At 68.6% G+C, this 110,812-nt stretch carries 104 protein-coding genes and 1 tRNA gene (2 of these 105 only partly in view); 38 read left to right on the top strand and 67 right to left on the bottom strand.

The window, feature by feature from the left end; translation table 11 throughout:
* The 4 genes from ACUDCK_RS26805 to ACUDCK_RS26790 all read right to left on the bottom strand — a co-directional run.
* Positions 1–267, bottom strand: the 5' portion of a protein-coding gene (locus tag ACUDCK_RS26805) for a carbon-nitrogen hydrolase family protein (RefSeq protein WP_116793423.1). Its footprint begins 549 nt before the window's first position; 267 of the gene's 816 nt are visible here — the first part of the coding sequence; it begins with the start codon at positions 265–267; its stop codon lies beyond the left edge, outside the window.
* 14 nt (positions 268–281) lie between these two features.
* Positions 282–1,145 (bottom strand): serine hydrolase, encoded by an 864-nt coding sequence (locus ACUDCK_RS26800; protein ID WP_175166985.1) that lies wholly within the window; start codon positions 1,143–1,145, stop codon positions 282–284.
* A gap of 11 nt (positions 1,146–1,156) precedes the next feature.
* Positions 1,157–2,602, bottom strand: coding sequence for a gluconate:proton symporter (locus ACUDCK_RS26795; RefSeq protein ID WP_064526981.1), 1,446 nt, complete (start codon positions 2,600–2,602; stop codon positions 1,157–1,159).
* Positions 2,603–2,992: 390 nt separating this feature from the next.
* A complete protein-coding gene (locus ACUDCK_RS26790; protein WP_054500454.1) occupies positions 2,993–3,430 on the bottom strand; it encodes a SecDF P1 head subdomain-containing protein in 438 nt (145 codons plus the stop codon).
* Positions 3,431–3,623: 193 nt separating this feature from the next.
* Between ACUDCK_RS26790 and ACUDCK_RS26785 the strand changes: the two genes are divergently transcribed.
* From ACUDCK_RS26785 to otnK, 6 genes are all read left to right on the top strand, one after another.
* Positions 3,624–4,061, top strand: coding sequence for a hypothetical protein (locus tag ACUDCK_RS26785; RefSeq protein WP_054429354.1), 438 nt, complete (start codon positions 3,624–3,626; stop codon positions 4,059–4,061).
* Between the two features lie 139 nt (positions 4,062–4,200).
* Positions 4,201–4,839 (top strand): 3-oxo-tetronate 4-phosphate decarboxylase, encoded by a 639-nt coding sequence (otnC, locus tag ACUDCK_RS26780; protein WP_116793419.1) that lies wholly within the window; start codon positions 4,201–4,203, stop codon positions 4,837–4,839.
* A gap of 66 nt (positions 4,840–4,905) precedes the next feature.
* Complete coding sequence (otnI, locus tag ACUDCK_RS26775; RefSeq protein ID WP_054500456.1) at positions 4,906–5,697, top strand: 2-oxo-tetronate isomerase; 792 nt, start codon at positions 4,906–4,908, stop codon at positions 5,695–5,697.
* A complete protein-coding gene (gene denD, locus ACUDCK_RS26770) occupies positions 5,694–6,671 on the top strand; it encodes a D-erythronate dehydrogenase (protein ID WP_054500457.1) in 978 nt (325 codons plus the stop codon). Before otnI (ACUDCK_RS26775) ends, denD begins: the two co-directional genes overlap by 4 nt.
* Positions 6,668–7,576, top strand: coding sequence for an L-threonate dehydrogenase (gene ltnD / locus ACUDCK_RS26765; protein WP_240806457.1), 909 nt, complete (start codon positions 6,668–6,670; stop codon positions 7,574–7,576). Before denD ends, ltnD begins: the two co-directional genes overlap by 4 nt.
* Positions 7,573–8,835: a 3-oxo-tetronate kinase gene (gene otnK, locus ACUDCK_RS26760; protein WP_054500459.1), complete on the top strand. Its 1,263-nt coding sequence runs from the start codon at positions 7,573–7,575 to the stop codon at positions 8,833–8,835. The genes ltnD and otnK overlap by 4 nt, the downstream gene beginning before the upstream one ends.
* A gap of 48 nt (positions 8,836–8,883) precedes the next feature.
* Here the strand turns inward: otnK and ACUDCK_RS26755 are convergent, their stop codons facing one another.
* Positions 8,884–9,591, bottom strand: coding sequence for a FadR/GntR family transcriptional regulator (locus ACUDCK_RS26755; RefSeq protein WP_175143364.1), 708 nt, complete (start codon positions 9,589–9,591; stop codon positions 8,884–8,886).
* Positions 9,592–9,659: 68 nt separating this feature from the next.
* Entirely contained in the window at positions 9,660–10,550 is an 891-nt protein-coding gene (locus ACUDCK_RS26750) for a LysR substrate-binding domain-containing protein (RefSeq protein WP_054500461.1), read from the bottom strand.
* Positions 10,551–10,694: 144 nt separating this feature from the next.
* Between ACUDCK_RS26750 and ACUDCK_RS26745 the strand changes: the two genes are divergently transcribed.
* From ACUDCK_RS26745 to ACUDCK_RS26725, 5 genes are all read left to right on the top strand, one after another.
* The gene (locus tag ACUDCK_RS26745; protein WP_175143365.1) at positions 10,695–12,026 is read left to right on the top strand and encodes an MFS transporter; all 1,332 of its coding nucleotides are present in this window, start codon (positions 10,695–10,697) and stop codon (positions 12,024–12,026) included.
* On the top strand, positions 12,026–13,123 hold the full coding sequence (locus ACUDCK_RS26740) for a M14 family metallopeptidase (RefSeq protein WP_175166986.1): 1,098 nt from the start codon (positions 12,026–12,028) through the stop codon (positions 13,121–13,123). The genes ACUDCK_RS26745 and ACUDCK_RS26740 overlap by 1 nt, the downstream gene beginning before the upstream one ends.
* Before the next feature lie 99 nt (positions 13,124–13,222).
* Complete coding sequence (locus ACUDCK_RS26735; protein WP_420867703.1) at positions 13,223–15,346, top strand: TonB-dependent receptor domain-containing protein; 2,124 nt, start codon at positions 13,223–13,225, stop codon at positions 15,344–15,346.
* A 73-nt stretch (positions 15,347–15,419) separates the two neighbouring features.
* A complete protein-coding gene (otnI, locus tag ACUDCK_RS26730; protein WP_054500464.1) occupies positions 15,420–16,205 on the top strand; it encodes a 2-oxo-tetronate isomerase in 786 nt (261 codons plus the stop codon).
* A gap of 112 nt (positions 16,206–16,317) precedes the next feature.
* Positions 16,318–17,301 carry a Bug family tripartite tricarboxylate transporter substrate binding protein gene (locus tag ACUDCK_RS26725; RefSeq protein ID WP_054500465.1) on the top strand — a complete coding sequence of 328 codons (984 nt, stop codon included), beginning with the start codon at positions 16,318–16,320 and terminating at the stop codon, positions 17,299–17,301.
* 6 nt (positions 17,302–17,307) lie between these two features.
* Here the strand turns inward: ACUDCK_RS26725 and ACUDCK_RS26720 are convergent, their stop codons facing one another.
* A complete protein-coding gene (locus ACUDCK_RS26720; RefSeq protein WP_054500466.1) occupies positions 17,308–18,207 on the bottom strand; it encodes an EamA family transporter in 900 nt (299 codons plus the stop codon).
* Between the two features lie 22 nt (positions 18,208–18,229).
* Complete coding sequence (locus ACUDCK_RS26715; protein ID WP_081089637.1) at positions 18,230–18,874, bottom strand: LysE family translocator; 645 nt, start codon at positions 18,872–18,874, stop codon at positions 18,230–18,232.
* Positions 18,875–19,068: 194 nt separating this feature from the next.
* Here ACUDCK_RS26715 and ACUDCK_RS26710 point away from each other — a divergent pair, with 194 nt between their 5' ends.
* Entirely contained in the window at positions 19,069–19,545 is a 477-nt protein-coding gene (locus tag ACUDCK_RS26710; RefSeq protein ID WP_049076679.1) for an Lrp/AsnC family transcriptional regulator, read from the top strand.
* A gap of 78 nt (positions 19,546–19,623) precedes the next feature.
* Positions 19,624–20,232: a LysE family translocator gene (locus ACUDCK_RS26705; RefSeq protein WP_064527338.1), complete on the top strand. Its 609-nt coding sequence runs from the start codon at positions 19,624–19,626 to the stop codon at positions 20,230–20,232.
* A 113-nt stretch (positions 20,233–20,345) separates the two neighbouring features.
* Here the strand turns inward: ACUDCK_RS26705 and ACUDCK_RS26700 are convergent.
* Positions 20,346–20,421, bottom strand: a tRNA-Phe gene (locus ACUDCK_RS26700).
* A 327-nt stretch (positions 20,422–20,748) separates the two neighbouring features.
* Between ACUDCK_RS26700 and hemA the strand changes: the two genes are divergently transcribed.
* From hemA to ACUDCK_RS26675, 5 genes are all read left to right on the top strand, one after another.
* Positions 20,749–22,023 carry a glutamyl-tRNA reductase gene (gene hemA, locus ACUDCK_RS26695; protein ID WP_006391699.1) on the top strand — a complete coding sequence of 425 codons (1,275 nt, stop codon included), beginning with the start codon at positions 20,749–20,751 and terminating at the stop codon, positions 22,021–22,023.
* Positions 22,024–22,105: 82 nt separating this feature from the next.
* Positions 22,106–23,188 carry a peptide chain release factor 1 gene (gene prfA, locus ACUDCK_RS26690; RefSeq protein WP_049076675.1) on the top strand — a complete coding sequence of 361 codons (1,083 nt, stop codon included), beginning with the start codon at positions 22,106–22,108 and terminating at the stop codon, positions 23,186–23,188.
* Positions 23,189–23,225: 37 nt separating this feature from the next.
* Positions 23,226–24,053, top strand: coding sequence for a peptide chain release factor N(5)-glutamine methyltransferase (prmC, locus tag ACUDCK_RS26685; protein ID WP_064527337.1), 828 nt, complete (start codon positions 23,226–23,228; stop codon positions 24,051–24,053).
* Between the two features lie 139 nt (positions 24,054–24,192).
* Complete coding sequence (gene grxD, locus ACUDCK_RS26680) at positions 24,193–24,519, top strand: Grx4 family monothiol glutaredoxin (RefSeq protein WP_020926055.1); 327 nt, start codon at positions 24,193–24,195, stop codon at positions 24,517–24,519.
* 4 nt (positions 24,520–24,523) lie between these two features.
* Positions 24,524–25,087, top strand: coding sequence for a UbiX family flavin prenyltransferase (locus tag ACUDCK_RS26675; protein WP_020926056.1), 564 nt, complete (start codon positions 24,524–24,526; stop codon positions 25,085–25,087).
* 111 nt (positions 25,088–25,198) lie between these two features.
* Here ACUDCK_RS26675 and ACUDCK_RS26670 read toward each other — a convergent pair whose 3' ends face one another.
* A complete protein-coding gene (locus tag ACUDCK_RS26670) occupies positions 25,199–26,272 on the bottom strand; it encodes a DUF6817 domain-containing protein (RefSeq protein ID WP_064527336.1) in 1,074 nt (357 codons plus the stop codon).
* A gap of 180 nt (positions 26,273–26,452) precedes the next feature.
* On the opposite strand from ACUDCK_RS26670, the gene ACUDCK_RS26665 reads away from it, so the two are divergent.
* Both ACUDCK_RS26665 and ACUDCK_RS26660 read left to right on the top strand, forming a co-directional pair.
* Entirely contained in the window at positions 26,453–27,250 is a 798-nt protein-coding gene (locus ACUDCK_RS26665) for a MetQ/NlpA family ABC transporter substrate-binding protein (RefSeq protein WP_064527335.1), read from the top strand.
* 3 nt (positions 27,251–27,253) lie between these two features.
* Entirely contained in the window at positions 27,254–27,793 is a 540-nt protein-coding gene (locus ACUDCK_RS26660) for a 1,2-dihydroxy-3-keto-5-methylthiopentene dioxygenase (protein ID WP_054500471.1), read from the top strand.
* Positions 27,794–27,904: 111 nt separating this feature from the next.
* Here the strand turns inward: ACUDCK_RS26660 and ACUDCK_RS26655 are convergent, their stop codons facing one another.
* From ACUDCK_RS26655 to ACUDCK_RS26640, 4 genes are read right to left on the bottom strand one after another with little or no spacing between them, the layout of a single operon-like run.
* On the bottom strand, positions 27,905–28,720 hold the full coding sequence (locus tag ACUDCK_RS26655) for an SDR family NAD(P)-dependent oxidoreductase (protein WP_064527334.1): 816 nt from the start codon (positions 28,718–28,720) through the stop codon (positions 27,905–27,907).
* The gene (locus ACUDCK_RS26650) at positions 28,717–29,505 is read right to left on the bottom strand and encodes a citryl-CoA lyase (protein WP_063588746.1); all 789 of its coding nucleotides are present in this window, start codon (positions 29,503–29,505) and stop codon (positions 28,717–28,719) included. The genes ACUDCK_RS26655 and ACUDCK_RS26650 overlap by 4 nt, the downstream gene beginning before the upstream one ends.
* Complete coding sequence (locus ACUDCK_RS26645; protein WP_175166987.1) at positions 29,502–31,007, bottom strand: class I adenylate-forming enzyme family protein; 1,506 nt, start codon at positions 31,005–31,007, stop codon at positions 29,502–29,504. The genes ACUDCK_RS26650 and ACUDCK_RS26645 overlap by 4 nt, the downstream gene beginning before the upstream one ends.
* Positions 31,008–31,018: 11 nt before the next feature.
* Positions 31,019–32,008, bottom strand: a complete 990-nt coding sequence (locus tag ACUDCK_RS26640) for a Bug family tripartite tricarboxylate transporter substrate binding protein (protein WP_144655667.1) — start codon at positions 32,006–32,008, stop codon at positions 31,019–31,021.
* Between the two features lie 102 nt (positions 32,009–32,110).
* Between ACUDCK_RS26640 and ACUDCK_RS26635 the strand changes: the two genes are divergently transcribed.
* Positions 32,111–32,914, top strand: a complete 804-nt coding sequence (locus tag ACUDCK_RS26635; protein WP_054500475.1) for an IclR family transcriptional regulator — start codon at positions 32,111–32,113, stop codon at positions 32,912–32,914.
* A 50-nt stretch (positions 32,915–32,964) separates the two neighbouring features.
* Here ACUDCK_RS26635 and ACUDCK_RS26630 read toward each other — a convergent pair whose 3' ends face one another.
* The 3 genes from ACUDCK_RS26630 to ACUDCK_RS26620 form a co-directional block, all read right to left on the bottom strand.
* Positions 32,965–33,510: a DUF934 domain-containing protein gene (locus ACUDCK_RS26630; RefSeq protein ID WP_054500476.1), complete on the bottom strand. Its 546-nt coding sequence runs from the start codon at positions 33,508–33,510 to the stop codon at positions 32,965–32,967.
* Entirely contained in the window at positions 33,503–35,239 is a 1,737-nt protein-coding gene (locus tag ACUDCK_RS26625; protein WP_063581628.1) for a nitrite/sulfite reductase, read from the bottom strand. The genes ACUDCK_RS26630 and ACUDCK_RS26625 overlap by 8 nt, the downstream gene beginning before the upstream one ends.
* Before the next feature lie 146 nt (positions 35,240–35,385).
* Entirely contained in the window at positions 35,386–36,915 is a 1,530-nt protein-coding gene (locus ACUDCK_RS26620) for an MFS transporter (RefSeq protein ID WP_175166988.1), read from the bottom strand.
* Between the two features lie 124 nt (positions 36,916–37,039).
* Here ACUDCK_RS26620 and ACUDCK_RS26615 point away from each other — a divergent pair, with 124 nt between their 5' ends.
* Positions 37,040–37,903 carry a LysR substrate-binding domain-containing protein gene (locus ACUDCK_RS26615; protein ID WP_175166989.1) on the top strand — a complete coding sequence of 288 codons (864 nt, stop codon included), beginning with the start codon at positions 37,040–37,042 and terminating at the stop codon, positions 37,901–37,903.
* A gap of 75 nt (positions 37,904–37,978) precedes the next feature.
* Here the strand turns inward: ACUDCK_RS26615 and ACUDCK_RS26610 are convergent, their stop codons facing one another.
* Together ACUDCK_RS26610 and ACUDCK_RS26605 are read right to left on the bottom strand one after the other, a co-directional pair.
* Positions 37,979–38,170 carry a DUF2970 domain-containing protein gene (locus tag ACUDCK_RS26610; protein ID WP_006390012.1) on the bottom strand — a complete coding sequence of 64 codons (192 nt, stop codon included), beginning with the start codon at positions 38,168–38,170 and terminating at the stop codon, positions 37,979–37,981.
* An 84-nt stretch (positions 38,171–38,254) separates the two neighbouring features.
* Complete coding sequence (locus ACUDCK_RS26605; protein ID WP_054500479.1) at positions 38,255–39,175, bottom strand: LysR family transcriptional regulator; 921 nt, start codon at positions 39,173–39,175, stop codon at positions 38,255–38,257.
* 296 nt (positions 39,176–39,471) lie between these two features.
* Here ACUDCK_RS26605 and ACUDCK_RS26600 point away from each other — a divergent pair, with 296 nt between their 5' ends.
* Positions 39,472–40,806, top strand: a complete 1,335-nt coding sequence (locus tag ACUDCK_RS26600; RefSeq protein ID WP_054500480.1) for a DUF3100 domain-containing protein — start codon at positions 39,472–39,474, stop codon at positions 40,804–40,806.
* A gap of 163 nt (positions 40,807–40,969) precedes the next feature.
* On the opposite strand, the gene ACUDCK_RS26595 is transcribed toward ACUDCK_RS26600, so the two are convergent.
* From ACUDCK_RS26595 to ACUDCK_RS26545, 11 genes are all read right to left on the bottom strand, one after another.
* The gene (locus tag ACUDCK_RS26595; RefSeq protein ID WP_054500481.1) at positions 40,970–41,551 is read right to left on the bottom strand and encodes a hypothetical protein; all 582 of its coding nucleotides are present in this window, start codon (positions 41,549–41,551) and stop codon (positions 40,970–40,972) included.
* 228 nt (positions 41,552–41,779) lie between these two features.
* Positions 41,780–42,385, bottom strand: coding sequence for a glutathione S-transferase (locus tag ACUDCK_RS26590; protein WP_049076635.1), 606 nt, complete (start codon positions 42,383–42,385; stop codon positions 41,780–41,782).
* Positions 42,386–42,410: 25 nt separating this feature from the next.
* Complete coding sequence (locus ACUDCK_RS26585; RefSeq protein WP_445659275.1) at positions 42,411–44,117, bottom strand: FAD-dependent oxidoreductase; 1,707 nt, start codon at positions 44,115–44,117, stop codon at positions 42,411–42,413.
* Between the two features lie 5 nt (positions 44,118–44,122).
* A complete protein-coding gene (locus ACUDCK_RS26580; protein ID WP_144655661.1) occupies positions 44,123–44,863 on the bottom strand; it encodes an SDR family NAD(P)-dependent oxidoreductase in 741 nt (246 codons plus the stop codon).
* A gap of 8 nt (positions 44,864–44,871) precedes the next feature.
* Positions 44,872–45,627 carry an SDR family NAD(P)-dependent oxidoreductase gene (locus tag ACUDCK_RS26575; protein ID WP_175166991.1) on the bottom strand — a complete coding sequence of 252 codons (756 nt, stop codon included), beginning with the start codon at positions 45,625–45,627 and terminating at the stop codon, positions 44,872–44,874.
* Between the two features lie 13 nt (positions 45,628–45,640).
* Entirely contained in the window at positions 45,641–46,360 is a 720-nt protein-coding gene (locus ACUDCK_RS26570) for an ABC transporter ATP-binding protein (protein ID WP_169536250.1), read from the bottom strand.
* A complete protein-coding gene (locus tag ACUDCK_RS26565; protein WP_175166992.1) occupies positions 46,353–47,117 on the bottom strand; it encodes an ABC transporter ATP-binding protein in 765 nt (254 codons plus the stop codon). Before ACUDCK_RS26565 ends, ACUDCK_RS26570 begins: the two co-directional genes overlap by 8 nt.
* Positions 47,114–48,118: a branched-chain amino acid ABC transporter permease gene (locus ACUDCK_RS26560; RefSeq protein WP_175166993.1), complete on the bottom strand. Its 1,005-nt coding sequence runs from the start codon at positions 48,116–48,118 to the stop codon at positions 47,114–47,116. The genes ACUDCK_RS26565 and ACUDCK_RS26560 overlap by 4 nt, the downstream gene beginning before the upstream one ends.
* Entirely contained in the window at positions 48,115–49,017 is a 903-nt protein-coding gene (locus ACUDCK_RS26555; RefSeq protein ID WP_054417916.1) for a branched-chain amino acid ABC transporter permease, read from the bottom strand. The genes ACUDCK_RS26560 and ACUDCK_RS26555 overlap by 4 nt, the downstream gene beginning before the upstream one ends.
* Before the next feature lie 122 nt (positions 49,018–49,139).
* On the bottom strand, positions 49,140–50,351 hold the full coding sequence (locus ACUDCK_RS26550; RefSeq protein ID WP_064527310.1) for an ABC transporter substrate-binding protein: 1,212 nt from the start codon (positions 50,349–50,351) through the stop codon (positions 49,140–49,142).
* 92 nt (positions 50,352–50,443) lie between these two features.
* Positions 50,444–51,235 (bottom strand): SDR family NAD(P)-dependent oxidoreductase, encoded by a 792-nt coding sequence (locus ACUDCK_RS26545; RefSeq protein WP_054417917.1) that lies wholly within the window; start codon positions 51,233–51,235, stop codon positions 50,444–50,446.
* 226 nt (positions 51,236–51,461) lie between these two features.
* On the opposite strand from ACUDCK_RS26545, the gene ACUDCK_RS26540 reads away from it, so the two are divergent.
* Positions 51,462–52,118 (top strand): GntR family transcriptional regulator, encoded by a 657-nt coding sequence (locus ACUDCK_RS26540; protein WP_231133035.1) that lies wholly within the window; start codon positions 51,462–51,464, stop codon positions 52,116–52,118.
* Positions 52,119–52,629: 511 nt separating this feature from the next.
* On the opposite strand, the gene ACUDCK_RS26535 is transcribed toward ACUDCK_RS26540, so the two are convergent.
* Positions 52,630–53,280, bottom strand: a complete 651-nt coding sequence (locus ACUDCK_RS26535) for a carbonic anhydrase (protein WP_049076615.1) — start codon at positions 53,278–53,280, stop codon at positions 52,630–52,632.
* A gap of 313 nt (positions 53,281–53,593) precedes the next feature.
* The gene (locus ACUDCK_RS26530; protein ID WP_054500488.1) at positions 53,594–53,929 is read right to left on the bottom strand and encodes an FxLYD domain-containing protein; all 336 of its coding nucleotides are present in this window, start codon (positions 53,927–53,929) and stop codon (positions 53,594–53,596) included.
* Positions 53,930–54,397: 468 nt separating this feature from the next.
* Here ACUDCK_RS26530 and ACUDCK_RS26525 point away from each other — a divergent pair, with 468 nt between their 5' ends.
* The gene (locus ACUDCK_RS26525; RefSeq protein WP_054500489.1) at positions 54,398–54,769 is read left to right on the top strand and encodes a PsiF family protein; all 372 of its coding nucleotides are present in this window, start codon (positions 54,398–54,400) and stop codon (positions 54,767–54,769) included.
* Positions 54,770–54,951: 182 nt separating this feature from the next.
* Here the strand turns inward: ACUDCK_RS26525 and ACUDCK_RS26520 are convergent, their stop codons facing one another.
* Genes ACUDCK_RS26520 through ACUDCK_RS26495 form a run of 6 tightly spaced genes read right to left on the bottom strand, consistent with a single transcriptional unit; the run spans position 54,952 to position 58,800 of the window.
* Entirely contained in the window at positions 54,952–55,992 is a 1,041-nt protein-coding gene (locus tag ACUDCK_RS26520; protein ID WP_175166994.1) for a cyclase family protein, read from the bottom strand.
* Between the two features lie 3 nt (positions 55,993–55,995).
* Positions 55,996–56,775 carry a 3-oxoadipate enol-lactonase gene (gene pcaD, locus ACUDCK_RS26515; RefSeq protein ID WP_100504958.1) on the bottom strand — a complete coding sequence of 260 codons (780 nt, stop codon included), beginning with the start codon at positions 56,773–56,775 and terminating at the stop codon, positions 55,996–55,998.
* A gap of 55 nt (positions 56,776–56,830) precedes the next feature.
* Complete coding sequence (locus ACUDCK_RS26510; RefSeq protein WP_175166995.1) at positions 56,831–57,127, bottom strand: YciI family protein; 297 nt, start codon at positions 57,125–57,127, stop codon at positions 56,831–56,833.
* Between the two features lie 12 nt (positions 57,128–57,139).
* Entirely contained in the window at positions 57,140–57,415 is a 276-nt protein-coding gene (catC, locus tag ACUDCK_RS26505) for a muconolactone Delta-isomerase (protein WP_020926098.1), read from the bottom strand.
* Positions 57,416–57,469: 54 nt separating this feature from the next.
* Entirely contained in the window at positions 57,470–58,114 is a 645-nt protein-coding gene (locus tag ACUDCK_RS26500) for a 3-oxoacid CoA-transferase subunit B (protein ID WP_020926099.1), read from the bottom strand.
* On the bottom strand, positions 58,111–58,800 hold the full coding sequence (locus ACUDCK_RS26495) for a 3-oxoacid CoA-transferase subunit A (protein ID WP_006390038.1): 690 nt from the start codon (positions 58,798–58,800) through the stop codon (positions 58,111–58,113). The genes ACUDCK_RS26500 and ACUDCK_RS26495 overlap by 4 nt, the downstream gene beginning before the upstream one ends.
* Positions 58,801–58,969: 169 nt before the next feature.
* On the opposite strand from ACUDCK_RS26495, the gene ACUDCK_RS26490 reads away from it, so the two are divergent.
* On the top strand, positions 58,970–59,752 hold the full coding sequence (locus ACUDCK_RS26490) for an IclR family transcriptional regulator (protein WP_020926101.1): 783 nt from the start codon (positions 58,970–58,972) through the stop codon (positions 59,750–59,752).
* Positions 59,753–59,802: 50 nt separating this feature from the next.
* Here the strand turns inward: ACUDCK_RS26490 and ACUDCK_RS26485 are convergent, their stop codons facing one another.
* From ACUDCK_RS26485 to ppc, 4 genes are all read right to left on the bottom strand, one after another.
* Positions 59,803–60,531: an SDR family NAD(P)-dependent oxidoreductase gene (locus tag ACUDCK_RS26485; RefSeq protein ID WP_006391655.1), complete on the bottom strand. Its 729-nt coding sequence runs from the start codon at positions 60,529–60,531 to the stop codon at positions 59,803–59,805.
* Positions 60,532–60,748: 217 nt separating this feature from the next.
* Positions 60,749–62,089 carry a short-chain fatty acid transporter gene (locus tag ACUDCK_RS26480; RefSeq protein ID WP_049076597.1) on the bottom strand — a complete coding sequence of 447 codons (1,341 nt, stop codon included), beginning with the start codon at positions 62,087–62,089 and terminating at the stop codon, positions 60,749–60,751.
* Between the two features lie 185 nt (positions 62,090–62,274).
* The gene (locus ACUDCK_RS26475; RefSeq protein ID WP_064527350.1) at positions 62,275–63,210 is read right to left on the bottom strand and encodes a 3-hydroxyacyl-CoA dehydrogenase family protein; all 936 of its coding nucleotides are present in this window, start codon (positions 63,208–63,210) and stop codon (positions 62,275–62,277) included.
* 348 nt (positions 63,211–63,558) lie between these two features.
* Positions 63,559–66,405: a phosphoenolpyruvate carboxylase gene (ppc, locus tag ACUDCK_RS26470; protein WP_175166996.1), complete on the bottom strand. Its 2,847-nt coding sequence runs from the start codon at positions 66,403–66,405 to the stop codon at positions 63,559–63,561.
* Positions 66,406–66,578: 173 nt separating this feature from the next.
* Between ppc and queC the strand changes: the two genes are divergently transcribed.
* Together queC and ACUDCK_RS26460 are read left to right on the top strand one after the other, a co-directional pair.
* A complete protein-coding gene (gene queC / locus ACUDCK_RS26465; RefSeq protein ID WP_049076594.1) occupies positions 66,579–67,292 on the top strand; it encodes a 7-cyano-7-deazaguanine synthase QueC in 714 nt (237 codons plus the stop codon).
* Between the two features lie 196 nt (positions 67,293–67,488).
* Positions 67,489–69,252, top strand: a complete 1,764-nt coding sequence (locus ACUDCK_RS26460) for an EAL domain-containing protein (RefSeq protein WP_445659274.1) — start codon at positions 67,489–67,491, stop codon at positions 69,250–69,252.
* Here ACUDCK_RS26460 and ACUDCK_RS26455 read toward each other — a convergent pair.
* Both ACUDCK_RS26455 and ACUDCK_RS26450 read right to left on the bottom strand, forming a co-directional pair.
* A complete protein-coding gene (locus ACUDCK_RS26455; RefSeq protein ID WP_064527355.1) occupies positions 69,230–70,411 on the bottom strand; it encodes an MFS transporter in 1,182 nt (393 codons plus the stop codon). The genes ACUDCK_RS26460 and ACUDCK_RS26455 overlap by 23 nt on opposite strands.
* Positions 70,408–70,956, bottom strand: coding sequence for a GNAT family N-acetyltransferase (locus tag ACUDCK_RS26450; RefSeq protein ID WP_054419410.1), 549 nt, complete (start codon positions 70,954–70,956; stop codon positions 70,408–70,410). Before ACUDCK_RS26450 ends, ACUDCK_RS26455 begins: the two co-directional genes overlap by 4 nt.
* A gap of 136 nt (positions 70,957–71,092) precedes the next feature.
* Between ACUDCK_RS26450 and ACUDCK_RS26445 the strand changes: the two genes are divergently transcribed.
* On the top strand, positions 71,093–71,983 hold the full coding sequence (locus ACUDCK_RS26445) for a LysR family transcriptional regulator (RefSeq protein ID WP_054419409.1): 891 nt from the start codon (positions 71,093–71,095) through the stop codon (positions 71,981–71,983).
* Here the strand turns inward: ACUDCK_RS26445 and ACUDCK_RS26440 are convergent.
* Positions 71,931–72,968, bottom strand: coding sequence for a 2-isopropylmalate synthase (locus ACUDCK_RS26440; RefSeq protein WP_049076587.1), 1,038 nt, complete (start codon positions 72,966–72,968; stop codon positions 71,931–71,933). The genes ACUDCK_RS26445 and ACUDCK_RS26440 overlap by 53 nt on opposite strands.
* A gap of 469 nt (positions 72,969–73,437) precedes the next feature.
* Here ACUDCK_RS26440 and ACUDCK_RS26435 point away from each other — a divergent pair, with 469 nt between their 5' ends.
* The 3 genes from ACUDCK_RS26435 (at position 73,438) to ACUDCK_RS26425 (ending at position 77,362) form a co-directional block, all read left to right on the top strand.
* On the top strand, positions 73,438–74,277 hold the full coding sequence (locus tag ACUDCK_RS26435) for an AraC family transcriptional regulator (protein ID WP_049076586.1): 840 nt from the start codon (positions 73,438–73,440) through the stop codon (positions 74,275–74,277).
* Positions 74,278–74,378: 101 nt separating this feature from the next.
* Positions 74,379–76,244 carry a dihydroxy-acid dehydratase gene (gene ilvD / locus ACUDCK_RS26430; protein ID WP_063580371.1) on the top strand — a complete coding sequence of 622 codons (1,866 nt, stop codon included), beginning with the start codon at positions 74,379–74,381 and terminating at the stop codon, positions 76,242–76,244.
* Positions 76,245–76,480: 236 nt separating this feature from the next.
* A complete protein-coding gene (locus ACUDCK_RS26425; protein WP_059272725.1) occupies positions 76,481–77,362 on the top strand; it encodes a LysR family transcriptional regulator in 882 nt (293 codons plus the stop codon).
* Between the two features lie 63 nt (positions 77,363–77,425).
* Here ACUDCK_RS26425 and lpdA read toward each other — a convergent pair whose 3' ends face one another.
* From lpdA to ACUDCK_RS26370, 11 genes are all read right to left on the bottom strand, one after another.
* Positions 77,426–78,823 carry a dihydrolipoyl dehydrogenase gene (lpdA, locus tag ACUDCK_RS26420; protein ID WP_175166998.1) on the bottom strand — a complete coding sequence of 466 codons (1,398 nt, stop codon included), beginning with the start codon at positions 78,821–78,823 and terminating at the stop codon, positions 77,426–77,428.
* A gap of 8 nt (positions 78,824–78,831) precedes the next feature.
* Positions 78,832–80,106: a pyruvate dehydrogenase complex dihydrolipoamide acetyltransferase gene (locus tag ACUDCK_RS26415; RefSeq protein WP_175166999.1), complete on the bottom strand. Its 1,275-nt coding sequence runs from the start codon at positions 80,104–80,106 to the stop codon at positions 78,832–78,834.
* A 12-nt stretch (positions 80,107–80,118) separates the two neighbouring features.
* Positions 80,119–80,610 carry a VOC family protein gene (locus ACUDCK_RS26410; protein WP_175167000.1) on the bottom strand — a complete coding sequence of 164 codons (492 nt, stop codon included), beginning with the start codon at positions 80,608–80,610 and terminating at the stop codon, positions 80,119–80,121.
* Positions 80,607–82,790 carry an alpha-ketoacid dehydrogenase subunit alpha/beta gene (locus ACUDCK_RS26405; protein WP_144655645.1) on the bottom strand — a complete coding sequence of 728 codons (2,184 nt, stop codon included), beginning with the start codon at positions 82,788–82,790 and terminating at the stop codon, positions 80,607–80,609. The genes ACUDCK_RS26410 and ACUDCK_RS26405 overlap by 4 nt, the downstream gene beginning before the upstream one ends.
* Positions 82,791–82,819: 29 nt before the next feature.
* Positions 82,820–83,608 (bottom strand): SDR family NAD(P)-dependent oxidoreductase, encoded by a 789-nt coding sequence (locus ACUDCK_RS26400; RefSeq protein WP_175143388.1) that lies wholly within the window; start codon positions 83,606–83,608, stop codon positions 82,820–82,822.
* A 29-nt stretch (positions 83,609–83,637) separates the two neighbouring features.
* Positions 83,638–84,357: an ABC transporter ATP-binding protein gene (locus ACUDCK_RS26395; protein ID WP_006386225.1), complete on the bottom strand. Its 720-nt coding sequence runs from the start codon at positions 84,355–84,357 to the stop codon at positions 83,638–83,640.
* The gene (locus ACUDCK_RS26390; RefSeq protein WP_054419393.1) at positions 84,354–85,106 is read right to left on the bottom strand and encodes an ABC transporter ATP-binding protein; all 753 of its coding nucleotides are present in this window, start codon (positions 85,104–85,106) and stop codon (positions 84,354–84,356) included. The genes ACUDCK_RS26395 and ACUDCK_RS26390 overlap by 4 nt, the downstream gene beginning before the upstream one ends.
* Positions 85,103–86,377 carry a branched-chain amino acid ABC transporter permease gene (locus tag ACUDCK_RS26385; RefSeq protein WP_175167001.1) on the bottom strand — a complete coding sequence of 425 codons (1,275 nt, stop codon included), beginning with the start codon at positions 86,375–86,377 and terminating at the stop codon, positions 85,103–85,105. Before ACUDCK_RS26385 ends, ACUDCK_RS26390 begins: the two co-directional genes overlap by 4 nt.
* Positions 86,374–87,315: a branched-chain amino acid ABC transporter permease gene (locus tag ACUDCK_RS26380; RefSeq protein ID WP_006386228.1), complete on the bottom strand. Its 942-nt coding sequence runs from the start codon at positions 87,313–87,315 to the stop codon at positions 86,374–86,376. The genes ACUDCK_RS26385 and ACUDCK_RS26380 overlap by 4 nt, the downstream gene beginning before the upstream one ends.
* A gap of 139 nt (positions 87,316–87,454) precedes the next feature.
* Positions 87,455–88,690 carry a branched-chain amino acid ABC transporter substrate-binding protein gene (locus tag ACUDCK_RS26375; protein ID WP_006386229.1) on the bottom strand — a complete coding sequence of 412 codons (1,236 nt, stop codon included), beginning with the start codon at positions 88,688–88,690 and terminating at the stop codon, positions 87,455–87,457.
* A gap of 54 nt (positions 88,691–88,744) precedes the next feature.
* Positions 88,745–89,545, bottom strand: coding sequence for a shikimate dehydrogenase family protein (locus ACUDCK_RS26370; RefSeq protein WP_144655643.1), 801 nt, complete (start codon positions 89,543–89,545; stop codon positions 88,745–88,747).
* 238 nt (positions 89,546–89,783) lie between these two features.
* On the opposite strand from ACUDCK_RS26370, the gene ACUDCK_RS26365 reads away from it, so the two are divergent.
* Positions 89,784–90,521 (top strand): SDR family NAD(P)-dependent oxidoreductase, encoded by a 738-nt coding sequence (locus ACUDCK_RS26365; protein ID WP_175167002.1) that lies wholly within the window; start codon positions 89,784–89,786, stop codon positions 90,519–90,521.
* Positions 90,522–90,673: 152 nt separating this feature from the next.
* Positions 90,674–91,426 carry a FadR/GntR family transcriptional regulator gene (locus tag ACUDCK_RS26360; protein ID WP_049076565.1) on the top strand — a complete coding sequence of 251 codons (753 nt, stop codon included), beginning with the start codon at positions 90,674–90,676 and terminating at the stop codon, positions 91,424–91,426.
* Positions 91,427–91,485: 59 nt separating this feature from the next.
* Here the strand turns inward: ACUDCK_RS26360 and ACUDCK_RS26355 are convergent, their stop codons facing one another.
* The 6 genes from ACUDCK_RS26355 to ACUDCK_RS26330 form a co-directional block, all read right to left on the bottom strand.
* Complete coding sequence (locus ACUDCK_RS26355) at positions 91,486–92,823, bottom strand: NAD(P)H-dependent oxidoreductase (protein WP_175167003.1); 1,338 nt, start codon at positions 92,821–92,823, stop codon at positions 91,486–91,488.
* A gap of 103 nt (positions 92,824–92,926) precedes the next feature.
* On the bottom strand, positions 92,927–93,487 hold the full coding sequence (locus tag ACUDCK_RS26350; RefSeq protein WP_064527370.1) for a 5'-3'-deoxyribonucleotidase: 561 nt from the start codon (positions 93,485–93,487) through the stop codon (positions 92,927–92,929).
* Positions 93,488–93,543: 56 nt separating this feature from the next.
* On the bottom strand, positions 93,544–94,074 hold the full coding sequence (thpR, locus tag ACUDCK_RS26345; RefSeq protein ID WP_064527371.1) for an RNA 2',3'-cyclic phosphodiesterase: 531 nt from the start codon (positions 94,072–94,074) through the stop codon (positions 93,544–93,546).
* A gap of 937 nt (positions 94,075–95,011) precedes the next feature.
* Positions 95,012–96,499 carry an efflux transporter outer membrane subunit gene (locus ACUDCK_RS26340; RefSeq protein WP_175167004.1) on the bottom strand — a complete coding sequence of 496 codons (1,488 nt, stop codon included), beginning with the start codon at positions 96,497–96,499 and terminating at the stop codon, positions 95,012–95,014.
* Positions 96,500–96,566: 67 nt separating this feature from the next.
* Complete coding sequence (locus ACUDCK_RS26335) at positions 96,567–99,782, bottom strand: efflux RND transporter permease subunit (RefSeq protein ID WP_054500511.1); 3,216 nt, start codon at positions 99,780–99,782, stop codon at positions 96,567–96,569.
* 36 nt (positions 99,783–99,818) lie between these two features.
* Positions 99,819–101,009, bottom strand: a complete 1,191-nt coding sequence (locus ACUDCK_RS26330; RefSeq protein WP_081273391.1) for an efflux RND transporter periplasmic adaptor subunit — start codon at positions 101,007–101,009, stop codon at positions 99,819–99,821.
* 394 nt (positions 101,010–101,403) lie between these two features.
* On the opposite strand from ACUDCK_RS26330, the gene ACUDCK_RS26325 reads away from it, so the two are divergent.
* The 4 genes from ACUDCK_RS26325 (at position 101,404) to ACUDCK_RS26310 (ending at position 105,678) form a co-directional block, all read left to right on the top strand.
* Positions 101,404–102,468: a LysR family transcriptional regulator gene (locus ACUDCK_RS26325; protein WP_144655639.1), complete on the top strand. Its 1,065-nt coding sequence runs from the start codon at positions 101,404–101,406 to the stop codon at positions 102,466–102,468.
* Between the two features lie 182 nt (positions 102,469–102,650).
* On the top strand, positions 102,651–103,769 hold the full coding sequence (locus ACUDCK_RS26320; protein ID WP_175167005.1) for an AI-2E family transporter: 1,119 nt from the start codon (positions 102,651–102,653) through the stop codon (positions 103,767–103,769).
* Between the two features lie 172 nt (positions 103,770–103,941).
* Complete coding sequence (locus ACUDCK_RS26315; protein ID WP_144655638.1) at positions 103,942–104,721, top strand: phytanoyl-CoA dioxygenase family protein; 780 nt, start codon at positions 103,942–103,944, stop codon at positions 104,719–104,721.
* Positions 104,722–104,850: 129 nt separating this feature from the next.
* The gene (locus tag ACUDCK_RS26310) at positions 104,851–105,678 is read left to right on the top strand and encodes an IclR family transcriptional regulator (RefSeq protein WP_054500514.1); all 828 of its coding nucleotides are present in this window, start codon (positions 104,851–104,853) and stop codon (positions 105,676–105,678) included.
* A gap of 51 nt (positions 105,679–105,729) precedes the next feature.
* On the opposite strand, the gene dapA is transcribed toward ACUDCK_RS26310, so the two are convergent.
* The 5 genes in view from dapA to ACUDCK_RS26285 are tightly spaced (at most 39 nt apart) and all read right to left on the bottom strand, a layout consistent with a single transcriptional unit that may run on beyond the window.
* Positions 105,730–106,632, bottom strand: coding sequence for a 4-hydroxy-tetrahydrodipicolinate synthase (dapA, locus tag ACUDCK_RS26305; RefSeq protein ID WP_054500515.1), 903 nt, complete (start codon positions 106,630–106,632; stop codon positions 105,730–105,732).
* 36 nt (positions 106,633–106,668) lie between these two features.
* On the bottom strand, positions 106,669–108,444 hold the full coding sequence (locus tag ACUDCK_RS26300; RefSeq protein ID WP_175167006.1) for an ABC transporter permease subunit: 1,776 nt from the start codon (positions 108,442–108,444) through the stop codon (positions 106,669–106,671).
* Between the two features lie 4 nt (positions 108,445–108,448).
* A complete protein-coding gene (locus tag ACUDCK_RS26295) occupies positions 108,449–109,537 on the bottom strand; it encodes an ABC transporter ATP-binding protein (protein WP_045953411.1) in 1,089 nt (362 codons plus the stop codon).
* 22 nt (positions 109,538–109,559) lie between these two features.
* Positions 109,560–110,642, bottom strand: coding sequence for an ABC transporter substrate-binding protein (locus ACUDCK_RS26290; protein ID WP_054414558.1), 1,083 nt, complete (start codon positions 110,640–110,642; stop codon positions 109,560–109,562).
* Positions 110,643–110,681: 39 nt separating this feature from the next.
* Positions 110,682–110,812, bottom strand: partial view of an FAD-binding oxidoreductase gene (locus ACUDCK_RS26285; RefSeq protein ID WP_054500517.1) — the end only. Its footprint extends 1,297 nt past the window's final position; only the last 131 of its 1,428 coding nucleotides appear in the window; its start codon lies beyond the right edge, outside the window; its stop codon occupies positions 110,682–110,684.

Below are 110,812 nucleotides of genomic sequence, written 5' to 3'. Positions count from 1 at the left end.
CGCCAGGCGTTCATGCATCGAGCCCAGGTGGATCCAGCAAGCGTGGCGCTGCGCCAGCGCGGCGATGCGCGCCGTGACCGCGCCGGGGATCGGACTGGCGGCGGCGCGCAGCGTTGGTGCGTCGCCGCGCACATCGCTGTATTCGGGCGTGACGATCAGTTGCGCGCCGTCGTTGGCCGCGGCCGTTATCCAATGTTCGAGCGCGGCCAGGTTGGCGTCGCGGTCACGGCGGCTGTCGAGCTGTATGGCTGCCACTCTGATGGACATGCGGGTCCCCCTTGTCAGTGTGCTTGCGCCTGGGACTTCAGGCCCAGCGCCACCTCGCGCGCGATCTGCCCCAGCAGCGCGGCGCCCTCGCCGCCCTGCAGGGTCTGCGCGGTCTGCCAGTCGGTAAAGCCGTCGGCCAGCACCGCCAGCACCACGCTGCGGTCGGCCACGGTGAGAATGCCGGCGTCATGGCGCAGGCCCGGCAACTGTCCGGCCTTGCTGGCCAGATGGGCGGGGGCGGGCAGCGCGGCGCCGAAGTGGGCGCGTTCGCGCTGGTCGGCCAGCAGGTCGAGCGCGAATGTCCGCAAGGCCGCGGGCAGCGCGCCGTCGCGCAGCATCCAGCACAGCGAGGCGGTGGCGTCTTCGGCGCTGGTGAAGTTGTCACGCCCGGCCTCGCGCGCCGCGGCGTCCATCATGCGCCGTTGCAGCCGGCTCGCCGGCAGGCCGGCGCGTTGGTTCCATTGATTGATCTCGTCGAATCCGAGCAGCTCGATCAGTGCGTTGGTGGCGACGTTGTCGCTGAGCACGATCATCAGCCGCGCCAGTTCGGCGAGCGACAGGGTGGTGACACTGGGCAACTGGGCGAGGATGCCGGTGCCGCCGGCGCGCTCGGCGCTTGCGGGCAGGGCCAGCGGCTGTTCGAGCGCGTAGCGGCCCTTGGCCACCGCTTCGAGCAGCGCCAGCAGGATGGGCACCTTGATGATGCTGGCCGAGGGCTGCACGCGGTCGGCGTCGTGCGCCAGCACGATGCCGCCGTCCAGGTCGCGCAGGCTCAGCGAGACCCGCGCGGGCGTGGCCGCCAGCAAGGGCGCCAGCGCCGCGTCGACGTGCTGGCGCAAGGCGTTGCGGTCCAGCGATTGCGATCCCAAGGGGAACATGGTCGATCTCCTCAGACCAGGAAGAAGAACAGGGACGAGAACAGGCAGAGGTTCACCAGGATCACCGCCCAGCCGTTGTAGAGCATGTATTTGAGCTCGCCCGAGCGCGCCAGGCCCATCTGGCCGAACATGTCCGAGGTGGGGAAGGGGCCGAACCAGTCGATCTGCGAACTGCCCAGGATAACCGCCGTGGTGGCCGCGGGGCCGACGCCGGCGGCCGCCAGCAGCGGGCCGAAGATCTTGGCGGTGAAGGTCATCTGCGCGACCGCCGCGCCCGGGATGTGGCCGATGACGTTGAACCACAGCACGATGACGCACAGCATGGCGCCGCTGATGCCGGCCAGGTGCGGCTTGGCCAGCTCCAGCACGGCGTGGTAGGCGTTGAGCTGGTCCACCAGCACCAGCACCGGATTGAACAGCCAGAACAGGAAGAAGATCCAGATCAGCTTGCCGGCGCCCGCGTACATCGCCTGCAGGATCGCGCGCGGACCCATGCCGCCGGCCAGTCCGGTGGTGGTGGCCAGCGCCACCATGACGATGATGGCGAAGGCATAACCCGCCTTGGCGAGCACGCCGACGATCGCCAGGAGAACGATGGTCAGGCAGAACGCCCACGCCGCCCGCATGGCGCTGCGCGCGGGCGCGGCATCGAGGTCGAAGGCGGCCGTGCCGGCTCCGGCTTCCTCGTATTGGTGGCCAGCCTCGGTCATTTTCTGGATGCGCCCCGACATGAACCAGCCGGCCAGCAGCGTCGCCACGGCCATCGGGATGCCCGCCACCAGCAGGTATTGCGGATAGCTCAGCCCGGTCAGGCCGGTCACCGTGACCACGTTGGGCGTGAAGGGGCCCAGCACCAGTCCGGCGGAGCCGGCGGTCTGAAACAGCGCGGCCACCGTGGGCGGTGACAGGCGCACGGCGGCGGCGATCGGGATGACCACCGCGGCAATGATGGCGTTGCCGCCGGCCAGGGTGCCCAGCGCGCCGCAGATCAGGGTCGAGGCCACCATGATGCCCAGGCGCACGCGCACCTGGTTCGACAGGCCGATGCGGCGCACGATGGCGCGCACCATCTGTTCCGCGGCGCCGGTGCGCGAGGCGACCTCGCCCACGCCGGCGCCCAGTACGATGATCAGGCCGACCACCGCGATGAACGAGCCGAGCGAGTCGGCCAGCAGCTTGCCCATGGCGATGGGCGTGGTGCCGGTCATGATGGCGCCCAGCACGATGGCGGCAATGGTGGACAGCACGATGTCCACGCCCAGCAGCGCGATGATGGCGAACACCAGCACGGGCGTCAGGCCCCACAGGCTGGTCTGGCCGGGCAGCGTGAAATGGGTGTACAGCGCGATGGCCAGGCCCACCAGGAATACCGCGATGGCGGCATTGCGCCGGCGAGGATGCAACGAGCCGCCGGCGGGCGGGCGTGGCGCCGCCGCCGTCTGTGTCAATGTGGTCATGTCTTCTCCGTCCCTATCGATCTGTGGCCGGGCCGTGACGCGCTGCGCATCCGGCGGTGTTGGCCTATTGTTGTGATCCCGTCCTGCCGTGCGGCAGGCGTGGATGCCCAGCGGTCCCATGTCCAGGGCGCCTGGCCGCATCGGGCAGCCTGGCGCTGGACGGTGAGAGTGTGGGCGCGACGGGCGACAGGTTCAAATGAGTGGTGCGGGTGCGACCATAACCAAAGGTTATGCGTGCGGCCCGCCGACCAGTGGCGTTTTATCGCGAATGACGAAAGCGGCAATACGCTGCCGCAGCAGGCCTGGTTGCACCCGATCCGCCGGCACCAACGGGCGCTGAAGCCTGCCGCGCGTGGATGCGATCGGCGGCCTGCGGCGAGGCCGGCGGGGTCAGAGGCCGGCGCCCGAGGCGGGCGCGCGCCGGGTGGGGCGGGTGCCGGCATCGTTTGGCGCGCCGCCTTCGTCGTCCACGGTGAGGCCCCCGCCGGACATGATGCCCTTGGCGATGTCGTCGGCGGACTTGCCGCCAAAACCGTGCTCGCCGGCGACGATGCGGAAGCTGTCGCCCTCGAGCGGGCTTTGCAGCGTGGCCGAGGACAGCAGCACGCCGTTCGAACGCAGTTGTACGCGTTTGCCGACGCGGTTGCGGGTGAAGTCGGCCAGGACCTGGCGGCTCTCGGGTTGCAGCACCACGTCGACGAAGCGCATTTTGGTCTGCGGTTCGATGCCGGGTGTGGCGCTCTGCGCGCGCAGGGCCACGGTCTCGGCGTGGGAGGCGGTGGCCGCCAGCAGCAGGGCGGCGCAGGCGAGGGATCGGAAGGCGCTCATGGGGGCTCCGGGAAACGGACGGATCGATGCCGGCATCCTAGCCCGTTCGGCGGCGCCGCATATTACGACTTGTATGCGAACGCTGGCATTGCCTGCCGTCGGCCTTTGATCGCGGATTGTTGGCCGCTAATATGTCGGCTCGAAGATCGTCCAAGGCCGCGGATCCGCCGGCCGCTCCGAGGAAGCCCGTCCCATGAAGCTGCATGCCCCCTGGTTCCTGTCCTGTCTGCTGCTGGCGGGCGTTGCCCACGCGGGCTCGGCGCCCGCCGAATTGTCGTGTGTGTCGGAGAGTGGCAAGGTCGCGCTGCGCGGCGTCATCCCGTCGCCGTCTTCGGAAGAGCTCAAGCTGACGCTGACGTATGTCGGCGCCACATTGGGATTCGACGCGGACCGGGATCCCGCCTATGTCGTGTCGGATTTTCCGTTGGGCGTCTTCACCCTGGTGGCGCCGGACGAGGTCTGGCCGCTGACGCTGTATGCGCTGCCGGCCAGCGTGGCGGTCAAGAAAGATGGCACCGGCGCCGTGGTGGGCACCTTCCAGGCCAAGCTCACCGGGCCGCGTCCGGGCGGACCGGGCGCGAATCAGCCGCTCAAGGCCACGGTCAACTGCAACTACCACTACTCGGTCTGAATCCGACGGGGCATTCCGGGTAATCCCGCTACCGGGATTTTCGGCAAAATTTGTATGATGACCATATAAATATGCCCAGGGAGTGCCCCATGCCGTACCCGCTTTCCGCCGCCCGCGGCCGCCTCGTGGCGGGCGCGCGATGACCCCGGAAACCCGCATCCGCGAGGAAATCTGCACGGTCGGCGCCAGCCTTTACCAGCGCGGCTACACCGTCGGCGCGGCCGGCAACATCAGCGCCCGGCTGGACGACGGCTGGCTGATCACGCCCACCGATGTCTGCCTGGGCCGCCTGGACCCGGCCGAGCTGGCCAAGGTCGACCTGGCCGGCAACTGGGTCTCGGGCGCCAAGCCCTCCAAGACCCTGGCGCTGCACCAGGGCATCTACCAGGCCGACCCCGCCGCGCGCGGCGTCGTGCACACCCATTCGACCCATCTGGTCGCGCTGACGCTGGCGGGTGTGTGGCGCGAGGACGAGGTGTTGCCGCCGATCACGCCGTACCAGGTGATGAAGGTCGGGCGCATTCCGCTGATTCCCTATCGCCGCCCCGGCGATCCGGTGGCGGCGGCGCAGGTGGCCGCGCTGGCCGCTCAGGTGCGCGGGGCGCTGTTCGAGCGTCTCGGGCCGGTGGTGTGGGAACGCTCGGTGTCGCATGCGTCCTATGCGCTCGAGGAACTGGAAGAGACCGCGCGGCTGTGGCTGATGGCTGATCCGCGCCCCGCGCCGCTGTCCGAGGCCGCCATCGAGGAACTGCGCGCCACCTTCGGCGCGCGCTACTGACACGGGGGCGCCGTGCGCGCCGGCGGGCCGCGGCGATGCTGCCCGCTCACACAAGGAGACAACGAGATGCCGCGCCTGGCCGCGAACCTGAGCATGATGTATGCGGAGCACGCTTTCCTGGACCGGTTCGGCGCCGCGGCGCGCGATGGTTTCCAGGGGGTGGAATTCCTGTTCCCCTACGATTTTCCAGCCGCCGAGATCCGCGCGCGGCTGCAGGATCACGGCCTGTCGCAGGCCCTGTTCAACGCGCCGCCCGGCGACTGGGCGGCGGGCGAGCGCGGCATCGCCGCGTTGCCCGGGCGTGAGGACGAGTTCCGCCGCGGGCTGGATCTGGCGCTGGAATATGCTGCGGCGCTGGGCAACCGCAGGCTGCACGTGATGGCGGGCCTGGTGGCGCCGGGAAGCGACCGCGCCGTCCACCGCGAGGCGTATCTGCGCAATCTGGAGAGCGCGGCGCACGCCGCGGCCTCGGCTGGCGTGACCATTGTGATCGAACCGATCAACCCGCGCGACATGCCCGGCTTCTTCCTGACCCGCCAGGATGAAGCGCAGGCCATCCGCGCCGAGGTCGGCGCCGACAACCTGCTCGTGCAATTCGATTGCTACCACTGCCAGATCGTCGAGGGCGACCTGGCGGTGAAACTGCGCCGCGACATGGCGGGCATCGGCCACATCCAGATCGCGGGGGTGCCGGACCGGCACGAACCGGACCTGGGCGAACTGAATTACCCCTACCTGCTGGCGCTGATCGACACGCTGGGCTACACGGGCTGGGTCGGCTGCGAATACCGGCCCAAGGGCGCGACGTCGGCGGGCCTGGCGTGGGCCCGACCCCATCTCGCGGGAGGCGAGCGATGAAGATATTGATCACCGGCGGCGCGGGCTTTCTCGGCCAGCGCCTGGCGCGCGGACTGTTGGAGCACGGGCGGCTGGCGCTGGGCGGAGCGCCCGAGCCCATCACGCAGATCGACCTGCTCGACGTCACCCGCAGCGACGCCATCAACGACACCCGCGTGCGCTCGGTCCAGGGAGATATCGCGGATCCGGCGGTGCTGGACGCGTCGATCGACGCCGATACGGCGGCGGTCTTCCACCTGGCCGCGATCGTCAGCGGCCAGGCCGAGGCCGATTTCGACCTTGGCATGCGGATCAACCTGGATGCGTCGCGGGCGTTGCTGGAGGCCTGCCGCCAGCGCGGCCACCGGCCGCGCGTGGTGTTCACCAGTTCGGTGGCGGTCTACGGCGGCGCCTTGCCCGAAACCGTGCGCGACGACACCGCGCTCAATCCGCAGTCTTCCTACGGCACGCAGAAAGCGATCGCCGAACTGCTGCTGGCCGACTACACGCGGCGCGGCTTCGTCGATGGCCGCGCGCTGCGGCTGCCGACCATCAGCGTGCGCCCGGGCCGGCCCAACGCGGCAGCCTCGTCGTTCGCCAGCGGCATCATCCGCGAGCCGCTCAATGGCGAGCCGGCAGCCTGCCCGGTGGCGCCGGATACGCGCCTGTGGCTGTTGTCGCCACGGCGCGCGGTGCAGGCGCTGATCGCGGGCTGCGAACTGGATGCGGCGGCGTTGGCGGATCGCCGGCCGATCAATCTGCCGGGCGTTTCGGTGACGGCGGCCGAGATGGCGCGGGCGTTGCGCGAGATCGCGGGCGATGCGGTCGCCGACCGCATCAACTGGCAGGTCGACCCGCGGGTGCAAGCCATCGTCGGCAGTTGGCCGGGGCGCTGGGACACGGGGCGGGCCGCGCGACTGGGTCTGGAAGGCGACAGCGATTTCGCCGAGATCATTCGCGCCTACATCGGCGACGACTTGCGGGGAACGGTATGAACCATCATGAGAATGCCGCGCGCGACGTCGGCGTGATTGGCCTGGGCGCCATGGGGGCTGGCATCGCGCAAAGCCTGCGGCGTGCCGGCCATCGGGTGCATGCCTACGATATCCGGCCAGGCGTGGCGGCGGCGTTCGCCGAACAGGGCGGCGTGGCCTGCGATACGTTGGCGGCGGTGGGCGCGGCCTGCGATGTGGTGGTGAGCGTGGTGGTGAACGCGCAGCAGACCGAGAACGTGCTGTTCGGCGACGGCGACCTGGCGGCGGCGCTGCGGTTAGGCAGCGTGTTCGTGATGTGTTCGACCGTGGATCCATCCTGGTCGAGCGCACTGGAAGCGCGCCTGGCTGCCCTGGGCGTGCTGTACCTGGATGCGCCGATCTCGGGCGGCGCGGCCAAGGCCGCGGCGGGCGAAATGACCATGATGACCGCCGGCTCGCCGGCCGCCTACGCGGCATGCGGTCCGGTGCTGGAGGCGATGGCGGGCAAGGTCTATCGCCTGGGCGACCGCGCGGGCGCGGGCAGCAAGGTCAAGATCATCAACCAGTTGCTGGCCGGCGTGCACATCGCCGCCGCCGCCGAAGCCATGGCGCTGGGGCTGCGCGAAGGGGTCGATGCCGACGCGCTATACGAGGTCATCACCCACAGCGCGGGCAACAGCTGGATGTTCGAGAACCGCATGGCGCATGTGCTGGCGGGCGACTACACGGCGTTGTCGGCGGTGGACATCTTCGTCAAGGATCTGGGGCTGGTGCTGGACACCGCGCGCCACAGCAAGTTTCCGCTGCCGCTGGCTTCCACCGCGCACCAGATGTTCATGCAGGCGTCGGCCGCGGGGCACGGGCGCGAGGACGACAGCGCGGTCATCAAGATCTTTCCAGGAATCACTCTGCCGGAGTCCGCATGACGATCAAGCTGGGCTGCATCGCCGACGACTTTACGGGCGCCACCGATCTGGCCAACAACCTGGTGCGCGCCGGCATGCGCGCGGTGCAGACCATCGGCGTGCCGGTCGGCGCGCTCGAGACGCCCGCCGACGCGGTCGTGGTGGCGCTCAAGACCCGCACCTTGCCGGCCGCCGAAGCCGTGGCGCAGTCGCTGGCCGCGCTCGATTGGCTGCGGGCGCAGGGCGCCGAGCAGATCTATTTCAAATATTGCTCGACCTTCGACAGCACGCCCGAGGGCAATATCGGCCCGGTCGCCGATGCCCTGCTGACGGCGCTGGGCAGCGATTTCACCATCGCCACGCCGGCGTTTCCCGACAACCGGCGCACGGTGTTCAAGGGTTACCTGTTTGCCGGCGACGTGCTGCTGAACGAGTCGGGAATGCAGCATCATCCGTTGACGCCGATGAGCGATGCCAACCTGGTGCGCGTGCTGTCGGCGCAGACCCGGCGCAAAGTCGGGCTGATCGACTACGCCGTGGTGGCGCGCGGCAGCGACGCGATTCGGACCCGCATCGAGGCGCTGCGGCGAGAGGGCGTGGAGATCGCCATCGTCGATGCCATCTCCAACGACGACCTGTTGGCGCTGGGGCCGGCGCTCAAGGGCATGCCGCTGGTGACGGCGGGCTCGGGGGTGGCAATCGGCCTGCCGGTCAACTGGGGCCTGGCGCCGGGCGCGGCGATCGGTTTGCCGCGCGAGTCGGGGGCGCAGGCGGTGGTGGCGGGTAGTTGCTCGATCGCGACCCAGGGCCAGGTCGCCGCGTTCATCGCGGCGGGCGGACCGGCACTGTCGCTCGACCCGTTGCGCATCGCCGCGGGTGACGACGTGGTGGCGGATGCGCTGGCCTGGGCCGCGCCGCGCCTGCGCGACGGCCCCGTACTGATCTATTCGACGGCGCGGCCCGACGCCGTGCAGGCGGCGCAGGCCAGCCTGGGCGCGGCGCGCGTCGGCGCGCTGGTCGAGGACGCGATCGCGCGGATCGCGGCGGGATTGGCGCGGCTCGGCGTGCGGCAGCTTATCGTGGCCGGCGGCGAGACCTCGGGCGCGGTGGTGCAGGCGCTGGGCCTGACGCAGCTCGCCATCGGCGAGCAGATCGATCCCGGCGTGCCGTGGTGCGCCGGCCAGGCGTCGGCGGTAGGGGCGCGCCTGAGCATCGCCTTGAAGTCGGGCAATTTCGGCGGCGTGGATTTCTTCACGCGGGCCTTCGGCCAGGATGCATGACGGAGCGCATTGCCGCCGCGGTCCAACCCGGCGGACGGAAGAGCCGCCTCAGCGATGCGCCTGGCGCAGGCGTGCGGCGGCGTTGACCATGTGGATGCGGGCCGCTTCGCGCGCCGCTTCCACGTCCTGGCGGCGGATGGCGTCGGCGATGGCGCCGTGTTCCTGCAACACCGCGCGCATCAGGTCGGCATGGCGCGCTTCGTTGCCTCGCGTGACGCGGGTGGCGGCTTCCAGGTATTGGCTGACGAATGCCAGGGTGGCGAGAAAGTAGGGGTTGCCGGTGGCCTGGGCGATGCAGCGGTGAAACGCCACGTCTTCCTTGACGCCGTCGCCGCCGCGTTCCACCGCGGTGGCAATGGCCGCCAGCGCGTCGTCGATGGCCGCCATGTCGCGCTTGCTGCGCCGGGCCGCGGCCTGCGCCGCGATTTCGGTTTCCAGCGCGCGTCGCAGGTCGACGATGTGCAGCACCGCGTCCAGCGACGATAGTTCGGCCGCGTCGATGCGCAGCGCGCGCTGGCCGCCATGGGCGGTGACGAACACGCCGCTGCCCTGGCGCGCCTCGACGATGCCGTCCTGACGCAGCCGCGACACCGCTTCGCGAATGACGGTGCGGCTGACGCCGAACTGTTCGGCCAGGCGGGTTTCGGGGGGCAGTTTTTCGCCGGGCGGCACGCGTCCCGCGTCGATCTCAGCGAGCAACTGCTTGGCCACCGTATCGGTCAGCGTGGGGGGCGAGTGGACTCTGGGAAAAACCATGGCATGGGACCGCGCAAGGGGGGGGCGGGGCGCGGCTCGGGGACGGGGCCCCATGATAACCCGCCCGCTCACGCCGTCGCACGGGCGCGATTCAGGCAGTCGATGAAAAATTGCGCAGCCGGCGTTGGCGGCGAATCGGCCCGCGTCAGGATCGACACGCGCGCCGCCGGTAGCGGGTGCGCCAGCGGCAGCATGCACAGGGACGACGGCGCCAGCATGCGGTGAAATCCGTTGCGCACGAAGAACCCGACCGCGTCGCTCTCGGCCAGGATTGCCAGGGCGATGGCGATGGATTGGCACGGAATCACGTCGACGGGGGGTGGCAGGCCGCGTTCGGTATAGGCCAGGCGCAGCAGGTTGGTCGGCGTCTGCGTGTTGCCTGGCATCAGCCACAGCAGGTCGCGCAGCTCGGCCAGGTCGGTGGCGTGGCGCAAAGGATGATCGGCGCGCGCGCCGACCGCCAGCGGCAGGGTGAACAGCGTGGTGCGCGCGAAGCCGTCGTAGATGTCGCCGTCGTATTCGGTCTGCACCACCAGGTCGTAGCGGCCGGTCTCGAGCTGTTCGAGGCTGTAGGGCGGCGCGACTTCATGGAAGGCCACCGCCACGCGCGGCATGCGGGCGCGGAAGGCCGCCAGCGCGGCCGGCAGCACCGGCAGCGCCGACGAGCTGATGGCCAGGTTGAGCGTGCCGCCTTCGCCATCGCGCATCTGGTCGATGTCTTCCTGCGCCCGCCGCGCTTCCTGCAGGATCAGCACGGCGCGCTTGTGCAGCGCCTGGCCGTAGGGGGTCAGTTCGACGCCCTTGGCGCTGCGCCGCACCAACTCCGCGCCCAGGCTCTGTTCCAGTTCGCGCAGGCTGCGCGTGGCCGCCGGCTGGGTCACGCACAGGGCGCGGGCGGCCGCGCGGATGCTGCCGTGTTCGGCGATCAACACGAAGGCGCGCAGTTGGCGCAGGTTCATCGGAGCGGGCACGGCTGGCTATAAGAAAAAGTCATCACTGCGCCAAAAATACTGTCTTTTGCGTTTCGGCGGCCATCCGTATATTCACTAGCCACGGCTTCCGGAAACAGGGCCGGCACAGAGATCGGACATCAAGGGGAAAACATGTCTATCGCCATCGCGGCCGGCGCCGGCGCGCGCAGCCTGCATACACCTTCCATGCGCCGGCGGGTCATCGCCGGCACCACCATCGGCAACGCGCTCGAATTCTTCGACTTCACCGTATTCACCTTCCTGATGCTGGTCATCGGGCCGCTGTTCTTTCCGGCGGCCTCCAGCTACGGGCAACTGCTGCTGACCACGGCCACCTTCGGCGTGGGCTTCCTCATGCGGCCTGTGGGTGGGATGCTGATCGGCTCCTACGCCGACCGCCACGGCCGCCGCGCAGCCATGACGCTGACACTGTGGCTGATGGGCCTGGGCTGTGCGCTGATCGCCGCCGCGCCCACCCATGCGCAGATGGGGCTGTTGGGGCCGGTGATGATGGTGCTGGCCCGGCTGATCCAAGGCTTTGCCGCCGGCGGCGAAGTGGGCGCGTCGACCACGCTGCTGGTCGAGCACGCGCCTGCGTCGCGACGCGGCTTCTATTCCAGTTGGCAATTCGGCAGCCAGTCGCTCGGGGTGGCGCTGGGCGCCGTGGTGGTGGGCACGCTGACCGCCGCGCTCAGCGTCGAGCAGATGCAGGCCTGGGGCTGGCGCGTGCCGTTCGTGATCGGCATCCTGACGGTGCCGGTGGGCGCCTACATCCGCCGCAATCTCGAAGAGACGCTGCATGTCGACGAGCCCGCCGTCGGGCGGCCGCGCGTGGCTGGCCACCAACCGCTGCGCCGCGTGTTCGCCGAACACAAGAGCGAGGTCGCCAAGGGCATCCTGCTGATGATCGGCGGCATGGTCTGCGCGCAGATCATCGGCTTCTACATGCCGTCGTATGCGCATCGCGAACTCGGCCTGCCGGCGACCTCGACGCTGTCGGCCAGCGTGGTGGTGGGCGCGGTCGGCTTCCTGTTCGCGCCGCTGGTCGGCATGCTGGCCGACCGGGCGGGACGCAAGCGCGTTATCTTCTGGTCGCGGGTGACGACGGTGGCGGTGCTGTTGCCGTGCTTTCAGTGGCTGGTGGCCGCGCCGAGCAGCATGCGGCTGATGCTGGTGGTGGGGCTGCTGTCGATACTGCTGGCGCTGCAATCGGCGCCCGGCATCACCATGCTGCCCGAACTGTTTCCGAAAGCCGTGCGCACCACCGGGATGTCGGTGGTTTACGGCCTGGGGATCTCGGTCTTCGGCGGCTTCGCCCAGTTCTTCGTGACCTGGCTGCTGCACGTGACTGGCAATCCCATGGCGCCCGCCTGGTACCTGATGGCGGCGGTGGCGCTTTCCACGGTGGTGCTGTTCTGGATACGCGACCGCACCGGCGACGATATCGACAACCAGGAGGCCTGATGCAATCCGCTAGCCCTTACTTTTCCCGCAGCTATGCCCTGGCGCGCGAGCGCTTCACCGCCGCCGCCCGGCCGCTGGCGACGCGTTTCGCCTCCTATGCCATCGAGCCCAAGGGGCGCGAGGGCGAGGACCTGGCCACCGATGTCGCCCTGATCGGCGATGCCGGCGCCACGCGGCTGCTGATCATGACGTCCGCGACCCACGGCGTGGAGGGTTTCTGTGGCTCGGGCTGCCAACTGGCGTTGCTTGACGATGCCGAGATGCTGGAGCGCGCGCGCCAGGCCGGCGTGGCGCTGCTGCTGGTGCACGCGGTGAACCCGCATGGCTTTTCGTGGATCGCGCGCACCGACGAGGGCAACGTCGACCTGAACCGCAACGCGCAGCCATTCGATGGGCGGCCCCTGCCGGCCAACCCCGGCTACGGACAGATCCATGAATTGCTGCTGCCGGCGCAATGGCCGCCGTCGGACGCCAACCGCCAGCAGATTGCCGCCTATATCGGCGAGCACGGCCTGGCGGCCTTCAAGCAGGCCGTGACCCGCGGGCAGTACACGCACCCGGACGGCCTGTTCTATGGCGGCGACCGCCCGGCCGCGTCCCTGCTCAACCTGCGCCGCATTCTCGAAGAGCACGCCGCCGGTTATGCGCGGATCGGCTGGATCGACGTGCATACCGGGCTGGGGCCGCGCGGGCACGGCGAGAAGATCTATGCCGGTCGCCGCGACGAGGCTGAAGTGGCGCGCGCGCGCCGCTGGTGGGGCACCGATGTCGCCGTGCCCTACCAGGGCACGTCGGCCTCGGTGGACATCACCGGCCATCTGGCCGGGCTGGCCTATCAGGCCTGCCCGGACTCGCAGCCGACGCTGATGGCGCTGGAATACGGCACACAGCCGTCGGAACAGGTGGTGGACGCGCTGCGCGCACGCAACTGGCTGCGCGCGCATCCCGATGCGCCGGCGGCCGTGCGCGACCAGATCCTGCAGGCGACGCTGGACGCGTTCTATTGCGACCAGCCGGACTGGCACGGCGCGGTGCTGGGGCAAAGTCGGGTGGCCGTATTGCAGGCCTTGCTGGGGCTGCAGGCCGCAGCGGACTGAGGGAATCAGGGCCGATCCAGGGAATCGGCTTGCTTTGTTATCGAAATGTTATATCATCCTTCAGCTATTTGTAATGATATAACATCCATGAGGGCAAAGATGACAGGCAAGACGCAGGGATCGCACGGAACCCGAGGCAAGCGCGGCGGCGCGGTGGCGGCGCGGCGCAGGAACGGCGCACGGGCGCTCAAGCCGCTGGTCTGCTCGCTGATGCTGGCTGCGCCGCTGGCGCAGGCCGAGACCGAGGCCGACAGGTCGCGGCTGCGCGCCTTGGCGCCGATCACCGTGTCCGCCAATCCGCTGGGCCTGGACCTGAACAGCACCATGCTGCCCGCCTCCGTGCTTGAAGGCGATGAACTGGTCGAGCGCCGCGCCGGCACGCTGGGCGAGACCCTGAAGAGCCTGCCTGGCGTGAACAGCGATACCTTTGGCGGCGGCGCCAGCCGGCCGGTGATCCGTGGCCAGACCGCGCCCCGCGTCAAGGTGCTGTCCGACGGCTCCGAGGTGATGGACGCCTCCGGCATTTCGCCGGACCACGCGGTGACGGTCGAGCCCCTGCTGGCCGAACGCATTGAGGTGCTGCGCGGCCCTGCCGCCCTGCTGTATGGCGGCGGCGCGATCGGTGGCGTGGTGAACGTGGTGGACAAGAAGATTCCCACCGCGGTGCCCGGGCAAGGCGTGGAGCTGGAAGCCGAACTGCGCGGGGCCACCGGCACCAAGGAACGCGCCGGCGCGATCGGCATCACCGCCGGTGAAGGCCAGTTCGCGGTGCGGGTCGAGGGCATGAAGCGGCGTACCAGCGACTACGACGTGCCGGACTGGCCCGGCGGCAAGCTGGCAGGCTCCTACAGCGAATCGACGCAGGGCTCGGTCGGCCTGTCGTGGATCACCCCGCGTGGTTACGTGGGCCTGGCATTCACGCACCTGGAAAGCAAGTACGGCCTGCCCGGCCACAATCACGAATACGAGGGTTGCCATCCGCATGGCACCCACCTGCATTGCGGCGGCCACGACCACGATCATGACGAGGAGGGACACGATCACGACCATGACCACGAGCATGGCGGCGTGCCCTACGTGAAACTGCGCAGCGATCGCCTGGACCTGCGAGCCGAGTACCAGGATCCGTTCGCCGGTTTCGAGAAGATTCGCGTGCGCGGCGGCCTGACCGACTATCAGCACGAGGAGATCGAGGGTGGCCAGGTCGGCACCCGCTTCAAGAACAAGGGCTACGACCTGCGCGTCGAGCTGCAGCACAAGCCGCTGGCTGGCTGGCGCGGCGTGATCGGCCTGCAGAATGCCTACAGCGACTTCCGCGCCGACGGCGAGGAAGCGTTCCTGCCGCGCAGCCGCACCCGTTCCAACGGCCTGTTCGTGCTGGAGGAATACCAGTTGAACGACTGGCGTTTCGAGCTGGGCGCGCGCCAGGATTGGCAGCGCATCGCGCCCGCCGGCGGCGCGCCGCGCAGCAGCCTGTCGGGCACCTCGCTGTCGGCCGCGGCCATCTGGGACTTCGCGCCACAGTATTCGGTGGCCCTGTCGCTGTCGCGCTCGCAACGGCTGCCGACCGCGCAGGAGCTGTACGCCGACGGCGTGCACCTGGCCACCAACACCTATGAACTGGGCAATACCGGCCTGGGCCGCGAGACCTCGCGCAACATCGACCTGACGCTGCGCAAGCATGCGGGCGACACGACGTTCTCGGCCAGCGTGTTCCACAACAAGGTTAAGAACTACATCTACGCCGACACGCTCGACCGCTACGAGGATTTCCGCCTGATCGAGTACACCCAGCGCGACGCCGAATTCACCGGCGTGGAAGGCGAGCTGCGGCACCAGTTCACGCCGGTGTTCTCGGCGGCGGTGTTCGGCGATTACGTGCGCGGCAAGCTGACCGGCGGCGACGGCAACCTGCCGCGCATCCCGGCGGCGCGCGCGGGCCTGCGCGGCAACGTGAAATGGCAGCAATGGTCGGGCGGCGTCGAGTACGCGCGCGTGTTTTCGCAGAAGGACATCGCCGCGTATGAGAACAGCACGCCGGGCTACAACCTGGTCAACGCCGTGGTGGCGTATCGCGGCCGGTACGGCGCGACGGGCTACGAGGTCTTCCTGCGCGGCACCAACCTGCTGAACAAGCTGGCCTACAACCATGCCTCGTTCATTTCGTCGGTGGCGCCGCTGCCGGGCCGCAGCGTGATGCTTGGAGTGCGCATGACGTATTGAGGGATCGCGGCGCGGCGGGCGTGACGGGTGGATATGCTAATTTCCAGGCATGCCGCCCGCCCCGGAGTCCGCCATGCTGAAATTCGCCGCCAATCTTTCGATGATGTACCCGGAACATGCGTTCCTGGACCGCTACGCGGCCGCCGCGGCCGACGGCTTCGCGGGCGTGGAATGCATGTTTCCCTACGAAGCGCCGGCCGCGTTCGTGCGTGAGCGCATGGATGCCGCCGGCGTGTCGCAAGTCCTGTTCAACGCGCCGCCGGGCGTGGCCTCGCGCGGCGAGCGCGGGCTGGCCGCGCTGCCGGGGCGCCAGGACGAATTCCGCGCCGGCATCGAGCAGGCGCTGGGCTACGCCACGGTGCTGGCCTGCGCCCAGGTCCATGTGATGGCGGGGCTGATGCCCGAAGGCGTCACGCGCGCTGAAATGCTGGACTGCTATCGCGAGAACCTCGACTGGGCCGCGCGCCAGGCGCGCTCGGCCGGCGTGACGCTGCTGATCGAGCCCATCAACACGCGCGACATTCCCGGTTATTTCCTCAATCGGCAGGACGAGGCCCACCAGGTGGTGCAGGCTGTCAACGCGCCCAACCTGAAGGTGCAGATGGACCTGTACCACTGCCAGATCGTCGAAGGCGACGTCAGCGCCAAGCTGCGCCAGTACCTGCCCACCGGACGCGTCGGGCACCTGCAGATCGCCGGCGTGCCGTTGCGCCAGGAACCCGACCGGGGCGAGCTGGATTACGGCTGGGTCTTCTCGGTGCTGCGAGAGCTGGACTACAGCGGCTGGATCGGCTGCGAGTACCGTCCGGCCGCCGGCACCTCGGCCGGCCTGCGCTGGCTGGCCGCGGCCCGCGCTTGATGCGGCGCCGCGCCGATGCCGCGTCCATGATCGTCCTACGCAGTGCTGCTCGCCGGGCGCCGGGGATATAGTTAATATGTTAATTAAATTAAAAATACCAGGAGACAACCCCATGTCCAGAAGAGGCTTCATCCGCCGCGCGCTGGCAACCGTGGCCGTGGCGGCGTTCGCCGCGCAAGCCGCGCCCGCGCTGGCCGGGGAATTCCCCGAGCATCCCATCCGCTGGCTGGTGCCGTTCAGCGCCGGTGGCGGCAGCGACCTGGCCACCCGCATCGTGGCCAGGCACGTGAGCCAGACGCTGGGCCAGCCGGTGGTGGTGGAGAACCGCCCGGGCGCCGCCACCATCGTCGCCGCCCAGGAAACCGCGCGCGCCGCGCCAGATGGCTACACGCTGATGACCGCCGGCATGAGCACGCTGGCGCTCAATCCGTGGCTCTACAAGCAATTGCCGTACGACCCATGGAAGGACCTGAAACCGGTCTCGACGCTGGTGGCGCTGCCGATCGTGCTGGTGGCCTCGCCGGCCTCCGATCTGAAGAACATGCCCGAAGTGATGGCGTACCTGGCCGATGACAAGAAGGCCAGCTATGCGTCGCTGGGCGTGGGCAGCCCGCACCATCTGGCGATGGAGTTGTTCCTGTCGATGTTCGGCGCCAAGGCCACGGCGATTCCCTACAAGGGCACGCCACCGGCCTTGCAGGACGTGGCGGCGGGCGTGGTGCCGCTGATGATGGCCGACATGGCGGCCGCGCGGCCGTTGATCCAGGCGGGCAAGCTGCGCGCCATCGCGGTGCCGGCCAACGCGCGCTCGGAACAACTGCCCGACGTGCCCACCTTTGGCGAGGCCGGCGGCCCGCCGCTGGAAGCGACCGCCTGGCAGGGCGTGGTGGCGCCGGCGCGCACGCCCAAGGCGGTGGTCGACAAGCTCAGCGGCGCGATCCAGGCGGCGTTGAAGTCGCCCGAGGTGATCAAGCAGCTCAAGCTGCAGGGCATGGAGCCGATGGGCAGCTCGTCGAACGATTTCTTCGACTACGCGCATCGTGAATACGAGAACTGGGGCGCGGTGATCCGCCAGAAGAATATCTCGGTGGATTGACGGGTCTTAGCCCTCGGCCGCCGCGCGTTTTTGCCGCCGCGCGGTGGCGGCGCAGCCGGCCGAGGCGATGATGATGCCGCAGATCGCCAGCCACTGCGTGCCGGACAGGTGTTCGTTCAGCACGATGACGCCGGCCAGCGCGCCCATGGCGGGCTCCATGCTCAGCAGCACGCCGAAGGTCTTTTGCGGCAGGCGCCGCAACGCCACCATCTCCAGCGAATAGGGCAGGGCGCTCGACAGGATGCCGACCGCCACGCCGGCAAGGATCAGCTTGGGATCCAGCAGCGCCATGCCGGCGTGGGCCGCGCCCACCGGCAGCGCCACCATGGTGGCCGCCAGCAGGCCCAGCGACGTGGCCTGTCCGCCGTGCACGTTGCCGGCCATCTTGCCGAAGATGATGTACAGCGCCCAGCACACCGCCGCGCCCAGCGCATAAGCGATCCCGACGGGATCGAGGTCGTGCATCGACTGGCCGGTCGGGATCAGCAGCACCAGCCCGGCCAGCGCGCAGGCGATCCAGACGAAGTCGATGGCGCGCCGCGACAGCACCACCGCCAGGGTCAGCGGCCCGGTGAACTCGATGGCGATCGCCACGCCCAGCGGCAGGGTGCGCAGCGCCATGTAGAACAGCAGGTTCATGCAGGCCAGCGTCACGCCGTACAGCGCGATCTTGGCGGCGTTGCGCGCGGTCAGCGGAAAGCGCCATGGGCGCCAGAACGCGATGAGGATGATGGCGCCGATGACGATGCGATAGGCCGTCGTGCCTTGCGCGCCCACCTCGGGAAACAGCGACTTGGCGAACGACGTGCCGATGCACAGCGAGGCCATGGCGCCGATCAGCGACAGGGTCGGCATCAGGGTGGAGGCGGAGGCATCGCGTCCGGATGGAAGGGTGGCGGCGGTCATGGTGCTGCGTCTGCGGAAAGAATCAGGGGTTCAAGGTCAGGGCGGTGGAGTAGAGCACGTACAGGGCCAGTGCCAGCATGATCGCGCCCAGCAGTCCTTGCTGCATGCGCAGGAACCACGGGTTGCGGCCGACCCAGCCGCGGATGCGCGACGCGCCGTAGGCAAAGCAACTGCCATAGGGCAGGCTCAACGCCTTCATGGTCACGCCCAGCACCAGCATCTGGATCCAGACCGGGCCGTTGTCCGGCGTGGTGAACTGCGGCAGGAAGGCGATCATGAACAGCAGCACCTTCGGGTTCAGCAGATTGGTCATGAAGCCCTGCCAGAACGCGTCGCGCGCGTCGCCGGGCCGCGCGGCCAGGGACACGTCGGCGTCACGGGCGCAGCGCAGCATGGCCTTGATGCCCAGGTAGCCCAGGTACAGGCCGCCCGCCGCCTTGATCGCCAGGAACAGCGTCGGAAACGCCTGCAGCACCGAGGCCAGTCCCAGCACCACGGCCGGCACCTGGATGAAACCCGCCGCCACATTGCCCAGCACGCTATGGAACGCCGGCCGGAATCCCTGCGTCATGCCTCGCGACAGCGTCAGCGCCATGTCCGGGCCGGGAGTGAGTTTCAACGCCGCATCGGCGGCCAGGAAGAGCAGGAAAAGCTGGAGTGACGGCATGGGAATCGGGCTGCGCCTGGTCGCGAGGGCGGCCAGAGGGTTCCCAGTGTAAGCAAGGCGGGTGATTAATTCCTGCAGCCGGCGGTGCGCAAATGAAGTTTCCCGTCGAATTTGGGGGCGGGTCGTGCGGCGCGCCCGTTTAGAATCAGCCTACAGGCCCGCGCGGCCTGGACCGCCGCGGCGCCGAGACCCCCATGGAACTAGACGATTTCGACCTTCAGATCCTGCAAAGCCTGCAGGAAGACAACCAGCGCACCAGCCAGGAGGTGGCCGAGCGCGTGAACCTGTCGCCGGTATCGTGCCTGCGGCGCATGAAGCGGCTGCGCGAGTCCGGGGCAGTGCTGGGCGATGTGTCGGTGGTGGACCCGGCGGCGGTGGGGCGCGACATCATGATGGTGGTGTTGGTGTCGCTCGAGAGCGAACGCGCCGACAAGCTGGACACCTTCAAGCGCGCGATGCGCAACGCGCCGGAGATCATGCAGTGCCTGGCGGTCACGGGCGAAGTGGATTTCGTCGTCACCATGACCGTGCGCGACATGGCGGAGTACGACGCCTTCGCGCAGCGCCACTTCTGGGGCGACCCCAACGTGAAGCGCTTTTCGACGCTGGTGGTGATGAACCGCGTCAAGTACGGACTGGCGGTGCCGACCACGCATCCGGGCCAGGCATAGCGGACTCGCCGGCAATTGCGCGGCCCGCGCCGGCGGCGCTAGACTGGCCGCCTCCCTCTCTTTCCGTGTCTCACCGCCATGGCATTGCATAGCTGGCTCATCTATTTGGTTGCCGTGATCGGCCTGTCGATCACCCCCGGCCCCAACACCTTGCTGGCGCTGACCCACGGTGCGCTGCACGGGCATCGCAAGGCGCTGTGCACCATCGCTGGCGGCGCGGTCGGCTTCATTGCGCTGATCGCCTTGTCGATGCTGGGCATCAGCGCATTGCTCAAGGCCTGGGGGCCGGCGCTGACGGTGCTGAAGTGGGCCGGCGGCGCCTATCTGGTCTGGCTCGGCATCCAGCTGTGGCGTTCGCCCGGCGTGCAACTGCGCCCGGCGCCCGACATGTCGCGGCTGCGCGGCACGCGCATGTTCAGCCAGGGTTTCTTGTCGGCGATCGCCAATCCCAAGGCGCTGCTGTTCTACGGCGCGTTCCTGCCGCAATTCATCGATCCGGGGCGCAGCCTGTTGACGCAATTCGTGATCATGGCCGCGACCTTCGTGGCCATCGAGTTCGTGGTGGAGTACGTGTTGGCGCGCCTGGCGCACCGCGTGCGGCCGTGGCTGGAGCGCGCGGGGCGGCGCTTCAACAAGGTGTGCGGGGGATTGTTCGCGGCGATGGGGGCGGCGTTGCCGGGGTCTTGATCATCGTGGGTTTTGATCATCGAGCATTGCCGATGCGTTGGCCGCCGGCCGGCGCTGCGATGGCGGCCCCGCAATGCAAAAGCCCGACTCCAAGGAGCCGGGCTTTTTAATTCTGGTGGCCTGGGGCGGAATCGAACCACCGACACGCGGATTTTCAATCCGCTGCTCTACCAACTGAGCTACCAGGCCAACGAAGTCCGCAACTATACACAATTTTTTGGACTTGTGCCAGTCGCCTCGAAAAAAGTTTGAAGAATTTCCGGGGCGCCTTCCAACGTGGAAAGGGGCAAGGGGCGCATACTACCGCAAACGGCCATTGCATGGGAGCGATGCAAGGTCACGTGGCGGGGCGACACGGGTCGCGAGGGGTGCGACGCAGGGTCGCGGTCGGGACGCCAAATGGCGTGGGGATAACCCGCGGGAGTATAATCATGGCCGGTCCGCTGTTACATGCACGCTGCACCGCATGGGCTTTGCGGGGACCACAGCTCTAATACTCACGGCCTTGTCCTTTACATGTCGGTAGCTGTCCTAGCCTTCGGTCTGAATCACACGTCCGCGCCGGTTTCGGTTCGCGAACGCGTGTCCATGCCCGTCGATCTGGTCAAGCCGGCGCTGGAAGGCCTGCGTTCCGCGTTCGGCGGGTCGGTGCGCGAAGCCGCCATCCTGTCGACCTGCAACCGCACCGAAATCTATTGCGCCGCCGACGGCCACGTGGCCGACCAGTTGCCCGCGTGGCTGGCCGAGCACAACCGCCTCGATGCCGGCACGCTGCGCCCGCATCTGTACCGTCATCAGCAGGACGACGCCGTGCGCCACGCCTTCCGCGTGGCCAGCGGGCTCGATTCCATGGTGCTGGGCGAAACCCAGATCGTCGGCCAGATGAAGGACGCCGTGCGCGCGGCTGGCGAAGCCGGTTCGCTCGGCACGCTGCTCCACCAGATGTTCCAGCGCACCTTCTCGGTGGCCAAGGAAGTCCGCTCGCAGACCGCCATCGGCGCGCAGTCGGTGTCCATGGCCGCCGCCGCGGTGCGCCTGGCCGAACGCGTGTTCGGCAACCTGGACCAGGCCCGCACGCTGTTCATCGGCGCGGGCGAAATGATCGAGCTGTGCGCCACCCACTTCGCCGCGCAGCGTCCGCGCAGCATGGTGGTGGCCAATCGCACGGCCGAACGCGCCGAGCTGCTGGCCAACCGGTTCTCGGCCAGCACCATGAAGCTGTCGGACCTGACCGACCGCCTGTCCGAATTCGACGTGGTCGTCTCCTGTACGGCCAGCTCCCTGCCCATCCTCGGTTTGGGGATGGTGGAACGGGCCACGCGCCTGCGCCGCCACCGCCCCATGGTGATGATCGACCTGGCCGTGCCGCGCGACATCGAACCCGAGGTCGGCCGCCTGGACGACGTCTACCTGTATTCCGTCGATGACCTGGGCCGCCTGGTCCAGACCGGCACCGACGCCCGCCGCGCCGCGGTGGTGCAGGCCGAGGCCATCATCGAAACCCGCGTCCAGGGCTTCATGCACTGGATGCAATCGCGCGAAGTGGTGCCCGTCATCCGCGACCTGCACCAGGCCGCCGAAGATGTCAGCGCCGCCGAACTCGAACGCGCCCGCCGCCTGCTGGCGCGCGGCGAATCGCCGGAGGCCGTGCTCGAGCAGCTGGCCCACGGCCTGACCCAGAAATACCTGCATGGCCCGCTGGCGGCGTTGAACCGCAGCGAAGGCGAGGACCGCAAGCAGCTGCTTGCCTGGATGCCACGCCTGTTCCCCGGCCGCGACTCGCGCCGTTAGCGGCGCTGCCTCCGCCCCGCCTTGCGGCGGGCGCTCGTTGCGGGCGCCCGCCATTTCCGTTTTCCCTTGCTGAATTCCCATCATGAAATCTTCCATGCGCAGCCGGCTGGAGCATCTGTGTCACCGCCTGATCGAGGTGGACGCGCTGCTGGCCGAACCGGAGACCGCGGCCGACATGGACCGCTTCCGCAAGCTTTCGCGCGAGCGCGCCGAGCTGGAGCCGGTGGTCGAGGCCTTCACCGCCTTCGTGCGCGGCGAGGAAGACCTGGCGACCGCGCAGGAGATGCTGTCCGATCCCGAGCTGAAGGCGATGGCCGAGGACGAGATCAAGAGCGGCCGCGTCAAGCTCGAATCGCTGGAGGCGGCGCTGCAGTTGCTGCTGCTGCCGCGCGACCCCAATGACGGCCGCAGCGTGTTCCTGGAAATCCGCGCCGGCACCGGCGGCGACGAAAGCGCGCTGTTCTCGGGCGACCTGCTGCGCATGTACACGCGCTACGCCGAACAGCGCGGCTGGCGCGTCGAGCTGATGTCGGAAAGCCCGTCGGAGCTGGGCGGCTACAAGGAAGTGATCGCGCGCATCGAGGGCGACGGCGCCTACGGCCGCCTGAAATTCGAGTCCGGCGCGCACCGCGTGCAGCGCGTGCCCGCCACCGAGGCGCAGGGCCGCATCCACACCTCGGCCTGCACGGTGGCCATCATGGCCGAAGCCGACGAGATGTCGGAGATCGTCATCAACCCGAGCGACCTGCGCATCGACACCTTCCGCGCCAGCGGCGCCGGCGGCCAGCACATCAACAAGACCGATTCGGCCGTGCGCATCACGCACTTGCCGACCGGGCTGGTGGTGGAATGCCAGGACGACCGCTCGCAGCACCGCAACAAGGACAAGGCCATGCAGGTGCTGGCCGCGCGCCTGAAGGACAAGGAAACGCGCGAGCGCCAGAGCAAGGAAGCGGCCGAGCGCAAGAGCCTGATCGGTTCCGGCGACCGTTCCGAGCGTATCCGCACCTACAACTTCCCGCAGGGCCGCGTCACCGACCACCGCATCAACCTGACGCTGTACAAGCTGCAGCAGATCATGGAAGGCGATCTGGAGGAGCTGACCGGCGCCCTGATCGCCGAGCACCAGGCCGAGCAGTTGGCGGCGCTGGGCGACGATATCTGAGCGGCTGGGCGGCCCCTTCGGCGAGAACGTTTCGACCATGACGACCCAGATCAAGAGCCTGTTGCTGGACACGCGCCTGCCCCGGCTCGAGGTGCGCATGCTGCTCGAGCACGTGCTGGCCAAGCCGCGCGCCTGGCTGCTGGCGCACGACACCGATCCGCTGGCGCCGGAAACGGTTGCGGCCTACGAGGCGCTGGCGCAGCGCCGCCTGGCCGGCGAGCCGATGGCCTATCTGCTGGGCCAGCGCGAGTTCATGGGGCACATGTTCCGCGTCACGCCAGACGTGCTGATCCCGCGCCCGGACACCGAGGTGCTGGTGGAAACCGCGCTGGAATGCGTGGCCGGACAGTCCGCGCCCGCCGTGCTGGACCTGGGCACGGGCAGCGGCGCCATCGCCATCTCGATCGCCCTGGCGCGCCGTGATGCCCGCGTGATGGCCAGCGACGTCAGCGCCGCCGCGCTGGCCGTGGCCGCGGGCAATGCCTGGGAGCTGACGGCCTCGGTGCGCTTCGTCGAGGGCAGTTGGTACGACGCGGTGCCGGCAGGCGAGGGCTTTGACCTGATCGTGTCCAACCCGCCCTATGTCGCCAGCGACGATCCGCACCTGGGGCAGGGCGACGTGCGCTTCGAGCCGCGTGGCGCGTTGACCGACGGCGCCGATGGCCTGGAAGACCTGCGCCGCATCGTGGCCGGCGCCCATCGCCACCTGAAGGCGGGGGGCGCGCTGTGGATGGAGCACGGTTGGGACCAGGCCGAGGCCGTGCGCGGCCTGCTGGCGGCGACGGGCTTCAGCGATGTCCATAGCCGACGCGACCTGGCCGGCATCGAGCGCATTTCCGGCGGACGCTGGCCCGGGCGTGGCTGACGCCGCGCGGGCGATTTGTAACCGGCCGCCGCGCGGCGACCGGCCGATTCCCCGGGGCGGTTCCGGGGTATCCGGGACGAAATCCCGCCTGTACCTATAATTGGCGTATTCCGTTATGCCTCCTGTCCAAGAGACCACCATGAGCGACGTTCAAGAATTCATCCGCGAAACCGTGACCCAGCACCCCGTCGTGCTGTTCATGAAGGGCACCGCCCAATTCCCGCAATGCGGCTTTTCCGGCAAGGCCATCCAGATCCTCAAGAGCTGTGGCGTCAAGAAGCTGGTCACCGTGAATGTGCTGGAGGACGACGAAGTCCGCCAGGGCATCAAGGAATTCTCGAATTGGCCCACCATTCCGCAGTTGTACGTGGCCGGCGAATTCATCGGCGGTTCGGACATCATGAATGAGATGAACGAGTCGGGCGAGCTCAAGACCCTGCTGGAGCAATCCGGCGCCACGGCCTGATTCCATGCGGCGACTGGTCGTCGGCATCACGGGGGCCACCGGCTCCCTGTACGCGGTGCGCATGCTGCAGGCGCTGCGCGGCGTGGACGACGTCGAGACGCACCTGGTGGTGTCGGCCTCGGGCGTGCTGAACATCAAGCACGAACTCGATGTCAGCCGCCATGATGTCTACGCGCTGGCCGACCACGTGCACAGCGTGCGCGATGTGGGCGCCACGCTGGCCAGCGGCGCGTTCCAGACGGCCGGCATGGTCATCGTGCCGTGCTCGATGCGCACGCTGGCGGCCGTGGCCCATGGCCTTTCCGACAACCTCATCACGCGCGCGGCCGACGTTACGCTCAAGGAGCGCCGCCGCCTGGTGATGATGGTGCGCGAGACGCCCTTCAACCTGGCGCACCTGCGCAACATGACCGCCGTCACCGAGATGGGCGGCATCGTGTTCCCGCCGCTGCCGGCGTTCTATCACCGGCCGGCCAGCATCGAAGAGATGGTGGACCACACCGTGGCCCGGGTGCTGGAGCTGTTCGACATCCATGTGCCCGGTCCGCACTGGGAAGGCATGAAATAAGCGCCGTCGCGGCCTATGGGCCGTGAAGGTCAAACGCCCCGGGGATCTACCGATTCCTGGGGCGTGTTCGTTTTGTCTTGCGTGTGGTTGCCGGGGTTCAGCGCGCCGCGATCACTCCACCAGCCCCAGGCCGTTCAGGGCCGCCAGGTTCTCCGGCCAGCGGCGCGCGCGGGCGTTCTGCAGTTCGATGCGGGCCCAGGCCATCCAGCCGGCCCACTCGATGCGCTTGTCCCAGGCGGTGCCCCAGGCCTGCAAGGCAGCCAGGCCGGCGGCGGCGTGGCCTTCGGCGGCCTCGAAGTCGCCGGCGGTCAGCGCCAGTTGCGCCAGCAGCAGGCGCGGCTCGGCGACCCACGGGTTGTGCGCCACCGCGGCTTCCAGCATGTGGCGCGCGGTGTCCATTTCGGTCTGCGGATGCATGCGCGTGACGACCTGCCAGTACAGCGCGCTGGCGGCGGCCTCGTCGCGCAGGCTGAGCGTGGCGCGGCAATGGTCGAACGCGGGTGGCACGGGGATGCCGGTATCGGCCGGCAGCGCCGACAGCGGCGCCAGCAGGTGCGACAGCATCGACAGGATGTTCGACGGCGGCTTCAGCGGGCCGGGCCACAGCGAGGCGGCCCAGTGCGACTTGAGGTCGCGGCGCTGCTGCTGCGGATAGCCGGCGAAGATCTCGTCCTGCCAGCTATGCCACTGTTCGCCGATGTCGGCGGCCGACACCACGATGAAGGCGGCGACCTGGCGCGGCGTGAAGGTGAAGACCTGGCCGTCGGCGCCTTCCAGCGTCAGGCCCTCGGGCCCCTGGCCCTGGCCTTGCAGGATGGCCTGCACGAAGCGGGTGCGCGGCATGGCGCAGAACAGGCTGACCCATTCCTCGGCTTCGGCGCCCAGCACTTCGCGCAGCGTGCTGCGTTCGCGCTCGCGGTCGAACAGCGTCAGGTCGACGTATTCGTTGCCATACACGCTGTGGAACAGGCCCAGCAGCCGCACTTCGCGCGGCTGGTTCCACAGCGCCAGGGTGCGGTAGACGCCCAGCAGGTGGTGCTTGAAGGTGCCGGCCTTGTGCCAGTCTTCGCCGGCGCTGCGGGCAAACAGCAGGTCGAGCAGGACGGGCAGGTCGGCATCGACGGCGGCATAGTGGTCGGCCAGCAGGGCGCGCGCGTGCGGATGCAGTTCGTTGGGGGTGGACATGGCAATGACGGCAAGGGGTTGGAATCCAGCCGCTATTGTGTCGTGCGCAAGCGTGCTTGTCATGGCGCGGCGCTTATATGGAAATACGCATATCAATATGAAAATTCATCGCTTCCGGTTTTGAAGGACGCTCACTAGAATCCGGGGCTTCCCTTCCCTTGTTCGATTGCCGAGATTCCCATGCGTCTACGCCACACCCTGGCCGCCCTTGCCACCCTGATCGGATTCGCCGCCGCCGCGCCGGCCATGGCGCAGGACGCCGAATTGAAAGTCGGCGTGACCGTCGGCCCGCACGCCCAGATCGGCGAAGTGGTGCAGCAGGTCGCGGCCAGGCAGGGCCTGAAGGTCAGGCTGGTCGAGTTCAGCGATTTCATCCAGCCCAACGCCGCGCTCGATGCCAAGGAATTGGACCTGAACATCTACCAGCACAAGCCCTTCCTGGAATCGCAGAACAAGGCGCGCGGCTACAAGCTGGTGCCGGTGGCCACGGCCGTGGTGCAGCAGATGGGCATCTATTCCAAGCGCGTGAAGTCGCTGGACGACCTGCAGCCGGGCGCCAAGGTGGCGATCCCCAACGACCCGACCAACGGCGCCCGCGCGCTGCTGGTGCTGCAGGCCGCCAAGCTCATCAAGCTCAAGGACGGCGTGACCGTGACGGCCTCGCTGTTCGACGTGGTCGACAACCCCAAGAAGCTCAAGTTCGTCGAGATCGAGGCCGCGCAACTGCCGCACTCGCTGGCCGACGTGGACGCCGCCGCGGTGAATTCGGCCTACGCCATCCCGGCCGGCCTGTCGCCCGCCAAGGATGCGCTGGTGCTGGAAAGCAAGGATGCGCCGTTCGCCGCCGTGGTCATCGCCGCGCGCGAGGACAACAAGAACGATCCGCGCATCGCGCGCTTCATCAAGGCCTACCAGTCCGACGAGGTGAAGGCCTTCGTGGCGCAGAAGTTCCCTGGCGCGTATTCCACCTCCTGGTAAGCGATGTCGACGCTGACGATCTATCCGCAGGACGATCCCGCTGCCGGCCGGCGCATCGATGAGGTCGGCGAGATCCGGCGCGAACTGGCCGCCATCGGGGTGACCTTCGAGCGCTGGCAGGCACAGGCGCCGCTGACGCCCGGCGCGCCGCAGGCCGAAGTGCTGGCGGCGTATCGGCCCGAGATCGAACGGCTGGTGGCCGAGCGCGGCTATCGCAGCGTCGACGTGGTCAGCCTGGACCCGGCGCATCCCGAGCGCGAGGCCTTGCGCCGCAAGTTCCTGGCCGAGCACACGCACGCCGATGACGAGGTGCGCTTCTTCGTTGCCGGCAGCGGCCTGTTCACGTTGCATGCCGCCGGCCGCGTCTACGCGGTACTGTGCGAGCAGGACGACCTGATCTCGGTGCCGGCCGGCCTGCCGCACTGGTTCGACATGGGCTCGGCGCCCGCGTTCACCTGTATCCGGCTGTTCAATGATCCGGCGGGCTGGGTCGCGCGGTTCACGGGCGACGAGATCGCCGCGCGTTTTCCGGTGCTGCCCTGACGGCGCGAGGGCGCGGCGTGCAGTGACGACGCGGCCTGATCGTGTCCTCCGCCTCAAGCGGTCCGGATACGCGCCCGGGCCGCGCCGCCGCGTTCTTCCTTGCGGTTCGCTCTAAGCGTATTTGCCCGTCAGGCCCCCATCCACCAGCAGTTCCGTGCCGGTGATGTACGACGCTTCATCCGACGCCAGGAACGCCACCGCGTTCGCCACTTCCCACGGCGTGCCCATGCGGCCCATCGGCACCTGCCGGTCGCGCGCCTTGCGCGCCGCCTCCAGGTCGTCCTTGGCGAACATGCCGGCCACGTTCTTCGCGACGCGCGGCGTATCGATCAGGCCCGGGATCACCGTGTTCACGCGAATGCCGTCGGCCGCATACTGCTGCGCCGCCATGCGGGCGAAGTGGATCACCGCGGCCTTGCTGACGCTGTAGGCCAGGTGGGGGTAACCGGTGTAGCGGATGCCGGCGATCGACGACACGGTGACGATGGCGCCGCCGCCCTGCGCGCGCATCACGGGCGCCAGCAGGCGCGTGGCGATCAGCAGGCTGGTGACGTTGACGCGCTGGATGCGATCCCAATCCGCCAGGTCGATGTCTTCCGGGCCGCCGACCTTGCCGATGCCGGCGTTGGCCTGCAGCACGTCGATGCGGCCGTAGTGGGCCAGCGCCGCGTCCACTGCGGCCCGCATGGCGTCGGCGTCGGCCACGTCGGCCTGCACCGGCAGGGCCTGGCCGCCAGCGCGCTCGACTTCATGGGCCGCGTCCTCGGCCGCCGCCAGGTCGGCGTCCAGCGCGATGATGGCCGCGCCCTGGCGCGCCAGCGTCACGCAACTGGCCTTGCCGATGCTCCAGCCGGCAGCCGAGGAACCGGCGCCGGCCACCAGCGCGATCTTGCCCGCCAGCCGTGCGCCGGGCGCGGGCGGGATCACGACGGTTCTCCGTCGCGCTGGTGCGACTTGCCCTTGCCGACGTAGGGAATGGCGTGGTCGATGGTTTCCCAGATAAATCGGCCGCTCGGGCTCTGCTGCTCCTCGGCCACGTGCGACACCAGGCCGGCGGCGCGCGAGATGACCGCAAAGCCGCGCATCAGCGCGGTGGGCACGCCGATCTCGCTGAGCAGCGCGGCGACCGCGCCAGTGGCGTTGATGGTGATGTGCTTGCCGTAGGTCTCGTCGATCGCCGCCGCCAGCAGCCGCAGCGCCTTGAGCGAATCGCCGGGCAGGTCCGGCTCGGCCTCGGCCAGCGCCAGCAGCTTGATCGAACGCGGGTCGTCGGGCTTGTGCAGGTGGTGGCCGAAGCCCGGCAGCGCCTGGCGGCTGGCGCGGAATTCCTGCGCGATCGCCAGCGCCTCGGCGCGGCCGTCGGCGGCCTGGCGGATGCGGTCCAGCAGGCGCGAGCAGTTCTCCATGGTGCCGACGAACTGGCTGCCGACCGCCATCAGGCCGGACGCCACCGCGCCCTGCAGGTTTTCGGGCGCGCTCATGTAGATCAGGCGGGTGGCGATGGCGCTGGGCGTGAGGCCATGCTCCATCAGGGTCACCAGCACCGCGTCGACGATGCGCATGTCCACCGGCCGCGCCTCGCGGCCCAGGATCTGCATGATCATGACTTCGGTGAAGGTCTTCTTGCCGATCAGGTCTTCCACCAGGTCGACGTCGCGGTACGACATGCCGGTGAGGTGATGGGCGCAGAGGCGGGTTTCGGGCGTGGTCATGGGGATTCCTTGAGGGCCGCGTCGCGCACGGCGTTCTTGAGCACCTTGCCGACGGGCGAGCGCGGCAGGCTGGCGTGGAGGTGGATCTGCTTGGGCGTGGCGACCGGGCCGAGCAGGGCGCGCACGTGGGCCTTGAGCGCATCGGCGTCGGCCGCGACACCGGGATGCAGTTGCACCGCGGCGTGCACGGCCTCGCCCCATTTGTCGTCGGGCAGGCCGAACACCGAGCATTCGTAGACGGCCGGATGCGACGACAGCGCGTTCTCGACATCCACGGGATACACATTGAAGCCGCCGGTGATGATGACGTCGCGCAGGCGGTCCTTCAGGAACAGGTAGCCGCGTTCATCGATCAGGCCGGTGTCGCCCGTGTGCAGCCAGCCGTCGACGATGGTCTCGGCGGTCTTATCGGGCAGGCGCCAGTAGCCCGACATCACCAGGTCGCCGCGCACCACCACTTCGCCGATGGCGCCGCGCGGCAGCAGCGCGCCGGCCGGGTCCATGATGGCGACGTCCGACAGCCAGGTGACGCGGCCGACCGAGGCGCGGTTGTCGGGCGATTCCAGGTCGGCGGGGCGCAGCACCGTGACGATCTGCGGCGCCTCGGTCTGGCCGTAGGTGGTGCCCAGCACCGGGCCGAAGAAGGCGCGGGCGCGTTCGATTTTTTCGGGCGGCATGGGCGCGCCGCCGTAGATCAGGTTGCGCAGCTTGGGGAAATCGGCGCGCGACACGCCCGGCTGCGCCATGATCATGTAGATCAGCGTCGGCGGCATGAAGCTGAGGGTGCCGCCGCGCTCGCGGAAGGCGGCGGTGATGGCTGCCGGCGTGGCGCTGTCCAGCAGCACGTGCGCGCCGCCGCGCGCCAGCACCGGCAAGAGGTAGGTGCCGGTGCCATGCGTCACCGGGGCGGCGACCACGTAGCGGTCCTCGTGCGTCAGGCCCCAGCTATGGATCTGGTTGATGATGGCGGCGTTCCAGGCGTGATAGGGCTGCATCACGCCCTTGGGCAGGCCGGTGGTGCCGCCGGTGAACTTGATTGCCTGGGTGGCGTCGCGCGGCAACGCGTGGCGCAGCGGTTCGCGCCCGGCGCCGCGTTGCAGCAGGGTCTCGAAGGCAACGCCCGCGGCGTCCGCCGACAGGCTGACGCGGTGCGGCGCGCCCGCCGCCACCAGCGCGTCGCCGGCACCGTCGACCATGACGATGGACGGCTCGGTGGCATCCAGGATGCGCCCGATCTCGCGCGCGGTGCTGCGGATGTTCAGCGGCACCCAGATCTTGCCGCTGGCCAGCACCGCCAGCAGCGCCAGGATATGACGGCTGGTGTTGCCCGCGCACAGGGCGACGCGGGTCTGTGGCGCCGGGTCCAGGTCCTGCAACGCGGCGGCCAGCGCGCGCACGTCCGTGGCCAGCCGCGCATACGTCACCTGGCCCTCGGGCGCGTCCAGCGCCACGCGGTCCGGATACTGCTCGGCGGCGCGAAAAAAGAAATCTATCGGGTACACCCTGGTGCTCCTCAGTTGGCTTTGATGTCGGCGCGCTTGACCACTTCGCCCCATTTGTCGATTTCGCTGGCGATCTTCTTGCCGAAGGTCTCGGGCGTGTTGGGTTGCTGCGGCGCGTAGAAGCCCGATTGTTTGTAGGACGCCACCAGCGCGGGATTGGCCAGCGCCTTGTTCAAGGCCTGGTTCAGGCGCTCGATGACGGGTTGCGGCGTGCCGGCCGGCGCCATCAGGCCGAACCAGGATTCGACGTCGAAGCCGGGCAGGCCGGACTCGGCCAGCGTTGGCACCTCGGGCACGGCCGGAAGCCGCTGCGGCGAGGTGACGCCGATGGCGCGCAGCTTGCCAGCCTGCACATGGGGCAATGACGAGGGCAGGTTGTCGAACATGGAATCGACCTGGCCGCCCAGCAGGTCGGCCACCGCCGGACCACTGCCGCGATAGGGCACGTGCAGGATGTCGGTGCCGGTCTGCATCTTGAACAGTTCGCAGGACAGGTGGATGGACGAGCCGCTGCCCGACGAGGCGCAGGTCAGCTTGCCGGGGTGGGCCTTGGCGTAGGCCAGGTATTCCGGCACTGTCTTGACCGGCAGCTTGGGGTTGACCACCAGGATGTTGGGGATGGTCGCCAGCAGGCCGATCGGCTCGAAGTCCTTGACGAAGTCGTAGTTGAGCTTGCTGTACAGCGTGCGGTTGATGGTGTTGGCGATCGACCCTACGTAGAGCGTATAGCCGTCGGGCGCGGCGCGCGCGACGATTTCGGCGCCGATGTTGCTGTTGGCGCCGGTCTTGTTCTCCACCACGATGGTCTGGCCGAGTTCCTCGTTCAGGGCCTTGGCGACCAGGCGCGCCACGATGTCGGTGGCGCCGCCCGCGGCGTAACCGACCACCAGGGTCACCGGGCGTTCGGGATAGGGTTTGGCAGCCTGGCTTGGCGCGCTGAATGCAATGGCGCCCGCCAGGGCCGCGACGCTGGCGGCCAGCCGCCTGCTGAATGTCTGCATGGTTGTCTCCGTCCTGTTTGTCTAATATCTGGACAGATCTTTGCCTGCCCGACTTCATATTGGGCTTTGATAGGCGCCTCATCAACGCAAGGTGTCCAGAAAATGAACAAACCGGAAAGCGACGACGGCGGCCCTCGGGTGTTGCGGCGCGGGCTGCGGGTGTTGGGCGTGCTGCGCCAGGCGGGCGCGGCCGGCATGCACGTGACCGACATCGCGCGCGCCGCCGGCATGCAACGCTCGACCGTCTACCGGTACCTGGATGTGCTGGCGCAGGAGGGCTACGCGCTGCGCGAGCCGGACGCGCCGCACTGGCGCATGGCGGAGCTGGGCGTGATGATGGCCGGCGATCCGCACGCCGAAGCGGTGCGCGGCCTGCGGCCGGTGCTGCGGCAGATCAGCGACGTCAGCGGCGATTCGGCATTCCTGATCTGCCGCGCCGGCGGCGATTCGCTATGCCTGCATCGCGAGGTCGGCAACTACCCGGTGCAGGTGCTGGCGGTGACCATCGGCCATCGCCAGCCGCTGGGGGTGGGCGCGGCCGGCCTGGCGCTGCTGGGCGCTTTGCCGCCGGCCGAGGCCGACGAGGTGATCGCACAGAACGAGCAGGCCTTGCGCGCCTATGGCGGCATGACGGTGGCGCAGATGCGGCGGCTGGCCGAGAACACACGCGACCGGGGCTGGGCGGTGGTGGGCAATGCGGCGGTGCCGGGCGTGCTGGGCGTCGGGGTGGCGTTGTGCGACGCGGGCGGCTATCCGCGGCTGGCGGTCAGCGTCTCGAGCTTGATCGACCGCATGCAGGCGCCGCGCCAGCGCGCCATTGCCGAGTTGATCCGCACGCAGTTGGGGCAGGACGAGGTCAGGCGCCAGCGCTGGAGCTTGCCCGGCTTGGTCGACGAGGCGGATTGAACGATAAGGGTTCGGTCCGGCCTCGATGGCATCGAGGCCGGCTGCGCGCGTCAGGCCTGCGCCGGCGCGGGCGCGCGGTAGGTCTTCTGGTAGTGCACCGTGAAGGTCTTGAACGCTTCCAGCGCCTTGTGCGGGTCGTGGCCCGGCTTGACCAGGAAGCTGTCGAAGCCGACGCGCGCCTGGTAGTGGATGGTGTCGATCATCACGTCGCCGACCGCGCGCAGCTCGCCCGTCCAGTGATAGCGGGTGCGCAGCAGTTGCGCCAGCGAATAGCCGCGGCCATCGGTGTAGACGGGGAAGTCCACCGCGATGAAGGCAATGCCGGCCGGATCGAGCGTGCCATCGGCTTCCAGCAGGTCGCGCAGGTCGGCGTCCGGTTCCAGCAGGACCGCGACCGGATGGCGATGGCGCCGCAGCGTGGCGTGCGAGGCCTTCCAGGTGGCCAGCGGCACGATCCAGCCGGGTTCGTCGGTCGGCACCTGGCCGTCGGCCGCGACCTCGGGGTCGGGCACGAAGGGGCGGGCGCTGTCGGCTTCCAGCCGGCCGTTGCGGATCAGGTGCGGGCCGGGCGCGTCGTGGGCGTAGGGCTCAGACATGGGCGGCCTCCTGGGCGGGCTTGGCAAAGGCGGGGTCGGAATACACGTCTTGCTTGAAGGGATCGATGCCGACGCGGTCCACCACGTCGATGAAGCGTTCTTCCTCGCTGTCGCGCAAGCCCAGGTAGGTGCGGATCAGGCGGTCGACCACGCCCGGCACCTGATCGCGGGCGAACGAGGGGCCGATGATGCGGCCGATGGCGGCGCCGCCGCCCTTTGTGGATTCGATGTCGGGCAGGGGCTTGGCGGCGCCGTTCTGGCGGCCGCCGATGGTGACCTGGTACCACTCTTCGCCGGCCTTATCGACCCCCAGGATGCCGATGTGGCCGACGTGGTGGTGGCCGCAGGAGTTGATGCAGCCGGAGATGTTCAGGTCCAGCTCGCCGATCTCGAACAGGTAGTCGAGGTTGTCGAACTGGCGCTGGATGGCCTCGGCCACGGGGATCGACACGGCATTGGCGAGCGCGCAGAAATCCCCGCCCGGACAGGCGATGATGTTGGTCAGCAGGCCGACGTTGGGCGTGGCCAGGTTCAGCGCTTCGAGCTTGCCCCACAGCTCGTGCAGGCGGGCGCGGCGCACGTCGGCCAGGATCAGGTTCTGCTCGTGCGACACGCGCAGTTCGCCGAAGCCGTATTCATCGGCCAGCGCGGCCACCGCGTCCATCTGGTCGGCGGTGATGTCGCCCGGCGGCACGCCGGTGGCCTTGAGCGAGACGGTGACGGCGGCGTAGCCCGGCGTCTTGTGCGCATGCACGTTGGTGCGGAGCCAGCGGGCGAAGCGCTTGTCGGCGGCGGCCAGCGCCGCCGTGTTGTCGGTATCGTGGGCCGCGGCCGGATCGTATTGCGGCCAGATGAAGCGCGCGGCGATGGTGTCGACGAATTCCTGCGTGATGGTGTCGGGGCCGCCCTTGATCAGCTGCCACTGTTCGTCCACCTGCTGCGCATAGACTTCCGGCGTCAGGTCCTTCACCAGGATCTTGATGCGCGCCTTGTACTTGTTGTCGCGGCGGCCATGCAGGTTGTAGACCCGCAGCGCGGCCTGCAGATAGGTCAGCAGGTCCTGCCATTCGACGAAGGGGTTGATCAGCTTGCCGACGATGGGCGTGCGGCCCATGCCGCCGCCGACCCAGACGCGGAAACCCAGCTTGCCGTCGCGCTCGACCGCCTGCAGGCCGATGTCGTGCACGCCGACCGCCGCGCGGTCCTGCACGGCGCCGCTGACCGCGATCTTGAACTTGCGCGGCAGGAAGGCGAATTCGGGGTGCAGCGTGGACCACTGGCGGATGATCTCGCACCACACCAGCGGGTCGATCAGCTCGTCCGGCGCGACGCCGGCGAAGTGGTCGGTGGTGGTGTTGCGGATACAGTTGCCGCTGGTCTGGATGGCATGCATCTGCACCGTGGCCAGTTCGGCCAGGATGTCCGGCACGTCTTCCAGCTTGGGCCAGTTGAACTGGATGTTCTGGCGCGTGCTGAAGTGGCCGTAGCCGCGGTCCCACTTGCGCGCGATGTGCGCCAGGGTGCGCAGCTGGCGCGAGGCCAGGATGCCATAGGGAATGGCCACCCGCAGCATCGGCGCGTGGCGCTGGATATACAGGCCGTTCTGCAGGCGCAGGACGCGGAATTCATCTTCGGTGAGCTGGCCATCGAGGAAGCGGCGCGTCTGGTCGGCGAACTGCGCCACGCGCTGCTCGACGAGCTGCTGGTCGACGGGGTCATACACGTACATGTCTACTGCCCTTGAAGTCTTCTCGGTCTGGTCCCCGCAAGCGTGGCCCGCCGTGGGCGGGGACTGGGGGATTCATAACCGTAACAGGCAGCTGCTTCGACCGTCTAAGTCATTCTGGTAATAAGCGTATGCCTGCGTGGCGGCGTTCAGCCGCCGGACCCGGCGACGGCCCGGGGACGCGGCCGGGCGCCCCGGAAGGCGGCCAGGCTGGCCAGCGCCAGCAGGCCGACGGCCGCCGTGCCGTACAGCATGACATCGCCAAACCCGTGCGTCAGCGCGATCCGGGCCACGTCCGCCGGGATGGCGGGCGCGGCGCCATCGCCCAGGTTGCCCGCCGACAGGGCCTCGGCCATGGCGCGCAGCGTGGCATCGGCGGGCGCCTGGGGCCAATGGCGGCGCAGCGACGCCAGGACGCTTTCGACCAGCAGGAATCCCATCAGCGCGATATTGATGGACAGGCTGATCATGCGCACGCTGATGTCGATGCCCGAGGCCATGCCGGCGCGGTCGCCGGGCACCGCGCCCGTGGTGGTGTTGGTCACGGGCGTGTTGATCAGGCCCAGGCCGGTGCCGGCCAGCAGGCAGCCAGGCAGCATCGTCAGCCAACTGGCCTGCGCGACGCCGCTGCCCCATTTCATCAGCGCGAAGCCCAGGCAGATGGCGAACAGGCCGGCCGGGATCACCGTGTCGGGGCGGTAGCGCAGCGCCAGTTTCTCGCCCAGCGGCGGCGCCACCAGGGTCGGCAGGGTGTAGGCCAGCAGCGACAGGCCGGTGCCCAGGCCGCCGTAGCCCAGGCCGTTCTGGAAATACAGCGGCAGGTAGATCATGAAGGGCCAGAAGCTGAAGTTCATCGCGGCTGACGCCAGCAGCGCGCCCGAGAAGCGACGGATGCGGAACACCGCGAAGTCGAACATCGGGTCGGCGCAGCGGCGTTCGGCGATCACGAAGACGATCAGCGCCACGATGGCCGCGCCCAGGCTGGCGAGGGTCGCTAAGCTGGCGAAGCCCGCCGATGGCCCCTGGGTGATGAACCAGGCCAGTCCGAACACCGCCACTGACAGCGAGACGATGCCGGCCACGTCCAGCTTGCGCTGGCGCGGATCGCGCGATTCGTCCACGCCCTTCCACGCCAGGCCCAGGGCGATCAACGCCAGCGGGCCGTGCGCCAGGAACACCCATTGCCAGCTCGCTACCGCCACGATGGCCGAGCCGATGACGGGGCCGAATCCCAGGCCGACGCCGAAGGCGATGCCCCAGGCGCCAAAGGCCCGGCCGCGCGCGGCGCCGTCCTGGAAGCGGTGCGACAGCACCGCCACCTGGCAGATCAGCATGGCGCCGCCGGACAGGCCCTGCAACGCGCGGCCGGCGATCAGCACGCCGGTGTCCTGCGCCCAGCCGCAGACCAGGGAGGTCAGGCCGAACACCGCCAGGCTGGCCAGCAGCAGGCGCTTGCGGCCGTAGCGGTCGGCCAGCGTGCCCGCGGCCATCAACACCGTGGTGCAGGCGATGGTGTAGGCGTTCATGATCCATTGCAGTTCCTGGAAGCCGCTGTGCAGGGCCTGTTCCAGCGTGGGCAGGATCACCGGCACGCTGGAGATCTCCAGGCCGAACATCAGGGCGGCCAGGCAGACGGCGGCCAGCGTAAAGCTATTTTTCTGCGCTATCGAAAGCGGCATCGGGGTTCTCACGAGAGGTCGGCGGCGGGAATCCGCCGCGGGACCTCATTCTGGGAGCCTGTTAAAAATGATGGAAATGATTTAATTTCGTCGAATTAATTAATTTTCATCATAAGTTGACGCCATGGACTTCGATACCGCGTTGCTGCGCACCTACGTCGCGGTCAAGGAGGCCGGCGGATTCACCCGCGCCGCCGAACGGCTGCACCTGAGCCAGTCGGCCGTCAGCCACCAGATCCGGCGCCTGGAGGAGCAGGCCGGCACCGCGCTGCTGATCCGCACCACCCGCAGCCTGGCGCTGACCGAGGACGGCGAGGACTTCCTGCGCTACGCCGAACAGGTGCTGCGCGCCCAGGACGCGCTGGCGCGGCGCTTCCAGCGGTCATCGGTGGCGGGGGCGGTGCGCCTGGGCGTGCCCGAAAACTTCATGGGCGAACGCCTGCCGTTGCTGCTGGCGCGGTTCGCGCGCGCCTTTCCGGCGGTGCGCCTGGACGTGGTGGTCGGCAGCTACCTGGATCTGCGCACCCAGGTCGAGGCGGATGCGCTGGACCTGGCCGTGGTGATGGCGTTGCCCAGCGAACCCGAGCGCGGCGCGATGCTGCGGCGCACGCGCTTCGTGTGGGCCGCCGCGCACGCATTTGATTTTCCCGATGACGAGCCGATCCCGCTGGCCTTCGCGCCATCCCCCTGTGTGCACCGGCTGGTGGGCGTGGACGCGCTACAGGCGGCCGGCCTGGAATGGCGGGTGGCATTCACCTCGCCCAGCCAGGAGGGCCTGCGCGCGGCGGTGCTGGCGGGTCTGGCGGTGACGGCGCTGCCGCAGGAGGACGTGCGGCCAGGCATGGACGTGATCGACGGCCGCTACGGCCTGCCGCCGTTGACGCATGCGGACTTCAGGTTGATTTCCCGCCAGACGGAACAGCAGGCGCCGGCGGTGCGGGCGTTCGGGCAGTTGCTGACGGAAATGTCGGCGCTGGCGCTGCCCTAGCGTGCTGTCTCGCGGCTACGCGGGCACGCTGTCCGCCCATTGACGCCATGGCGTCATTGCAGATCGCGTGGCGATCTACAGCGCGGCGTTGACCGCCCAGCGTGCCACCAGCACCAGGATCACGACCAGGCAGGCGGCCATCAGCAGGCCGGTGAGAATCAGCGGCGCGGGTTTGTTGTGGGCGATGTCGGCGTCGTAACCGCGGCCGCGGCGTACGCCGAAAAAGCCCCACAGGACGGATTTGACCGTGCGCAGGAAGCTGAGCATGGCGGGTCTCCAGACAGGGGATGGACCCACTGTAGCCGCCCCGGCGCGGGCGCGGCAGGTGCAGATTGGCCCCAGGCGACCGTATCAGATGGCGTCGGCGGGCGTGCCGATGCCGCGCACGATGTGGTCCAGCAGTTCGCGCGCGGCCGGCGAGATGTGGCGCCCGGCGCGGCTGAGCACGTGCAGGCTGCCCTGGTTGAGGATGGGGTTGGCCAGCGGCAGGCTGGCCAGGCGCATCGCGGCCATGTCGGCGGTGACGGCGATCGGCGGCGTCAGGGCATAACCGATGCCGGTGGCGGCGAACTGCCACAGCGCCTTGAACGACGAGGTGGTCAGCACGTTGCGCAGCCGCACCTGTTCGCTGATCTCGGCGGCCTGGATGTGCTGGCGCACGCCGAAGCCTTCCTGCATCGCGGCGCCGGGGTAGTCGACCAGGTCGGTCAGCAGCAGCGGACGCTGCAGGCGCGTCAGCGGATGCTCCTGGCGCACGATGGCGCGGATCGGCTCGGGGCGCGAATAGTGCGTGCGCAGCCGCGCATCGTTGGGCGGCTGGAACACCAGGCCGATGTAGGCCTGGTCGTCGACGATGCGCTGCACGATTTCCGAGGTGCGGGCCACGTCGATGTCCAGCGTGACTTCCGGGTGACTGCGCCAGTAGCCGGGCAGGACGCGGTCGAACATCAGCTCGACGAAGCCTTCGCCCAGCACCAGGTCGATGTGGCCGCGCTCCGCCTTGCGCAGGCTGTCGATTTCCGAGAAGAAGCTCTCCTGGATGTTCTGCTGGCGCTTCACGTAGCGCGCCAGGATGTGGCCGGCGTCGGTCGGCACCACGCCGCGGCCGCGCCGTTCGAACAGCGCCATGCCGCAGTCGCGCTCCAGCGCGGCGATGGCGCGGCTGACGGCGGATGGGTCCATGTTCAGGACTTCGGCGGCGCCGCGCACCGAGCCGCGGCTCATGACCTGCATGAAGTAATGGGTGCGGCGGGCGTCGAGTTTTTCGTCCATGGGGAAGCTCCGTGGCGCAAAGGCATCGGTTCGGTCCGCAACATATTGAGGGTTTTCCCTTATATATTGCTGGTTCTTGCAAAAAATTCCCTGTCCAGGGGCGTCCGTTGCATTTTACGCAACACATTAGCCCTGGCGCTGTCATGGTTGGCGCGCCGGCCCCCGGGCGAAAATCGCGGCTGCCGCCTGCTCGCGCCGCGAGCCATCCCCCGTACCGGTCGCCGCGCCCGGGGAGTGCGCCACGCACGCGCCGATCAGGACGCTCCAATACCTACTCACGTACTCAGGGGAATCCGATGTCTCATGCCAGCGCCAGCCTGGCCATGCCCGCCATGTCGCTTTCGAGCCGCATCCGCATGCTTGTCGCCATCTTGCTGGTGGTGCTCGTGTCCGAAGCGATCGGCAGCGTCACCTTCGCGGTGGGCCCGGGCAAGATCGTTCTGCAGCCCATGCTCTGGGCCATCTTCATCGGCGCGGTCGTGGCCGCCTTCGGCCAGCGCCTGCCGGCCAACGCGGGTATCGACACCGCCATGCAGACCCGCATCAGCGGCTACCTGCAATACGCGCTGCTGCCGTTCCTGGCCAAGCTGGGCCTGATGGTGGGCGGCTCGCTGCCGCAGGTGCGCGAAGCCGGCTGGGCCCTGGTGTTCCAGGAGTTCGGCCATTTCTTCGGCACCATGGCCATCGGCCTGCCGCTGGCGCTGCTGCTGGGCATCAAGCGCGAAGCGATCGGCGCGACGTTCTCGGTGGGCCGCGAGCCCAGCCTGGCGATCATCGGCGAGCGCTATGGCATGAATTCGCCCGAAGGCCGCGGCGTGATGGCCGAGTACATCACCGGCACCGTGATCGGCGCGCTGTTCGTGGCGTTGATGGCCGGCTTCATCACCAGCCTGAACATCTTCGATCCGCGTTCGCTCGCCATGGGCGCCGGCGTGGGCTCGGGCAGCATGATGGCCGCGGGCGTGGGCGCCATCGCTTCGCAGCAGACGCCGGAAGTGGCGCACCAGGTTGCCGCGCTGGCCGCCGCCGCCAACCTGCTGACCACGGTGGTGGGCGTGTACTTCACGCTGTTCATCTCGCTGCCGACGACCGTATTCCTGTACGGCAAGCTGGAGCCGGTGCTGGGCCGTTTCTCGCGCGGCAAGGCCGACACGGCCGCCGATGCCGCGGCCGCCACCGAGGCGCCGTCGCACGCCGTGAAGATGGGCTTCGGCGACCGCCTGACGGCCTACGCCGTGTGCGGCCTGTTCGCCCTGGTCGGCAATCAGTTCGGCTACAAGGTGCCGATCCTGGACGCGCTGCCCGGCATGCTGATCATCATCCTGCTGGTCGTGATCGCCGACCTGCTGCTGCGCGTGGTGCCCAAGCTGCCCGCCGTGGCGGTGCTGTCGCTGATCGCCATGACCGTGGGTTGCCCCGGCGCGGTGCCGTACTCGGACCAGATCATCGCCGCGGTCAACAAGGTCAACTTCCTGCCGTTCACCACGGTGATCCTGGCGATGGCCGGCCTGTCGATCCTGAAGGACCTGCCGGCCTTCCGCAAGCTGGGCTGGAAGATCGTGGTGGTGTCGCTGGCGGCCAACGCCGGCACCTTCCTGGGCGCGACGATGATCGCCGAGTTCTTCCACTGATCGGACGTCGCCGTCCGGCAAGTGACAAGCCGCCCGTGTGGGCGGCTTTTTTCTTGCCTGGATCGGCGCAGCGGCGCACGTGAGCGTTATCCGAGGCGTTTCTACCCGAGCCTTCGTGTCGCGCGCGGGGGGGCCAGGCGCGGATTGCGCCTGCGCGGTTCAATCAAGTGCGCGCGTTGGGCCGGTAGCGGGCTTGGTCGGTCACGTTCTCGGTGGGGCCGATGTTCTCGACCTTGGGGATGCCCAGGCCCGCGGCCTTCAGGGCCACGGCGGTCTGCAGTTCCTGCACTTGCGGATTGCCCATGGCCACGCGGTAGGGTTGCAGCGGCGTCAGGCCCTCGATGGTGCCGAGGTCGTTGGCGCTGTCGGCGCGCAGCGCCACCGGATCGGGGCGCGCCGAGAATTCGTCGATGGCGCGGCGCAGGCGGGCGTCCGCGTACAGGTCGCGCAACTGGTCGACGTTGATGGCGGCAGGCGCGGCGGCCGCGAGGGCGACCGCTTTGGACGGGGCGTTGGCGACGACGCGGCTGGTATCGGCGTCGTCGGCCTGCGGCGGGGCAGCGCGGGCGATGCGCTGGGCCTGCCAGGCGGCCTGCGCCTGCGCGCTGCGTTGCGCCTGGCGCGTGGCGGCGTTGCGGGCGGCCCATTCGGCTTCCCAGACGGGGCGTGTATCGTCCAGCAACGGGATGCGCGCGGCATACGGCGGGGCGACGCGGGCGATGGGGGAGACGGCGGTCACGTTCATGCGTGGGCTCCCTGGTCTGTGGGTTCTACCCGTTGGTCCGGCGGGGACCTCGGAAGTTCAATATAGACGGCCGTCGGCGCAGCGGTATGTCGATCTGTAAGAAAAAAAAGCCCCTGGCAAGCGTCAGGGGCGAGCGGCGGGCCCAAGGGGGCGCGCCGTACCGGGCGGCCGTTGCGCCTGGAGCCCGGCGGGTTCTCCAGGCCTGGCGGCCGTCCAAACCGGAGCGGATCAGGCGTGTGGCAGCGTGGCCTGCATCGAGGGGCGCTGGTTGAACGCCTTGAACCAGGCGGCGACGGCGGGATGACCGGCGCGCCAGTCGAAATCGGGATAGCGGAAGTCCAGATAGCCCAGGGCGCAGCCGACGGTGATGGTGCCGATGTCCAGGCGGCCTTCCAGGCGGGCGGCGGTCTTCTCGAGCAGCGCCAGGCCATCGCGCACCTTGCCCATCTGGCCTTCGTACCAGCCGTCCCAGCGCAGCGGCTCGGGACGCAGCACGGTTTCGTAGCGCGCCAGCAGCGCGGCGCCCAGCATGCCGTCGCCCAGCGACTGCTCGGCCAGCGCGGCCCAGCGGGCGGCGCCGGTGGGGAACAGCGCGCCCTTGCCCAGGTCGTTCAGGTATTCGCAGATGACGCGGCTGTCGAACAGGCGCTGGCCGTCGTCGGTGATCAGCGTCGGTACCTGGCCCAGCGGATTGTCCGGGATGATGTTCTGGTCGCGGGCCACGGGGCCGGCGGCGCTGGGCAGTTTCTCGATGCGGTCGGCCAGGCCCAGTTCGTGGGCGATGACCATGCATTTGCGCACGAAGGGCGAGGCGGGCGAGAAGTAGATCTTCATGAGGGTCCTTGTCAGGGGTGGTGCGTCAGTGTTGGGCACGGGCCAGGTGTTGTCCAGTGACCCAGCCGAAAGTCAGGGCGGGTCCGAGCGTGATGCCGGGGGCGGGGTAGGCGCCGCCCATGACGGAATGCATGTCGTTGCCGGCCACGTAAAGGCCGGGAATCGGCTGGCCGGCGGCGCCCAGCGCCTGCGCGTTGCCATTGGCGGCGATGCCGCAGGCGGTGCCGATGTCGCCGGCATAGACCTTGACCGCGTAGTACGGACCGGCGCCGAGCGGGGCCAGGCAGGGGTTGGGCTGGTGCTCGGGATCGCCCAGGTAGCGGTTGTAGGCGGTGCTCCCCTTGCCGAAGTCGGGGTCCAGGCCTTGCGCCGCGTATTCGTTGTAGCGCGCGACAGTCGCGTGCAGCGCATCGGGCGGCACGCCCAGTTTCTGCGCCAGCGCCTCCAGCGTTGCGCCTTGCAGCAGGTAGCCGGCATCGATGAGATGCTGGCGCGGCCGTCCGCCGGGCAGAGCCAGGCCCAATCCCCAGGTATCGATGAAGCGCTGGTCGCACAGCAGGAAGGCCGGCATGGTCGGCACCTGCTCGTGGCTGCGGTACATGGCCTGCACGAAGGCGTGGTACGAAGTCGATTCGTTGACGAAGCGGCGGCCGGCGCCGTTGACGGCGATCAGCCCCGGCTTGGCGCGGTCCCACACCAGGTGCGGATAGTGCAGCCGCTTGCCGCCGGGTTGTTCCAGGATCGACACCGGCGCCCAGAAGGCGGGGCTGGAATGCCCCTGGCCCAGCGCCGCGCCGGCCTCCTCGGCCAGGCGGATGCCGTCGCCGGTATTGTCGCGCGGCGACATCGACCAGTCGTCGGTGGGGTGGGGATAGGTCTGGCGGCGGCGCGTCGAATCCCACGGAAAACCGCCCGTGGCCATGACCACGCCACGGCGGGCGCGGATGTTGATGCGCCGGCCTTGATGCTCCACGGTGGCGCCCAGTACCGCGCCATCGGCATCGCGCAGCAGCGCCAGCGCCGGCGTGTTCAGCCAGTACGGCACCTTGCGCGCCAGCATGGCGTGGAACAGTTGCGCGGCCAGCGCGTTGCCCAGCAGCAGGCGGGTGCCGCGATGGTAGCCGCGCAGGCGGTCCGCGCCATAGCGCAGCACCAGCTTCATGGCGTGGCGCCATGACGCGAACGCGCTGGTGGCGCGCAGCAGGTGGCGCACGTCGGTGATGTTGACCATCATGCCGCCCAGCACCGTGAATTCCTTGAGCGGATCGCGCAGCGTCTTGAAATGGCGGCCCAGCTTGCGGCCGTCGAACTCCACCGGATCGAGCGAGCGGCCGCCCATGGCGGCGCCGGGCAGATCGGGGTAGTAGTCGGGCGAGGCGGTGCGCGCGGCCACTTGCAGGAAGCCGCGCGCGACCAGGTCATCCATCATGCGCGGGCCGGCGTCCAGATAGGCGCGCTTCATCTCGTCGGAGGCCGCGGCGCCGACGGTTTCCTGCAGATAGGTCCAGACCTTGTCGAAGCTGTCCGGATGGCCGGCGGCCTCGGTCTGCGCGTTCAGCGGTATCCACAGCGCGCCGCCGGAAATGGCGGTCGAGCCGCCGATGCGGTCGGTCTTCTCGATGAGCAATACCTCCAGGCCCGCGACGCTGGCGGTCAGCGCGGCGCTCATGCCGCCCGCGCCCGAGCCGACCACGAGCGCGTCGACTTCCTTGTCCCACTTGATGCTGTCCATGCTGCCTATGCTCCCGACCCGCCCAGCGACTTGCCGCCGTCCACGAAAATCACCTGGCCGGTGATGAAGTCCATTTGCGGCGAGGCCAGGAACGACACCGCGTTGGCCACGTCTCGCGGCTGGCCGGCGCGGCCCGTGGGCTGTAGCGCCAACTGGGCCGCCAGGCGCTCGGCGCTCAGGTTGCGCAAGAGCGGCGTGTCGATCAGCCCGGGGGCGATGGCGTTGACCAGGATGCCGCGTGCCGCCAGCTCCATGGCCGAGGCGCGGGTGTAGCCGACCAGCGCGGCCTTCGAGGCCACGTAGTGCGGATGGTTGCGTGCGCCCAGGTAGGCGCGCGAGGCGATGTTGACGATCTTGCCGCCGGCGGCCATGTCGCGCGCGGCTTCCTGCGTCAGCGTGGCCACCGCCAGCAGGTTGACGTCGAACATGCGGCGGTAGTCGTCGCTGGAGACGTCGAAGAACTTGCGTTCGTCGAACAGGCCGGCGTTGTTGACCAGCGCCGCCAGCGGCGCCAGTTCGCGCACCAGGGCGCGGGTGGCGTGTTCGTCGGCCAGGTCGACCACGCGGTAGTCCACGTCCAGGCCCCGCGCGCGCAACGCCTGGGTTTCCTGGTCGGCCAGGGCCGCGTTGCGGTCGGCCATGACGACCCGAAAGCCGTCGCGCGCCAGCCGCTCGACGATCGCCAGGCCCATGCCGCTGGCGCCGCCGGTGACCAGCGCGGTGCCGAGGGAGTTGAGGGGTTCCATATCGATTCCTATACGGCCAGGTAGCCGCCGTCCACCGGCAGCACCACGCCATTGACGTAGCTGGCCATGGCCGAGGCCAGGAACAGCACGGGGCCGACGATCTCGTCGGCGCGTCCGGCCCGCGCCATCGGCGCGCGCCGCATGTACCAGTCGGTGCCGTGGGCCTGGGCGCGCTGGCCGGCGGTCATCTCGGTTTCCATCAGGCCGGGGGCCACGGCGTTGACTCGCACGCCGTGCGGCGCCAGGTCGCGCGCCAGCACTTCGGTGAAGGAGCGGACGCCGCCCTTGGAGACCACGTAGCCGGCGGTCGAGATGCCGCAGCCGTAGGCCACGATCGAGCACAGGTTGACGATGGCGCCGCGGCGGGCCTTGAGCTGTTCGACGAAGGCATGGGTGACGTTGAAGGTGCCCTGCAGGTTCACGTTCATCACGCGTTCCCAGATCTGCGGCGTCTGCGGATCGTCGAACGGCGCCCGCGCCGAGATGCCGGCGTTGTTGACGAGCACGTCGATGGGGCCGTGGCGCGCTTCGCATTCGGCGGCGAAGGCGCGCACCGCGGCGGCGTCGGTCACGTCCAGCGCGGCATCGATGGCGCGGCCGCCCGCGGCCGCGAGGGCCTGGGCGCTGGCGCGCGCCAGGGCGGGGTCGAGGTCGGCCACGATCACGCTGGCGCCTTCGCGGGCGAAGCCCTGCGCGATGGTGGCGCCCAGGCCGCGTCCGGCGCCGGTGACGAGGACTCGCTTGTCTTGCATCATCAGGGTCATGGTTTGTTGGCTCCTAGCCGCCCAGGTAGGCGCGCTGCACGCCTTCGTCGCTGGCCAGCGCGGCCGATGCGCCTTCCAGCGCGATCTCGCCGTTTTCCAGGATGTAGGCATAGCTGGACACCGACAACGCCAGCTTCACGTTCTGTTCCACCAGCAGGATGGTGATGCCCTGCTCGCGGTTCAGGCGCAGCACGATGTCGAAGATCTGTTCCACCACCAGCGGCGACAGGCCCATGGACGGTTCGTCCAGCAGGATCATGCGCGGCCGGGCCATCATGGCGCGGCCGGTGGCCAGCATCTGCTGTTCGCCGCCAGACAGCGTGGCGGCCTTCTGCTCGAAGCGCTCGCGCAGCCGCGGGAAGGTGTCGCAGACCATTTCCAGGTCGGCCTTGACCGCCTGGCGGTCCTGGCGCAGGTAGGCGCCCATTTCCAGGTTCTCGCGCACGCTCATCTCGCGGAAGATCTCGCGGCCCTCCGGCACCTGCACGATGCCGCGGCCGACGATGGCGTCGGCCGGCTGGCGGTGGATGGCCTCGCCGGCAAAGCGCACGCTGCCCGCGGTGGGCGTCACCAGCCGCGAGATCACGTTGAGCGTGGTGGACTTGCCGGCGCCGTTGGCGCCCAGCAGCGCGACGATGGCGCCTTGCGGCACCTTCAGCGACACGTCCTGCAGGGCGCGGATATTGCCGTAGGCGGCGCTGACGGATTCGACTTCAAGCAGGTTCTCAGCCACCGGCGGCTCCCTTGCCCAGATAGGCTTCGATGACGCGGGGGTTGCTGCGCACCTCCGCGGGCGTGCCTTCGGCGATCTTCTCGCCGAATGACATGACGGTGATGCGATCCGAGATCGACATCACCAGCTGCATCACGTGCTCGACCAGCAGCACCGTGATGCCGTCGCGTTCGCACAGCTCGGTGAGGATGCGGTCGAGCGTCTCGATTTCGCGGTTGCGCAGGCCGGCGGCGGGCTCGTCCAGCAACAGCAGCTTGGGCGAGATGGCCAGCGCGCGCGCCAGTTCCAGCATCTTCTGGCGGCCGAAGTCCAGGCTGCACGCGGGCGTGTCGAGGAAGTCGGCCAGACCGACGCGTTCCAGCAGGTGCTCGACGCGTTCGCGCGCCTCGGCATTGGCCGGACGCAGCAGGCGCGAGGCCGTGTTGGCGCCGTGCGCATAGGTGCCCAGCAGCGCGTTCTCGCGCACCGTCAGGGCGCTGAACAGTTCCAGGTTCTGGAAGGTGCGGGCCACGCCCAGCGCGGCCATTTCGTGCGGCTTCTTCTTCGTGACGTCGACGCCGTCGAACACAATGCGCCCCTGCGTCGGCCGGTAGTAGCGCGAGACGCAGTTGAAGGTGGTGGACTTGCCGGCGCCGTTGGGGCCGATCAGCGCGTGGATGCGGCCGCGCTCGACCTGCATCGACAGGCCGTTGATGGCGGTCAGGCCGCCGAACTTCACCGTCAGGCCCTGGACGTCGAGGTAGGGGTGGGCGCTCATGCCGCGCTCCTTTGCGTGGGTTTGGCGGTGGCGCCCTGGGCGCCCCGGCGCGCGGCCAGCGGGGCGGCCGGCGGCGGCGCGCGGCGGCGCGCCTCGCGGCTGGCGAACAGGCCCTTGGGCGCGAACATCATGAAGCCCATCAGGATCACGCCGTAGATGATTTCCTGGAACGACAGCGCCTGGCGCAGCAGCTCCGAGATCAGGCCGAAGCCGATGGCGCCGGCGATGGCGCCGCGCACCGAGCCGATGCCGCCCACCACCACCATGGTGAGGATCAGGATGGTGGTCTGGAAGCCCAGGCTTTCCGGATGGATGAACGAGGCGAAGGTGGTGTACATGCCGCCGGCGATGCCGGCGTAGGCGGCCGACAGCGTGAAGGCGGTGCGCTTGATGGCGTTGACGTTCACCCCCATGGCCTGCGCCGCCACGTCGCTTTCGCGCACGGCGCGGAAGGCCGAGCCTAGCTGCGAGCGCGACAGCGCCACGGTGATCCACAGCAGCAGCGCGGCGATCGCGACCACGAACGGATAGGCCTTGATGTCGGTCACCAGTTCATAGCCGAACAGCGTGGCCGGCGAAATGCGGAAGCCGTTCGAGCCATTGGTCACCGACTGCCAGTTCAGGAACACCCACTGCATCGCTTCGCCGAAGGCGAAGGTCGACAGCGCCAGGTAGATGTCGCGCATGCGCAGCGCCAGGGCGCCGATGACGTAGCCCAGCAGCGCGGCCAGCAGCCCGCCCGCCAGGATCGAGACGAAGAAGGGCGGATGCCAGAGGTTGTTGATCAGCCCCGCCGTATAGATGCCGACGCCATAGAACGCGGCATGCGACAGGGCGAACTGTCCGGTCTCGCCGATGACGATGTGCAGGCCCAGGGCCAGCACCACGAACACCATCAGCAGGTTGACGACGTAGATCACATAGCCGCTGGCCATGAACGGCAGGGCCGCCAGCGCCACGGCCATCAGCGCCAGCAGGGTGCGGTCGGTATTGGATTTCATACTTTCTTCACCTGCAGTTTGCCGCCCAGCAGGCCTTGCGGACGCAGCAGCAGCACCACCATGATGGCGACGAAGGGCGCCACCACGATGGCGTTGGTCGAAATGAACAGGCCCACCAGGTTCTCGGCCACGCCGATCACGAAACCGCCGACCACCGCGCCGGGCAGGCTGGTGATGCCGCCGACGATGGCGGCCGCGTAGGCCAGGATGGCGATGTGGCCGATGTCCGGCGTGATCAGGATCTTGGGCGTGATGAGCAGCGCGGCCACGGCCGAGATCAGCCCGGACAGCGCCCACACCATCATGCGGATGCGCGTCAGGTTCACGCCCACCAGGCGCGCGGCCTTGGGATTCATGCCGACGGCGCGCATGGCCTTGCCGACACGCGTATAGGTGAACATCCCGTACAGCAGCAGCATCACGCCCACGGCCACGGCGAAGATCACCAGGTCCAGTTGCGTCAGCACGGCGTCGCCGATGAGGATGGCGTCGGTCGGAGCCAGCGGCGGCAGCGAGCGCGGCGTGTCGCCCAGCCCGCTCTGGCGCACCAGCCCTTTAAGGGCGTAGGCCAGGCCCAGCGTGGCGATCACCATCTGCACGCCAACGCCCCTGGAGGCGATGACGCGCTCCATGACGACGCGCTGGAACAGGCCGGAGACCACGGCCACCACGGCCAGCGTCACCGGAATGACCGCCAGGTAGGGCCAGCCCATCACCAGGGTCAGGAACAGGGCGATGTAGCCCCCGACCATGAAGATCTCGCCCTGGGCGAAGTTGGGCACGTCGGTGGTCTTGAAAATGATGACAACGGCGACCGCCAGCAGCGCGTACACGCTGCCCGTCACCAGTCCCGACAGCACCCCCTGCTGCAGGAACAACCAGATATCGGCAAAGCTCATGATGGTCTCCGGCGGTCCGCGCGGCGCTGCGCCGCGGCGCGGACTGGGTGCGCTGTCCCGCAGATGCGCCCGCACGTCGTGCGCACGTGTCTACGGGACAGCACACCGGCCTGTGGCGGCGGTTACGGTTGGTACTGCCAGACGCTCTTGAAGGCGCCCGGCACGAGCGACATGTTGGTGCCGTCGAACTTGATGTAGATAGCCGCTTCCTGCGCGGCGCGGTCGTTCGGGCCGAACTCGATCGGGCCGGCCATGACGCCGGAATCGAACTTCATGGTCTCCAGCGCGGCCAGCACCTTCTCGCGGGTGGGCTGCGGGCCGGCGGCCTTGAGCGCATTGACCACCGCCATCGCCGGCGGCAGGCCGTAGGGCATGTAGGTCTGCGGGTGGCCGGGCTTGGCGGCCAGGTCCGGATAGGCCTGCTTGTACATGTCGTAGACCCAGGTCAGCTTGGGACCGCCGGGCATGTCGCTCAGCACTTCCTGGATGTAGACATTCTTGAAGGCGTCCTTGTTGCCGACGTTCTCCACCAGTTGCTTCAGGTCGGCGGTGCCGTTGACGGCCAGCACGATGGGCTTGTTCCAGCCCAGTTCCTGCGCCTTCTTGATGATCAGCGCGGCGGGGCGGGCATAGGTCGTCAGCAGCAGCACGTCCGGGTTGGCGGCGCGGATCTTGAGCATCGGCGCGGTGACGTCGGTGATGTTGGGATTGACCGATTGCACCTGCAGGTTCACGTTGCCCAACTGCTTGGCCTGGGCCTGCGCGGCTTCCAGGTTCCAGCCGCCGTAGGCGTCGTCGTGGTTGATGTAGCCGATCTTGGCGGCCTTCAGGTGCTCGTTGGCGAACTGCACCATCGAGCCGCCCACGGCGTGCTGCGAGATCGAGAACGCGCCGTAGATGTATTTGGACGGCGGATACAGCGCGCCGTCGCCCGAGGCGTTGAGCATGACCAGCGGCACCTTCTCGCGCTCGACGTATTCGCGCGCGGCCACCACGGCGGCCGAGCATGAGCCGCCGTTCAGCAGGAACACCTTGTCCTGCTCGGTCAGCTTCTTGACCGCCGCCACCAGGTCGTTGGCGTTGCAGCGGTCGTCCTCGATCACCAGTTCGATCTGGCGGCCGTGGACGCCGCCTTCCTTGTTGACCTTGGCGTACCACATCTTGGCGGCGTTCAGCACGTCAAAGCCATAGGCCATGCCGCTGCCCGAGAGGGGCGCGAACAGGCCGATGCGGATGGTCTTGTCGGTGATGCCGGGTTCCTGCTGGGCCTGGGCGGAGGCGCCCAGGGCAAGGGCGCATAGCGCGGCGGCCGCGTGGCGGCGAAGAGGCTTCATGGTTTGTCTCCCGTTTTTTGAGTGCGCGCCTTTATCCATGGCGCGTTGCTGCGTGGCGGCTAGGCCGCCGGATTGGGTTCACTGCACAGTGTTCATTGCATGCGGTAGCCGCCGTTCACGTCGATGACGCTGCCGGTGATGTAGCCCGCTTCTTCCGAGGCCAGGAAACGCACGGCGGCGGCGACGTCGTCCACCGTGCCGATGCGGCCCAGCGGAATCGCCTGCGCCGCGGCGGCCAGCGCACCGCTGCTGGTGACGGTGCTGCGCAGCATGTCGGTGTCGATCAGCCCCGGCGCGATGCCGTTGACGGTGATGCCCAGGTGCGCGGACTCGCGCGCCATGGCCTTGGTCAGGCCCAGCACGGCGGATTTGGCGGCGATGTACGAGGCGCTGGAGCGATAGCCGCCCAACTGCGCGGCGACCGAGGTGAAGGTGACGATGCGGCCATGCTGGAGCGGCGCGGCTTCGCGCCGGCGCAGGTAGGCGCGGCCGCACAGGAACACGCCGCGCGCGTTGACGGCGAAGCTGCGTTCCCAGATGTCGAGCGTGGTGTCCTTGATCAGCGGGCGTTCGCCGTTGGCCTGGAACAGCAGCAGGCCGGCGGCGCTGACCAGCACGGCGATGGGGCCGTGAGCCTGCTCGATCTGGTCGAACGCCGTTTCGACGGCGCTTTCGTCGCTGACGTCGAAGGCATGGGCGCTGTGCGGCGCGCCGAGTTCGTCGGCCACGCGACGGGCGCGCTGGGCGTCCACGTCCGACACCACCACGCGGTAGCCGGCGCGGGCCAGCTCCTGGCAGATGGTGGCGCCGATGCCGCCGCCGCCGCCGGTGACGAGCGCGAGCCGCGGGGCCGGGCCCGCGGCCGGCGTGGATACATTGGACATGCTGTCTCCTGTGAGGCGGATTCGCCTGCCTTGGGAGGGGCGCCCGCTGATCTGAATTTTTGGCGATTATGTATACATGATGGGATGGCAGGTATAGGGGGTTTCCCGCATCTACCGATGGGATTTGATTGTTCTCATTGGGGAAAGCCCTAGCGCGGTGGTAAGGGGCGGTGTCGCATGTATTCTTCATGTATACAATGCAGGCATGGATACGCTATCTCAACACGTGACCGATACGCTGCGGGACTGGGTGCTGCATGGCAAGTTCAGCCCCGGGGCCCGCCTGGAGGAAATCCCGCTGGCCGAGAAACTGGGGGTGTCGCGCACGCCGGTGCGGGCGGCCCTGGCGACGCTGGGCAACGAGGGGTTGCTGGAGCACCTGCCCAAGCGCGGCTACACCGTGCGGGCCTATGACCTGGCCGAGATCGTGGCGGCCTATGAGGTGCGCGCGGCGCTCGAGGGCCTGGCCTGTCGGCAGGCGGCGCTGCGCGGTTTATCGAATGACGCGGTGGCGGTGCTGAAGAACTGCCTGGACGAAGGCGATCGCATTCTCGGCAAGGGCGTGCTGCTGGCGGAGGATCATCTGCCGTACCAGCAGGTCAACATCACCTTGCACAACGGGATCCTGGAGGCGGCGGGCAATCCGTGGGTGAAGCGGTTCGCGACGCAGGCGCAGGCGATTCCGTATGCGTCGGATCGGATCATCCTGTGGGAGGATCATGGGATCATTCTGCGGTCGCATGATGATCATCATCGGATCGTCAATGCCATTATTGCGCGGGATGGGGCGCGGGCTGAGGATCTGATGCGGGAGCATGTCTACTATGCGGGGATCATTCTCAAGAGTAATTATGAGAGGTTGGCGCAGGCCTATCGGGTTTGAGGGGATTGCTGGCGTTGTTGTTGGGTTCTTTAGGCGCGGGTGACGGGGCAGGCGGGGGATGGCGGGGCTACGATTGCGGTCCGGAGCGTTCGCTCCGGACTACCCCTTCCTCATCTTCGTCCAGGCCTTCGGCCTTCCCTTCAGATTCCGTCGGGCGCATCTACACGCCCCGCCATCCCCCGCCTGCCCCGTCACCCGCTCGCGATGAGACTTAACGGGGGCCGTGGGGGCTAGTTGTTTGCTTGGCGTTTTTGCCAGCGATCGGGGGTAGGGGAAGGTCTTGCGGGGTCGCCAAAGGCGGCCGCGCGGGCGGCCTTCTTTGGCGTTTGGGTGTCTGGCGTCGGGGGGATGACGCTGCGCGCTGGTGATGGCGCTGCGCTGGCCGGGTGATGTTGCGGCTGCGTAGTGACGGTTTGGCGTGCTAGCCGCGTTTGCTTGGCGCGAATGCGCCTGCGCTATTTGCCTGTGGCGGTATGCACGCGGCGGCCGAGCCGCCGCGTTCGCGGAGCGATCAGCCGGGCAGGCCGGTTTCCAGGCAGGGACTGAATTCGCCGGTGGCGGGGTCGCGCAGGAACAGGACGCCGGTGGCGACGCCGAAGTAGGTGCCGTGCAGCTCCAGGTCGCCGCTTTCGACGCGGCGGCGGATGGAGGGGAAGGTCATCAGGTTGTTCAGGCTGTGGCCGATGACGGCGAGTTCGAGGCGCTTGAGGTTGGCGGCGCGGTCGTCGCCGCCGGGGCCGAGTTCTTCGGCGACGGGCGCGATCTGGGACATCCACTTGCCGATGAAGTCGCCCTTGGTGAGCGGTTTGGCGTCGTCGAAGAAGGCGCGGATGCCGCCGCAGGAGGCGTGGCCGAGGACGACGATGTGTTTGACGTTCAGGCCGTTGACGGCGAACTCGATCGCGGCGCTGGTGCCGTGGTACGAGGATTCGGAATCGGGATCACAGGGCGGGACCAGGTTGGCGACGTTGCGCACGACGAACATTTCGCCGGGGCCGGCGTCGAAGATCGCTTCGGGCGAGACGCGCGAGTCGCAACAGCCGATGATCAGGATTTCCGGGCTTTGCCCAGTTTCGGCCAGCTTTTCGTAGCGGCTGCGTTCGGAATGGAAACGGCCGGCGAGAAAGGACTGATAGCCTTCGGTGAGTCTTTTGGGAAACATGATCTTTTCACTTCCTTGGTAACGAGGCCGGGCATGCCGGCGTGCCGGCAGACGCAACAAGGGGCTTCGTGTGGAAGCCCCTTTTGTCGAGTCGGCTGCGGAATTTTCCCACAATTGGCCTGACGCCGGCTTGACTAAACCCTATCCAGATAAGGGTTTTTTTGCCGGAGCAATCCGTTGGGCAAGTAAGCGCAGCGTGGAAAGCGCACGTCCGTCGCGCAAGAAAAGCCGTCCGGCCGCCCGGCCGCCCGAAGGCCGGACAGCCCCCTCGGGGGGCAGCAAGCGCGCAGCGCGCAGCGTGGGGGCCAACCATTCATCGGGCGCGGATGTCCAGGGCGGTGACCTTGGCGAATCGGAGCGGCGTGATGGCGCGGATGGTCTTGATCTGGCCCGGCGCCAGGGGGCCGATGTCGTCATCGCGCACCCGGCCGATCTCGCGGCCCTGGTCGTCGTAGAGGACGAAAGTCAGCATCACGTAGTTGACGGCGCGGGTGGACTGATTGGCGAGCAAACCGGTGATGGTGGACTGGTTTTCGTTGGTGTCGCGGACGGCCTGGATATTGCCGAGCGTGACGCCGTACAGGCTTTGCGCGTTGGCGGCGCCGGTCAGGCCGGCCAGCAATGCGAGGATGGCGAGGGCGGATTTCATGGCGGTCTCCTGTTGCCCGGCTGCCGGGGCGTCCCGGTCGCGGTCTTTGGCGTCGCGTGTCGGGGCATGCATCTATCTCACACCTTTCCCGACCCGGGCACAACGGCCCAAAGGGATGAATGGGTAACAGGTTGCTGGGGATAGCCGCAGATTCCGCCCTGGATGCCACAAGTGCATCGGAATGTCTCCAACTTGCGGGCGTTTCAGGCGATTTGGGTGGAATCTCGGCGCGGCGGCGCGGGTGGGCGGTGCACGGTTTTCGGAGGAAAAATGGCCGTCGCCGGGACGGTCTGGTACCACCTTTCTGTAAGCTGAATGATCGCGGCGGCGTTAGCATTTGTTGTCCTTTCGGCGCTTGCGGAGCATGCGGCTTTGTCCGATGATGACCACGCCGGCAACTTGGCCGGCGGATCTTGCGGCCCGGGCGCGCGCCAGGATGGCGCCGGCGGGCGATCAAGGGAGGAACTCATGCTTTCTCGTACTAGCCAATTGGCTTCGGCCATCGTGTTGTCCGCCTGCTTCCTGGGCGCCGTCCACGCCCAGACGCCGGCCGCCACGCCCGCGCCCGCCAAGACCCCCGCGCCCGCCGCCACGCCGGCAGCCAAGACGCCGACCCCGCAGCAGCAGCGCATGGCCGATTGCAACAAGTCGGCCGAAGGCAAGAAGGGCGACGAGCGCAAGACGTACATGAGCGCCTGCCTGAAGGGCGAGGCGCCGCCGCCCGCCAAGCAGTTGACGCCGCAGCAGCAGAAGATGAAGGACTGCAACGCCAAGGCCGGCGAACAGAAGCTGACCGGCGACAAGCGCAAGACCTTCATGAGCACCTGCCTGAAGGGCTGAACGCGGCGTTGATTCCGCACAGGTGAAAAGCGCCGGCCGTTGAACGGACCGGCGCTTTTTTCTGCGCGTCGCAAGCAGGACGTGATCGGTTGCCGTGGGCCAGGATCGCGGCACGGTCGTGGACGGCCCTGCCTGCCAGGCGGGCCTCCCGGCCGCGCCCGGCGCGACCCGAGGCGCGTCGCCTACACCGTCGCGATCGGCGTGACCGGCGAGCCGATCGCGTGCGGCAGGCGCAGCGGCGGGGCGGTCAGCATGAAGCGGTGGCGGCCGTTGGCATGCAGCCAGTCGGTCAGATCCTTCAGGTACCACAGCTCGGCCAGCGGCAGGCCCAGCTTGAACAGGCAGTGATGGTGCAGCGGCAGCATGGCGCGCGGGCCGGTTTTCTCGCGCGCGGGATAGGCTTCCACGGCGTAGTTGTCGGCGCAGATGGCGGCGATGCCGCTGTCGGTGATCCACTGCAGCAGCGCGGCGTCGGTGCCGTCGAGCGCGGCGCCGTAGGTGTGCAGCACTTCGGCGTCGGGCTTGCCGGCCATGGCGACCACGGCTTCGGCGTAGCCGGTGCGCAGCACCAGCATGTCGCCGGGCTCGATCTCGATGCCGTCCGTCTTGAGCACGTGCTGGATCTCGGCGTGGCCGACCAGGGTGCGGCCGGGGCCGTAGTGGCGCGCCAGGTCCAGCAGCACGCCGCGGCCCTGCATGCCTTTCTGCGCCAGGTTTTCGACGCCCAGCTTCAGCGCGGCCGAGGGGCCGCCGCTGTTGCAGCCGCAGCCGGTGTGGTCGCCGTCGGCCGGGCCGACGACGTCGACGCCGGCCTGGTAGCCGTTGTAGTAGCGCAGCTCGGGCTGGCCGTCGCCGTCGGCGTCGAACAGCGCGCCGACGTGCGCCAGCGCGTCCCATTGCGTCGAGTACTGCATCGACAGCAGCACCTGGTCGTCGCTCAGCACGTCGACCGCGTCCGGGTTGACGTTGCGCAGCGGGAAGTTCAGGTAGGGCGTGTCGGCCAGCCGGGTCGGGCTCAACTGCGGCGGATGGCGCCGCGGGTTGAGCACGTTGCCGCCGGGCAGGTCCAGCGGCAGCGACAGGCAGAAGGTCTTGCCGGCGCGGATTTCACGCGCGCCTTTCAGGACCTGTTCTTCGGTGATGAGATTGAGGCGGCCGAGTTGGTCGTCGGGTCCGAAGTCGCCCCAGTTGGAGCCTTCGGGCCGATGGGTCCAGCGCTGCATGGCTTACTCCGCGAGGAAGTCGACCACCGCGCGGGTGAAGGCTTCCGGTTGTTCCCAGTTGGAGATGTGGGAGGTGTTCAGTTCGAGGTAGCGCGCGCCGCTGATGGCGGCGGCCAGTTCCTGGCCCTGCGCGGGCGTGGCGGCCAGGTCGTGGGTGCTGCTGATGACCAGCGTCGGCGCCTTGATGGCCGACACCTGTTCGCGGAAGTCGGCGTCGCGCAGCGCGGCGCAGTTGCCCGAGTAGCCGGCGTCGGGGGTGCGGCGCAGCATATCGACCAGCACTTGCGACAGGCCCGGCTCGGCGGCGCGGTAGCCGTCGGTGAGCCAGCGCTCGACCAGGGTCGGGGCCATCTTTTCCAGCGTCTGTTCGGCCACGGCGGCGATGCGGGCGCTCCAGCCTTCGGCCGAGCCGATGCGCGCGGCGGTGTTGCACAGGATCAGCTTGCCGATCAGCTCGGGCCGGTTCAGCGCCAGCCACAGGCCGGTGGGGCCGCCCATCGACAGGCCGCAGAAGTGGGCGCGCTGGATGTTCAGGTGCGCCAGCAGTTCGGCGACGTCGTTGCCCAGTTGCGCGAACGTGTATTCGCCGTCGGGGACCGAGGACTTGCCGTGGCCGCGGGTGTCGTAGCGCAGCACGCGGAAGTGCTTGCTCAGCGCGGGAACCTGGCGCGCCCACATGTCGGCGTTGGTGCCCAGCGAATTGGAGAGCACCAGCACCGGCGCGTCGGCGGGGCCATCGATGACGTAGAACAGCCGTGCCTGGCTGAGATCGGCGTAAGACATGCGGAAAATCCTCGGGGAATGAAAGCGCGGCCACCCGGAGGCGGCCGCGTGGCGATTACAGATAGCAGGTGCCGTCGACGTAGGCCTTGCGCCAGCGCGTGATGGTCACGTGCTGGAACAACTGCGCCTGGGCGAACGGATCGGCGTCGATGAACTGCTGCGCGGCCTCGCGCGTGTCCAGGTCGACGATGTACAGGCCGCCGCCCAGGTCCTTGCCGTCATCCTGCAGCTTGGCGCCGCAGGCCAGCAGCAGATGCTTGTTGGCGTCCAGGTATTCCAGGTGCGCGGCGCGATGCTGCTGGCGCACGGCCTGGTGGTCGGGCTTGTCGAAGGTTTCGATGATGTAGGGCATGGGCGGCTCCGTTCAGATCGCCGAGGGATGGCGCGCCAGCGCCGTCACCTGGATGTCCATGTAGGGGAACAGCGGCAGCGACGACAGCAGCGCGTGCAGCTCGTCGTTGTCCTGCACGTCGAAGATGCTGACGTTGGCGTAGCGGCCGACGACGCGCCACAGGCTCTTCCACTTGCCGTCGCGTTGCAGTTGCTGCGCCAGGGCCTTTTCGTCGGCCTTGAGCTTGTCGGCCTGGGCGGCCGGCATGTCGACGGGCAGGTTGACCTGCATTTGAACCATGAACAACATGATGAGTGTCTCCAGGAAATCGGCCCCGGCGTTGCCGGGGCGCGGGGGGAATGATCAGTTGGAAAACTTCAGCGGCAGGCCGGTCAGGCGCAGCAGCTCGTCGGCGGTGGTTTCGCCGAACATGTCGATCACCGTGACGCCGTCGGCGCGGATGTCGAACACGGCCACGTCGGTGTACACGCGCGACACGCAGCGCACGCCGGTCAGCGGATAGGTGCAGGCGTCGACCAGCTTGCTCTGGCCTTCGCGGGTCTGCAGTTCCATCATGACGAAGACGTCCTTGGCGCCGATGGCCAGGTCCATCGCGCCGCCCACGGCCGGGATGGCGTCGGGCGCGCCGGTGTGCCAGTTGGCCAGGTCGCCGTGCTGCGACACCTGGAAGGCGCCCAGCACGCAGATGTCCAGGTGGCCGCCGCGCATCATCGCGAACGAGTCGGCGTGATGGAAGAACGAGCAGCCGGGCAGTTCGGTGACGGGCTGCTTGCCGGCGTTGATCAGGTCGTAGTCTTCTTCGCCCTTGGCCGGCGCGGGGCCCATGCCCAGCATGCCGTTCTCGGTGTGCAGGATGACTTCGCGGTCGGCCGGCAGGTGGTTGGCCACCAGCGTGGGCAGGCCGATGCCGAGGTTGACGTAGGCGCCCTCAGGAATGTCCTGGGCGACGCGGGCGGCGATCTGGTCGCGGGTCAGTTTGGTGCTCATTGCTGCTCCTTGGCGGCCTGGGCGGCGTCGATCTGCACGACGCGCTGCACGAAGATGCCGGGGGTGACGACGGTTTCCGGATCGAGGGCGCCCAGTTCGACGACTTCGCGCACCTGCGCCACGGCCACGCGCGCGGCGCTGGCCATGATGGGGCCGAAGTTGCGCGCGGTCTTGCGGTACACCAGGTTGCCCCAGCGGTCGCCGCGCTCGGCCTTGATGAGCGCGTAGTCGGCGTGCAGCGGATATTCCAGCACGTATTGGCGGCCGTTGATCTCGCGGGTTTCCTTGCCGTCGGCCAACGGGGTGCCGTAGCCGGTGGGCGAGTAGAACGCGCCGATGCCGGCGCCGGCGGCGCGGATGCGCTCGGCCAGGTTGCCCTGGGGCACCAGTTCGAGCTCGATCTTGCCGCTGCGGTACAGGCCGTCGAAGATCTGCGAGTCCACCTGGCGCGGGAACGAGCAGATGATCTTGCGCACGCGGTTGGCGCCCAGCAGGGCGGCCAGGCCGGTGGTGCCGTTGCCGGCGTTGTTGTTGATGATGACCAGGTCCTTGGCGCCTTGCTCGAGCAGGGCGTCGATCAGTTCCATGGGCTGGCCGGCGGTGCCGAAGCCGCCGATCATGACGGTGGCGCCGTCGGGGACGTCGGCGAGGGCGGCCGCCGCGCTTGCAACAAGCTTAGAAATCATGGTGTTCGCTCATAGGTGGCGTGTCATAATTTGTTCTTAATTAGAACTTTCGTTCTTCTGAAGAACATCGTTTCATGGGGATGGTCGACCGTCAAGGCAAGCCGGCGCGGCCCGATCCTCCCCGTCCAGGGTTGCCGGCAGCGGCAACGTTTTTTCTCGCGGTAGACGGATGGCCGAGCAAGCAACCCAGCAACCCAGCGACAGCTACGTTCAATCTTTTGCGCGCGGCCTGTCCGTGATCCGGGCGTTCGGCCCGGATCGTTCCCAGATGACGCTGTCCGAGGTCGCGGCCGTGACCGGCCTGACCCGCGCCGGCGCGCGTCGCATCCTGCTGACGCTGGAGCACCTGGGCTACGTCACGGTCGAGGACCGCAAGTTCGCGCTGACCCCGCGCATCCTCGAACTGGGCTACGCCTACCTGTCGGGCACGCCGCTGTGGAACCTGGCGCTGCCCTACATGGAAGAAGTGGCCGAGCAGACGCGCGAGTCGTGCTCGGTGTCGGTGCTGGAAGGCGCCGACATCGTCTACATCCTGCGGCTGTCGACGCACAAGGTCATGACCATCAACCTGGCCGTGGGCAGCCGCCTGCCGGCCTGGGTGACGTCGATGGGCCGCGTGCTGCTGGCGGGCCTGCCCGCGGCCGAACTGGACCGGGTGCTGGCCATGAGCCAGATCCAGGCCTACACCAAGGACACCGTGACCGACATCGGCGCGCTCAAGGCCATCCTGGCCGGTGTGCGCGCCGACGGCTACGCCTGCGTGGCGCAGGAACTGGAACCGGGCCTGCAATCCGTGGCGGTGCCGATCGTCGACCGCAGCGGCCGCGTGATCGCCGCGATGAACGTCAGCGGCCATGCCAACCGCTTCTCGCGCGAGGAAATGCTGGCGACCTTCCTGCCGCCGCTGCGCCACGCCGCCGACCAGATCAACCACGCGCTGCTGCGCCGCTAGGCGGCGCGGGCGGGCGGAGTCGGGCAGGCGGGCGGACATGGCGGCCGGTCTCAGATCGGGGCGACGCCCAGCGTCGTGCCGCCGCAGACATACAGCATCTGGCCGGTGACGAAGCCGTTGTCGGGCGACAGGAAGAACATGGCGGCGCGCGCCACGTCCTCGGGCGTGCCCAGGCGCTTGACCACGATGCTGTTGATGATGCGTTCGGTCTGCGGCGCGCCGGCCGGATTGCTCTTGGTGAACAGGTCGGTGGCGATGGGGCCGGGGCCGATGGCGTTGACGGTGATGCCGTCGCCGCCCAGTTCCATCGCCAGCGTGCGCGTCAGGCCGACCAGGCCGGCCTTGGTGGCCGAATAGACCACGCGGTCCGGCTTGCCCAGCGCGGCGCGCGACGACATGTTGACGATGCGGCCGAAGCCGGCCGCGCGCATCGCCGGCAGCGCGGCCTGCACCAGGATCAGCGCGGTGCGCAGATGCAGGTTGACCACGTAGTCCAGGTCGGCCAGCGTGGCCGTGTCGGCGGTGCCCGGGCGCGTGGCGCCGGCGTTGTTGACCAGGCCGACGATGTCGTAGGCCGCGGTCACTTCGGCGGCCACTTCCTTGGTGCGCGCCTCGTCGGTCAGGTCGGCCTGGTACGACACCAGCCCGGCCGGCGGATGCTCGGGCAGGCGGTAGTCGATGTTGACGACCTTGTGCCCGGCATCCAGCAGCATGCGGATGATGGCGGCGCCGATCCCGGCGCTGCCGCCGGTCACCAGATACGCGGTAGGTTTGCTCATCTCAGCTCCCAATTCAGTTCTCAATCGCGGCGTTCCCAGGAACTCCGCCCCTCAACGTTCCGTCTCCCCCAGCGAGGACACCGCCAGATCCGGCTCTGCCGGTCTGCAGGTGTCGCCCCCTTGAGGGGGCGCGCGCGAGCGCGTACGGGGTGGATCTCGTTCTCCGGTCTGCAGGTGTCGCCCCCTGGGGGGCGCGCGCAAGCGCGTACGGGGGGGCTTAATGCGTCAGATAGCCCCATGCCAGCACGGCGGTGATGTGGATCACGCCGACCCACAGCATCATGATGACCGTGTAGCCCATCACGTCGCGCAGCTTGAGCTTGGACAGCGCCAGCGCCGGCAGGATCCAGAAGGGCTGCACCAGGTCGTTCCAGGCATTGCCCAGCATCACGGCCATGGTGGTCTGGTTGAGCGCGCTGCCGATCTCGCGGGCGGCGTCGATCATGAACGGGCCCTGGATGACCCAGTGGCCGCCGGCCGAGGGCGCGAAGAAGTTGATGACGAACGAGCTGATCAGGCCCCAGAACGGCAGCGAGGCCGGCGTGGCGACGTCCACAAACACCTTGGAGATGGTGGTCACCAGGCCCGAGGCGGCCATGATGGCCATGATGCCGGCGTAGAACGGGTATTGCAGGATGATGCCCGAGATCGTCTTGATGCCTTCGGTCAGCTTGGCCACGTAGGCGGCCGGCGTGCCCAGCAGGATGATGCCCAGGAACAGGATGATGAAGTTGATCAGGTTCAGGTCGAGCGAGCCGCCGTCGATGAAGTGGAAGGCGACGTAGGCCACGCCGAGCGCGCCGATCAGCAGGCTGAGGATGCGGCTGTTGTTCAGCTTGGAGGCGAGGGTGCCTTTCTCCAGCATGTCTTCGGCCGCATTGGACGCGTTGGCGTCGCGGTCGATGGCCGGATCCACTTCGACGATCTTCTCGCCTTTCTTCGGGTGCAGCCAGGCGTTCAGCAGCGGCAGCGTCACGATGATCACCAGGCTGGTGATCAGCATCGGCACCGAGAAGATGGTTTCCGTCAGCGGGATGATGCCCATCTGCTTGGCTGTCGGGTGGCCGGGGGTGGCCACCAGCACGGGGATGCTGGCCGACAGGCCCAGGCCGTACATGGTGAAACCGCTGTAGGCCGCGGCGATGATCAGCGGGTAGTGCACGCCCTTGACCTTCAGCGCCAGTTTCTTGGCGACGATGCCGCCGATGACCAGGCCGAAGCCCCAGTTCAGGTAGCTGCCGATGCCGCCCACCAGCGTGGCGACGATGATGGCGGTGTGCGGCTTGTGCACGTGGCTGACGATGCGGTTGAGCAGGCGGTCGGTCAGCGGCGCGGTGGCCAGCACGTAGCCCATGGCCAGGATCACGGCCATCTGGGTGGTGAAGGCCAGCAGGCTCCAGAAGCCCTTGCCCCAGGCGCGGGTCACGTCGCCGATGCCCTGGCCTTCGATGCCCATGGCCAGCAGCACGGTGAGCAGGGTCAGCGCGATCGCGAAGACAAAGGGATCGGGCAGATACTTGCGCATCAGCTCAGTGAAAAAAGATGCCAATTTATTCATGGTGCCTCCTACGAACTCCGGTAAGGCGTATTGCTCTTGTGTCTTGCGCCGCCGTGCGCCGCATGTTGGCGCTTGGCGGATGGGACGGTCGGTTTCTTTGTGTGGTTGGGCTCGTGGCCCGCTGGCGCGTCGGAGGGATCGCCGCGCGCCTTATGGTGTAGGTATTCGGTCTTGCGCTTGCCGCGTCAGGAATCGCCGGCCTTGGCGTTGAGCCACGCGGCCAGCTCGCCCAGCGCCGCGCTTTTCTCGCGCAGCACCTGTTCGCGGCGCTCGGGGCTCCAGGCGTAGAAACCCTGGCCGCTCTTGGCGCCGAGCTGGCCGTTTTCCACCTTGCTCTTGAGCAGGTCGGACGGCTCGGTGCGGTTTTCCAGGTCTTTGTAGAGATAGCTGGCGATGGCGTAGTGGACGTCGATGCCGTTCATGTCGCGCTGTTCCAGCGGACCCGACAGCGCCAGGCGGATGCCCAGGCTCCACTTGACCACTTCGTCGATGTCCTCGGCGCTGGCCACGCCCTTTTCCAGCAGCGAGATGGCCTCGCGCGCCAGGGCGTGCTGGATGCGGTTGGCGATGAAGCCGGGAATGTCCTGGCGCACCAGCACCGGGCGCTTGCCGCCCAGGCGCAGCGTCGCCATGACGCGCGCCACGGTGTCTTCCGAGGTGGCGTCGTTGCGCACCACTTCGACCAGCGGGATGACGTCGGCGGGGGTGAAGAAGTGCGTGCCGACGAAGCGGTCGCGGCGCGTGACAGCACTGGCGATGGCATTGATCGACAGGCCCGAGGTGTTGGTGGCGAAGATCGCTTCGGGCTTGCACAGCGTGTCGAGCTGGGCGAACAGGCCGCGCTTGAGTTCCAGGTTCTCGGGCACCGCCTCGATGACGAGGTCACAGGCGGCGGCCGCGTCCAGGCCGGGCGCCATGCGGATGCGTTGCATCACGGCGGCGACCTGGCCGGGGGCGTAGACGTTCAACTGGCGTTCGATGACGGCGCGGGCCCGATCCAGGGCGCCTTCCATCGGATCGACCAGGACCACGTCCAATCCCTTCGAGGCGAAGAGCGCGGCGATGCCGCTGCCCATGGCGCCGGCGCCGATGACGGCCAGGTTCTGCAGGGGAGTATCCATGAGGGTTCGCTTGCCTTACAGGGCGCGCGCGGCGGGCGGCACAGGCGGAACCAGGGAACTGCGATCTGTCTCTTCCGTCGGTGTCTTCCTGTGCGCGGGCCAGAAAAATCGTTGTGTTCTATATACGAACATTTGTGCGTATATAGAATTTCTGACGAAGATAGTACTAAAAGTTGCCGGGGGTGGACAAATGGCCGTTTTGGGGCGTTCGTCAGATGGACAGTGCGGAGCGTGCGCGAGGTCGCCTGCGAAGGCCGCGTCGCCTGCGGCATGGAAGGTCGAATCGATGGACTGGGCGCAAAGCGCGCGCCGGAGCGCGAGGCCCCGGCGCGGCTTTGCCCTCTTGTCTCACCCCGAGTTGCGCAACCCGGCGGCGATGCCGTTGATGGTCAGGTGGATCGCGCGTTGCACGCGTTCGTCGGCCTCGGCGGCGGGCGATTTCTGCGCGGCGCGGTGGCGGCGGATCAGGTCGACCTGCAGGTAGTTGAGCGGGTCGATGTAGGCGAAGCGCTCGCGCAGCGAGGCCTGCAGCGCGGGGTTGTCGGCCAGCAGCTCGCGCCGGGTCAACAGCTTGAGCATGGCCAGGGTGCGGGCGTGTTCGGCGCTGATCATGCCGAAGATCTTCTCGCGCAGCGCGCGCTGCGGCACCAACTGCGCATAGCGCGCGGCGATGGCCAGATCGGACTTGGCCAGCACCATCTCCATGTTGGACAGCAGGGTGCGGAAGGCCGGCCAGTCCCGCGCCATCTCGCGCAACTGGGCCAGGCGGCCGCGCTGCGAGCGCGGCGCCCCCGGCGCGCCGGTCTCCAGATAGGCCTCGATGGCCGAGCCCATGCCGTACCAGCCGGTCAGCATCAGGCGGCATTGGGCCCAGGAAAAGCCCCAGGGAATGGCGCGCAGGTCTTCGATGCGCTGGCCCTTCTTGCGCGAGGCGGGGCGCGAGCCGATGTTCAGGCCGGCGATCTCGGCGATGGGGGTGGCGGCGAAGAAGTATTCGGCAAAGCGCGGCGTGTCGTACACCAGGCCGCGGTAGCTGCGCTGCGCGGTCTCGGACATGAACGACATGGCCGGGCCGTGCTGCGCCATGTGCGCGTCTTCCGCGCTGGTGGCCTCGGCGCGCGGCGCCAGGCTGGATTCGAGCGTGGCGGCGACCAGCAGCTCCAGGTGCCAACGGCCGACCTCGGCGTCCTTGTACTTGCTCTGGATGACTTCGCCCTGTTCGGTCAGGCGGATCTGGCCGGCCACCGTGCCCGGCGGCTGCGCCAGGATGGCGTCGAAGCTGGAGCCGCCGCCCCGGCCCACCGAGCCGCCGCGTCCATGGAACAGACGCAGGCGCACGTGGCGGCTGGAGAAGACGTCCACCAGCGCGCGCTCGGCCTGGTACAGCGACCAGTTGGAGGTGAGAAAGCCGCCGTCCTTGTTGCTGTCCGAGTAGCCCAGCATGACTTCCTGGGCGCCGTTCTGGGCGCGCTTCACGCGCTCGCGGATCTCGGGCAGGTCGAGCCAGGCGGCCATGATGTCGGCGCCGCGCTGCAGGTCGGGGATGGTCTCGAACAGCGGCACCACCATCAGGCCGTCTTCTGGCGGGATGTCCTGGCCGGCGGGCGCGATCAGGCCCGCTTCCTTTTGCAGCACCATCACTTCCAGCAGGTCGCTGAGCGTTTCGGTGTGCGAGACGATGGTCTGGCGCACGGCCTGCTTGCCATAGCGCTGGCGGCCGGCGGCGGCCGCGCGCAACACCGCCAGTTCGCGCGTGGTGTCTTCGCTGTAGGCGATCCAGGGCGAGGCCAGCGGCCGCGCCTGCGCCAGTTCGGCGCGCAGCAGGGCCACGCGCGCGTCTTCGTCCAGCGCCAGGTAGTCCAGCGGCTGGCCGTCACGGGTGGCGCCGGCGCGGCTGAACAGCTCGGCCAGTGCGCGCTCGTGCACGTCGGAGCTCTGGCGCAGGTCGACCGTGGCGAGATGGAAGCCGAACACCTCGACCGCTTGCTGCAGCCCTCCCAGGCGCAGTTTGCCGATGGGCGCGCCATGATGCGCGGACAGCGAGGCCGCGATGACGGCCAGGTCGGCGGAAAGCTCCTGCGGCGTGTCGTAGGGTTGCGCCGCGACCGTGCTGCGGCGCGCCAGGTTCTGGCCGGTCAGGCGCAGCGCGGTGGCGGCCAGGCGCGCGTAGACGCCGACCAGCGCGCGCCGGTAGGGCTCGTCGCTGCGATGCGGCGAGTCGTCGCCGCTGTGCTCGGCCAGCGCCAGCAGCGCCGGGTCGACCGCGATCAGCAGCGTGGTGATGGACAGCTCGGCGCCCAGCGCATGCACTTCCTGCAGGTAGTGCTCGAACAGTACGGTGGCCTGGCGCAGCAGCGCGCGTTCCAGCGTGCCGGCATCGACGTTCGGGTTGCCGTCGCGGTCGCCGCCGATCCAACTGCCCATGCGCAGGAAGGGTTCCAGCGGTGGCGGCGGCGCGCCGAACGGCTTGGCATCGCGGTTGAGCAGCTTGGACAGGTCGCCGTAGACGCGCGGGATGACCTGCAGGAAGGTGCTGCGGTAGTACGACAGCGCGTTCTCGATCTCGTCGGCCACCGTCAGGCGCGTGTAGCGCAGCATGCGGGTCTGCCACAGCGTGGCCACGCGGCCGAGCAGCGCGGCGTCGAGTTCGGCCAGTTCTTCCGGCGTCAGCGGGTTGTCGCGCTGGGACAGCGCGGCGGCGATCTCGCGATGCACGTCGAGCGTGCTCTTGCGCTGCACTTCGGTGGGGTGGGCGGTCAGCACCGGCATGACGCAGGCGTCGGCCAGCAGGCGGCGGATGCGTGCGGGCGTCACGCCTTGGCGGCCCAGGGTCTGCACCGCGTCGCGCAGGCTGCCGCGCGCGGGCGCGTCGCCGGCCAGGGCGCGGGCCCGCTGGCTGCGGTTCTGGTCGCGGTCCTCGGCGATGTTGGACAGGTGCAGGAAATAGCTGAAGGCGCGCGCCACCGAGTTGGGATCGCTGCCTTGCAACTGTTTGACGCGCTGCTCCAGCAGCTTGCCGTCGGCGGCATTGCCTTCGCGGCGGAACTTGACGGCGGTGCGGCGCAGGGTCTCGATGGTGTCGAAGACGCGTTTGCCTTCACATTCGGCGATGACCTCGCCAAGCAATCGGCCTAACAGCCGGATATCGTGACGCAAGGGTTCTGCGGGGTCGGACTGCGGGCGGGCGGCGTTCATCGGGCGGGAGATCCGTCGGGCTGCTGGAGAAAGGGAGGGGTCAGGTGATGCGCACTGCGGGGGAAGCCATGAATGAGAACGGCACCGATTTTACGCAGGCTTCCTTACGGGGAAGACGGCCGGCTGCGGTAAAGTCTGGCTCTATCCCTTAGTCTTTGCAGAAACCCCCTTTTATGCTGAACCACCAACGTCGCGCGCTCGTGCTGTTTTCGGGCGGACAGGATTCCACCACCTGCCTGGCCTGGGCGCTGGACCGCTATGCCCATGTGGAAACCGTGGCGTTCGACTATGGCCAGCGCCACCGCATCGAGCTGGATGCGCGCCTGAACGTGCTGCGCGAGATCCGCGCGCGCTTTCCGCAATGGGCGCCGCGCCTGGGCGAAGACCATCTGCTGGACCTGAAGGTGCTGGGCCAGGTGGGCGACACCGCCATGACCAGCGACCGCGCCATCGAGATGCAGGAAAATGGCTTGCCCAACACCTTCGTGCCGGGACGCAACCTGCTGTTCCTGACGCTGGCGGCGGCGCTGGGCTACCGGCGCCAACTGGACGTGCTGGTGGGCGGCATGTGCGAAACCGATTTTTCGGGCTATCCCGATTGCCGCGACGACACCATCAAGGCGCAGCAGGTGGCGCTGGGGTTGGGGTTGGGAAGCCGCGTCACCATCGAGACGCCGCTGATGTGGATCGACAAGTCCGAAACCTGGGCGCTGGCAAAGCAGTTGGGCGGCGACGCCTTGGTCGAGACCATCGTCGAGGAAAGCCACACCTGTTACCTGGGCGAGCGCGGCGCGCGCCATGCCTGGGGCTATGGCTGCGGCGAATGCCCGGCCTGCAAGCTGCGCCGCGCCGGCTGGGACAAATGGCAGGCTCAGGGCGCGGCTTGAGCCGACCGCCCGCGACACCCCTTCCAACAACGACCCCCCGCTTTGGAAAGCGCCCGGCGGCCCGCCGCGGCGCGTTGCCGGCTCGCGCCGCAATGGCGTCGGATTGCGCCGGCACAGTAGCCGCGCGCATGTCGCTACGTTTCACTCATCGGTGAGTTTTATTTCGATATATTGAATTCCATTCATTTTTAGATGAATGGAATTCAATGATTTTCGACTTTACGCGGCAACAGGAAGGATTGAGCGCCCTTTTTTTGCGACCCTGTTCCAGGTATGGAGATGCAAAAAAACATTTCAATACCGTTCGATGGAAAGCGTTTTTATCCAGGGCTCAATCATCATGAATCGGTCGCGCATTATCCTTATTTTCGATAACGAATTCGCCAAGCAAGGCATCACCGATTCGCTCCAGCAGATCGGTTTCGTCCTGAACCCCGTATCGCTCCAGGAACCGGCGCCGGCGCGCCATGCCGGGGAAATCCAGGTGCATCTGTGCCTGCCGCGGGACCTGGACATCACGATCGGCCAACTGCGCGCGCGCTTCGCCCACTCGACCATCATCGCCATCCGCCACATCGAAAGCCCCGCGGTGCGGATCAACGCGCTGCTGGCCGGCGCGGATAGCTGCTATGGCGCGAACATCAGCTACAGCGAGGTGGCGGCGGCGATCCAGTCGGCGCAGCGCAAGCTGACCTTATGCCAGCCGCCCGCGGCCTCCGCGCCGCGCCGGCCGGACGTGACGGCCGAGCCCGCCGTGGCGGAACAAAGCTGGCGCCTGTGCGACAACGAATGGACGCTGGCCTCGCCCGGCGGGGCGGTCGTCAATCTCACGCCCATGGAACGCGCGGTGCTCAAGGGCATGCATGGCCATCCCGAGCGCGTCATCCGCCGCGCGGGTTTCGCCGCCGCCAGCCTCGACATTGCCGGCAATGGCCGCGCGTTGGACCTGGTCATCAGCCGCCTCAAGCGCAAGGGCGCCGCCGCCGGCATGGCCATTCCGATCCGCAGCCTGCGCGGCAAGGGCTATGCATTCTCGGCCGCGCTGGTCCAGGATGGCGGCGGCGCGAGCCACGAACCCATGGTGATCCGCAAGGAAGGCGCCGTGTCGCCGCTGCTGGCAGCGATCCAGGGCGACCGCCTGCAGTTGCATTACCGGCCCATCGTCACCGCCGCGGATCTGGAAATCGTCGGCGCCGAAGCCCTGTTGCGATGGCGCGCGACGGGCGGCGAGACGATGGGCATCGATGGTCTGTTGCGCGAAGCTGGCGCCCCCGAGGCTGCGCTGGCCCTGATCAACTGGAGCCTTCAAGCCATCGCCCATGATCAGGCGCGCTGGCAGCAGGCGGCGCAAGGGCCGGCGCTGGCGGTGAACCTCAATATCTCGCCGCAGTGCTTTGCCCGCTGCGATGTCGTCGGCACAGTCCTGCGCGGTATCGCCGCGTGCGGCCTGGCGCCGGACGACATCCGCATCGAGCTCACTGAGGAAGCGGCGCTGCATGCGGGATCCGCCGATATCCGCTCCATGCTGGAGGCCTTCACCAGCCGCGGCATCCAGGTCTGGCTCGATGATTTTGGCAAGGGCTACAACAACCTCGAATGGCTGTCGACGCTGCCCCTGACCGGCTTGAAGCTGGACAAGTCCATCGTCTGGAATGCCGCGCGCCAGGCGGAGGCGCAGAAGGTGCTGGCCTCGATCTGTCAGCTTGCGCGGGACCTGGACATCGTCACCGTGGCCCAGGGCATCGAGACCGAGGCGCATTGCCGCGCCGCGCGCGAAGCCGGTTGCGACCTGCTGCAGGGTTTTCTGTTTTTCCGGCCCGGCACGGGCGATGAACTGGCCGCCGCGCTCGCCGAGCAGCGCTGGCGCCGCGCCGACATGGCGCGGGGCCGCGAACGCGTGGCGCCGGCCGTGGCATTGCGAGATGGCGGCGCGCCGCTCAGCTCCGCGTCCGGGCAATGAAGCGCCATCGCAACGCCAGCGCCGCGGCCAGGATGGCCGTGGCCAAGCCCGCCGATATGCCCATCGCGGCGTGCGCGCCGTGCCGCTCGATCACGTAGGCATAGGCCACCGGCGCGGCGGCGGTCAGCAGGAAGCTGGGGATCAGCAGGGCGCCGACCAGCGCGCCGTAGCTGCGGAAGTCGAACAGCGCCAGCGGCAGCGTGCCGCGCGCGATGGTCAGCAGGCCGTTGCAGGCGCCGTAGAGCAAGGCGTAGGCGGCCAAGGTGACAAGTTGGCCACCCGACAGCAGCGCCAGCACGAATCCCAGCGGCATCAGGGCGGCCACCGCCAGGGTCAGGGTCAAGGGGTGCAGGCGCGATCCCAGCGCGACGTCGGCCAGCCGCGAGGCGAATTGGCCCACGCCCCACAACGCGGCGACATTGACCGCCAGCGCCTTGGCCAGCCCCAGGCCCGACAGCAGCGGGATCAGGTGGGCGGCATTGCCGGCCGCCAGGAAGTTGGTGAGCATGGCGATCGCCGCGTACAGCAGGCCAGCCAGGCGCCGCTCGGACGCGTTGCGCGTCAGGCCCGCGCCACCCTGGCCGGCGGCCTGCACCGGCGCGGCGTAGCGTGCGCGCGGCAGCGCCAGGTAGAGGGGCACGGTCGCCAACGCCAGCGCCCCGTAGGCCAGCACGGCGCCGCGCCAGCCCAGCCAGCCCGACAGCGCATGGCCCACCGGCCACATGACGGTCGATGCGAGCCCGCCGAACAGCGTGATCTGCGACATCGGCCGCCGCGCCGTGGGGCCGGCGGCGCGCGCCAGCGAGGCGAATGCGGCGTCGTACAGACACAGCCGCATGCCCACACCGAGCAGCGTCCAGGCGGCGAAATAGGCGGGCAAGCCGTGCGCGGCGGCCAGCGCGGCGCAGCCCGCCGCCGCCAGCGTGGCGCCGGCGGGCATGACCCGATGTCCGCCCCATTGGTCGATCGCGCGGCCGGCCAGCGGCGACACCAGCGCCATGACCACGATGGCACAGGAGAAGCCGCCGTAGAGGGTGGCCGGGTCCCACCCCAGGTCGGCGGCCATGTCCGGCCCCAGCGCGCCGATCAGGTAGAAGGTCACGCCCCAGCCGACCAGTTGCGTCAGCCCCAGGCACACCACCGCGCGCGGCGGGATCATGGGCGTTGCGGCGGCGTGCTGTCGCCCTCGCCCAAGGCGCGCTGCATCAGCACGGTGTCACGCCATTCGCCATGCTTGTGGCCCACCGAGCGCAGCGTGCCTACAGGGTGAAAGCCCTGGCGCGCATGCACCGCCAGCGAGGCGGCATTGCGGCTGTCGCCCACCACTGCCAGCATCTGGCGCCAGCCGGCCGCGGTGCAGCGCTCGACCAGCCTGGCCAGCAGCCTGCCGCCGATGCCCAGGCCGGCGCGGCCGGCCTTGACGTAGACCGAATCCTCGACCGTGTGGCGGTAGGCCGGGCGCGGGCGGTAGGGGGTGACGTAGGCGTAGCCCACCACTTCGCCGTTGATCTCGGCTACCAGGTAGGGCATGTCTTTCTCCAGCACCCCGGCGCGTCGCTGGCGCATTTCCTGGATCGATGGCGGTTCCAGTTCGAATGACGCGGTGCCATGCTCCACATGGTGCGCGTAGATGGCCTTGATGGCGGGCAGGTCGGCATCCACGCTGTCGCGGATCAGGATGGTGGGGGCGGCGGGTTGCGGCATGGCGGGTTCGCGGAGGGAAGTAACGGGCGGGTGAAAAACCAGCCGCCAGTGTGGCGCAAGCCCATGCATAAATAAAGCTTTGGTCTATTATGCTTTTTATAAGTAAAACTTTGGATAAAGCAGGGGGTGCGATGCCATGCGCGGACTCAATCTGGACGCCCTGCGCACCTTTGCGCAGGTGATCGAACTGGGCAGTTTCTCGGCCGCCGCCGAACGCGGCGGCATCACCCAGCCCGCCGTCAGCCTGCAGGTGCGCCAGCTCGAGCGGCGCTTCGGCCTGAAGCTGGTCGAGCGGGTCGGCCGCCGCGCCGGGCCCACCGCCGCCGGGCTGGAACTGCTGACCCACATCCGCGCCATCGACACCGCGCTGGCGCGGGCCGAGCAGGCCATGACGGCGCATGCTTCGCAAGTGACCGGGCGGGTGCGCCTGGGCACCGGCGCCACCGCCTGCACCTATCTGCTGCCGCCGCTGCTGGCCGGCCTGCGGCGGCGCTTTCCGGCGCTGGACGTGGTGGCCAGCACCGGCAATACCGCCGACATGCTGCGCGGCCTGGAGAACAACACGCTCGACATCGGCCTGGTGACGCTGCCCGCGCCCGGCCGCATGATCGAGGCCACGCCCGTGCTGGAAGACGAGTTCGTGGCGATCTTCCCGGCGCGCGGCCCGCTGGGAATGCCGGACGCCGTGACGCCGCAGGCGCTGGCGGCGTTGCCGCTGGTGCTGTTCGAGCCGGGCGCGCGCACCCGCGGCCTGGTGGATGACTGGTTCGACGCGGCAGGGGTGGCGGCCAAGCCGGTGATGGAGCTGGGCAGCACCGAGGCCATGAAGGAAATCGTGGCGGCTGGCCTGGCGTGCGCGGTGCTGCCGCGGCTGGCGGTCAGCGGCGCGGGCCAGCGCGCCAGCCTGGCGGTGCGTTCCCTGACGCCGCGCCTGGCGCGCACGCTGGCCGTGGTGGTGCGCCGCGACAAGCCGCTCAGCCGGGGGCTGCGGCACCTGCAGGAAGCGCTGCTGGCGTTGCGGACGTGAACGCGTAGGGGTGGAACACGTCCACCGGCAATTGGTTGCAGGCCTGGACGCAGTCGCGCACGGCCGCCATGTCGGTGAAATCCAGGCCGCTGGCGATGCCCTGCCGGTCCAGGTTCAGCGCCAGCGTCACCAGGTCGACGTTGCCGGTGCGCTCGCCGTTGCCGAACAGGCAGCCTTCGACGCGGTCGGCGCCGGCCAGCACCGCCAGTTCCGCCGAGGCCACCGCGGTGCCGCGGTCGTTGTGCGGATGCACGCTCAGCACGATGCTGTCGCGCCGCGCCAGGCGGCGGTGCATCCATTCGATCTGGTCGGCATAGACGTTGGCGGTGGTGCATTCCACCGTCGACGGCAGGTTGATGATCATCCTGTTTGCCGGCGTCGGGCGCCAGATCGCGCTGACGGCGTCGCAGACCTCCAGCGCGAAGTCCAGCTCGGCCAGGCTGAAGGTCTCGGGGGAGTACTCGTAGATCCACTCCGTTTCCGGATGCGCGTCGGCCAGGGCGCGGATCTGGCGCGTGCCGGCCAGCGCGATCTCCTTGATCTCGGCGCGGCTCATGCCGAACACGATGCGGCGCCATTGCGGGGCGATCGGGTTGTACAGGTGCACGATGGCGCGGCGCGCGCCGCGCAGTGATTCGAACGTGCGTTCGATCAGGTCGGGCCGCGACTGGGTCAGGACCTCGATGGTGACGTCGTCGGGAATGCGGTTTTCCTCGATCAGCTTGCGCACGAAATTGAAGTCGGTGTCGGAGGCCGACGGGAACGCGACTTCGATCTCTTTCAGGCCCACGGCCACCAATTGCTCGAAAAAGCGCAGCTTGCGCGCCGCGTCCATGGGCTCGATGAGCGCCTGGTTGCCGTCGCGCATGTCGGTGCTCATCCAGATCGGCGGCGCGCTCGGGCGGCGCGCGGGCCATTGGCGTTCGGCGTAGTCGCGGGAAAAGGGCTGGACGGGGCGGTATTTGTGTTGGGGATGGTCGAGCATGAAAACCTCCGGCCGCGCGGCGCGCGGCGTCTGGGGCCGCCGGTCTGCGGCGGCGGTCGGGCAAGGGAGGTGGCGGACGGGCCCGTCAGAGGGCCCGGGGCTGCCGGGCGGCCACGGGGCGCGAGGCCCGGCAACCGCGCGCTAGTCGTAGCGTCGGCAGGACGGCGGCCGCGGCGTGGGCGCGAAGGGCGCGGCAGCTCGGGACGAGGCGGGTATGGGCGTAAAGGCGCGGGCGCGGTGCGGCGGGGCGCGCGTTGGCGCAAAGGCGCCAGGTGTCCGGGACCGCGCGCGCGGCTGTGAGGGCGTCCGATTTCCCGGCCATGCGCGCGCGCCGGCCGCGCATGGCGGCGCAGCGGGCGGCGGGGCAAGGGCAGGCAAGAGGCATGATCGGAACGCGGACGACAGGGAAATCGACGGGATGGCGGGCAGGATAGGTACACTGGAAAAGACCGTCTACCGCCGGTTGGACATGAATCATCGAGAAATGGACAAGCCGAAATCGCCCGCCGCCTCCCGATCGCGCAAGCCCGCCGATCTGGACCTGTTTCCGTACGAGTCCTCGCTGCGCCCGGTGGCGGCCCTGGCGGTGGACTACGAGGACGGACATCGCGTGCGTCGCCACCGCCATCGCCGCTCGCAACTGGTGTACGCCATCTCGGGCGTGATGGTGGTGGATACCGACGCCGGTATCTGGGTGGTGCCGCCCACGCGCGGCGTTTGGGTGCCGGCCTGGGTCTCGCACGCCATCCGCATGAGCGGCGAACCGCGCATGCGCACGGTGTTCGTCGAGCCGGGCGCGGCCGCGCACCTGCCCACCGAATGCTGCGTGCTGTCGATCTCGCCGCTGTTGCGCGAGCTGATGGTGGCGGCCGCCGAGGTGCCGCTGGACTGGCAGCCCGGCACCCGCGACGGCCGCCTGATGATGCTGCTGCTGGACGAGCTGAAACAGGAGCCGGTGCTGCCGCTGCACCTGCCGCAGCCGTCCGAGCCGCGCCTGGCGCGCATCTGCCGCGCCATCGTGCGCCACCCCGAGCGCCAGGCGGGCGCGGCCGACTGGGCGCGGGAATTGGGGGTGGATCCCAAGACGGTGCACCGCCTGTTTCTGCGCCACACCGGCATGACCTTCGGCCGCTGGCGCCAGCAGGCGCGGCTGCTGGCGGCGATGGAGCGGCTGGCGCGCGGCGAGCGGGTGCTGGATGTGGCCCTGGATCTGGGCTACGACAGTCCCAGCGCGTTCGCGGCCATGTTCCGCAAGGCCTTGGGCGAGCCGCCCAGCGCCTTCGCCGCGCGCGGCACGGCGTCCGCCTGATGGCCGCGGCGCGGCCTCGGGGCGGCCTGCGGCCGCTGGCGGCCGGAACCAGCGTATTATTTACCGTTTTGCCGCCCACGCTAATCGCCTGAGACAAGATCATGCCGCACTACCGTTCCCGCACCTCGACCCACGGCCGCAACATGGCCGGCGCCCGCGCCCTGTGGCGCGCCACCGGCATGAAGGACGGAGACTTCGGCAAGCCGATCATCGCGGTGGTCAACTCGTTCACGCAGTTCGTGCCGGGCCATGTGCACCTGCGCGACCTGGGCGCGCTGGTCGCCAAGGAAATCGAGGCCGCCGGCGGCGTCGCCAAGGAATTCAACACCATCGCGGTCGATGACGGCATCGCCATGGGCCACGGCGGCATGCTGTACTCGCTGCCGTCGCGCGAACTGATCGCCGACTCGGTCGAATACATGGTCAACGCGCACTGCGCCGACGCCATGGTCTGCATCTCGAACTGCGACAAGATCACCCCGGGGATGCTGATGGCCGCGATGCGCCTGAACATTCCGGTGGTGTTCGTGTCCGGCGGTCCGATGGAAGCCGGCAAGGTCAAGTCGCCGACCGACGGCAAGGTGATCGCCAAGATCGACCTGATCGACGCCATGATCAAGGCCGCCGATCCCAACGTGTCGGATGCCGACGTGGCCGAAGTCGAACGCAGCGCGTGTCCGACCTGCGGCTCCTGTTCCGGCATGTTCACCGCCAACTCGATGAACTGCCTGACCGAGGCCATCGGCCTGGCGCTGCCGGGCAACGGCACCATCGTCGCCACGCACGCCTGGCGCAAGGGGCTGTTCGAGCAGGCCGGCCGCCTGGTGGTGGACCTGTGCCGCCGCTACTACGTCGAGGAAGACGAATCGGTCCTGCCGCGCAACATCGCCACCAAGAGCGCGTTCCAGAACGCCATGGCGCTGGACGTGGCCATGGGCGGTTCCACCAACACCGTGCTGCACCTGCTGGCCGCCGCGCAGGAAGCCGGCGTCGACTTCACCATGGCCGACATCGACCGCATCTCGCGCAAGGTGCCGTGCCTGTGCAAGGCCGCGCCGGCCACCGACAAGTACCACATCGAAGACGTGCACCGCGCCGGCGGCATCCTCGGCATCCTGGGCGAACTGGCGCGCGCCGACCTGCTCGACCTGTCCTGCGGCAACGTGCACAGCGGCACGCTGGGCAACGCCATCGCGCAATGGGACGTGGTCGGCGGCGCCGGCGAAGCGGCGCAGAAGTTCTATCGCGCCGCGCCCGGCGGCATTCCCACCACCGTGGCCTTCAGCCAGGACGCGACCTTCCTGACGCTGGACACCGATCGCAAGACCGGCTGCATCCGCAGCAAGGAAAATGCCTACTCCAAGGACGGCGGCCTGGCCGTGCTGTACGGCAACCTGGCCGAGAAGGGCTGCATCGTCAAGACCGCCGGCGTGGATGAATCGCAGTGGGTCTTCACCGGCCGCGCGCGCGTGTTCGAAAGCCAGGACGACGCCGTCGAAGGCATCCTGGGCGACAAGGTCGTGCCGGGCGACGTGGTGGTGATCCGCTACGAAGGCCCCAAGGGCGGCCCCGGCATGCAGGAAATGCTGTACCCCACGTCCTACCTGAAGTCCAAGGGCCTGGGCAAGACCTGCGCGCTGTTCACCGATGGCCGCTTCTCGGGCGGCTCGTCGGGCCTGGTGATCGGCCACGCCTCGCCCGAAGCGGCCGAGGGCGGCACCATCGGCCTGGTGGAAGACGGCGACACCATCGAGATCGACATCCCCAACCGCAAGATGCACCTGGCCGTGTCCGACGAGGAACTGGCCCGCCGCCGCGCCGCGATGAACGCGCGCGCCGATGGCGGCTGGTTGCCGGTGGGCCGCGAGCGCGTGGTGTCGCAGGCCCTGCAGGCCTACGCGGCGCTGGCCACCTCGGCCGACCGCGGCGCGGTGCGCGATCTGTCGCAGCTCAAGCAGAAGCGTTGATCGGCCGGCGGTCGATGCAGTGAAAAAGCGGCGCCGCGTGCGCCGTTTTTTTTTGGCGTGCGCCGCGCCGGCGGCAGTGCGCAGCAACACCTCGCCGCTGTCCTTTTTGCCACCTCATGCCGGCTCGGAATCGCTGCCCGCGCGTTTGGCGGATAACCCTGTCATCGGCCGGGCCACCGCGACATTGCGCCAGCAGCGCGCTATAAAATTCCGCCACTTGTGATCCGGAGTCAAAAATGGCGCTCAATTCCGAAGCCCTGCGGTTGTTCCTGGGCGTGGTCGACGCCGGTTCGATGAGCGCCGCCGCCGAGATGCTGGGCCAGACCGCCTCCGGCGTCAGCCGAGGCCTGTCGCGCCTGGAGGAAGACCTGGGCGTGACGCTGCTGAATCGCACCACGCGGCGCATGGAACTGACCGCCGAGGGCGCGCATTTCCTGCCGAAGGCGCGCCAGATCGTACAGTCGCTGGAAGAGGCCGAAGAGTGCATGCGCATCGTCAACCAGCAGCCGGCCGGCCGCCTGCGCGTCGACGCCTCGGTGCCGGTGATGCTGCATTGCGTGGTGCCGCATGTGGCCGACTTCCGCCGGGAGTATCCGGCCATCTCGCTGGAGCTGACCAGCAACGACCGCATCGTCGACCTGATCGAGCACCGCACCGACGTGGCCCTGCGCATGGGGCCGTTGAACGATTCCACGCTGCATGCGCGGCCAATGCGACCGCGTCCGCGCTGGCTGATGGCCAGCCCCGAGTACCTGGCGCGGCGCGGCGTGCCGCGCACCGTCGAGGATCTTGCCGGGCACGAACTGCTGGGCTTCACCCAGCCGGAAAGCCTGAACGTCTGGCCGCTGCGCCACGCGGGCGGCTCGACCTATCTGGCCACGCCCACGCTGGCCACGTCCAGCGGCGAAACCCAGCGCCACCTGGCGCTGCGCGGCGTGGGCATCGCCTGCCTGTCGGACTTCGTGTCGCGCGACGATCTGATCGAAGGGCGGCTGGTGCGCATCATGGAAGACCTGCACACCGACTACCTGCAGCCGATGCACGCGGTGTACTACCGCAATACGCAGCTATCGCGGCGCATCGCCTGCTTCCTGGATTTCTTCGCCAGTCGGTTGTGAAGCGGGGCGCCCCGCGCGGCCGAGGACGGTCCGCGCGAGACGCCTGGCGCGTTGCCACGGGCCTTAGCCGTGCAGCGCCCGGCCGAAGGCCGCCAGCACCGATTCGTGCAGCGTCTCCGACAGCGTCGGATGCGCGAACACGCTGTGCATCAGGTCTTCCTCGGTGGCCTCCAGCGCCGCCGCCACGCCGTAGCCGGCGATCAGCTCTGACGCCTCCGGGTGGATGATGTGCGCGCCCAGCAGCTCGCCGGTCTTGGCGTCGAACACGGTCTTCACCAGCCCCTGGTCCTCGCCCATCGCGATGGCCTTGCCGTTGCCGACGAAGGTGAACCTGCCGACGCGGATCTCGCCGCCCGTCGCCTTGGCGTGCTCGCGGGCGCGGGCCTCGGTCATGCCGATGCTGGCGACCTGCGGATGCGAATAGGTGCACGCCGGAATGCGCAGCGGGTCGAGCGCGTGCGCTGGCAGGCCGGCAATGGCCTCCACGCACAGCACCGCCTCGTGGCTGGCCTTGTGCGCCAGCCACGGCGCGCCGGCCACGTCGCCAATGGCGTAGACGCCCGGTTCCGCCGTGCGGCCCAGGCCATCCGTGACGATGTGGGTCTTCTCCACCTTCACGCGGGTCTGCTCCAGGCCCAGGTTCTCGACGTTGCCGACGATGCCGGCCGCGACGATGACGCGCTCGACCTCCAGCTCGATCTGCTTGCCCTGTTGCTCCAGCACGGCCTTGACGCCGGTGGCCGTCAGGCTGGACGACTTGACCGCGCACTGGGTCAGCACGCGGATGCCTTGCTTTTCGAACGCCTTGCGCGCCAGCGCGGAGATCTCGGCGTCTTCCTGCGGCAGGATCTCGGCGGTCATGTCGATCAGCGTCACCTGCGCGCCGACCGCGCGGTAGAAGCTGGCGAACTCGGCGCCGATCGCGCCCGCGCCCACCACCAGCAGCGACTTGGGCAGCGCCGGCGGCGTCAGCGCCTGGCGATAGGTCCAGACGCGTTCGCCCACCGGCAGCGCCGGCAGCTCGCGCGCCCGCGCGCCGGTGGCCAGGATGATGTGGCGCGCCGATAGCGTGGCGCCGTTGTCGAGCGCGACGCGGCCGCCGCCGGCCAGCCGGGCGCTCGCGGCGAACACCGTCACGCCGTTCTTCTTCATCAGGTGCGTGACGCCCTGGCCCAGGCGGCCGGCGACCTTGCGCGAGCGCGCCACCATCGCGGCCAGGTCGGGTTGGGCCGCGCCGGCGCCGGTCACGCCGTACTGGTCGGCCTCGCGGCAGGCGCGCAGCACGGTGGCGCTGTGCAGCAGCGCCTTGGTCGGGATGCAGCCCCAGTTCAGGCAGATGCCGCCGAGTTCGGCGCGTTCCACCAGCGCGGTCGACAGGCCTAGCTGGGCCGCGCGGATGGCGGCCACGTAGCCGCCGGGGCCGCCGCCCACCACCACCAGGTCAAACGAAGTCTTGGTCATGGCGGGGCTCACAGCAGGATGCGCACGGGGGCTTCGATCAGCGCGCGGAAGGCGGCCAGCCAGCGCGCGCCGACGGCGCCGTCCACCACGCGGTGGTCGGCCGACAGCGTCACGGTCATGACGGTGGCTGCCTTCAGGTCGCCATTGTCGTCCACCACCGGGCGGCGTTCGGCCGCGCCCACCGCCAGGATCGCGGCCTGCGGCGGGTTGATGATGGCGGCGAACTGCTTGATGCCGTACATGCCCAGGTTGCTCACCGTCAGCGAGCCGCCGGTGAATTCCTCGGGCTTCAGGCGATTGACCTTGGCGCGGCCGGCCAGCTCGACGATCTCGGCGGCGATGGCGGACAGCGGCTTGACGTCGGCGTCGCGCACGATGGGCGTGACCAGGCCGCCGTCGGTGGCCACGGCCACGCTGATGTCGGCGCCGGCATGGAATTCGATGGCGTCCTCGTGCCAGCTGGCGTTGACCTCGGGCACCTCGCGCAGCGCCAGCGCGGCGGCGCGCACGATGAAGTCATTGACCGACAGCTTGACCGCGCCGCCCTGGTTGGCCTGGGCGCGCAGGGCCAGCAGCGCGTCCATGCGGCAGTCCACCGTCAGGTAGAAGTGCGGCACCTGCTGCTTGCTTTCGGTCAGGCGGCGGGCGATGGCGCGGCGCATGCCGGAATGCGGCACGCGGCGGCCGGCGGCGCGGCTGGCCTGCGGCGCGGCGGCAACGGGGGCGCGGTCGCGCGCGGCCTCGACGTCGCGGCGCACGATGCGGCCGCGCGGGCCGGTGCCCTGCACGTCGAGCAGGTTGACGTGCCATTGCGCGGCCAGGCGGCGCGCCAGCGGGCTGGCGAAGCGGCGCGTGCCGGGCGTGGGGGCGTCGGCAGTGGCGTCGCGTGCGGCGGGCGCGGCCGTCGAAGACGCGGTCGTCGGCGTAGCCGCGGCATATGTCGCCGCGGCCGGCGCTGCGGCAGGCTGTGCCACGGCCGGCTGGGCCGCTGCCTGCGCGCCGTGTTCCGCCAGCGCCTTGTCGATCGCGCTGGCGTCCTCGCCCGGCGCCAGCAGCACGCCGATCACGGTGTTGATCGGCACCGACGCCGGACCGGCCTGCACCACGATGCGGCCCAAGACGCCCGCCTGTTCGGCGTTGATCTCGACGATTGCCTTCTCGGTTTCGATTTCCGCCAGCGCCTCGCCCACGGCGACCGTGTCGCCTTCCTGCTTGAGCCATTGGTGCAGCGTGCCGGCGTCGGCATCGGCCGCGACGGAGGGGAGCTTGATAAGGTGTGCCACGTGTAGTTCGTCCTATTCTGTGCGCACGGCCAGGTCGGGCCGGTAGGCCGCCGGGTCGTCGTATTCGACCAGTTCCAGCACGTTGCCTTCGGGGTCGCGGAAGAAGGCCAGCCAGGTGCCGGGCCGCACTTCCATCGGCGCCGGATCGCTGTCGAAGACCACGCCGCGCGCCCGCAGGCGCTCGACGGTGCCGGCCAGGTCATGCACGATGAAGGTCAGGTAGGCGCTGCCCTGGCGGTCCAGGATGGCGGCGCCGCGCACCGCCGGCTCCGGCGCCCTGGCCGGCTGCAGCAGCTTGATGCGCTCGCCATACGAGGTCTGCAGGCGCGCCACGTCGTAGCCATGCGGTGTCAGGCCGGTGGCGCGGGCCTTGTCGGCCGGCACGCTGACCCGGCTCACCAGCGTCAGGCCGACCACCTCGGTGTAGAACGCCAGCAGCGCGTCCAGGTCGGCGCAGCAGATGCCGACTTCCATTGGGACGCTCATGCGCAGGGCGGCCGTCATGCGCGTTCTCCCAGGTCGGCCAGCACGTCGTTCAGGCCGGCGATGACTTCCTCGGTGTCGGCGAAGGCCGCGCGTTCCAGCACCTTGGAGATGCTGGGCGAGGCCTCGCCGCCGGTGACGCGCTTGACCGGCTGGTCGAGCCAGTCGAAGTAGCGGCGCTGGATCTCGTCGGCCAGCATGGCGCCGTACGAGGTGCCGCGCGCGCCCTGTTCGACGATCAGCACGTTGTTGGTCTTCTGGATGCTGGCGCCGATGGTGTCCCAGTCGAGGTTGGCGCGGTCCAGCGTGCGCAGGTCGATCACCTCCGCATCCACGCCGGTTTCCTCCGCCGCCTTGAGCGCGCGGCTGACCATCGACAGGTAGGTCAGCACCGTGACCTTGGAGCCGGCGCGGCGCACGCGCGCCTTGCCGAACGGAATGGCGTAGTCCAGGTCGCCGTCGGGAACCTCGCCCGACGAGGCGTAGAGATCGACGTGCTCGATCACCAGCACCGGGTCCTTGGAGGCCAGGGCGGTGTTCATCAGGCCGATGTACTCATACGGCGTGGACGGCGCGACGATACGCCAGCCCGGCGCGGTGGCGAACACGCCGGCCGGGTCCATCGAGTGCTGCGAGCCGTAGCCCGTGCCCATCGCGACCTTGGTGCGCAGCACGAACGGCACGTCGATGTCGCCGCCGAACATGTGGCGGGCCTTGCCGATCTGGTTGAAGATCTGGTCGGCCGCGACCCACATGAAGTCGGGGTACATGAATTCCACCACCGGCTTGTAGCGGCCGTCCATGGCCAGGCCGCCGCCCAGGCCGGCGAAGGCGTTCTCGGAGATCGGCGTGCCCAGCACGCGGTCGGGGTACTTGTCCTTCAGGCCGCGCGTGGCGCCGTTGGTGCCGCCCTTCAGGCGGTGCACGTCCTCGCCCAGCACCACCACGCCGGGGTCGGTTTCCATGCGGCGGTCGAGCACATCCGCCACCGCGTCCACGAACTTGCGCTCGACGCGGGCGCCGGCAGGGTCGGCGGCGTCCTGGTAGCGCAGGCCGGCCAGTTCCGAGCCGTCGCTGCGCAGGCCCACGTCGCGGAAGTCGGGGCGCGGCCACAGGTCGGCGCGCACGCGGCGCTTGCCGCCATCGGTGGCCTCGGTCAGCCGGCCCGACACGTCCTTCATCACGTCCTTGCAGCGCTGGCGCAGGGCGTCGACCTCGGCCTGGGTGATCAACTGGCGGCCGATCATCTCGGCGGCGATCTTGTCGAGCGGGTCGCGGCGGCGCCATTGCGCTTCCTCTTCCTTGCTGCGGTAGCCGAAGGCGCTGCCGGGGAAGGGGCCGTTCTGGTGGAAGAAGCGGTAGACGTCCACCTCGATGATGGTGGGGCCGTTGCCGGCGCGCATGTGCGCCACGGCTTCCGACATGGCCAGGTGCACGGCCAGCGGATCCATGCCATCGACCTGCCAGGCCGGGATGTTGAAGGCCTGGCCACGGGCCGACAGGCGCGGCTCGGCGGTCGATTCCTCCACCGTAGTGGACACGGCGTAGCGGTTGTTCTCGATGAAGAAGCACAGCGGCGTCTTCCACGCGGCGGTCAGGTTCATCGTCTCGAGCACCGAGCCGATGTTGACGGCGCCGTCGCCGAAGTACGTCACGGCCACGCGGTCGGTGCCGGCGTGCCGGTGGGCCCAGGCCGCGCCGGCCGCCAGCGGCACGCCGCCGCCGACGATGGCGTTGGTGCCGAGCGCGCCGGCTTCCAGCCAGCGCAGGTGCATGCTGCCGCCACGGCCGCGGCAGTAGCCTTGCGCCAGGCCCATGATCTCGGCCAGCGTCTTGTGCAGCACTTCGTCGATGGCGGGCGTCAGCGGGTTGCGCGGATCCAGGCCCAGCGGCGCGACGTGTTGTAGCGCTTTGGCCAGGAACTGGTGATGGCCGCGGTGCGAGCCGTTGATCTGGTCGCCGGCGCCGAGCGCCAGCACCGAGCCGACGGCGCCGCCTTCCTGGCCGACCGACGAGTGGGCGGGGCCGTGCACCAGGCCTTCGGCGGCCAGGTCCAGCACCGCTTCCTCGAAGGCGCGGATCCAGTGCAGTTGCGTCAGCATGGTGGCCAGCAGCGCCGGGTCGGCCTGTTGCCAGTCCGAGGCCTCGACCGTCAGTTGCCGCCAGGGCGCCTGGGAACCAAGCGGTTGGTAGGTGGCCATGAGTGAATCTCCAGAATGTAGGTAAGCGGTCAGAGGTAGCTGTAGCGGCTCCAGCCGCCATCGGCCACCAGGGTGTGTCCGGTGATGTAGGCGGCCTGGCTGGACGCCAGGAATACCGCCAGGTCGGCCATTTCGGCCGGCTGCGCCAGGCGCCGCAGCGGCGTGCGCTGCTTGAGGCGTTCGGGGTCGAGGCGGCCGCGCGCGGCCAGGTCGCGCACCAGGTCGGTCTCGACGTAGCCGGGCGCCAGCGCGTTCACGCGCACGCCCGCCGGGCCCCATTCCACCGCCAGGGTCTCGGTCAGCAGCACCACCGCGCCCTTGGTGGCGCAGTAGGCTGCGCGGTCGGGCGCGGCCACCACGCCGTACATCGAGGCCAGGTTGATGATGCAGCCGTCGCCCTTGGGCACCATGCGGCGGCCGGCGGCCTGGGCGCACAGGAACACGCCGGTCAGGTTGATGTCGACGGCGCGGCGCCATTCCTCGGGGGTGACTTCCAGCGACGGCTTGTTGGCCGAGATGCCGGCGTTGTTGACCAGCACGTCGATGCCGCCCCAGGCCTGCTCGACCTGGGCGAAGGCGCGTTCGACCGCCTCGGCGTCGGTGACGGAGGCCTGCGCGGCCAGGGCCTCGCCGCCGGCCGCGCGCAGCCCGGCCACGGCCGCGTCCAGCGCTACCGGGTCCATGTCCAGCAGCGCCACCCGCGCGCCCTGGCGCACGAACGCCTCGGCCGTGGCGTAGCCGATGCCTTTGGCGCCGCCGGTGATCACCACGTTCTTGCCGCGCAGATCGGCGTGGCGTACTTCAGGGGTATTGTCCAAGTGCTTGCCTCTACAGATGCGTTAGGCGGTCAGACCGCCAGCCATTCCTGGACCACGTCCTGGCGCTCATGCAACTGCGCGGGCGGTCCTTCGAAAACGATGCGGCCATGGCCCATCACGCTGACGCGCGTGGAGACCTTCAGCGCGATGGTCAGCTTCTGCTCGACCAGCACCACCGACACGCCGCGCTGGTGGATGTCGCGGATCACGTCGGCGATCACTTCCACGATCTTGGGCGCCAGGCCCTCGGTGGGTTCGTCGATCAGCATGACCTTGGGGTTGCCCAGGAGCGAGCGGCACATGGTCAGCATCTGCTGTTCGCCGCCGGACAGGTTGCCGGCGCGGGTATTGCGGCGTTCCTTCAGGCGCGGGAAATAGCCGAACATCTGCTCGATGGTCCAGGCCGGCGCGTCGGGCCGGACGGGCTGTTCGCCCATGCGCAGGTTCTCGTCCACCGTCAGGTTGGCGAACACCTCGCGCTCCTCCGGCACGAAACCCAGTCCGGCGCGGGCGATCTCGAAAGGCCGCTTGTTGGTGATGTCGCGGCCTTCGATGGCGATGCGGCCGCCCGTCACGTCCACCAGCCCCATGATGCTTTTCATGGTGGTGGAGCGGCCGGCGCCGTTGCGGCCCAGCAGGCTGACCACTTCGCCGCGGCCCACCGTCAGGTCGATGCCGTGCAGGATGTGGCTCTTGCCGTAGTGCGCGTGCACGCCTTGCAGGGCCAGCAGGGGGGATTGCATGCTCATACCGTTTCCTCTCCCAGGTAGGCTTCGCGCACGCGGGCGTCGCCGCGGATCTCGGCGGGCGTGCCGGTGGCCAGGATCTCGCCGTACACCAGCACGCTGATGCGGTCGGCCAGCGAGAACACCACCTGCATGTCGTGCTCGACGATCAGCAGGGTGCAGTCGCGCGTCACGTCCTTGATGAGTTCGACGGTGTAGTCGACCTCGTGCTGAGACATGCCGGCCATCGGCTCGTCCAGCAGGATCACCTTGGGCCGCGAGGCCAGCGTCATGCCGATTTCCAGCGAGCGCTGCTCGGAGTAGTTCAGGTCGCCCGCGGCGGTGTGCTGCTTGGGCGCCAGACGCACTTTTTCCAGCAGCTGGTCGACGTTCTCGTTGACGGCGCGGTGGCGCGCGATGGGGCGCCAGAAGTTGTAGACCAGGCCGTGCATGCGCAGCACCGCCAGCCGCAGGTTCTCGCGCACCGACAGGCGCGGGAACACGTTGGTGATCTGGAACGAACGCGCCAGGCCGAGACGGTTGATGCGTTCGGGCGGCAGGCCGCCGATCGGGCGCGCGCGCAGGCTGATGTCGCCCGAGGTCGGCGCGAACGAGCCGGACATCAGGTGGAACAGCGTGGACTTGCCGGCGCCGTTGGGGCCGATGACGGCGTGGCGTTCGCCGGCCTCGACCTTCAGGTTGACGCCGCGGATGATCTGCGCGTCGCCGAAGGACTTGCGCACGTCGGTCAGGGTCAGGATCTCGTGGCTCATTTCGCGGTCTCCAGCACGGGCGCGGCCTCAGCCTCGCCGCGCCACAGGGCCAGCGCCCAGCGGCAGGCCAGGAGGCCCGCCGCGAACAGCGCCAGCGGCAGCAGCCAGGTCGACAGCGCCAGCGGCGCCCAGTCGTGGCCGAACAGGGAAATGGCGGGCCAGCCGGCATCGGGGTTCATCGCCAGCAGCGAGCGGTAGTCGCGCGCGAACATGCGTTGCAGCAGTTCCACCGAGAACACCGTGGCGCCGGTCAGCAGCAGGCCGCCGGCGACGGACACCGCGGCGCGCGGCAGCCAGTCGGCCAGCCCGCGCTGGCGCAGCGACCTGGCGGCGCGCTGCACCAGCCCGACCAGGCCGTCCGGCACGAACAGCATCACCAGCACGAACAGGATGCCCTGGTACAGCAGCCACGAACGGGTGATGTCGGCCAGCGTCTGCGACAGGAAGGTCAGGATCGAGGCGCCCAGCACCGGGCCGAGGAAGGCGTTGACGCCGCCGATGTAGGCGAACAGCACCGCGTCGGTCGACAGCTTGACCTCGAACAGCACGTAGTTGCCGGCCTCGATGTTCAATGCCTGGAGGCCGCCTGCGATGCCGGCGAACATGGCCGACAGCGCGAACACCATGGTCTTGAGCGTGTGCGGTCGGTAGCCCAGGTAGCGCAGGCGGTTGGCGTTTTCGCGCAGGCCCAGCGTCAGCCGGCCCAGCGGCGTGCGGGTCAGGCCATACAGCGCGGCCAGCGACACCAGCACCCAGGCCAGCACCAGGAAGTACACCTCGACGTCCGAGCCGAAGGTGAAGCCCCATGCCGGCATGCGCATGGCCGACAGGCCGGCCTCGCCGCCGAACACGCCCTTCAGGTGCGGCGCCAGCGCGTGCAGCAGCTCGGCCAGCGCCAGCGTGATCATCGAGAAGTAAACGCCGGCGCGCATGGTGGCGAACCAGCCCGCGACCAGGCCGAACAGCAGGCCGGCCACGCCGCCGGCCAGCGGCATCAGCGGCGTCGGCAACAGGCCCGCGCCGCCCAGCGCATTCATGGCGTGGATGGTGGCGAAGGTGCCGACGCCAAAGTAGGCCGCGTGGCCGAAGGACAGCATGCCGCCCTGGCCGGCCAGCAGGTTGAAGGCGCAGGCGAACAGCGCCGCGATCAGCATCTGCACCGCCGCGACCAGTTGGCCGGCGGGCAGCAGCCACGGCAGCGCGCACAACGCGGCCACGCAGGCGAGCAACAGCAGGCCGGCGGTGGCGCGGCGCGAGGAAGTCTGGTTCATGCCTGTTCTCCCTTCAGGCCCGAGGGCTTGACCAGCAGCACCACCAGCATCAGCAGGAAGGGCAGGGTCGCCGCCAGGCTGGAGATCTTCACCGTCATCAGGCCGCCCACGCTCTCGGCCCACTCGCCGGCGCCGAACAGGCCGAACAGGGTCGCCAGGCTGGCGTCGATGCCGACCGAGAACGAGCTGATCAGGCCGATCAGCAGCGAGGCGATCATGGCGCCTTCAAGCGAGCCCAGGCCGCCCACGACCACCACCACGAACACCAGCACGCCCAGTTCCAGCGCCATGTTCGGATTGGTGGTGTAGAACGCGCCCGCGACCGCGCCCGCCAGGCCGGCCATCGCCGCGCCCACGCCGAACACGCTCATGAACACCAGCGGCACGTTGTGCCCCAGCGCCTCGGCCATGCGCGGCCGGTAGATGGCCGAGCGCACCACGATGCCGACGCGGGTGCGCGACAGCAGCAGGTAGATCACCGCGAACATCGCCAGCGACACGCCGCCCATCAGCAGGCGGTAGAACGGGTAGTCGGCGTCGAACACGCGGAAGGCCGCGAAGTTCAGGAACTGCGGCACGCGGTAGTCGACCGGGAAATCCCCGTAGAACAGCTTGATGAGCTCGGCGACGATGAACGCCAGGCCGAAGGTCACCAGCAGTTCCTGCGCGTGGCCGAACTTGTGCACGCGGCGCAGGAAGAAGCGCTCCACGCCCATGCCGAGCACGCCGGCGATGACGGTGGCCAGCACCAGCGCGGTCCAGAACCCGGTGACGGGCGTCAGGGTATAGGCGGCGTACGCGCCTATCATGTAGAACGAGGCGTGCGCGAAGTTGAGCACGCCCATCATTCCGAAGATCAGTGTCAGGCCCGCCGACACCATGAATAGCAGCAGGCCGTAAATCACGCCGTTCAACAGCGAGACGGTAAAGTATTCCATGTCCGCTCCAAAATCCTTGCGCGCAGGCGCCGGGCGCCTGGCGATCGATCACGCCCTGTTTTTTCCGGCCCCGCGCCGGTGAGCGTTTTATTGGCGAGTGGCCGCGGACGGCATGCCGTCCGCGGCCGTCGCGTCATCATCAGTCCGGGCGAACCATCTTGCAGGTGGCCTGCACCGGCGCGGACACGTCCGCGGCGGACAGCACCTTGACCGGCTCGAAGCCCATGTCGGTGCCGTCGGCCTTGTACTTGGCGTTCTTGCCGACCTTGGACACCACCATCGGCAGTTGCACCTGGTGGTCTTCGGCGCGCATGGTGTAGGTGCCCAGCGGCGAGGTGTAGGTGACCTTCTCCAGCGCGCGCGCCAGGTCCGGCACCGACAGCTTGCCGTCCTTGGGCTTGACCTGCTTGAGCGCTTCGCCCAGGAAGGTGATGCCGATCACGGTCTGCGGCTCGGTGTAGCTGGGGTAGTGGCCGGTCTTGGCCTTGTAGTCCTCGGCGAACTTGGCGCCTTCCTCGCCCGCGGCCTCGATGTTGTAGGGGTGGGCGATGTAGTGGCCCAGCGCGACCTCGCCGGCGTTGGCGAGGTTGCCGACCTGGTCCAGGAACACGGTGGCGAAACGCACCTTCAGGCCGGCCGATTGCGTGGCCTTCATCAGCAACAGCAGGTCGTTGGACCAGTTGCCGGTGATGACGGTGTCGGGATTGGCCGAGCGGATGCGGGCCACGTAGGGCGCGAAGTCCTGGATCTTGTTGACTTCGTGCAGCGTCTTGCCGACCACTTCATAGCCGTACTGCTTGGCGAAGCGCTCGGTGGCGCCTTCCATGTCCTGGCCCCAGGAGTAGTTCTGGTTGATGGCGTAGACGCGCTTGCCCAGCGTGCCGTCGGCCGACATGACCGAGGCCAGCGCCTTGACGCGCAGGTCGGCGTTGGTGGTGAAGCGGAAGTGGTAGAAGTGGCACTTCTGGCCGGTCAGTTCCAGGGCCTCGCCGCCCACGTTCAGGAACACCACTTCCTTGCCGGGATTGCGCAGGTTGTGCTTGCGCACGTCCTCGGTGAGCTGGCCGGAGATGGCCGACGACGAGCCCTGTACCAGGATCTGCACGCCTTCGGCGGCCGCGGCGCGGAAGCGGTCGGAGGCGCCCACGGGGCCGCCCTGGTTGTCGAACTCGACCAGTTCGAGCGGCTGGCCGTTCCAGCCGCCGGCGGCGTTGATGCGGTCCAACTGGTACTTGACCGCGGCGCGGAACATCAGGCCGGTCGAGGCCTGCGGGCCGGACAGCGTCTCGATCAGGCCGATCTTGACGGGCGCGGCCTGGGCCGATGCGGCAATGCCGGCCAGGCACAACAGGCCGGTGGTGAAAGCCAATTTCATGCGTGTCTCCTCCGTGGAACGGGAGTGGTAGGTCCGTGAATCAAGCAAGCGCGCTTAGGAATGCGGCTCTTCTATGCCCAGGAAGCGGGCAATTTCGGTGAGTTGTCCTTCCAGCATGTAGAGGCCGGGATGGGTGCGGCAGCCGCGTGCGGCCGCGGCGCGCAGCAGCGGCGTGTCGACACGGCTCATGACGGCGTCGGCCACCACGGCGCCGGGCGCCAGGGCATCCAGCGGGAAGGGCAGGGGATCGTTGTCGTCCAGGCCCAGGGTGGTCGCGTTGATGGCGATGTCACAGGGCTCGGGACGCGGGCCGGCCACACTGATGGCCAGGCCGGGATAGTGGCGCGCCAGGCGCTCGGCAAACGCCTCGGCCTTGCCGCGCGAACGGTTGTACAGGCGCAGGCTGGCCGGGCCGGCCTCGGCGATGGCGCAGGCGATGGCCTTGCCGGCGCCGCCCAGGCCCGCCAGGTAGACGTGGCGGCTGGCGGGCTCATGGCCCTGGCCGCGCAGGCCGGCGACGAAGCCCAGGCCGTCGAAGTTGCCGCCGGTCAGGCAGCCGTCGCGCAGCCGCACGGCGTTGACGGCGCCGATCAGTTCGGCGGCGGGGGTGAGGGCGTCGCACAGCGCGGCGGCGCGTTCCTTGTGGGGCACGGTGACCACCAGTCCGCCCAGGTTGGCCAGACCGCGCAGGCCCGCGAACAGGCCGGGCAGGCCGGCGGCGGCCACGTGGAACGGCACCATGACGGCGTCGATGCCGCGCTCGCGCAGCAGGGCGTTGAGCCGCTGGGGCGTCTTGACGTGCGCGATCGGGTCGGCCGCGATCGCGAATACGGTTGTGCTGCCGGTGATTTCCACCTGGTTGTCCCCTGCCTGTCATGCGGCCGTTGGCCGTGTTTTTCCGACCCGCTTGCCTGAAATCGCCAGTTGCTTTACGCTTTCAACACAAGTTGTCAGTCAACTTTATTAAGTTGTCCGATAAATCATAGGGCAAGCGTTTTTCCCGTGTCAAGCGATGCATTTGGCGGTTCAATCGAACCGTCGGCGGCGCCCCGGGAGCGGGCGCGTGCCCCCGAAAAAGCGCTTTGGAGACAGCATGATTTCGTTCGAAGGACAGGTAGTGGCCATCACCGGCGCCGGCAATGGCATCGGTCTGGCGACCGCGCGGCTGATGGCCGCCCATGGCGCCCGGCTGGTGCTCACCGACATCGACAAGGCGCGCCTGGACGAGGTGGCCGCCGAGCTGGACGCCAGCGGCCAGCGGGTGTTCGTGCACGCGCTGGACGTGGCCGCCTCGCATGATTGCGACAGGGTGCTGGAACGCGCCGCGCAGCATTTCGGCGGCATCGATCAACTGGTGCATTGCGCCGGCATCTACCCCGAGCAGCTGGTCAAGGACACCAGCGACGAGGCCTGGAAGAAGCTCATGGGCGTCAACCTGGACGGCACCTTCTATGTGTGCCGCGCCGCACAACGCCACCTGCGCCAGAACGGCTCGATCGTGCTGCTGACGTCGCTGGCGGCGCAGCGCGGCAGCTACGCGCACGCGGCCTATTCGGCCTCCAAGGGCGCGGTGCAGAGCTTCACCCGCAGCCTGGCGCTGGAGCTGGCGCCGCAGATCCGGGTGAACGCGGTGGCGCCTGGCATCATCGCCACCTCCATGACGCACGACCTGATCGGCCAGAAGGGCGCGCAGCTGCTGGAGAGCACGCCGTTGCGGCGCTTCGGCACGGCCGAGGAAATCGCCGGCGCGATCGCCTTCCTGTGCTCGCCGCTGGCCGGTTTCGTGACGGGCGAGGTGATGCAGGTGAACGGCGGCATCTATATCGCGTAAAGTCTGAAGCGGCCGCGCCCTTGATTCCGGCAAAATCCTATAATTTTCAAGGGCGCCGCCGCAGTGAAACGTCGAGAATTCCTATAACCACGGGCCGGCGCGTCCCAGGGGCATCCCCGCCGCGAGCCGCCTTCACGTTTTAACGATTCCCCATGCAGCCCACTCAAGCACAGGACTCCGACCCGCAGCGCGCCGCGCCCAGGCATTCGCTTTCGGCGGGCGTGGCCGACGCGCTGGCCGAGCAGATCCGCCAGGGCACCCTGGCGCCCGGCGACCGCCTGCCCACCGAAAAGCAGTTGACCGAGATCTACTCGGTCAGCCGCGCCGTGGTGCGCGAGGCGCTGGCGCGCCTGAAATCCGAGGGCCTGATCACCTCGCAGCAAGGCAGCGGCGTGTTCGTCGACCCGAACTTCCAGCGCAACGCCTTCCGCATCGCCGCGCCCACGCCGGGCGACAACCAGGACCTGGAACACATCCTGGAGCTGATGCTGTCGATCGAAGTCACCGCCGCGCGCTACGCGGCGCAGCGCCGCACCGAACCCGACCTGAAGAAGATGCGCCAGGCGCTGGTGGGCATGGAGTACGCGCTCATCAACGACAAGCTGGGCGACGAAGAGGACTACCAGTTCCACCAGGCCATCGTGCAGGCCACGCACAACCCGCACCTGGTGGCGCTGAACGACTACCTGGAAGCGAATGTGCGGCGCGTCATCCGCAGCGCGCGCAACAACACGGCGCGCATGTATGCCGAGCGCATGGCGGCCGTGCAGAGCGAACACCAGGCGATCTTCGCCGCCATCGAGGGCGGGGATCCCGATGCCGCCGGCAAGGCCGCCGAGCAGCACCTGCGCAACGCCGCCGACCGCCTGCGGTTGTTCCAGGCGGAACGTTCGCCGCCGGTCTGACGGTCGTCGGCCCGCCCCGATTCACGCGGGGCCGGGGGCGGCATGGCGAGGCGCCGCGTTCAGGCGAAGGTCTGTTCCATCTCGCGACGGAACTGCACCGCGGCCGAACGATCGTCGTATTCCACGTCGCTCCAACGGATCGCCTGCGACTGCCGCACCGCGTGCTTGAGCTTGACCTGGTGCGACAGGCCCAACGGCAGGTAGCCTTCGTCGACCGAGTCGCGCGCCGGCATCAACCGGCCATACACGGTGTAGCCGCCTTCGCCGTCCAGCAACTGCCCGGCTTGCAGGTCGCGCTTGGCCGTGGCCACCACGTCGCCATGCCAGCCGGCCGGCGCCCCCGTGGGCTCGCGCCGCAGGCCGACGCTGGCCACGCTGATGCCCAGTTCCAGGCCGATCAGGTGATACGGCTTGTACATGGCGGTGTAGTTGCCGCTGGGGTCGGTGACCAGGCCGTATTCCTTGAAGCAGCGCCGCACGTAATCGCTGTCGGCCGCGAGCGTCACGTACACGCCCCAGCGCAGGTCGCGGAACACCGGCCGGCCATCGCGTTCGAGCGAGGAAATCACTTCCACCTGGCCCCGATGGTGCAGGATGCCGCCGTCCTCGCGCGGCCGCAGCACGCGGGCCAGGTCGTCCACGCCGCAGGGCGGGAAATGCAGGCCGGACGGCGAGGGCAGCAGGCCGGTGGCGTTGGACACCGCGGCCATCTCGATGGCGCTCTTGGTGCCGTCCAGGAAGCTGTTGAACATCTGCGCGTTGAAGTCGCCGGCTGCCACCATCTCGGCGGTGAAGCCGTAGTACGGCCAGACGGTGTCGGGCGTGGAAGTGTGGAACTCGGGCAGGTACTTGGTGCCCTTGCCGGCCGCCATCACCTCGAAGCCCGCCGTGCGCGCCCAGTCCACCATCTCGCAGATCAGCGCCGGCTGGTCGCCGTAGGCCAGCGAATAGACGATGCCGGCTTCGCGCGCGCGCCGCGCCAGCAAGGGGCCCGCCAGCGCGTCGGCCTCGACGTTGACCATGATGATGTGCTTGCCGTGCTCGCAGCAGGCCAGCACGTGGCCGATGCCGGCGGCCGCCTGGCCGGTGGCGTCGATGACGATGTCGACCTCGGGGCTGGCGATCACGGCGAGCGGATCGTCAGTGAAGTAGACCTTGCCGTTCTTGAGCGCGTCTCCCGGGCTGGCGGCATTGAGCGCCGTCGCCGGCCAGCCGACGCGGGTGAGCGCGGCGCGGGCGCGGTCGGGCGTCAGGTCGGCTACCGCCACCAGCCGCATGCCGGGCGTGCGGGGGGCCTGGCTCATGAACATCGCGCCGAACTTTCCGGCGCCCAGCAGCGCTACGCGCAAGGGCTTGTGGTCGGCTTCTCGCTGCTTGAGCAGTCGGTGCAGATTCATGGTGCAGGCTCCTCCAGAGGTGGGGATACAGCACCACAGGATAGTCCCAACCCCGGCCGCTGAACAGGGCCGGCCACCCCGCCGTCAGGATGTCATCCGGCCGTCATTCGTCGGCCGTATACAGCTCGCCCGCCAGCACGTTGCGCCAGTTGCCCCAGGTGATGCGCGGACGGTCGGTGACCTGGCGGTTGTAGGGCGCGTCGAACAGGATGTGCTTCCAGCGCGGCTTGACGGCTCCTTGTATCAACGGCTTGTCGTCGATCAGCAGATTGCCGTGCACCAGGGTCTTGTCCTTGGTCAGGATCAGCCGGCTGGTGGCCTCCCGTCCCAGGTGTTTCTCGACCCACAGGTATTTCTCGGCGACGCAGTTCTCGAACTGCGACAGCGGCGAGGTGCAGATGCGCACGTCCAAGCCCAGCGCCAGCAGTTCCTTCACGGCTTCCAGCGCCCCCGGCACCGGCGGCAGGTTGCGGATGAAGCCGGGCGCGGTGTAGATGGCCTCGGCCATGCCGCGCAGCTCGGGCGCGTAGTCCTCGCGGATGTAGAAGGACTTGCGGTCCTCGAACGCCACCGGCGCGATGCCGGGGTGGCGCGCGCGCCAGGCGTCGATGAAGGCATGTTCGAAGTCGGCCAGCACGCCGTCTTGGTCGAGCAGGATGATCATGGAGATCCTAAGTCGTTGCGACGCGCTCGATTGTGCCAGAGCACCGGGTCGTGGCCTCAGTCCGGCTGCGGTTTCGAACGGGCGACGACGCGGTAGCGGCTGCCGCCCTCGGTGGATTCGGACGCCACCAGCACCATGCGGTCATAGCGCCAGGTCACGGGCGGCGGGGCGTCGGCCGGCGGGTCGTTGCGCTCGATGTTGCGCAGCAGCGTGACGTGGGGGCGGAAGGGCTGCGTCGGCGGCGCGAAGCCGAACGCCGACAGCCAGAGCCACAGGCCGTCGTGGCTGGCCTGCAGCGAATCCGGAGTCTGCGCGGGCCCGGCCCAGAGAATGCGGGGGCGGGCGAAGACGCCGTAACGATCCAGGGTGACGGTGCCGGGCTGCAGGCGATGGTAGGGGGTGGCGTCGATGAGTTCTTCGGCGATTTCCTTTTCCACGGAACCCAGGAAGGCCAGCGTCATGTGCAGGGTTTCCGTGCGCATGGCGCGGCCATGGCTGTGCGGTTGGGCTTGAGTGGCCCAGGTGGATAGCGTGTCAGCCAGGTCAGGCTCGGGCCAGAGGGCGTAGAAGAGGCGGAGGGTCGACATGGCGGAGATTGTAGGGTGTTGTTGGTTGTCGCGAATGGGGTAGGTTCTTGAGGCGCGCGTGTCGGGGTCGGTGGGGGATGGCGGGGCTACGATTGCGGTCCGGAGCGTTCGCTCCGGACTTCCCCGTTGTCAACCTCGTACGCCTTCGGCTCCCTCCGGTTTCCCTCGGGCGCATCTACACGCCCCGCCATCCCCCACCGACCCCGCCACGCGCTCGCGATGAGACGTAATGACGGTCTCTGGGGCGAGCGGTGTGCTTGGCGTTTTGGCGCACATCGGAGCTGGAGGGAGGGTCTTGCGAGGCCCGCCGCAAGCCGGCCGCGCGGGCGGCCTTTTGCGGCTTACGTGGTGTCTTGCGTCGGGATGATGACGCTCTCGCGTGTGGAAAGGCCCCCCATCCGATGCTATTGCACGGCTATCGGCACCACGAAATCCGGTGCGATTGCGTGGCTGCCCTGCCGGCACCACGACTGTTGTCGGCGGCGCACGCGCTCGTCACGCGCAAGCCAGCCCTCAACGCGCCGCCATTACCCCCTCTCCTTCGGAGCGGGACCACCAGAAAACCGCTCGCCACCCGCGCGCAGCGCACCCGCTTCACTGTCAGATGCACAGACGCCCATCGTGGCCGCCCGCGCGGCCGCGATGGGCAGCCCCGCAGGTTCCCTTCCCCGCACCCGGCTCTAGCAGCGCGACAAGCCCAGACGCTCGTAGCCCCTCGGGCGGGCGGACCCGGTGGCGGGCAACCTCGATGCGCCCGACGGAATCCGAAGGAGTCGCCGAAGGCGAGGACGAGGATGAGGATGGGGAAGTCCGGAGCGAACGCTCCGGACCGCAATCGTGGGCGCCCGCCACCGGGTCCGCCCGCCCGAGGGGCGACCTACGAAGACCGACTCATCATCGCTAACAGCACCTAACGCAATGCTCGAGCAATGAACAACTAACGATTGGCCGCCACAGCCTCCGCCCCAGGCACCGGATTCCCCCACCCGCCCCCGATCGCCCGAATCAGATCCACCGCCGACCGCGCCTGCTCGCCGCTCAACTGCACCGCCACCCGCTGCTGCAGCAGCACGCTGCGGTCCGCCTCGATCACGTCGAGATAGCTGATCGAGCCTTCGCGGTATTGCGTGTGCGAGAGCTTGGCGGCGCGGGCCGAGGCCTCCACCGCGGCGTCCTGCGCGCGGGTCTGGTCGGCCAGGATGCGCAGGTTGGACAGGTTGTCCTCGACTTCGCGGAAGGCGTTCAGGACCGTCTGGCGGTACACCGCCACGTCTTCCTCGTACACCGCGCGGGCGCGGTCCAGGCCGGCCTGGCGGCGGCCGCCGTCGAAGATCGGCATCGACAGCGCGGCGCCGACCAGCGGGCCCAGCAGGAACGTGCGGCTCGACCATTGGAACAGGTTGCCCAGCTCCGACGACTCGTAGCCGAACGCGCCCGTGATGTCCAGGCGCGGGAAGAACGCCGACTTGGCCGCGCCCACACGGGCATTGGCGGCAGCCATGGCGCGCTCGGCCGCGGCGATGTCGGGGCGGCGTTCCAGCAGCGTCGACGGCAGGCCGGCCGGGATCGACAGCGCCACCTTCTCGATCGGCTTGGGCGGCATCGCGAACTCCGACGGCGCGCGGCCCAGCAACACGGCCAGCGCGTGTTCGCCGGCGGCGCGGCGGCGGTCGATCCCCAGCGCTTCCGATTGGGCCGAGGCCAGCTCGGCCTTGGCGCGCGCCAGGTCCAGCTCGCTGATGTCGCCCGCGTCATAGCGGCGCTGGATCAGTTGCAGCGTCTCGGTGCGCAGTTGCACCGTCTGGCGGTACAGCGCGGCTTCGGCGTCCTGCTCGCGCACCAGGAAATAGGTGGTGGCGACATCGGCCTGCAGCGCCAGCAGCACCGAGCGGTACAGCGCCTCGCTCTGCTGCGCATCGGCGGTGGCGGCGTCGGCGGTGGAGGCGACGCGGCCGAACAGGTCGGCCTCGTACGACACCGTGCCTTGCGCGCGCCAGGTGGTCACCGGCCGCGTCGGCGTGCCGTCAGGCAGGCCTTGCGACACCGCCGAGGGGCGCTGGCGGTTCGGGCCGAAGCCCGCGTCCAGGCTGGGGAAGAAGCCGGCGCGGGCCTCGCGTTGCAGCGCGCGGGCCTGCGTCAGGCGGGCGGCGGCGGCCTGCAGGTTCTGGTTGGCCTTCAGGGCTTCCTCCTGCAACTGGTTCAGGCCTTCGTCGCCGAACACCTTCCACCATTCGCCGCGCAACTGCTCTTCCGAGGGTTGGGCGGTCTTCCAGGTGCCCGCTTCCGAGGCGGGCAGGGCGGCTTCCTTGTAGGCCGCCGGCGTGGCGGCCGCGGGCCGTTCGTAGGTCGGACCCACCGCGCAGCCGGCCAGCACGAGCAGGACGGCAAGCAGGGCGGAACCGCGGATCAGTCTTTTGGTCTTCATGACGATTCTCTTGGGCGCGCGCCCCGCCGTTCGGGACGGGACGCGCTGGCTATTTTTGCGGGCCGGATCAGGCGTTGTGCTGCGGCGCGGGCGGCGCGTGCGGGTCGATGTGCGGCACGCACACGGGCGCTTCGTGCGGCGCGGCCGAGTGCAATTTCTTGCCGCCCATCGAACGCAGCAGCACGTAGAACACCGGCGTCAGGAACAGGCCGAACAGCGTCACGCCGAGCATGCCGAAGAACACCGCGACCCCCATGGCGTGGCGCATTTCCGAACCGGCGCCGGACGACAGCACCAGCGGCACCACCCCCATGATGAAGGCGATCGACGTCATCAGGATCGGACGCAGGCGCAGGCGGCTGGCCTCGATTGCGGCTTCCAGCGGCGAGCGGCCGTTCATTTCCAGCTCGCGGGCGAATTCCACGATCAGGATCGCGTTCTTCGCCGACAGCCCCACCAGCACCATCAAGCCGATCTGGGTGAAGATGTTGTTGTCGTTGCCCGTCAGGTAGACGCCCGTCAGTGCCGCCAGAATGCTCATCGGCACGATCAGGATCACGGCCAGCGGCAGGGTCAGGCTTTCATACAGCGCGGCCAGCACCAGGAACACCAGCAGCACGCTGATCGGGAACACCCACAGGCCGGCGTTGCCCGCCAGGATCTGCTGGTACGTCAGGTCGGTCCACTCGAACTTCACGCCGCGCGGCAGGGTTTCCGCCGCCACGCGCTCGGCCGCGGCCTGCGCCTGGTTGGTCGAGTAGCCCGGGGCCGGACCGCCGTTGATGTCGGCGGCGGTGTAGCCGTTGTAGCGCACCACCATTTCCGGACCGAAGGTCTGCTTGACCGTCACCAGCGACGACAGCGGCACCATGTCACCCGCCGCATTGCGGGTCTTGAGCTGCAGGATGTCGTCGGCGTGGGCGCGGAACGGCGCATCCGCCTGGGCCCGCACCTGGAACACGCGACCGAACCGGTTGAAGTCGTTGACGTACATCGAACCGAGGTAGATCTGCATGGTGTCGAACACTTCCGTCACCGGCACGCCCAACTGCTTGGCCTTGACCCGGTCCAGGTCGACGTCCAACTGCGGCACGTTGATCTCGTAGCTCGAGAACGCCGGGCCCAGTTCGGGCGTCTGGCGCGCCTTGGCCAGGAACGCCTGCTTGGCCTTGTCCAGCTCGGCATAGCCCAGCGCCGAGCGGTCTTCCAGTTGCAGCTTGAAGCCGCCCAGCGTACCCAGGCCGAGCACCGGCGGGGGCGGGAACACGGCGATGAACGCCTGCTGGATGGCGCCGAACTTCTGGTTCAGCGACGCGGCGATGGCGTTGCCCGACAGCGCCGCGCCCTTGCGCTCTTCGAACGGCTTGAGCGTCACGAACACGATGCCGGCGCTCGAGCTGTTGGTGAAGCCGTTGATCGACAGGCCCGGGAAGGCGATGGCGCTCTGCACGCCAGGCTCCTTCAGGGCGATGTCGCTCATCTGGCGGATCACCTCTTCGGTGCGGTCCAGCGAGGCGCCGTTGGGCAACTGCGTGAAGCCGATCAGGTACTGCTTGTCCTGCGCCGGCACGAAGCCGCCGGGAACCAGGTACGACACGCCGATGGTGGCGGCCACCAGCACCGCATAGACGCCCATGGCGCCGGCCTTGCGGCGGATCACGCCGGACACGCCCACGCCGTAGTTCTCCGAGGCGCGGCCGAACATGTTGTTGAACCAGTTGAAGAAGCGGCCGAACACGCGGTTCATGCCCCGCGTCAGCCAGTCCGGCTTGTCGTGGTGGCTCTTGAGTAGCAGGGCCGACAGGGCCGGCGACAGCGTCAGCGAGTTGAAGGCCGAGATCACCGTCGAGATGGCGATGGTCATGGCGAACTGCTTGTAGAACTGGCCGGTCAGGCCCGTCATGAACGCCAGCGGCACGAACACCGCGCACAGCGTCAGCGCGATGGCGATGATGGGGCCGCTCACCTCGCGCATGGCGCGATAGGTTGCATCCCGCGGACTCAGGCCCGCCGCGATGTTGCGCTCGACGTTTTCCACCACCACGATCGCGTCGTCGACCACGATCCCGATGGCCAGCACCATTCCGAACAACGACAGGGCGTTGATGGAATAGCCGAACATCAGCAGCAGGCCGAAGGTGCCGACGATCGACACCGGCACCGCCAGCAGCGGGATGATGGACGCGCGCCAGGTCTGCAGGAACAGGATCACCACCAGCACCACAAGGGCGATGGCTTCCAGCAGCGTGTGCACCACGGCCTCGATACTGGAACGCACGAACTGGGTCGGGTCGTATTCGATGCGGTATTCCACGCCCGGCGGGAAGTCCTGGGCCAGCTCGACCATGGCGGCGCGCACTTGCGACGACACGTCCAGCGCGTTGGCGCCCGGCGATTGCATGATGCCCATGCCCACCGCCTGCTTGTTGTCCAGCAGCGAACGCAGGCCGTATTCCTGGGCATCCAGTTCCACGCGGGCCACGTCGGACAGGTGCGTCACGGCGCCGTCGGGCGAGGTCTTGAGGATGATGTCGCGGAATTCCTCTTCGGTCTGCAGGCGGCCGCGCGCATTCACGTTCAGTTGCAGCGGCACGTCGCCCTGGGTGGGGGAAGCGCCGATCACGCCGGCGGCGACCTGCACGTTCTGCTCGCGGATGGCCGCGACCACTTCGGCGGCGGTCATGCCGCGCTGCGCGACCTTCTGCGGGTCGAGCCACACGCGCATCGAGTAGTTGCCCGCGCCCCACACCGTCACTTCACCCACGCCGGTAATGCGCGCCAGGCGGTCCTTGATGTTCAGGATCGCGTAGTTGCGCAGGTAGGTGATGTCGTAGCGGTCGTTGGGCGAGATCAGGTGCACCACCAGCGTCAGGGTGGGCGAGCTCTTGGTGGTCGTGACGCCCAGCCGCTGCACGTCCGGCGGCAGGCGCGGCAGCGCCTGCGACACGCGGTTCTGCACCAGTTGCTGCGCCTTGTCCGGATCCACGCCCAGCTTGAAGTTGACGGTCAGCGTCAGGTTGCCGTCGCTGTTGGCCTGCGACTGCATGTACAGCATGTTTTCCACGCCGTTGATGGATTCCTCCAGCGGCGAGGCGACGGTTTCGGCGATGACCTTGGGGTTGGCGCCCGGATACTGCGCGCGCACCACCACCGAGGGCGGAACCACTTCCGGGTATTCCGAGATCGGCAACTGGAACATGGCCAGCAGGCCGCCCAGCAACACCAGCACGGACAACACCCCGGCGAAGATCGGCCGGTCGATGAAGAATTTCGAGATATTCATGAACGTTCTCGTTCTGCTTTGCGGTTCACCGGCGGCTTAGTTGGCGGCCGCCGTCTTGACCGGGTTGCGTTGCGCCGCGACCATCGGCACCACGGTCGGGCTCACGGCGTCGCCGGGGCGCACGCGCTGCAAGCCATTGACCACGATGCGTTCGCCTGGGGCCAGGCCGGAGTCCACGACCCGCAGGCCTTCCTGGTTGGCGCCCAGCTTGACCTGGCGGTAGTTGGCGTGGTTCTTGTCGTCCAGCACCAGCACGTAGCGTTTGTCCTGGTCGGTGCCGATGGCCTTCTCGTCGATCAGCACGGCGCTGCGCGGCTCGCTGCCGCCCAGGCGGATGCGGGCGTACAGGCCGGGCAGCAGGGTGCCGTCGGCGTTGTCGAACTCGGCGCGCACGCGGATGGTGCCGGACGTGGCGTCCAGGCGGTTGTCCACCGATTGCACGAAGCCGGTGCGCGAATAGCCTTCCTCGTTGGCCAGGCCCAGCTCGACCGGCACCGAGCCGGCCTTGCCGTTGCGGGCCGGGTTCACGTACTTCAGGAAGGTCTGTTCGTCGACGTCGAACGAGGCGTACATCTTCGAGACCGACACCAGTGTGGTCAGCGGCACCGAGGTGGCGCCGGCGGCGACCACGTTGCCCACGGTGACTTCCGCGCGCGACACGCGGCCGGCGACCGGCGCCTCGATGCGGGTGTAGCCCAGGTTGAGCTTGGCGTAGTCGAGCGCGGCCTGCGCGCCCTGCAGGTTGGCCGCGGCTTCACGCGCGGCGTTCTGCTTTTCCTCGAAGTCGCGGCGGGCGATGGCGTTGTCGGCCAAGAGGCGCTGGCCGCGCGCCAGTTCGGTGGCCGTATACGAGGCGCGGGCCTTGGCGGCGGTCAGGGCGGCGGCGGCGCGGTCCACTTCGGCCGCGTAGGGGCGCGGATCGATGGTGAACAGCACGTCGCCCTTCTTGACGATGCTGCCGTCCTGGAAGTGCACGGCGGTCAGGGTGCCGGAGACCAGCGGACGGATGTCCACGCGGTCGATGGCTTCCAGGCGGCCGGAATAGCGCTGCCAGTCGACGATGGTCTTGTTGACCACTTCCGCCACTTCGACAGGGGGCGCGGCGGGCGCGCCCTGCGCCTGGGCCGCATTGGCGCCCGCCGGGGCGCGAAACAGGGCGTAGCCACCGCCGGCCGCGATGACGGCCGCGAAAACGACGAGCATAGCAATACGATTACGCGAAACCATGATGTTCCTTGTGGGTGATGTCGGGGTGAAGCGCGCTTGCCGGGGACCGCGGGGGGGCGGGGAGGCGGCGGGGGCGGGCATCGCGGCGGGTCTGGCAGTCCTGAAACACCGAAGTCATATTGCAGTGCAACATGCAACGCGGTTACGCTTCCCTGGTGAAATCCGTCTATTTGGGGACGGGCTCTACCGGGATCGGAATCTGAGGATTGACAGGCCCTGGGATGGCGCCGGGCGGCACGGGCACTTCAAGATGGTTTGCATTCTGAGTGTTTTACGGGCGCGGATAAACACTGCTATCTCGGCAACACTGTTCGGTGGATTTGTCTAATCCCGGGCGGTTTCGGGTTATGCTCCGTACACCCCGACCAAATTGCCCTTAAAGGACACCGTCGCCATGGACCGTTTTCAGGCTATGCAGGTGTTTGTGCGCGTCGTGGACGCCAATAGCTTCACCCGGGCGGCCGACAGCCTCTCGCTTCCGCGCACCACCGTCACCACCATCATCCAGAACCTCGAACGCCTGCTGGGCGTGCGCCTGCTCAACCGCACCACCCGCCGCATTGGCCTCACGCCTGATGGCGCCGGCTATTACCAGCACTGCGTGCGCATCCTGGCCGACGTCGAGGAAACCGAGGCCTGCTTCCAGGAAGCGGCGCTGCGCCTGAAGGGGCGGCTGCGCATCGACGTACCGACCTGTATCGGCCGGCTGATCCTGATTCCCTCATTGTGTGATTTCCACGACAAGTACCCCGACGTCGAGCTGGTGCTCGGCCTGGGCGACCGGCCGGTGGACATGGTGCAGGAGGCCGTCGACTGCGTCATCCGCGCCGGCGACCTGGAGGATTCCAGCCTGGTGGCGCGCCGCATCGGCACGCTGCAGACCGTGACCTGCGCCTCGCCGACCTACGTCGCCCGCCACGGCATGCCGCAGACCATCGAGGAACTGCGCAACCACCACGCGGTGCATTATTTCTCCAGCCGCACCGGCCGCAACTGCGCCTGGGACTTCAAGATCGACGGCAAACACCAGGAAGTGGACATGCGTGGCACCGTCGCGGTGAACGAAGCTGGCGCGTACCTGGACTGCGGCCTGAAGGGCTTCGGCCTGATCCAGACGCCGCGCTACATGGCGCTGCCGTACCTGCAGTCGGGCGAGCTGATCGAGGTGCTGCCGCAATGGAAGCCCAGCGCCACCGCGATCTCGGTGCTGTATCCGCAAAGCCGCCAGCTTTCGCCCAAGGTGCGCGCGTTCGCCGACTGGGCGGCCGAACTGTTCGCCAGTTGCCCGCTGCTCAGCGGCCGCGACGAGACCGATCCGGCCGCCGCCAGTTGCGGCGTGTTCCAGCAGCGCCAGATCAGCCCCGCCAGGCAGATGGCCGTGGCCGGCGTGGCCGCCGCCAACGAGCCCATGCCGCGCCGCCGCTCCGCGCGCGAAGAGGCCGCCGAATACGCCCTGTAGACGGGGCTCGGCGGTCCGCGTGGCGGGCGCGAAAGCGTCCGCCACGCTGGCAAGTCGCCGGCAAAATCCAGCAACACCGGGAAACCCCGTAGTAAATACGGGGCTTGTGTCCCTCGTATTTCGCGAAACGTCTGTATAGTCCGACAGTCAAAGCCTCAACGCATTCACTGTCGATCCGCTCTATGCAGCCTGTACTCCCCGCCTACCTGATCGCCCGTTGGCTTTTGCTGCTCGTCCTGTTGGCGGGGGTATATTTCCTCAGCGGCTTCCTGGTCCCCGCGCTGGCCGCGCTGATCATCGGCCTGGCCAGTTGGCCGCTTTACGAGCGCCTGGTCGAGCGCTGCGGCGGCCGCACCGCGCTGGCCGCGTCGCTGGCGCTGCTGGTGGTGATCGTGGTGCTGATCGTGCCGCTGTCGCTGGCGCTGTCGTACGCCATCAAGGAAGCCAGCACCTTCTTCGCCTGGGCCATCGCCGCCAACCGGCATGGGGTCGACGTTCCCAATTGGATCACCTCGATGCCGGTGGTCGGCGACCGCCTCGGCGAATACTGGCAGGCCTACATCGGCCAGCCGCATGCGCTGGGCGCGCTGGTCGAGGCCGTCAGCGGCGAACACCTGGGCAACATCTACCGCATGGTGCTGGCCGCCACCGGCAACGTGTTCCAACTGCTGCTCACCGTGCTGTTCATGCTGATCACGCTGTTCTTCGTCTACAAGGACGGCGTGCGCATGGTGGCCCAATTGGATGTGCTGGGCGAACGCATCCTGCCGGCGCGCTGGCAGCGCTTTTCGCGCGTGGTCCCGGCCACCATCAACTCCACCGTCACCGGCATGGGCCTGATCGCGCTGGGCGAGGGCGTGGTGCTGGGCATCGCCTACTGGGTCGCCGGCGTGCCGTCGCCGGTGCTGCTGGGCGTGGTCACCGGCTTCATGGCGCTGATCCCCGGCGGCGCGCCGCTGTCGTTCACGCTGGTGTCGCTGTATCTCGTCGGTTCCGGCCACATGGTGGCGGGCATCGCGCTGATGGTGTGGGGCAGCGTCGAATTGTTCATCGTCGACAAGACGCTGCGCCCGCGCCTGGTGGGCGGCCCGGTCAAGCTGCCGTTCCTGCCGACCTTCTTCGGCCTGGTGGGCGGCGTGAAGACCATGGGCATCGTCGGGCTGTTCGTCGGCCCGGTGCTGATGGCGCTGTTGGTGGCCGTGTGGCGCGAGTGGGTGCACCACGAGGAAGTCGAACGCGATACCGCACGGATCCAGGCGGGCGCGCTGCCCGACAAGACACCGACAGGCGGGCAGGCCTGAAGGGCCAGGGTCCCTGGCCGCCGGTTCTGTTGCGAATACGCCCGAGCGGCCGCGCGTTTGGGTGTAATCTAGCTCTCCCGCGATCGCCGGCGCCTCGTCCGGCACGCGCCTGCCCTGTGCGCAGACGCTTTGCAGCTTACGCCGCGGGGTCTGAGGGGTTGGCAGGTTCATCATGTCCGGGTCGTTGCAAGAAGATGAGTTAGCGGTCCTGCGCGAGCAGGGTTTCGTGGTCGCGCGGCAGTTCGCCGACCCCGCCGAGGTGGCGGCGCTGCGCGCGCTGGCCGAGCGGCATCTGCGCGAGCACATCGCGCCCATCGAATACGAGGCGGACCTGCGCTATCCCGGCGCGCCCGAGTCGCGCAATGCCGAAGGCGGCCTCACCGTGCGGCGCCTGCTCAGCGCCTACGGGCGCGATCCTTTGTTCGCGCAATGGGCCACCCATGCGCGCATCGGGCAATCGCTGGCCCGCTATTTCGGCGAGACGCCGGTGCTGTCCACCGTGCACCACAACTGTGTGATGACCAAGCATCCGGCCTATGGCAGCCTGACCGGCTGGCACCAGGACATCCGCTACTGGTCGTTCTCCGACAGCGACCTGGTGTCCTGTTGGCTGGCGCTGGGCGACGAGACCTGGGACAACGGCGGCCTGTCGTTCATTCCCGGTTCGCACGCGGCCGCATTCCAGCCGGCGCAGTTCGACGAGAAGAAATTCTTCCGCGACGATGCGCCCGAAAACGCCGAATGGATCGCGCGCGCCGTCTGCCCCGAGCTGCGCGCTGGCGACCTGGTGTTCTTCCATTGCCGCACTTTGCATGCGGCCCAGGGCAACCGCAGCGATCGCGTCAAGCTGTCGCTGGTGCACACCTATCATCCGCAGTCCTGCCATCCGCTGGCGGGCACCCGCTCGGCAAGCCAGCCGGGCGTGCCGCTGGCCGCGGCAGGTTGCGTTTGATAATCGGGATTAGCTATTAATAATTGAACTACAATTAATTGGTGTGCGATACGCGCGATTGCCGCCGGCAAGCCGGCAACCGCGCGCTCCAACCTGCGCGCACGTTACTTCCTCAATAGGCTGTTTCCCGTGCCCAAAAGCAAGCCCGACAATACGGACAAGACGCAGGCGGCGACCGAGACCCGGTCTTCGCTGTTTGTAGGCTCGACCGAAAAAGCCTTCCAGGTGCTGCATGCTTTCGACGGCCCCAAGCGCCACATGACGCTGGCCGACATCGCGCGCGCGTCGGGCCTGGACCGCAGCGCGACGCAACGCCTGGTCTACACGCTGGAAATGCTGGGTTATCTGCGCCGCATTCCGGACACGCGCAATTACGGACTGACGCCGAAGGTGCTGCAGTTCTCGTACAACTACGTGCGCGCCAATGAGTTGATCGACAAGGCGTCGCCCTATCTGCTGGACATCAGCCGCACCCTGGGCGAAACCACCAACCTGCAAGAGCTGGACGGGCACGAGATCGTGTTCGTGGCCCGCTTTCCCGGCCATCACCTGGTCAACGTGGACATCGCCGTGGGCAGCCGCCTGCCGGCCTTTTTCACCGCGTCGGGCACGGCGATCCTGTCACGCCTGTCGGATGAGCAGCGCCGCGAAATCCTGGCGCAGACCCGCCTGGAGCCGATCACGCCCTACACGGAAGTCAATCCCGACAAGCTGCTCGAACGCGCGCAGCGCGTGGCCGAGAAGGGCTACGCGATCATCGTGAACGAAACGGTGCTGGGAGATATTTCGGTGGCGGCGCCGGTGATCGATCATCGCGGATTGGCGGTGGCGGCGATCAACATTTCCGTGCCGACGACGCGATGGACCGTTGCCAGGGTCGAGGCGGAGTTGGCGCAGCACGTGCAGGTGGCGGCCACGTCCATCTCCAAGTCCAAGTTCTCGGCGTATTCGAGGTAAGGACCGGGCGCCGTCGATCGATCGCGCCCAGTCCTTCCCGAATCGCCTGGCTCAAACGCCTTCGAACTCCGCCAGCAACGGCTTGACCACCGCCCGCAAGGACGCCTGCAGGTCGGCCCCGGGTTGCACCAGGGGATCCAGGACTTCCGGCGCATCGACGCCGATCAGGTCCATCACGGACTTCATCGGTCCGGGATTGGTCTCGGCGAACGCGAGGTTCATCAGCGGGATCAGGCGGCGGTGCAGCAGCATGGCGTCGCGCGTGCGGCCCGCGGCGGCCAGGTCATAGACCTTGCGCCAGGCCTTGGGCAGCAGGCTCGCCGTCACCACGATGCCGCCTTGGGCGCCGGCGGCCAGGTGAACCGGCAGCAGCGTGTCCTCGCCGCTGAACACGGCGAACGATTCGTCCACGCCGGCCACCGTGCGCAGGAAGTGGTACATGTCCGTGTTGCAGGCCTTCATGCCGATGATGTTCGGGTGGCGCGACAGTTCGTGCAGCACTTCCGGCGCGATCGCGATGCGCGTGCGATACGGGATCTCGTAGATCATCACCGGCAGCGGCGATGCGTCGGCGTAGCGCAGGAAATAGTCGCGGATGCCGGCCTGGGTGGGGGTCGTGTAGTAGGGCGTCAGCACCATCAGCGCGTCGGCGCCCGCGTCGGCGAACTCGCGGCCGGCCTGCAGGGCGTCGTGAAAGCCCGGGTCCAGCACGCCGGGGATCACCGGCACGCGCTTGGCCACGGCATCCACCGTCAGCTTGCACATGCGGATGCGTTCGGCCCGCGCCAAAGCACCGTATTCACCCGTGCCGCCCAGCGGCACGATGCCGTCGATGCCCTGCTTGAGCAGGTAGGCGATCAGCGCCTGGGCCGCCGGGGCGTTGATGGTGTCGTCGGCGTTGACCGGGGTGGGAATCGCGGGAAACACGCCGCGCAGGTGGCTTGCATTCAACATGGAAAAATCCTGATGGAAGGGAAACGGCGCCGCGCCTCAGCCCGCCAGGCTGCGGCGGCGCAGCCGGTCGGCGAGCCAGATCAGCGCGGCGATGAAGATAAACAGGCAGGTGGACACGGCGGCGATCACCGGGGAGATCTGCAGCGTCACCTCATCCCAGAACTGCTTGGGCAGGGTGGCGTTCAGGCCGCCCGAGGCGAACAGCGCGATCGTCAGCTCGTCGAACGAGGTCGCGAAAGCGAACAGGAACGATGACATCAGCCCCGCGCCGAGGATCGGGAAGGTCACGAAGCGCAGCGTCGACCAGGGCCCCGCGCCCAGGCTCTGCGCCGCCAGGTCCAGGCGCGTGTCGTAGTTGCGCAGCACCGCCATCATGGTGATCACCACGTACGGCACCGCTACCACCGTGTGCGCCAGGATCAGGCCGACGGTCGAACCGACCAGGCCGACGCGGGCGAAGAAATAGAACATGCCCACCGCGATGATCATGCGCGGCACCACGATGGGCGACAGCACGAAGGCCAGCATGGCGGACTTGCCGCGCATGTCGGCGCGCACCAGCAGGAAGGCGGCCGGCGTGCCGATCAGCATGGCCAGCAGGCCGGTGCCCACGCCCACGACCAGCGAGCGCGTGATGGCCTGCATCCATACCGGCGACGTGAACATCTGCTCGTACCACTGCAGCGAAAAGCCCTTGGGCGGCCAGGTCAGGCCGGAACCGGAATCGAACGACAGCGGGATCATCAGGAAGGCGGGCGCGGACAGGAAGGCCAGCACCGCCAGCACGATCCACCACAGGGTGCGCGATTGGCCGGTGCCCGACACCGAACGGCGCAGGCGCGTGGGCAGCAGCGAGAACAGGCGGTCGGACAGCGCGGCCAGCAGGTCCAGCAGGGCCTCGCCCGCGCGGCGCGCCAGGCCGGGCTTGGCCGAGGCGCGGGGGCGCGACGCGCCGGCGCCGGTCATGGTCGACAGGCCCAATATGCGGTCGTACAGCGCGAACACGGCCAGCACCACCACCAGCAGCAGCACCGACACCGCGCCGGCGAATTCCCAGTTCATGGTCTGCTGCACCTGGTCGATGATGATCTGGGTGATCATCGTCTCCTTGCGGCCGCCCAGCAGCGCCGGGGTGATGAAAAAGCCGATGGCGGTGACGAACACCATGATGGCCGCGGCGGCCACGCCGGGCATGGACAGCGGGAAGTAGATCTTCCAGAACGCGGTGCCCGGGCGCGCGCCCAGGGTGGACGCGGCGCGCGGCAGGTTGCGGTCGATGTTCTCCATGACCGACAGCATCGTCAGCACCGCCAGCGGCATCAGCGCATGCACCATGCCGACCAGCACGCTGCCGAAGTTGTAGAGCAGGTTGGCCGGCGCATCCAGAATGCCCAGCGCCTGCAGCATCTGGTTGACCACGCCGTTGCGGCCCAGCAGCACGACCCATGCGAAGGTGCGCACCAGGAAGCTGGTCCAGAACGACAGCAACACCCAGAACAGCAGCGACGTCTTGCGCCGGGCCGACAGGCTCGAGATCAGGTAGGCGACCGGGTAGCCGGCCACCACGGCAAAGAAAGTCGTCCAGAGCGAGATCTTCAGCGTGATGAGCAGCACGTTGACGTACACCGACGACTCGAACAGCCGGTGGTATTGCGCCAGCGAGAAGCCCTGGTCGCCGTAGAAGCTCAGCAGCAGCAACTGGCCCACCGGATAGATCAGCAGCACCAGCAACAGGATCGCCAGCGGCGCGGCCATGAGGAAATGGCGGCGGCCCTGGCTCATGCGCTTGCGGGGAGGGGCGAGGGGGCTCATGCGGTCACTCCGCGATGGCGACCGCGTCGGCGGCCTGCCAGGTCACCGACAGCGGCTGGCCGATGGCGTACTGCTCGGCCTGGCGGCGCGTCGGGTAGGCGACCACGAGCGGGGCGCTGTCGGGCGCGCCCGAATCCAGATAGAGCTTGGTCAGGCTGCCGGTCACCATCACGTCGAGCAGCCTGCCGGTCAGGGCCTGGCCGTGCTCCCGGGCGGGGCCGGCCTGCAGGTTCTGCGGCCGCAACATCAACGTGACCTTCTGGCCGACCTTGATTGCGGCGCCGTTGGACAGGGCCTGTCCGGTGACGCCCTGCTGCGCCAATTTGACCGTCAAGGTGGGGCCGTCGATGGCCGTGACCTCGCCCTGCAGCAGGTTGGATTCGCCCAGGAAGTCCGCCACGAACAGGGTGCGCGGGCGGAAGTACAGGTCGGCTGGCGTGCCCAGTTGCTCGATCGCGCCGCCATTCATCAGGCAGATGCGGTCGGACATGGTCATGGCTTCTTCCTGGTCATGCGTCACGTAGACGATGGTGGTGCCCAGTTCGCGGTGGATGCGCTTGATCTCCAGTTGCATCTGGTCGCGCAGCTTCTTGTCCAGCGCGCCCAGCGGTTCGTCCATCAGGATGATCGCGGGGCGGTAGACCATGCAGCGCGCCAGCGCGATGCGCTGCTGCTGGCCGCCCGACAGTTCGCGCGGCAGGCGCGCGCCGACCTGCGGCAGCCGCACCATGTCCAGCGCTTCCTGCGCGCGCCGCTTCGCCTCGGCCGCCGGCACCTTGCGCATCTTCAGCGGAAAGGCGATGTTCTCCAGGATGGTCATGTGCGGGAACAGCGCATAGTTCTGGAACACCATGCCGATGTCCCGCTCGTACGGCGCGCCGTGGGTGACGTCGTTGCCGTCGATCAGCACGCGGCCTTCGTCGGGCCTGGCCAGGCCCGCGATCAGGCTCAGCAGCGTGGTCTTGCCGGACCCGGACGGGCCCAGCAGGGTCAGGAATTCGCCGCGGGCGACATCCAGGTGCGTGGGCGCCAGGGCGACGAAATCGCCGTAGCGCTTGCCCAGGCCCGAGATCTGCAGATTGGAAGAAGACATGGTGTTCGGCGTATGCAAGGTGTTACTTCAAGACCCAACCGTTGAAGCGCTCGAGCACGTCGCGCTGCTTGTCCAGCCAGTAGGCGGCGTTGATGTGCAGGCCGGTCTTGATGTTGTCGGGGTGGGTCGGGCAATTGCGCGCCACGTCGGGCTTGATGTGGTCGAACGCGGCGGGTTGGGTCACGCCGGCGGCGAAGAACTCGACCAGCGCGGCCTGGCGCTTGGGGTCCGAGGCGAACTTGATGAATTCGCGGCAGGCGTCGGCGTTGGGCGTGCCCTTCAGGATCGACCAGTTGTCGCAGCCCCAGATGTTCTGGTCCCACACGATCTGCACGGGCGCGCCGTTGGCGATGGCCGATTGGGCGCGCGAGACCCAGGTGGCGATCATGTCGACTTCGCCGGAGCCCAGCATCTGCTCGACCTGCGCGCCGGTGTTCCACCACACATCGACCGACGGCTTGATCTTGTCCAGGCTGGCCAGGGCGCGGTCGATGTCGCAGGGGTAGACCTTGTCGGTCGGCACGCCGTCGGCCATCAACGCTTCCTCGATGGTGTCGAACGGATGCTTGCGCAGGCCGCGCCGGCCGGGGATGTTCTTGACGTCCCAGAAGTCCGCCCACGACGCCGGGGCGCGGCGGCCCTTGAAGGCGTCGGTGCGATAGGCCAGCACCGTGGTGTAGACGTTGTTGCCCACGCCATAGGGAGACATGTATTGCTTGGGGATGGTGGCCACGACCGGGTCGGATTCCAGGCCATGTTTTTCCAGATAGACCTTGCCGCCTTCGGTGAGCATCAGGATGGCGGGCTGGCTGATCTTGGCCATGTCCCAGGTGTAGTTGCCGGTGTCCACCATGCTGCGGATCTGCGCGGTGGGCTCGGCGTTGGCCTGCACGCCCACCACCTGGATGCCGGTGGCGTCCGTGAACGGCTTGTAGAACACCGCGCCATAGGCCTTGCTGTAGATGCCGCCGTCATCGCGCACGACGATGCGCTTGGAGGCCGCGCGCGACGGCGTCCAGATCATGGGCATGGCCAGGGTGGCGACGCCGGCGGCGGCGGTCTTGAGCGCGCGGCGGCGCGAGGCGTTGTAGGAGGGGGATTTCATGGAAGGGCTCCAGCGGGACGGCGGACGGGAAGGGCGGCTTCAGGGCAGCAAGCGACCGGGATTGAAGAGAGCGGCGGGGTCGAAGCTGGCTTTCAGCGTGCGCATCATGGCCAGTTCGACCGGGGACTTGTAGTGCGCCATTTCGGCCAGCGACGTGCGGCCCACGCCAT

Source organism: Achromobacter sp. CF-sbj1-Ac2-l (assembly GCF_052698165.1).
Note: the sequence above shows the minus strand (reverse complement) of the source record. Positions and strands in the feature narration are given on the sequence as shown.

Excerpts from the sequence above, each read along its gene's own strand:
- ACUDCK_RS26485 (WP_006391655.1), bottom strand. The coding sequence starts at position 60,531 with ATGAGCAAACCTACCGCGTATCTGGTGACCGGCGGCAGCGCCGGGATC.
- ACUDCK_RS26575 (WP_175166991.1), bottom strand. The coding sequence starts at position 45,627 with ATGACCCTGATGATGCAAGACAAGCGAGTCCTCGTCACCGGCGCCGGA.
- ACUDCK_RS26795 (WP_064526981.1), bottom strand. The coding sequence starts at position 2,602 with ATGACCACATTGACACAGACGGCGGCGGCGCCACGCCCGCCCGCCGGC.
- ACUDCK_RS26660 (WP_054500471.1), top strand. The coding sequence starts at position 27,254 with ATGTCGACGCTGACGATCTATCCGCAGGACGATCCCGCTGCCGGCCGG.
- ACUDCK_RS26555 (WP_054417916.1), bottom strand. The coding sequence starts at position 49,017 with ATGAGCTTTGCCGATATCTGGTTGTTCCTGCAGCAGGGGGTGCTGTCG.
- ACUDCK_RS26740 (WP_175166986.1), top strand. The coding sequence starts at position 12,026 with ATGCAATCCGCTAGCCCTTACTTTTCCCGCAGCTATGCCCTGGCGCGC.
- ACUDCK_RS26620 (WP_175166988.1), bottom strand. The coding sequence starts at position 36,915 with ATGCCGCTTTCGATAGCGCAGAAAAATAGCTTTACGCTGGCCGCCGTC.
- ACUDCK_RS26330 (WP_081273391.1), bottom strand. The coding sequence starts at position 101,009 with ATGGTTTCGCGTAATCGTATTGCTATGCTCGTCGTTTTCGCGGCCGTC.
- ACUDCK_RS26535 (WP_049076615.1), bottom strand. The coding sequence starts at position 53,280 with ATGTTTCCCAAAAGACTCACCGAAGGCTATCAGTCCTTTCTCGCCGGC.
- ACUDCK_RS26510 (WP_175166995.1), bottom strand. The coding sequence starts at position 57,127 with ATGCCCTACATCATCGAAACCTTCGACAAGCCCGACCACCAGGCCGTG.
- ACUDCK_RS26350 (WP_064527370.1), bottom strand. The coding sequence starts at position 93,487 with ATGATCATCCTGCTCGACCAAGACGGCGTGCTGGCCGACTTCGAACAT.
- catC (WP_020926098.1), bottom strand. The coding sequence starts at position 57,415 with ATGTTGTTCATGGTTCAAATGCAGGTCAACCTGCCCGTCGACATGCCG.
- ACUDCK_RS26495 (WP_006390038.1), bottom strand. The coding sequence starts at position 58,800 with ATGATTTCTAAGCTTGTTGCAAGCGCGGCGGCCGCCCTCGCCGACGTC.
- lpdA (WP_175166998.1), bottom strand. The coding sequence starts at position 78,823 with ATGACCAAGACTTCGTTTGACCTGGTGGTGGTGGGCGGCGGCCCCGGC.
- ACUDCK_RS26800 (WP_175166985.1), bottom strand. The coding sequence starts at position 1,145 with ATGTTCCCCTTGGGATCGCAATCGCTGGACCGCAACGCCTTGCGCCAG.
- ACUDCK_RS26445 (WP_054419409.1), top strand. The coding sequence starts at position 71,093 with ATGCGCGGACTCAATCTGGACGCCCTGCGCACCTTTGCGCAGGTGATC.
- ACUDCK_RS26390 (WP_054419393.1), bottom strand. The coding sequence starts at position 85,106 with ATGAGCCACGAGATCCTGACCCTGACCGACGTGCGCAAGTCCTTCGGC.
- ACUDCK_RS26550 (WP_064527310.1), bottom strand. The coding sequence starts at position 50,351 with ATGAAGCCTCTTCGCCGCCACGCGGCCGCCGCGCTATGCGCCCTTGCC.
- ACUDCK_RS26300 (WP_175167006.1), bottom strand. The coding sequence starts at position 108,444 with ATGAGCCCCCTCGCCCCTCCCCGCAAGCGCATGAGCCAGGGCCGCCGC.
- ACUDCK_RS26395 (WP_006386225.1), bottom strand. The coding sequence starts at position 84,357 with ATGAGCATGCAATCCCCCCTGCTGGCCCTGCAAGGCGTGCACGCGCAC.
- ACUDCK_RS26385 (WP_175167001.1), bottom strand. The coding sequence starts at position 86,377 with ATGAACCAGACTTCCTCGCGCCGCGCCACCGCCGGCCTGCTGTTGCTC.
- hemA (WP_006391699.1), top strand. The coding sequence starts at position 20,749 with ATGTCGGTAGCTGTCCTAGCCTTCGGTCTGAATCACACGTCCGCGCCG.
- ACUDCK_RS26325 (WP_144655639.1), top strand. The coding sequence starts at position 101,404 with ATGGACCGTTTTCAGGCTATGCAGGTGTTTGTGCGCGTCGTGGACGCC.
- ACUDCK_RS26435 (WP_049076586.1), top strand. The coding sequence starts at position 73,438 with ATGAATCATCGAGAAATGGACAAGCCGAAATCGCCCGCCGCCTCCCGA.
- ACUDCK_RS26410 (WP_175167000.1), bottom strand. The coding sequence starts at position 80,610 with ATGACGGCCGCCCTGCGCATGAGCGTCCCAATGGAAGTCGGCATCTGC.
- ACUDCK_RS26630 (WP_054500476.1), bottom strand. The coding sequence starts at position 33,510 with ATGTCTGAGCCCTACGCCCACGACGCGCCCGGCCCGCACCTGATCCGC.
- ACUDCK_RS26405 (WP_144655645.1), bottom strand. The coding sequence starts at position 82,790 with ATGGCCACCTACCAACCGCTTGGTTCCCAGGCGCCCTGGCGGCAACTG.
- ACUDCK_RS26335 (WP_054500511.1), bottom strand. The coding sequence starts at position 99,782 with ATGAATATCTCGAAATTCTTCATCGACCGGCCGATCTTCGCCGGGGTG.
- ACUDCK_RS26755 (WP_175143364.1), bottom strand. The coding sequence starts at position 9,591 with ATGGTTTTTCCCAGAGTCCACTCGCCCCCCACGCTGACCGATACGGTG.
- ACUDCK_RS26735 (WP_420867703.1), top strand. The coding sequence starts at position 13,223 with ATGACAGGCAAGACGCAGGGATCGCACGGAACCCGAGGCAAGCGCGGC.
- ACUDCK_RS26490 (WP_020926101.1), top strand. The coding sequence starts at position 58,970 with ATGGCCGAGCAAGCAACCCAGCAACCCAGCGACAGCTACGTTCAATCT.
- ACUDCK_RS26290 (WP_054414558.1), bottom strand. The coding sequence starts at position 110,642 with ATGAAATCCCCCTCCTACAACGCCTCGCGCCGCCGCGCGCTCAAGACC.
- ACUDCK_RS26530 (WP_054500488.1), bottom strand. The coding sequence starts at position 53,929 with ATGAAATCCGCCCTCGCCATCCTCGCATTGCTGGCCGGCCTGACCGGC.
- pcaD (WP_100504958.1), bottom strand. The coding sequence starts at position 56,775 with ATGTCTTACGCCGATCTCAGCCAGGCACGGCTGTTCTACGTCATCGAT.
- ACUDCK_RS26545 (WP_054417917.1), bottom strand. The coding sequence starts at position 51,235 with ATGTCCAATGTATCCACGCCGGCCGCGGGCCCGGCCCCGCGGCTCGCG.
- denD (WP_054500457.1), top strand. The coding sequence starts at position 5,694 with ATGAAGATATTGATCACCGGCGGCGCGGGCTTTCTCGGCCAGCGCCTG.
- ACUDCK_RS26320 (WP_175167005.1), top strand. The coding sequence starts at position 102,651 with ATGCAGCCTGTACTCCCCGCCTACCTGATCGCCCGTTGGCTTTTGCTG.
- ACUDCK_RS26785 (WP_054429354.1), top strand. The coding sequence starts at position 3,624 with ATGAAGCTGCATGCCCCCTGGTTCCTGTCCTGTCTGCTGCTGGCGGGC.
- ilvD (WP_063580371.1), top strand. The coding sequence starts at position 74,379 with ATGCCGCACTACCGTTCCCGCACCTCGACCCACGGCCGCAACATGGCC.
- ACUDCK_RS26585 (WP_445659275.1), bottom strand. The coding sequence starts at position 44,117 with ATGGACAGCATCAAGTGGGACAAGGAAGTCGACGCGCTCGTGGTCGGC.
- ACUDCK_RS26665 (WP_064527335.1), top strand. The coding sequence starts at position 26,453 with ATGCGTCTACGCCACACCCTGGCCGCCCTTGCCACCCTGATCGGATTC.
- ACUDCK_RS26790 (WP_054500454.1), bottom strand. The coding sequence starts at position 3,430 with ATGAGCGCCTTCCGATCCCTCGCCTGCGCCGCCCTGCTGCTGGCGGCC.
- ACUDCK_RS26565 (WP_175166992.1), bottom strand. The coding sequence starts at position 47,117 with ATGAGCGCCCACCCCTACCTCGACGTCCAGGGCCTGACGGTGAAGTTC.
- ACUDCK_RS26425 (WP_059272725.1), top strand. The coding sequence starts at position 76,481 with ATGGCGCTCAATTCCGAAGCCCTGCGGTTGTTCCTGGGCGTGGTCGAC.
- ACUDCK_RS26365 (WP_175167002.1), top strand. The coding sequence starts at position 89,784 with ATGATTTCGTTCGAAGGACAGGTAGTGGCCATCACCGGCGCCGGCAAT.
- queC (WP_049076594.1), top strand. The coding sequence starts at position 66,579 with ATGCTGAACCACCAACGTCGCGCGCTCGTGCTGTTTTCGGGCGGACAG.
- otnC (WP_116793419.1), top strand. The coding sequence starts at position 4,201 with ATGACCCCGGAAACCCGCATCCGCGAGGAAATCTGCACGGTCGGCGCC.
- dapA (WP_054500515.1), bottom strand. The coding sequence starts at position 106,632 with ATGTTGAATGCAAGCCACCTGCGCGGCGTGTTTCCCGCGATTCCCACC.
- ACUDCK_RS26610 (WP_006390012.1), bottom strand. The coding sequence starts at position 38,170 with ATGCTCAGCTTCCTGCGCACGGTCAAATCCGTCCTGTGGGGCTTTTTC.
- ACUDCK_RS26355 (WP_175167003.1), bottom strand. The coding sequence starts at position 92,823 with ATGAATCTGCACCGACTGCTCAAGCAGCGAGAAGCCGACCACAAGCCC.
- otnI (WP_054500456.1), top strand. The coding sequence starts at position 4,906 with ATGCCGCGCCTGGCCGCGAACCTGAGCATGATGTATGCGGAGCACGCT.
- ACUDCK_RS26750 (WP_054500461.1), bottom strand. The coding sequence starts at position 10,550 with ATGAACCTGCGCCAACTGCGCGCCTTCGTGTTGATCGCCGAACACGGC.
- thpR (WP_064527371.1), bottom strand. The coding sequence starts at position 94,074 with ATGTCGACCCTCCGCCTCTTCTACGCCCTCTGGCCCGAGCCTGACCTG.
- ACUDCK_RS26725 (WP_054500465.1), top strand. The coding sequence starts at position 16,318 with ATGTCCAGAAGAGGCTTCATCCGCCGCGCGCTGGCAACCGTGGCCGTG.
- ACUDCK_RS26315 (WP_144655638.1), top strand. The coding sequence starts at position 103,942 with ATGTCCGGGTCGTTGCAAGAAGATGAGTTAGCGGTCCTGCGCGAGCAG.
- ppc (WP_175166996.1), bottom strand. The coding sequence starts at position 66,405 with ATGAACGCCGCCCGCCCGCAGTCCGACCCCGCAGAACCCTTGCGTCAC.
- ACUDCK_RS26480 (WP_049076597.1), bottom strand. The coding sequence starts at position 62,089 with ATGAATAAATTGGCATCTTTTTTCACTGAGCTGATGCGCAAGTATCTG.
- ACUDCK_RS26710 (WP_049076679.1), top strand. The coding sequence starts at position 19,069 with ATGGAACTAGACGATTTCGACCTTCAGATCCTGCAAAGCCTGCAGGAA.
- ACUDCK_RS26500 (WP_020926099.1), bottom strand. The coding sequence starts at position 58,114 with ATGAGCACCAAACTGACCCGCGACCAGATCGCCGCCCGCGTCGCCCAG.
- ACUDCK_RS26375 (WP_006386229.1), bottom strand. The coding sequence starts at position 88,690 with ATGAAATTGGCTTTCACCACCGGCCTGTTGTGCCTGGCCGGCATTGCC.
- ACUDCK_RS26520 (WP_175166994.1), bottom strand. The coding sequence starts at position 55,992 with ATGCAGCGCTGGACCCATCGGCCCGAAGGCTCCAACTGGGGCGACTTC.
- ACUDCK_RS26340 (WP_175167004.1), bottom strand. The coding sequence starts at position 96,499 with ATGAAGACCAAAAGACTGATCCGCGGTTCCGCCCTGCTTGCCGTCCTG.
- ACUDCK_RS26590 (WP_049076635.1), bottom strand. The coding sequence starts at position 42,385 with ATGAAGATCTACTTCTCGCCCGCCTCGCCCTTCGTGCGCAAATGCATG.
- ACUDCK_RS26455 (WP_064527355.1), bottom strand. The coding sequence starts at position 70,411 with ATGATCCCGCCGCGCGCGGTGGTGTGCCTGGGGCTGACGCAACTGGTC.
- ltnD (WP_240806457.1), top strand. The coding sequence starts at position 6,668 with ATGAACCATCATGAGAATGCCGCGCGCGACGTCGGCGTGATTGGCCTG.
- ACUDCK_RS26450 (WP_054419410.1), bottom strand. The coding sequence starts at position 70,956 with ATGCCGCAACCCGCCGCCCCCACCATCCTGATCCGCGACAGCGTGGAT.
- ACUDCK_RS26745 (WP_175143365.1), top strand. The coding sequence starts at position 10,695 with ATGTCTATCGCCATCGCGGCCGGCGCCGGCGCGCGCAGCCTGCATACA.
- ACUDCK_RS26640 (WP_144655667.1), bottom strand. The coding sequence starts at position 32,008 with ATGCAGACATTCAGCAGGCGGCTGGCCGCCAGCGTCGCGGCCCTGGCG.
- grxD (WP_020926055.1), top strand. The coding sequence starts at position 24,193 with ATGAGCGACGTTCAAGAATTCATCCGCGAAACCGTGACCCAGCACCCC.
- ACUDCK_RS26605 (WP_054500479.1), bottom strand. The coding sequence starts at position 39,175 with ATGGACGAAAAACTCGACGCCCGCCGCACCCATTACTTCATGCAGGTC.
- ACUDCK_RS26475 (WP_064527350.1), bottom strand. The coding sequence starts at position 63,210 with ATGGATACTCCCCTGCAGAACCTGGCCGTCATCGGCGCCGGCGCCATG.
- ACUDCK_RS26560 (WP_175166993.1), bottom strand. The coding sequence starts at position 48,118 with ATGAAATCCAATACCGACCGCACCCTGCTGGCGCTGATGGCCGTGGCG.
- otnI (WP_054500464.1), top strand. The coding sequence starts at position 15,420 with ATGCTGAAATTCGCCGCCAATCTTTCGATGATGTACCCGGAACATGCG.
- ACUDCK_RS26440 (WP_049076587.1), bottom strand. The coding sequence starts at position 72,968 with ATGCTCGACCATCCCCAACACAAATACCGCCCCGTCCAGCCCTTTTCC.
- ACUDCK_RS26380 (WP_006386228.1), bottom strand. The coding sequence starts at position 87,315 with ATGGAATACTTTACCGTCTCGCTGTTGAACGGCGTGATTTACGGCCTG.
- ACUDCK_RS26625 (WP_063581628.1), bottom strand. The coding sequence starts at position 35,239 with ATGTACGTGTATGACCCCGTCGACCAGCAGCTCGTCGAGCAGCGCGTG.
- ACUDCK_RS26600 (WP_054500480.1), top strand. The coding sequence starts at position 39,472 with ATGTCTCATGCCAGCGCCAGCCTGGCCATGCCCGCCATGTCGCTTTCG.
- prmC (WP_064527337.1), top strand. The coding sequence starts at position 23,226 with ATGACGACCCAGATCAAGAGCCTGTTGCTGGACACGCGCCTGCCCCGG.
- ACUDCK_RS26360 (WP_049076565.1), top strand. The coding sequence starts at position 90,674 with ATGCAGCCCACTCAAGCACAGGACTCCGACCCGCAGCGCGCCGCGCCC.
- ACUDCK_RS26715 (WP_081089637.1), bottom strand. The coding sequence starts at position 18,874 with ATGCCGTCACTCCAGCTTTTCCTGCTCTTCCTGGCCGCCGATGCGGCG.
- ACUDCK_RS26705 (WP_064527338.1), top strand. The coding sequence starts at position 19,624 with ATGGCATTGCATAGCTGGCTCATCTATTTGGTTGCCGTGATCGGCCTG.
- prfA (WP_049076675.1), top strand. The coding sequence starts at position 22,106 with ATGAAATCTTCCATGCGCAGCCGGCTGGAGCATCTGTGTCACCGCCTG.
- ACUDCK_RS26595 (WP_054500481.1), bottom strand. The coding sequence starts at position 41,551 with ATGAACGTGACCGCCGTCTCCCCCATCGCCCGCGTCGCCCCGCCGTAT.
- ACUDCK_RS26525 (WP_054500489.1), top strand. The coding sequence starts at position 54,398 with ATGCTTTCTCGTACTAGCCAATTGGCTTCGGCCATCGTGTTGTCCGCC.
- ACUDCK_RS26670 (WP_064527336.1), bottom strand. The coding sequence starts at position 26,272 with ATGTCCACCCCCAACGAACTGCATCCGCACGCGCGCGCCCTGCTGGCC.
- ACUDCK_RS26720 (WP_054500466.1), bottom strand. The coding sequence starts at position 18,207 with ATGACCGCCGCCACCCTTCCATCCGGACGCGATGCCTCCGCCTCCACC.
- ACUDCK_RS26650 (WP_063588746.1), bottom strand. The coding sequence starts at position 29,505 with ATGACCACGCCCGAAACCCGCCTCTGCGCCCATCACCTCACCGGCATG.
- ACUDCK_RS26675 (WP_020926056.1), top strand. The coding sequence starts at position 24,524 with ATGCGGCGACTGGTCGTCGGCATCACGGGGGCCACCGGCTCCCTGTAC.
- otnK (WP_054500459.1), top strand. The coding sequence starts at position 7,573 with ATGACGATCAAGCTGGGCTGCATCGCCGACGACTTTACGGGCGCCACC.
- ACUDCK_RS26615 (WP_175166989.1), top strand. The coding sequence starts at position 37,040 with ATGGACTTCGATACCGCGTTGCTGCGCACCTACGTCGCGGTCAAGGAG.
- ACUDCK_RS26635 (WP_054500475.1), top strand. The coding sequence starts at position 32,111 with ATGAACAAACCGGAAAGCGACGACGGCGGCCCTCGGGTGTTGCGGCGC.
- ACUDCK_RS26580 (WP_144655661.1), bottom strand. The coding sequence starts at position 44,863 with ATGGAACCCCTCAACTCCCTCGGCACCGCGCTGGTCACCGGCGGCGCC.
- ACUDCK_RS26460 (WP_445659274.1), top strand. The coding sequence starts at position 67,489 with ATGGAATTCAATGATTTTCGACTTTACGCGGCAACAGGAAGGATTGAG.
- ACUDCK_RS26295 (WP_045953411.1), bottom strand. The coding sequence starts at position 109,537 with ATGTCTTCTTCCAATCTGCAGATCTCGGGCCTGGGCAAGCGCTACGGC.